This window comes from Anaerohalosphaeraceae bacterium (assembly GCA_035378985.1).
Classification (GTDB): domain Bacteria; phylum Planctomycetota; class Phycisphaerae; order Sedimentisphaerales; family Anaerohalosphaeraceae; genus JAHDQI01.
The window spans coordinates 1-106,317 of the sequence record DAOSUR010000012.1 but is presented as its reverse complement, the minus strand read 5'-3'; the positions used below and the strand labels follow the sequence as shown (position 1 = coordinate 106,317).

89 protein-coding genes, 1 tRNA gene and 1 pseudogene are annotated in these 106,317 nt (G+C 55.0%); 51 read left to right on the top strand and 40 right to left on the bottom strand.

All coding sequences use genetic code 11. The features are described 5' to 3' along the window. Positions 1–337: 337 nt before the first annotated feature. Entirely contained in the window at positions 338–829 is a 492-nt protein-coding gene (locus PKY88_09765) for a ferritin family protein (GenBank protein HOQ05485.1), read from the bottom strand. Between the two features lie 188 nt (positions 830–1,017). Here PKY88_09765 and cysC point away from each other — a divergent pair, with 188 nt between their 5' ends. From cysC to PKY88_09700, 13 genes are all read left to right on the top strand, one after another. After that, positions 1,018–1,548, top strand: coding sequence for an adenylyl-sulfate kinase (gene cysC, locus PKY88_09760; GenBank protein HOQ05484.1), 531 nt, complete (start codon positions 1,018–1,020; stop codon positions 1,546–1,548). A 6-nt stretch (positions 1,549–1,554) separates the two neighbouring features. Beyond that, entirely contained in the window at positions 1,555–2,439 is an 885-nt protein-coding gene (cysD, locus tag PKY88_09755; GenBank protein ID HOQ05483.1) for a sulfate adenylyltransferase subunit CysD, read from the top strand. A gap of 18 nt (positions 2,440–2,457) precedes the next feature. Then, a complete protein-coding gene (locus PKY88_09750) occupies positions 2,458–4,260 on the top strand; it encodes a GTP-binding protein (protein HOQ05482.1) in 1,803 nt (600 codons plus the stop codon). Between the two features lie 19 nt (positions 4,261–4,279). Continuing rightward, on the top strand, positions 4,280–5,041 hold the full coding sequence (locus PKY88_09745) for a 3'(2'),5'-bisphosphate nucleotidase CysQ (GenBank protein ID HOQ05481.1): 762 nt from the start codon (positions 4,280–4,282) through the stop codon (positions 5,039–5,041). Next, on the top strand, positions 5,038–6,201 hold the full coding sequence (locus tag PKY88_09740; protein HOQ05480.1) for a hypothetical protein: 1,164 nt from the start codon (positions 5,038–5,040) through the stop codon (positions 6,199–6,201). The genes PKY88_09745 and PKY88_09740 overlap by 4 nt, the downstream gene beginning before the upstream one ends. Next, entirely contained in the window at positions 6,198–7,700 is a 1,503-nt protein-coding gene (locus PKY88_09735) for a lipopolysaccharide biosynthesis protein (GenBank protein ID HOQ05479.1), read from the top strand. The genes PKY88_09740 and PKY88_09735 overlap by 4 nt, the downstream gene beginning before the upstream one ends. A gap of 13 nt (positions 7,701–7,713) precedes the next feature. Further along, positions 7,714–8,445, top strand: a complete 732-nt coding sequence (locus PKY88_09730) for a putative nucleotide-diphospho-sugar transferase (protein HOQ05478.1) — start codon at positions 7,714–7,716, stop codon at positions 8,443–8,445. After that, positions 8,439–9,221 carry a sulfotransferase domain-containing protein gene (locus PKY88_09725; protein HOQ05477.1) on the top strand — a complete coding sequence of 261 codons (783 nt, stop codon included), beginning with the start codon at positions 8,439–8,441 and terminating at the stop codon, positions 9,219–9,221. The genes PKY88_09730 and PKY88_09725 overlap by 7 nt, the downstream gene beginning before the upstream one ends. Continuing rightward, positions 9,157–10,500 carry an O-antigen ligase family protein gene (locus tag PKY88_09720; GenBank protein ID HOQ05476.1) on the top strand — a complete coding sequence of 448 codons (1,344 nt, stop codon included), beginning with the start codon at positions 9,157–9,159 and terminating at the stop codon, positions 10,498–10,500. Before PKY88_09725 ends, PKY88_09720 begins: the two co-directional genes overlap by 65 nt. Beyond that, positions 10,497–11,615 carry a glycosyltransferase family 4 protein gene (locus PKY88_09715; protein ID HOQ05475.1) on the top strand — a complete coding sequence of 373 codons (1,119 nt, stop codon included), beginning with the start codon at positions 10,497–10,499 and terminating at the stop codon, positions 11,613–11,615. Before PKY88_09720 ends, PKY88_09715 begins: the two co-directional genes overlap by 4 nt. A 79-nt stretch (positions 11,616–11,694) precedes the next feature. Further along, positions 11,695–12,786, top strand: coding sequence for a glycosyltransferase (locus PKY88_09710; GenBank protein ID HOQ05474.1), 1,092 nt, complete (start codon positions 11,695–11,697; stop codon positions 12,784–12,786). After that, positions 12,783–13,556, top strand: a complete 774-nt coding sequence (locus PKY88_09705; protein ID HOQ05473.1) for a glycosyltransferase family 2 protein — start codon at positions 12,783–12,785, stop codon at positions 13,554–13,556. Before PKY88_09710 ends, PKY88_09705 begins: the two co-directional genes overlap by 4 nt. 77 nt (positions 13,557–13,633) lie before the next feature. Then, positions 13,634–14,902, top strand: a complete 1,269-nt coding sequence (locus PKY88_09700) for an exopolysaccharide biosynthesis polyprenyl glycosylphosphotransferase (GenBank protein HOQ05472.1) — start codon at positions 13,634–13,636, stop codon at positions 14,900–14,902. On the opposite strand, the gene PKY88_09695 is transcribed toward PKY88_09700, so the two are convergent. The 4 genes from PKY88_09695 to PKY88_09680 all read right to left on the bottom strand — a co-directional run bounded on the left by PKY88_09695 (position 14,899) and on the right by PKY88_09680 (position 19,503). Next, positions 14,899–16,371: a glycosyltransferase family 39 protein gene (locus PKY88_09695; GenBank protein HOQ05471.1), complete on the bottom strand. Its 1,473-nt coding sequence runs from the start codon at positions 16,369–16,371 to the stop codon at positions 14,899–14,901. The genes PKY88_09700 and PKY88_09695 overlap by 4 nt on opposite strands. A 131-nt stretch (positions 16,372–16,502) precedes the next feature. Further along, positions 16,503–17,987 carry a hypothetical protein gene (locus tag PKY88_09690; protein ID HOQ05470.1) on the bottom strand — a complete coding sequence of 495 codons (1,485 nt, stop codon included), beginning with the start codon at positions 17,985–17,987 and terminating at the stop codon, positions 16,503–16,505. Positions 17,988–18,184: 197 nt separating this feature from the next. After that, positions 18,185–19,249, bottom strand: a complete 1,065-nt coding sequence (gene hypD / locus PKY88_09685; GenBank protein ID HOQ05469.1) for a hydrogenase formation protein HypD — start codon at positions 19,247–19,249, stop codon at positions 18,185–18,187. Next, a complete protein-coding gene (locus tag PKY88_09680) occupies positions 19,246–19,503 on the bottom strand; it encodes a HypC/HybG/HupF family hydrogenase formation chaperone (protein ID HOQ05468.1) in 258 nt (85 codons plus the stop codon). Before PKY88_09680 ends, hypD begins: the two co-directional genes overlap by 4 nt. A 321-nt stretch (positions 19,504–19,824) precedes the next feature. Between PKY88_09680 and PKY88_09675 the strand changes: the two genes are divergently transcribed. Further along, complete coding sequence (locus tag PKY88_09675) at positions 19,825–22,911, top strand: C10 family peptidase (GenBank protein HOQ05467.1); 3,087 nt, start codon at positions 19,825–19,827, stop codon at positions 22,909–22,911. Positions 22,912–22,954: 43 nt separating this feature from the next. Here the strand turns inward: PKY88_09675 and hypF are convergent, their stop codons facing one another. Next, positions 22,955–25,267, bottom strand: a complete 2,313-nt coding sequence (gene hypF / locus PKY88_09670) for a carbamoyltransferase HypF (protein ID HOQ05466.1) — start codon at positions 25,265–25,267, stop codon at positions 22,955–22,957. Between the two features lie 919 nt (positions 25,268–26,186). On the opposite strand from hypF, the gene PKY88_09665 reads away from it, so the two are divergent. The 3 genes from PKY88_09665 (at position 26,187) to mfd (ending at position 31,996) form a co-directional block, all read left to right on the top strand. After that, positions 26,187–27,158, top strand: a complete 972-nt coding sequence (locus tag PKY88_09665; GenBank protein ID HOQ05465.1) for a hypothetical protein — start codon at positions 26,187–26,189, stop codon at positions 27,156–27,158. Positions 27,159–27,961: 803 nt separating this feature from the next. Next, on the top strand, positions 27,962–28,618 hold the full coding sequence (gene lexA / locus PKY88_09660) for a transcriptional repressor LexA (protein HOQ05464.1): 657 nt from the start codon (positions 27,962–27,964) through the stop codon (positions 28,616–28,618). 117 nt (positions 28,619–28,735) lie between these two features. After that, the gene (mfd, locus tag PKY88_09655) at positions 28,736–31,996 is read left to right on the top strand and encodes a transcription-repair coupling factor (protein HOQ05463.1); all 3,261 of its coding nucleotides are present in this window, start codon (positions 28,736–28,738) and stop codon (positions 31,994–31,996) included. Between the two features lie 12 nt (positions 31,997–32,008). On the opposite strand, the gene PKY88_09650 is transcribed toward mfd, so the two are convergent. After that, a complete protein-coding gene (locus tag PKY88_09650; GenBank protein ID HOQ05462.1) occupies positions 32,009–34,435 on the bottom strand; it encodes an immunoglobulin domain-containing protein in 2,427 nt (808 codons plus the stop codon). Between the two features lie 214 nt (positions 34,436–34,649). On the opposite strand from PKY88_09650, the gene PKY88_09645 reads away from it, so the two are divergent. Further along, a complete protein-coding gene (locus PKY88_09645) occupies positions 34,650–35,267 on the top strand; it encodes a hypothetical protein (protein HOQ05461.1) in 618 nt (205 codons plus the stop codon). Positions 35,268–35,290: 23 nt separating this feature from the next. Next, on the top strand, positions 35,291–36,394 hold the full coding sequence (locus PKY88_09640) for a redoxin domain-containing protein (protein ID HOQ05460.1): 1,104 nt from the start codon (positions 35,291–35,293) through the stop codon (positions 36,392–36,394). A 10-nt stretch (positions 36,395–36,404) separates the two neighbouring features. Here the strand turns inward: PKY88_09640 and PKY88_09635 are convergent, their stop codons facing one another. Continuing rightward, the gene (locus PKY88_09635; GenBank protein HOQ05459.1) at positions 36,405–37,832 is read right to left on the bottom strand and encodes an MATE family efflux transporter; all 1,428 of its coding nucleotides are present in this window, start codon (positions 37,830–37,832) and stop codon (positions 36,405–36,407) included. Positions 37,833–38,001: 169 nt separating this feature from the next. On the opposite strand from PKY88_09635, the gene lepA reads away from it, so the two are divergent. Both lepA and PKY88_09625 read left to right on the top strand, forming a co-directional pair. Further along, the gene (gene lepA, locus PKY88_09630; GenBank protein ID HOQ05458.1) at positions 38,002–39,798 is read left to right on the top strand and encodes a translation elongation factor 4; all 1,797 of its coding nucleotides are present in this window, start codon (positions 38,002–38,004) and stop codon (positions 39,796–39,798) included. Positions 39,799–39,912: 114 nt separating this feature from the next. Next, positions 39,913–41,121: an AAA family ATPase gene (locus PKY88_09625; protein ID HOQ05457.1), complete on the top strand. Its 1,209-nt coding sequence runs from the start codon at positions 39,913–39,915 to the stop codon at positions 41,119–41,121. Between the two features lie 6 nt (positions 41,122–41,127). On the opposite strand, the gene PKY88_09620 is transcribed toward PKY88_09625, so the two are convergent. The 10 genes from PKY88_09620 to rnr all read right to left on the bottom strand — a co-directional run bounded on the left by PKY88_09620 (position 41,128) and on the right by rnr (position 53,232). After that, complete coding sequence (locus tag PKY88_09620) at positions 41,128–41,802, bottom strand: ubiquinone/menaquinone biosynthesis methyltransferase (GenBank protein HOQ05456.1); 675 nt, start codon at positions 41,800–41,802, stop codon at positions 41,128–41,130. 22 nt (positions 41,803–41,824) lie between these two features. Beyond that, entirely contained in the window at positions 41,825–42,751 is a 927-nt protein-coding gene (gene menA, locus PKY88_09615) for a 1,4-dihydroxy-2-naphthoate octaprenyltransferase (protein ID HOQ05455.1), read from the bottom strand. Continuing rightward, positions 42,741–44,021, bottom strand: a complete 1,281-nt coding sequence (truD, locus tag PKY88_09610; protein ID HOQ05454.1) for a tRNA pseudouridine(13) synthase TruD — start codon at positions 44,019–44,021, stop codon at positions 42,741–42,743. The genes menA and truD overlap by 11 nt, the downstream gene beginning before the upstream one ends. Before the next feature lie 72 nt (positions 44,022–44,093). Further along, positions 44,094–45,263, bottom strand: a complete 1,170-nt coding sequence (gene hemW / locus PKY88_09605; GenBank protein ID HOQ05453.1) for a radical SAM family heme chaperone HemW — start codon at positions 45,261–45,263, stop codon at positions 44,094–44,096. Next, the gene (locus tag PKY88_09600) at positions 45,256–46,149 is read right to left on the bottom strand and encodes a phosphatidylcholine/phosphatidylserine synthase (protein ID HOQ05452.1); all 894 of its coding nucleotides are present in this window, start codon (positions 46,147–46,149) and stop codon (positions 45,256–45,258) included. Before PKY88_09600 ends, hemW begins: the two co-directional genes overlap by 8 nt. After that, positions 46,139–46,861 (bottom strand): phosphatidylserine decarboxylase, encoded by a 723-nt coding sequence (locus PKY88_09595; GenBank protein ID HOQ05451.1) that lies wholly within the window; start codon positions 46,859–46,861, stop codon positions 46,139–46,141. Before PKY88_09595 ends, PKY88_09600 begins: the two co-directional genes overlap by 11 nt. Before the next feature lie 224 nt (positions 46,862–47,085). After that, the gene (locus PKY88_09590) at positions 47,086–47,547 is read right to left on the bottom strand and encodes an NYN domain-containing protein (GenBank protein ID HOQ05450.1); all 462 of its coding nucleotides are present in this window, start codon (positions 47,545–47,547) and stop codon (positions 47,086–47,088) included. Between the two features lie 153 nt (positions 47,548–47,700). Continuing rightward, positions 47,701–48,717, bottom strand: a complete 1,017-nt coding sequence (locus tag PKY88_09585; GenBank protein HOQ05449.1) for a hypothetical protein — start codon at positions 48,715–48,717, stop codon at positions 47,701–47,703. Positions 48,718–48,754: 37 nt separating this feature from the next. After that, positions 48,755–50,959, bottom strand: a complete 2,205-nt coding sequence (locus PKY88_09580; GenBank protein HOQ05448.1) for a DUF4954 family protein — start codon at positions 50,957–50,959, stop codon at positions 48,755–48,757. Positions 50,960–51,048: 89 nt separating this feature from the next. Then, the gene (gene rnr, locus PKY88_09575) at positions 51,049–53,232 is read right to left on the bottom strand and encodes a ribonuclease R (protein ID HOQ05447.1); all 2,184 of its coding nucleotides are present in this window, start codon (positions 53,230–53,232) and stop codon (positions 51,049–51,051) included. Between the two features lie 146 nt (positions 53,233–53,378). Between rnr and PKY88_09570 the strand changes: the two genes are divergently transcribed. From PKY88_09570 to mutY, 7 genes are read left to right on the top strand one after another with little or no spacing between them, the layout of a single operon-like run. Then, positions 53,379–54,464: an AAA family ATPase gene (locus PKY88_09570; GenBank protein HOQ05446.1), complete on the top strand. Its 1,086-nt coding sequence runs from the start codon at positions 53,379–53,381 to the stop codon at positions 54,462–54,464. 2 nt (positions 54,465–54,466) lie between these two features. Next, the gene (gene deoC / locus PKY88_09565; protein HOQ05445.1) at positions 54,467–55,150 is read left to right on the top strand and encodes a deoxyribose-phosphate aldolase; all 684 of its coding nucleotides are present in this window, start codon (positions 54,467–54,469) and stop codon (positions 55,148–55,150) included. A gap of 4 nt (positions 55,151–55,154) precedes the next feature. After that, positions 55,155–56,606, top strand: a complete 1,452-nt coding sequence (gene pabB / locus PKY88_09560; GenBank protein HOQ05444.1) for an aminodeoxychorismate synthase component I — start codon at positions 55,155–55,157, stop codon at positions 56,604–56,606. A 33-nt stretch (positions 56,607–56,639) separates the two neighbouring features. Continuing rightward, a complete protein-coding gene (locus PKY88_09555; GenBank protein ID HOQ05443.1) occupies positions 56,640–57,488 on the top strand; it encodes an aminotransferase class IV in 849 nt (282 codons plus the stop codon). Beyond that, positions 57,485–58,597, top strand: coding sequence for a Nif3-like dinuclear metal center hexameric protein (locus tag PKY88_09550; GenBank protein HOQ05442.1), 1,113 nt, complete (start codon positions 57,485–57,487; stop codon positions 58,595–58,597). Before PKY88_09555 ends, PKY88_09550 begins: the two co-directional genes overlap by 4 nt. Then, positions 58,582–59,283, top strand: coding sequence for an SMC-Scp complex subunit ScpB (scpB, locus tag PKY88_09545; protein ID HOQ05441.1), 702 nt, complete (start codon positions 58,582–58,584; stop codon positions 59,281–59,283). Before PKY88_09550 ends, scpB begins: the two co-directional genes overlap by 16 nt. After that, a complete protein-coding gene (gene mutY, locus PKY88_09540) occupies positions 59,252–60,355 on the top strand; it encodes an A/G-specific adenine glycosylase (GenBank protein ID HOQ05440.1) in 1,104 nt (367 codons plus the stop codon). The genes scpB and mutY overlap by 32 nt, the downstream gene beginning before the upstream one ends. 305 nt (positions 60,356–60,660) lie before the next feature. Here mutY and PKY88_09535 read toward each other — a convergent pair whose 3' ends face one another. Continuing rightward, positions 60,661–61,098, bottom strand: a complete 438-nt coding sequence (locus PKY88_09535; GenBank protein HOQ05439.1) for a glycine zipper domain-containing protein — start codon at positions 61,096–61,098, stop codon at positions 60,661–60,663. Between the two features lie 144 nt (positions 61,099–61,242). Between PKY88_09535 and dapB the strand changes: the two genes are divergently transcribed. From dapB to PKY88_09495, 8 genes are all read left to right on the top strand, one after another. Continuing rightward, entirely contained in the window at positions 61,243–62,040 is a 798-nt protein-coding gene (dapB, locus tag PKY88_09530) for a 4-hydroxy-tetrahydrodipicolinate reductase (protein ID HOQ05438.1), read from the top strand. A 96-nt stretch (positions 62,041–62,136) separates the two neighbouring features. Next, the gene (locus PKY88_09525) at positions 62,137–62,289 is read left to right on the top strand and encodes a 30S ribosomal protein THX (GenBank protein ID HOQ05437.1); all 153 of its coding nucleotides are present in this window, start codon (positions 62,137–62,139) and stop codon (positions 62,287–62,289) included. A gap of 84 nt (positions 62,290–62,373) precedes the next feature. Beyond that, entirely contained in the window at positions 62,374–63,513 is a 1,140-nt protein-coding gene (nspC, locus tag PKY88_09520; GenBank protein ID HOQ05436.1) for a carboxynorspermidine decarboxylase, read from the top strand. Between the two features lie 117 nt (positions 63,514–63,630). Further along, complete coding sequence (locus tag PKY88_09515; protein ID HOQ05435.1) at positions 63,631–64,923, top strand: hypothetical protein; 1,293 nt, start codon at positions 63,631–63,633, stop codon at positions 64,921–64,923. 84 nt (positions 64,924–65,007) lie between these two features. Next, a complete protein-coding gene (locus tag PKY88_09510) occupies positions 65,008–65,370 on the top strand; it encodes a hypothetical protein (protein ID HOQ05434.1) in 363 nt (120 codons plus the stop codon). A 104-nt stretch (positions 65,371–65,474) separates the two neighbouring features. Next, the gene (locus tag PKY88_09505; protein HOQ05433.1) at positions 65,475–65,936 is read left to right on the top strand and encodes a tetratricopeptide repeat protein; all 462 of its coding nucleotides are present in this window, start codon (positions 65,475–65,477) and stop codon (positions 65,934–65,936) included. Positions 65,937–65,996: 60 nt separating this feature from the next. Next, positions 65,997–66,677 (top strand): DUF502 domain-containing protein, encoded by a 681-nt coding sequence (locus tag PKY88_09500; protein ID HOQ05432.1) that lies wholly within the window; start codon positions 65,997–65,999, stop codon positions 66,675–66,677. After that, a complete protein-coding gene (locus PKY88_09495; GenBank protein ID HOQ05431.1) occupies positions 66,674–67,612 on the top strand; it encodes a calcium/sodium antiporter in 939 nt (312 codons plus the stop codon). Before PKY88_09500 ends, PKY88_09495 begins: the two co-directional genes overlap by 4 nt. 9 nt (positions 67,613–67,621) lie before the next feature. Here PKY88_09495 and PKY88_09490 read toward each other — a convergent pair whose 3' ends face one another. Further along, complete coding sequence (locus PKY88_09490; GenBank protein ID HOQ05430.1) at positions 67,622–68,365, bottom strand: Bax inhibitor-1/YccA family protein; 744 nt, start codon at positions 68,363–68,365, stop codon at positions 67,622–67,624. 161 nt (positions 68,366–68,526) lie between these two features. Between PKY88_09490 and PKY88_09485 the strand changes: the two genes are divergently transcribed. After that, entirely contained in the window at positions 68,527–69,012 is a 486-nt protein-coding gene (locus PKY88_09485; GenBank protein ID HOQ05429.1) for a DUF2784 domain-containing protein, read from the top strand. On the opposite strand, the gene PKY88_09480 is transcribed toward PKY88_09485, so the two are convergent. The 12 genes from PKY88_09480 to PKY88_09425 all read right to left on the bottom strand — a co-directional run bounded on the left by PKY88_09480 (position 68,985) and on the right by PKY88_09425 (position 83,597). Beyond that, complete coding sequence (locus PKY88_09480; protein ID HOQ05428.1) at positions 68,985–69,932, bottom strand: glycoside hydrolase family 43 protein; 948 nt, start codon at positions 69,930–69,932, stop codon at positions 68,985–68,987. The two genes, PKY88_09485 and PKY88_09480, sit on opposite strands and share 28 nt — an antisense overlap. 20 nt (positions 69,933–69,952) lie before the next feature. After that, positions 69,953–71,152 carry a tyrosine--tRNA ligase gene (gene tyrS, locus PKY88_09475; GenBank protein ID HOQ05427.1) on the bottom strand — a complete coding sequence of 400 codons (1,200 nt, stop codon included), beginning with the start codon at positions 71,150–71,152 and terminating at the stop codon, positions 69,953–69,955. A 147-nt stretch (positions 71,153–71,299) separates the two neighbouring features. Continuing rightward, positions 71,300–74,026, bottom strand: coding sequence for a right-handed parallel beta-helix repeat-containing protein (locus PKY88_09470; GenBank protein HOQ05426.1), 2,727 nt, complete (start codon positions 74,024–74,026; stop codon positions 71,300–71,302). 96 nt (positions 74,027–74,122) lie between these two features. Continuing rightward, positions 74,123–74,677 (bottom strand): hypothetical protein, encoded by a 555-nt coding sequence (locus tag PKY88_09465; protein HOQ05425.1) that lies wholly within the window; start codon positions 74,675–74,677, stop codon positions 74,123–74,125. Between the two features lie 11 nt (positions 74,678–74,688). Further along, positions 74,689–75,663, bottom strand: a complete 975-nt coding sequence (gene rfaD, locus PKY88_09460; GenBank protein ID HOQ05424.1) for an ADP-glyceromanno-heptose 6-epimerase — start codon at positions 75,661–75,663, stop codon at positions 74,689–74,691. An 84-nt stretch (positions 75,664–75,747) separates the two neighbouring features. After that, complete coding sequence (locus PKY88_09455) at positions 75,748–76,404, bottom strand: zf-HC2 domain-containing protein (GenBank protein ID HOQ05423.1); 657 nt, start codon at positions 76,402–76,404, stop codon at positions 75,748–75,750. Then, positions 76,401–76,913, bottom strand: a complete 513-nt coding sequence (locus PKY88_09450) for a sigma-70 family RNA polymerase sigma factor (GenBank protein ID HOQ05422.1) — start codon at positions 76,911–76,913, stop codon at positions 76,401–76,403. Before PKY88_09450 ends, PKY88_09455 begins: the two co-directional genes overlap by 4 nt. A 149-nt stretch (positions 76,914–77,062) precedes the next feature. Continuing rightward, positions 77,063–78,193, bottom strand: coding sequence for an FHA domain-containing protein (locus PKY88_09445; protein HOQ05421.1), 1,131 nt, complete (start codon positions 78,191–78,193; stop codon positions 77,063–77,065). Between the two features lie 72 nt (positions 78,194–78,265). Further along, positions 78,266–79,648 carry a 50S ribosome-binding GTPase gene (locus PKY88_09440; protein ID HOQ05420.1) on the bottom strand — a complete coding sequence of 461 codons (1,383 nt, stop codon included), beginning with the start codon at positions 79,646–79,648 and terminating at the stop codon, positions 78,266–78,268. A 101-nt stretch (positions 79,649–79,749) separates the two neighbouring features. Then, positions 79,750–81,939 (bottom strand): YidC/Oxa1 family insertase periplasmic-domain containing protein, encoded by a 2,190-nt coding sequence (locus tag PKY88_09435; protein ID HOQ05419.1) that lies wholly within the window; start codon positions 81,937–81,939, stop codon positions 79,750–79,752. A 39-nt stretch (positions 81,940–81,978) separates the two neighbouring features. Then, complete coding sequence (locus tag PKY88_09430) at positions 81,979–82,755, bottom strand: metallophosphoesterase family protein (protein HOQ05418.1); 777 nt, start codon at positions 82,753–82,755, stop codon at positions 81,979–81,981. A gap of 140 nt (positions 82,756–82,895) precedes the next feature. Then, positions 82,896–83,597, bottom strand: a complete 702-nt coding sequence (locus PKY88_09425; protein ID HOQ05417.1) for a hypothetical protein — start codon at positions 83,595–83,597, stop codon at positions 82,896–82,898. Between the two features lie 199 nt (positions 83,598–83,796). Between PKY88_09425 and lptB the strand changes: the two genes are divergently transcribed. The 3 genes from lptB to acpS are packed head-to-tail and all read left to right on the top strand — an operon-like array spanning position 83,797 to position 85,506. Further along, a complete protein-coding gene (lptB, locus tag PKY88_09420) occupies positions 83,797–84,555 on the top strand; it encodes an LPS export ABC transporter ATP-binding protein (GenBank protein ID HOQ05416.1) in 759 nt (252 codons plus the stop codon). Between the two features lie 6 nt (positions 84,556–84,561). Next, the gene (gene def, locus PKY88_09415; GenBank protein HOQ05415.1) at positions 84,562–85,080 is read left to right on the top strand and encodes a peptide deformylase; all 519 of its coding nucleotides are present in this window, start codon (positions 84,562–84,564) and stop codon (positions 85,078–85,080) included. Between the two features lie 30 nt (positions 85,081–85,110). Then, positions 85,111–85,506 (top strand): holo-ACP synthase, encoded by a 396-nt coding sequence (acpS, locus tag PKY88_09410; protein HOQ05414.1) that lies wholly within the window; start codon positions 85,111–85,113, stop codon positions 85,504–85,506. Between the two features lie 11 nt (positions 85,507–85,517). Here acpS and PKY88_09405 read toward each other — a convergent pair whose 3' ends face one another. From PKY88_09405 to PKY88_09390, 4 genes are all read right to left on the bottom strand, one after another. Continuing rightward, positions 85,518–85,838: a PilZ domain-containing protein gene (locus tag PKY88_09405; protein ID HOQ05413.1), complete on the bottom strand. Its 321-nt coding sequence runs from the start codon at positions 85,836–85,838 to the stop codon at positions 85,518–85,520. 79 nt (positions 85,839–85,917) lie between these two features. Further along, complete coding sequence (mtnP, locus tag PKY88_09400) at positions 85,918–86,793, bottom strand: S-methyl-5'-thioadenosine phosphorylase (protein HOQ05412.1); 876 nt, start codon at positions 86,791–86,793, stop codon at positions 85,918–85,920. Positions 86,794–86,808: 15 nt separating this feature from the next. After that, a complete protein-coding gene (locus PKY88_09395; protein HOQ05411.1) occupies positions 86,809–88,155 on the bottom strand; it encodes a hypothetical protein in 1,347 nt (448 codons plus the stop codon). Positions 88,156–88,364: 209 nt separating this feature from the next. After that, positions 88,365–90,446 (bottom strand): fused MFS/spermidine synthase, encoded by a 2,082-nt coding sequence (locus PKY88_09390; protein ID HOQ05410.1) that lies wholly within the window; start codon positions 90,444–90,446, stop codon positions 88,365–88,367. 267 nt (positions 90,447–90,713) lie between these two features. On the opposite strand from PKY88_09390, the gene PKY88_09385 reads away from it, so the two are divergent. The 7 genes from PKY88_09385 to PKY88_09355 all read left to right on the top strand — a co-directional run bounded on the left by PKY88_09385 (position 90,714) and on the right by PKY88_09355 (position 99,022). Continuing rightward, on the top strand, positions 90,714–92,162 hold the full coding sequence (locus PKY88_09385) for a lipopolysaccharide biosynthesis protein (protein HOQ05409.1): 1,449 nt from the start codon (positions 90,714–90,716) through the stop codon (positions 92,160–92,162). Further along, on the top strand, positions 92,140–93,123 hold the full coding sequence (locus PKY88_09380) for a hypothetical protein (protein ID HOQ05408.1): 984 nt from the start codon (positions 92,140–92,142) through the stop codon (positions 93,121–93,123). Before PKY88_09385 ends, PKY88_09380 begins: the two co-directional genes overlap by 23 nt. A gap of 22 nt (positions 93,124–93,145) precedes the next feature. After that, positions 93,146–94,771, top strand: coding sequence for an alkaline phosphatase family protein (locus PKY88_09375; GenBank protein HOQ05407.1), 1,626 nt, complete (start codon positions 93,146–93,148; stop codon positions 94,769–94,771). A gap of 19 nt (positions 94,772–94,790) precedes the next feature. Then, entirely contained in the window at positions 94,791–96,020 is a 1,230-nt protein-coding gene (locus tag PKY88_09370) for a glycosyltransferase (protein ID HOQ05406.1), read from the top strand. Beyond that, on the top strand, positions 96,002–97,015 hold the full coding sequence (locus PKY88_09365) for a glycosyltransferase family A protein (GenBank protein HOQ05405.1): 1,014 nt from the start codon (positions 96,002–96,004) through the stop codon (positions 97,013–97,015). The genes PKY88_09370 and PKY88_09365 overlap by 19 nt, the downstream gene beginning before the upstream one ends. Then, a complete protein-coding gene (locus PKY88_09360) occupies positions 96,910–98,253 on the top strand; it encodes a glycosyltransferase (protein HOQ05404.1) in 1,344 nt (447 codons plus the stop codon). Before PKY88_09365 ends, PKY88_09360 begins: the two co-directional genes overlap by 106 nt. Positions 98,254–98,374: 121 nt before the next feature. Beyond that, positions 98,375–99,022, top strand: a complete 648-nt coding sequence (locus PKY88_09355; GenBank protein HOQ05403.1) for a class I SAM-dependent methyltransferase — start codon at positions 98,375–98,377, stop codon at positions 99,020–99,022. Positions 99,023–99,964: 942 nt separating this feature from the next. On the opposite strand, the pseudogene PKY88_09350 reads toward PKY88_09355, so the two are convergent. Next, a pseudogene (locus tag PKY88_09350) lies at positions 99,965–100,075 on the bottom strand (prepilin-type N-terminal cleavage/methylation domain-containing protein). 469 nt (positions 100,076–100,544) lie between these two features. On the opposite strand from PKY88_09350, the gene PKY88_09345 reads away from it, so the two are divergent. Continuing rightward, positions 100,545–101,975, top strand: a complete 1,431-nt coding sequence (locus tag PKY88_09345) for a UDPGP type 1 family protein (GenBank protein HOQ05402.1) — start codon at positions 100,545–100,547, stop codon at positions 101,973–101,975. Positions 101,976–101,990: 15 nt separating this feature from the next. Here the strand turns inward: PKY88_09345 and PKY88_09340 are convergent. Beyond that, positions 101,991–102,061, bottom strand: a tRNA-Gln gene (locus PKY88_09340). 145 nt (positions 102,062–102,206) lie between these two features. Between PKY88_09340 and PKY88_09335 the strand changes: the two genes are divergently transcribed. Beyond that, positions 102,207–103,199 (top strand): tRNA-dihydrouridine synthase, encoded by a 993-nt coding sequence (locus PKY88_09335; protein ID HOQ05401.1) that lies wholly within the window; start codon positions 102,207–102,209, stop codon positions 103,197–103,199. A 50-nt stretch (positions 103,200–103,249) separates the two neighbouring features. Here PKY88_09335 and PKY88_09330 read toward each other — a convergent pair whose 3' ends face one another. Together PKY88_09330 and PKY88_09325 are read right to left on the bottom strand one after the other, a co-directional pair. Next, positions 103,250–103,465: a hypothetical protein gene (locus tag PKY88_09330; protein ID HOQ05400.1), complete on the bottom strand. Its 216-nt coding sequence runs from the start codon at positions 103,463–103,465 to the stop codon at positions 103,250–103,252. Positions 103,466–103,607: 142 nt separating this feature from the next. Beyond that, the gene (locus tag PKY88_09325) at positions 103,608–104,207 is read right to left on the bottom strand and encodes a hypothetical protein (protein ID HOQ05399.1); all 600 of its coding nucleotides are present in this window, start codon (positions 104,205–104,207) and stop codon (positions 103,608–103,610) included. Positions 104,208–104,766: 559 nt separating this feature from the next. Between PKY88_09325 and PKY88_09320 the strand changes: the two genes are divergently transcribed. Then, positions 104,767–105,774, top strand: coding sequence for an NTP transferase domain-containing protein (locus PKY88_09320; GenBank protein ID HOQ05398.1), 1,008 nt, complete (start codon positions 104,767–104,769; stop codon positions 105,772–105,774). Continuing rightward, positions 105,771–106,317, top strand: a 547-nt coding sequence (gene prs / locus PKY88_09315; protein HOQ05397.1) for a ribose-phosphate diphosphokinase, incomplete at its 3' end; no start/stop codon positions are given. The genes PKY88_09320 and prs, both read left to right, overlap by 4 nt.

Here is a 106,317-nt window from a genome sequence, read left to right as displayed (position 1 = left end):
ATTGTAACTGACCTATGCCTGAGAGCAAGCCACAACCCTTTTTCCAAAGAAGATTTTTAATTTCGCATTGTAACTGACCTATGCCTGAGAGCAAGCCACATAAAGTCAAAAATGACTGTTGCGGGGGGGGGACATACATTCCAAATTCATCTCTGTCTGCGCTGCGGCGAGGGAAAAGAATCGTGTCCTATCTGATCAAAGAATCTCTGCCTTCTTTTGTTTGAAGAATAGCCCCGTTCTGTGAAATCCGCGCAATCTGTGGTTCTTCGTTTCGCCTTGAATCTGTGTAATCCGAGAAATCTGTGGTGAATAAAAATGTGTCCTGCGGAATCCGCAGTTAGTACTCCTCCGGATGGAAGAACTCCGCATCCTCCAGCCACTGCTTGGGCCGCGAGACCAGCTCAATCAGATTCTCCAGCAGCTCTTCGTGCCGTTCCTCTTCCTCCGCCAGACGCTGGAAAATCTGCTTCTGCTCCGGCCGCTCGGCCTGGTCCGCCCTGTCCAGATAAAACGCCCGGCTCTTTTGTTCAATCTCCAGTGCCTGCCGATACAGATGAATCTGGTCCGTCTCGATCACAAATGTTTCACCGTATTCCTTTGCCCGCCGAAAAATATTCTTCGCATTCGCCAGAACATCCGCCGCCTCCGTCTGGGCCCCCGCCGGCTGCTGTGCGGCCATCGCCCGAATAACTGCCGCATGCTTGTCCTCCTCCTCCGCCAGCATCCGCAGGACCTGCTGAACCGATGGATTCGGAGATTTCCCCGCCAGTTCCCGGTAAAACGCCGCCCCCTCATTTTCCATCTGAATCGCGTAGTCGAAGATAGACATTTTTTGTCCCTCGTGTATACATTTTTTGTAAATCACTCTACTTGAACTTTTCAGCCTTTGCAAAACTTATTTGCAATTACGCCCCACAAAGGTTGTCTGTTTCCGGCAAATATGGTATTTTCAATCCGCTTTTTAACGATGTGAAAGGTGTTTGAAAACAGGATGTCTTGGAGGAACAACGCGGACATATGCCTTTTCAGCCCGAAAAACAGGGTTTTGTTCTTTGGCTGACCGGCTTAAGCGGCTCCGGTAAGACCACATTAGCCGACCAAGTTGCCCAACTCCTCACTGCGCAGGGCCGAAAAGTCGAACGCCTCGACGGCGACACCCTCCGCAGCCTCTTTCCCAACACGGGTTTCGATCGAAAATCCCGCGATGAACACATCCGGCGAGTCGGCTGGGTCGCCAGCCGGCTTGAACACCACGGTGTTATCGTAATTGCTTCATTCATCTCGCCTTACAGAGAATCCCGACAGTTCGTCCGCAATTTGTGCAAACACTTTATCGAGGTGTACGTAAAGGCTTCGCTGGATGAGTGTAAACGGCGGGATGTTAAGGGTTTATATCAAAAAGCCCAGGCCGGACAGATTCAGCAGTTCACCGGTCTGGATGACCCGTATGAAGAGCCCCAGCATCCGGAACTTGTCGTCGATACCGAACACAATCCGATAAATGTATGTGTCGACCAAATAATGGCTTACATCAGACCGTACCTGTGAGAGTCTATGGCTGACCATCTCGACCAACTCGAAAACCTCAGCATCCACATCCTTCGGGAGGCCTACGCCAACTTCAAGAACCTGTGTATGCTCTGGTCTATCGGCAAGGACAGCACGGCGCTTCTCTGGCTGGCCCGCAAGGCCTTTCTGGGGCATGTTCCTTTTCCGTTAGTCCATATAGACACAAAGTTTAAGATTCCGGAGATGATTGAGTACCGCGACCGTCTGACACGCCAGTGGCAGCTGGATATGATTTACGGCATCAATACGGAAGCCCTCGAGCGAAAAGAGACCTTTCCGGACGGTAAAGTGGATCGGCTCCGCTGCTGTAAGCTCCTGAAAACCGAGGCACTTAAGAACACCCTGAGCGGTGCCTGGCCCCGGTATCGGTTTAATCATTCCGCCGACCGCTACGAGATAGACCCCAATCACGAACCCTTCACGGGGGTTATCGTGGGACTGCGGGCCGATGAAGAAGGTTCCCGTTCCAAAGAACGCTATTTTTCCAAACGCGACCGCTCCAGTGAATGGGACATTGCCGACCAGCCGCCGGAGTTCTGGAATCAGTACAAAACCGATTTCGCCCCCGGCACCCATGTGCGGATTCATCCGCTGCTGGACTGGACGGAACTGAATATCTGGGAGTATATCGAGCGGGAAAAGATTCCGACGGTTTCCCTGTACTACGACCAGGGAAACGGAAAACGCTATCGTTCGCTCGGATGCTGGCCGTGCACCTTTCCCATAAACTCCACAGCCAAGAATCCGAAGGAGATTATCGAAGAGCTGCGCAGCGGACAGCTGAAAAACATTGCCGAACGCAGCGGACGGGCACAGGATGCCGAAGACGGCGGCGGGCTGGAAACCCTCCGGCGGGAAGGATATATGTAAAAGGAGGACAGCAGACGGATGAATTCTGCAGCCGATGAAAAGATGAATATTGTTGTTGCCGGGCATGTGGATCACGGCAAAAGCACCGTCATTGGCCGTCTCCTGACCGATACCGATTCTCTGCCGAAAGGCAAACTCGAGCAGATTCAGGAGCTGTGCCGTCGGACCAGCCGGCCTTTCGAATACGCTTTTCTGCTGGATGCGCTCAAGGATGAGCAGGCGCAGGGGATTACGATTGATTCCGCCCGGATTTTCTTTAAGTCCCCCAAGCGGCATTATCTGATTCTTGATGCGCCGGGGCATATCGAATTTCTGCGGAATATGGTTACCGGGGCCTCGCATGCGGAGGCGGCCCTGCTGGTGATTGATGCCGCTGAAGGCGTTCGGGAAAATTCCCGTCGGCACGGCTATATGCTCTCTATGCTCGGGGTTCATCAAATCGCTGTCCTCATCAACAAGATGGATTTGGCGGGATGGAGCCGCGATACGTTCGAAAAGATTGCAGACGAATACAAATGCTTTCTGCAGGAAATCGGTCTGTCGGCCTCATTTATTCCCGTCAGCGGAACGACGGGGGACAATATTGCCCGCCGCAGCGGGCGGATGACGTGGTACGAGGGGCCGACGGTGCTGGAGACGCTCGACGCCTTTATCAAAGAGCCGCTGCCGGTGGACAAACCCTTCCGAATGCCCGTGCAGGATGTGTACAAATTTACACGAGCGGGCGACCAGCGCCGCATCGTCGTTGGAACGGTGGAAACCGGCGCGGTTCGTCCCGGAGATGAGCTGATTTTTTATCCATCCGGCAAAAAGAGCCGCGTCAAGACACTCGAACGATTCGGTTCGCCGCCTCCACAGGCGTATGAAGCCGGTCAGGCCGCCGCCTTCACGCTCGAAGAGCAGATTTACCTGACGCGCGGCCAAATCGCTGTCCGGGCCGGCGAGCCCGCCCCGGAAGTTGGTCGGCGTTTCCAGGTTCATCTGTTCTGGATGGGTCGGGAGCCCCTGCGGGCCGACAAAGACTACCTCATCAAGGTCGGCACGGCCAAGCAGCCGATGCGCGTTGAGAAGATTCTTTCTGTGATGGATTCCTCCGATTTGCGGGTTAAAACTGAGCAGGATTTTGTCGGATACCACGATGTGGCGGACTGCATTCTGCAGACGGCGCGGGCGGTGGCGTTTGACTTGTCCGACCGATTCCCGACCCTCAGCCGTTTTGTGATTGTGGATGAGTATGAAATCCGCGGCGGCGGACTGATTCGTAAGGTCCTTCCGGATGCCGAAGAGCCGCTTCGCCAGCGCGTAATGCAGCGAAACCTCAAGTGGGCGATGAGCACCCTCAGCCGCGAACAGCGCTGGGAACGCTACAGCCAAAAGGCCGCTTTGGTTTTGATTACCGGCCGCAAAAATGTCGGCAAAAAGACCCTGGCCCGTGCTTTGGAGCGGAAGCTCTTTGCGGAGGGCAAACTGGTATACTTTATGGGAATCGCCAATGTGCTCTATGGGGTGGATGCCGACATTAAAACGCCCGGGCCGGACACATCCCACCGGCCGGAGCACCTGCGGCGGCTCGGCGAAGTGGCCAACCTGATGCTCGATGCCGGACTGATTCTGATTGTGACGGCCATCGGCCTGACGCAAAGCGATTTGGAGATTATTCGAACCGCCGTGGACAGCGATTTGGTTGAGGTCGTCTGGCTTGGACCGGACATGACTGATATTCAGGCCGATTTGCAGCTCGAAAATCCGGACAATCCGGACGAGGCCGCCGGGCAGATTAAGCGGCTCCTGCAGCAGAAGGGGATTATCTTCAGTGTGTGAACGGAAGCGGGGGCAGAGGATGGATGCCGATTTGCAGCGGATTGAACAGGCCCTTCTGGCCGCGCAGGAAGCGGCGGCTCGCTTTACACCCGGGCGAATCGCCTCTGAAAAAAAAGCCGGCGGCGACCCTGTGACGCAGGCCGATCTTCTGCTGGATAAGGTCTTGAAAGAAGCCCTGCTGGGGCCTTCGGAAGGGTGGCTTTCTGAAGAGACCGCCGACGATTTAAGCCGGCTGGGGAAAAAACGGGTCTGGATTGTGGATCCGCTGGACGGCACGCGCGAGTTTGTCGAAGGCATTCCGGAGTGGTGCATTTCCGTGGCGCTGGTGGAGGGGGGCAGTCCGGTCGCGGCGGGCATCTGCAATCCGGCGGCCGGGCAGATTTTTTTGGGCAGCCGTTCATCGGGGGTTACGCTCAACGGACAGCCGGTCCGGGTCAGCAGCAAAGCGGACCTGAAGGGGGCCAGGATTTTGGCCAGCCGCAGCGAGGTCAGACGGGGTGAATGGAAGCGTTTTGAAGGGGCCGGCTTTGAGATTGTTCCGATGGGTTCGGTGGCTTATAAACTGGCTCTGGTGGCTGCCGGGCTGGCGGATGGAATGTTTACCCTGGTGCCCAAAAATGAATGGGATGTAGCGGCCGGGGTTTGTCTTATGGAGGCCGCCGGCGGCCGATGGGAGGCGTCCGAATCCAGACGGCAGTTCAATCAGCCCAATCCTCTCCTGAAGGGCCTCTGGGCAGCCAATTCGTATCTCATTTTCAAATTGCAGGAGCTGTCAGAATGAAGCAGAGATTAGAGTGGTGGGTTGATGTCATGGATTATTTGAGGCGATACCGCTGGGTTCTTTTGTTTGTCTCTATAGCTCTGCCTCTTGTTTATGGTGCTTACCAATTTTTCTGGGTTGGCGGTTATCAGATCTCCATTTGCTACTTTCCAACAAAGATGAGTTATCAGGAATATTTGGTTTTTCAGAGCCGTTTTTTTGACATGAAAAATTTAGAGCGGATTGTCGAACGGCTGGGCGACCGGGAGTGGAAAGAGGCAATTGCGATCCGAAAAAGACCGGAACGTCTGCAAAAATTTGTCTGCTTTGAAACCTGGCCGGAATTGGATGATAAAAGGATTTTGCCCAATTTGAAGAGGCAGATTATTCCGATTGAGCCGGAACAGTCGGTGGTTCGGATAGAAATTCTTCTGCAGGCCAGGGAAAAAGAATTTTTGTCCCTTCTGGCTGAAACGATTCAGGTAAATCTGACGGAAGATTTGCTCTTGGATTTGTTGATGGAAAATCTAAAGGAGAAGATTCGAAACTGCCGGGCAGCTATTGCGGATTATCAGAGGGATCGTGCGCGTTCAAAGGAGGAAGTGCAGCAGAAGCAAAAACTCCTTTCTGCTCTCAAAAATCTGCCGCCGGCGGAGACCGCTGCAAAGCTTTCGGATTATGCTGTTGAGTTTAATGTAGAGAATCAAGGAGTGCATCTGCCGTTGTCGATGCAGATTCAAGCTTTGGAAATGGAGACTTTGCAGGCAGCAAGTGCGTTGGAATCAAAAAGAGCAGATTGTGAGCGAAATGAGCGTTTTTTGAAGGTTTATGAACGATTGCTGGAGGTTCTTAAGGAAAATCAGGAAAAGAAAACATCACTGAGTTTAGAAACCTATAAGCAGAAGTTAAAATCGATTTTGGAAGAAACGCGGGAGCCGGATTGGCAGGATTTGATATCGGCGGAGCTGCGGGAAGCAGAAAACCTGGCGATGGGATTCACTTTTTATCAACTGCCTCTCCAAAGGACAATGAGTGTTGAACAGCTGTGGGGGACGATGATCCGGCTGTTTTTCGGCAGTCTTTTGATGATGCTGTTTCTGATTTTCTGTTTGCAGCCGGCGTCACCTGAGATGGAAAAAGGGATTCAGAAAGACGGAATCGGCGGGACAGAGAACGAATGAATCTGGTGCACAGAACCTTGTCCGGAATCGGTGCTCTGATGATTAGCCAGCTGGTCCAGGGAATCGGACAACTTGTGATCCTAATGATTCTGGCGCGGCTGGTCGGCAAAGAGCCGTTTGGGGTTCTGACGGCAGCCACGATGCTGATTTATTTTGCCTCGATTTTCACTACAGTCGGAGTCGGTCCTGCACTGATTCAAACCCCTCATTTGACAGCGGTTCATGTAAGTACCGGGCTTGTTTTTTCCGTGCTGTGCGGCGCAGTGCTTTCTTTGTTTTTATTTGCAGCAGCTCCTATGGCCGGGAAATTCTTCGGCAATGAACAGGTTATCAAAATTATTCGGACTCTGTGCTGGATTTATCCGATTGAATCAGCGGGTTTGGTGGCTCAGTCGCAGCTGCGTCGAAATTTGAAATTCGGGACAATTGCTTTGATTGAGTCGGCATCTTACATCGGAGGATACGGGATTATCGGGATTGGATTGGCCCTTGGCGGCTTTCAGGTATGGGCCTTGGTTTGGGCGGTTTTTTGTCAGACAGTCTGCCGTAATATTTTGTTTGTTCTGATGGGCCCGCGTCTGTTTGTTTTGAGTTTTAACGGAGCACTTCTAAAGGAGATGCTGATGTTCGGCGGAGGGGTTACGGCCTCTCAAATTGCCGGATATTGGGCGTCGCAGGCGGATAAGATGATTGTGGGAAGGCTCCTCGGAATGACGGCACTGGGGGTGTACGGGCGGGCGATTGCGATGACGACAACCATTGCCCGTTTTTTCGGACAGACGCTGGCTCGGGTGTTGTTTCCTGTTTTTAGCCGTGTGCAGAAGGATGAGCATCTTTTGGCCAGCGCTTTTGAAAAGGGGATTCAGGGAATTGCTCTGATTACAATGCCGTTGTCGCTTTTAGGGGTTGTCTGCGGGCGCGAGCTGATTCTGATTCTGCTGGGACCTGCCTGGGAAGAGACAATTGTGCCGTTTCAGATTGTCTCGGCGGGGCTGTTTTTCCGGACAGCTGTTAAAGTCGGAGATTCAATTACCATGGCGCGGGGGGCCGTATATCGGAGGACCTGGCGTCAGTATATGTATTTGTTAACGGTGATGATTTTTTCTTTGGGGGGAAGTTTTTGGGGCGTGGAAGGGGTCGCCTGGGGAACCACGGCGGCCTGGCTTGTCAATTTCGGGCTGATTTCAGACTTAAGTGTGCGGCTTGTTGGAATGAGACGGATTGATTTTCTTGTGCTTTTCCTCCGGCCGGCGGTTGTAACAGGTCTCTGCGGGATTCCGTTGGCGGCTCTGACGGCTCTGCTCCGTGCGGAGGGTTTTGAACCGATGGTGATTGCAGCGGCGGCGGGGCTGGGAATCGGAGTATATTTTCTGCTCGTTGTTTATTCGGGGATCTCGCAGTTTTTCTTTGGAAGAACTGCGGCATGGTTTCGGCAGCAGGTGTCTGAAGGGATGCAGCGTTTGATAGGATTTCGGACACAGGCAAAGTCGTCTTTATGAATGGAGATAGTCTGTGGGTGGATGCGGGGTTTTATATATTGCCGTAGGCCGCTGCTATGTGAAAGCGGCCATCCAATCCGCACAGTCGGTTCGGCGTTGGTGTGGAGGGCTGCCAATCCATATTTTTACGGATGCTGAAAATGAAGCGTCGGCCCGTTCGACAGCTGACTCCTGGGGTTTGATTGAAAATCCGCATCGGCGCTCCAAGGTGGATTCTCTGATGTATACGCCGTTTGAAAGAACGCTGTACCTGGACAGCGACACGCGGATTTGCGGCGATATTCGGGATGTATTTGAGGTGCTGGAGCGTTTTGACATGGCGATTTGCCATGCCCATACAAGAAATACAGCCAAGAATCAGCAGCCCTGGAGGGTGAACCTGCCCTATGCCTTTCCTCAATTTAACGGGGGAGTGATTGCCTACCGCAAAACGCCGGCTGTTTTGGAATTTTTGGAGGCGTGGAAGCGGGCCTATCACAGTCAGCCCTTTGAAAAGGATCAGGTTACTTTGCGGGAACTGCTCTGGGCATGTGATTTACGTGTGGCAGTTTTGCCGCCGGAGTATAATATTCGGTATCGGAAGTATCTTTGGCTCTGGAGCCAAAGAGAAGCCCAGGTGAAGATTCTTCATTTGGCCTGTTATTCCGGACGTTCCCGGATGCGGATTTGGATGGAGTATCTGAAGCGGAAATGGAGTCACTGGGCAAAGAGGAAACCTGAATCCGGAGAGGAACCGCGATGCTGATTATTGCGATGCCGAAAAGCGCCAGTACTTCGCTGTTGACAACCTTGTGTCGGCTTCATGGAATGGAGGACCGAACCCGGATGATTCGCCGACACTATTTGGTCGATTTGCCGATTGCTTCTGATTATTCAGTCTTTTTTTTAATGCATGCGGATATGCGGGAGCTGGACAGCAAGGTTCTGTCGCTGTTGACGCAGACGGATAATTTTTGCAAGCTGCATCTGCCGCCTACGGAAAACAACCAATGTTTGCTGAGAGCCCATAAGAAGGTTATTCTGCTGCGTCGGCCTGAGGGGGTCATTGGGGCGTATAAACGGGGAGAAGATACAGGGGTTTTCCCTATGAAGAGTCTGGACTTTGTTTTTTGTGTGAGCGAAGAAGAATGGCTCCGGAAAGCCCGTCAGACAGGCCTGCTGAAACAAATGCAGATGTTTTATGAAGGATGGATGCAGCACAAAGGGGATAAACTGCTGATTCATTATGAGGAACTGATAAGCCGTCCGCGTGAGACCATTCGGGCAATTGAGGCCTATTGGGACCTTCCTCTCTCGGAGGAAATGGAATTAGACAGAAAGCGATACACTCGTCTTCAGGAAGAGAAAAGGCAAATCGTCGGACAGAGTCGAATGTCGGTTTTGCTTAGGCGGACGCCGAGGATATGCAAACGGCTGGCGCGAGATCTCCTGAGAGGATTGGGATGGAAACCGAATTATGCTGAACGATTCAAAAGAAAACTGCTGGCTGAGCCGGAAGACGGCCTCTTGGCGGACCGCTGAAGGGGATTCATTTGCCCCCTTGGATAAGTTGGCGGGAGCGGTTTTGCTTTTGGAACTATCGTCTCTTCGCTTTGTATTGGGGGCCCTTGTTGGGTGTACTTCGGCACAAATGACAGGATGTTCTTTTTTGTTTTTACTGGTCTATTGCTGGGTGAATCGCCGGCAGGCAGGAGCTTTATGTCGGGAGCCGCTGATAGGTGGATGGTTTCTTTTTCTGCTGATCTGGCCTCTTCTCCATTTGCTGGTTGGGAATATATACGATCTGCGTCAGGCGGTTCTTTATGGGCATATTTTTCTCCTGATGGTTTCTTCCGCCTTATGGATTCAACGGAGCAGCCCACAAAGATTTCTGCGCTGGGGGACTGCAGTCCTTGTTGCGGAGGCGGCGGGTGTGGTTTGGAGTCTGTTTTTTCCGGAATGGTTCGAAGGTATTTTCCGGTGGATGCAAAGGGAGAACACGTTTCAGGGCCGCGCCTTCGGCTGGGCCATGCAGCCGAACGAGCAGGCAAGGGATATGTTGCTTCTGTTTTTGATTTGGGCGGCATTTATTCCAAGACAGCAGGAGAGACGGCGTTTGGCGGCTTATCTGATGCTGGTTTTTTTGGTTGTGGCAACGGGTTCACGTTCAGGTTATGCCGCGGTGATTTTAAGTTTTTTCGTTCATATCTGTGTGACTTATTTTCGTGTTCAAGAGGGACGACTGTGGATGCAGCCCGGCCCTGTAGTGGCTGTGGGATTTTTTGCCGGTTTGCTGTTCAGCATTTTTCCGCTTCTCATTCGCATCGTTTCAGATACGATTCCTTCGTATAAAGGAACCTATGGACTTGTAGAGAGGGTGGACTCACTGGTTCGGGGGAATTTTACTCAGGTCAGTCGGCGCGGGGAAAGCACCGTTGAACCGCGAATCTTGAAAAAAATTGTTTTTTTCCAACTGTCGAAGGATCGCCCCCTTTTCGGATATGGGCTTGGTGCCCAGGAACGTTTGCAGGAAACGGAGGAGCTCCTATACAGCACCCATGACCAGTATCTGCTGATTGCCTTTGAAGGAGGATGGCTGCTGGTGCTGTTTTACTTGCTGTTAAATGCATCCCTCTATCTGCATCCGCAGCGGGCTGTGCTTGAAGGGCGGCATGGCGTGCCGTTTGTTTTACAAATTTTTCTTGTGATTCTCTGGTTCGGGTTTTTCAGTAACACACTGCTGGATTCACGAACCTATGCCGGCGTGACCGGCTTTTTGATTGGGTTAATGAACAGTCTCGGCAGGGAGAGGCCGCAATGAGCATCGCACGGCGATTCAGGATACTTCATGTGATTGACCGTCTCGAGGGGGGCGGAGCCCAGCGTCAGCTGAAATATCTGATCGACTGTTCCGATACCGAGCAGTTTGCGCATGGAATTTTATTTCTGGCCGGGGATACGGATGTACCTTTCTTTAACAGACCGGTTGACTGTCTCAGAGTGGACCGCGGGCGGAAATGGGAACTTTTTTCCTTTGGCAAACGGGTGTATGAGGCCGTAATGGACTATCGTCCGGACTTGCTTCATGTATGGCTGCCGGAAGTGATTACGATTCCGGCGGCTCTGGCCGGACGGCGGCTGAACATTCCGATTGTAAGCGGCCAGCGGCGCTCCCTGCGCGGAATGCCGGGCCTGAAAGGCAAATTTCGCGATCGATTGGCCCTGATTCAGCATGGGCTTTCCCATCAGATCATTACCAACTTTCCTGTACTGAGTGAGCCTCTGTTTTTCCGATTTCTTTATCGGCGAAAAAAGGGATTCACGATTCCCAACGGGATTCGGTTATGTCGCACGCAGAGTTCCGTCCCCTTTCCGAATTTTAAAAAGAACAATACTTTTCTGCTGTGGTACACGGGTCGAATTGTGCCCCAGAAGCGTGCGGAATTGCTTCTGGAGGCCTTTTGCGTATTACGAGGGGAAGGACTGAATCTTTCCCTGGTTGTCTGCGGAACCGACCAAATGGGATTGCAGCAGAAGTGGAAGGACCGGTTGAAGAAGGCCCGACTCGAAGAAGATGTCCATTTTACCGGGTATCGTCCCGACTGGCACGGCGGTCTGGAACAGGCTGACTTGTTTGTTCTGCCGAGCGTATCAGAAGGGATGCCGAATGTACTGTTTGAGGCCATGCTGGCCGGCTGCTGTGCGGCAGCTTCCGCCATCCCGGTTATTCGCTATTATCTCGAGCACAAAAAGCATGCTTGGCTGTTTGCCCCGGATTCTCTGACTTCTCTGAAAGAAGCTGTAAGGACTTTGTATTCTGATGAAACTCTGCGCAAGAGATTGGCAAATGAGGGACAAAAACAGGCATCTTTGTTTTCTTTGGAAAAGATGACGCGCTCGTATGAAGAGGCTTATCGCCGCCTGCTGAAGCAATGAAAGCAAGAACGAAAATCCGATTGATGATTGTCGGACACGCCAACCGCCAGGCGGGGGGCTGTCGGTCGGACAAAATCTTCTGGCTGAATTGGTGCGGTACGGGGAAGATTGGGAAATCCTGGCGGTTTTGCCGAAACACTGCGGCTATGAATCGATTGCAAAGGATTCTTCCGTCCGTGTTTACTGGTTTGCCCAAGACGGCAATTATCTGAAACGATATTTTTTTGATCGATTTGTTCTCCGGCAGCTGGGGAGGGAATTTCGCCCGGATGCCGTTTTTGCACTGGGACATCTTGGGTATCCGTCTTTGGGTGGGATTCAGCTGGTTCGTCTGGCGGATGCTCACTTTGTTTACCCCAAAAGCCAATGGGGGCCGATGAGCTGGAAGGAACGGTTTCGATATGCATTCCAGAAAAGGCAGTTTGCCTGGACCGTTCGGAATGCGGCGGTGATTTATTGCCAGACCCAAACGATGATTCAGCGGCTCCAAAGTATATATCATCCTGCCGGCCAGATTCGTTTGCTGCCGAATGTTCTTGGGAGGGAGTCTGTTCGTCAGACCGCGGAAAGCCAGCTGCAAATCCCCCCTTGGACGAAGGGGCGTTTTCGGATGATTTGTCTGTGCAGATATTATGGACACAAAAATCTGGAGATTTTTCTTCCGCTCTATAAGACCTATCGGAATCAGCTTAGGGATACCGTGCTGTTTTTGACTATTGCACCGGAACAGGACCCAGGAGCGGCCCAGTTGCTGCGGCGAATCGAACGGGAGAGACTTGGCAGCCACATTGTCAATCTGGGACCGATTCGTCAATCGGAGGTCGGCGGCTATTTTGCGCAGTGCCAGGCGCTTCTGTTTCCAACCCTTCTGGAATCTTTTTCAGCCACTTATCTGGAGGCGATGTATCATGGTCTTCCGATTATTACCAGCGGGATGGATTTTGCCCGGGAGATCTGCGGCGACAGCGCTTTGTATTGCGATCCACTGTCTGTTGATTCTATCTATCAAGGGATTGAACGGCTGCGGAAGGAACCGATTCTCGCCGAACAGCTCAAAAAGGCGATGTCCGAACGTTTTGGCATTTTGTCGAGACGAACCTGGAAAGAGAATGCTGAGCAGATTTTAGAGGATGTTCGGGAACTGGTGCACAATGTGCGAGACGCTGAATGAAGTTTTCGATTGTTACAGTCTGTCTGAACAGTGAAAAAACAATTGCGGATACCCTGGACAGTGTGGCCGGTCAGGTCTGGCCGGATCGGGAACATTTGATTATTGACGGCGGTTCTGTGGATCAAACAGCGAAAGTGGTCCAGAGCCGAAGCCAAGGTAGAGTCCGGTGGTTTTCAGAGCCGGATACGGGAATTTATTCGGCGATGAATAAAGGTCTTGCGAGAGCCGATGGGGATGTGATTGCCTTTCTGAACAGTGATGATGTTTATATTGATCCAAATGTTTTATTAAAAGTTGCGGACTTTTTTCAGAAGGAAAAGACCGATGCCGTGTATGGGGATTTGGTGTATGTGAATAATGCCCACCCTTCCCGTATCTGTCGATATTGGAAGGCCGGTTTATGGCAGCCGGGGGCCTTCCGAAAAGGTTGGGTGATCCCGCATCCGACTTTTTTCTGCCGCAGGGAAGTCTATGAGAAATTGGGGGGATATCGGGAGGATTTTCAGATAGCGGGGGATTTTGAACTGCTTCTGCGGTTCGTTGAAATCCATCGGATTCGGTGTGTTTATCTGCCGCAGGTGCTGGTCAAGATGCGAGCGAGGGGAAGAGCGGGTCGGCTGAAGGGGATTTGGCGCGGCAATCGGGAAATTCTGCAATCCTTTCGGATTCATTCGCTCCAACCGGCTCCTCTGTTTTTTCTAAGGAAGGCGGCACTGAAATTGAACCAATTTTTTCAACGGCCTTCCGGAGGGGCGCATTCGGGATTGTAAAAGGAGCAGAAAGGAGGTAAAATCCGGTTTTAAAAAAGAAAAACGTGAGGGGTTTTAGACAGAAAGCTGCTGTACTTATGCGCCGAAATTGGCCTGTTCAGATTGGTCTGGCAGTCGTAAATATTTTGGGAATTCACGTGTGTATTCTGCTGGCTTTTTGGCTGCGATACGGCAATTCGATTCCCGAGTTTAACTTTTCTTCTTATCGTGCAGCCTATGCACCGCTGACCTTTTTGTATCTGCTGTCCCTGGCAGTGGAAGGTGTTTTCCAGCCGCGTTTCCGTTCCTATATGGAGGTTCTCCGTTATTTGTTTAAAGGGATTCTGCTTGGAACGCTGCTGTCTGTAGCTTTTTTGTACGTATTTCGAAGCCGATGGGCCAGTTTTCCGACGAGTGTATTTGTTTTGTTTGTGCCTTTGGCGGGCGTGATCCTTTTTGTGTTGAACAGCGGAATCCTGCGGGCTGCCGGATGCATTCGAAAAAGCGTGCTGATTATCGGCGATGAAAAATCCGAGGTGTTGTTGCCCTCTACCAGCCGAATCCGAAAGATTCACTGCGAGTCTGTAGATGCGCTGATTCACCAGCCCGAAGTTGATGAGGTTATTCTGTGCAGGCGGATTTCAGATGAAAAGCAGTTCAATCTTTTGGTTTGTCTTCTGCTGAAATCACGCGTCAATGTGGTTTTCAGTCCTGAGCTGTACACAGAGATGATGTCTGTCAGCGGCTTGCCGGCCCAGGATATTGAGCTGCTCTCTGCCTTTCTGGGACGGCGGTCAGAGACGGAAGAATTCCTGATGCGGCTGCTGGATATTGTCGGGAGTTCGGCATTGCTGCTTCTGCTCTTTCCTCTGATGGTTCTCATCGGATTGCTGGTGAAGGCTACTTCGCCGGGACCGGTTTTTTACAAACAGATCCGAGCGGGGAAAAACGGCGTTCCTTTTGTTCTGTATAAGTTTCGAACCATGGTGAACAATGCAGAAGCCGAGACGGGCCCCGTTTGGGCTACACGAAATGATGCACGAGTTACGCCATTGGGCCGGTTTTTGAGACAAGGCCGTCTGGATGAGCTGCCTCAGTTGTGGAATGTGCTTCAGGGACAAATGAGTCTTGTGGGACCGCGTCCGGAACGCCCTCATTTCTTGGAGGAATATCCGGTTCTTCGAGGGATTCGTCTGGCTGTCCGGCCGGGGCTGACGGGACTGGCCCAGATACGAAGGGATTATGACCTCAAACCGCATCATAAAATCCGTTACGATTATCTGTATATTCAGCGGCGGTCATTTTTACTGAATTTGTATCTCATGCTTAAAACGGTTCCTGTGATTCTCAGGGGACGGGGTGTTTAAGGAACATCGGAATCGGGGTTTCTTTTTTGAATGGCAAGAATTTCAAGAAGTTGTTTTTGTGACTTCCATTTTTCCAGAAGTATATACCGGGACTGCGGCATCGGCGGATCGGATAAGGGTGAAATGCGAACTATGTAATCCGCGGTCTTTTTAGAGGGAGATATCTGTCGTTCCGCGTAAAAGGGAATGCGTTTGTCTTTTGAGACAATAAGAGCATCAGCAGGAGTGTGTTGGATAAGCCACTCAGCAGCTTGGCGATAAGCGGTTTTGTCATAGTGAAGGGGATGAAGCAGTTTGGGAAGAGAAAGCAGAATCCCCGCCGGAAAGAAAAGACTCAGGAACAAAGAAAGCTTGACGCTTCGGAGCCCATTCAGTTTTGAGTAGGCAAAAAGGGCCAAGGTTCGCATTCCCTGAACAGTCAGAAGACTTGAGATGCCTAAAAGTGGAAGAAAGTGACGTTTTGCAATATAGCCGTAGGTAAATCCGAGCATCAGCAGAAGGAAGACATTTAAAATGAAAAAAGATGCTGCCAGCAGAAAGGAAAGATTCCCAGCTTCCTTTTTTTTAAGAAAGTAGGACCGAAAGCCAAGCAGCCAAAAAGGCAGAAAATAGTAAAGCAGGTTTTCCGCTAATGTCTTAAAAAACTCAAAAGGAGCTGTGATAAAAAGATGGTTCCCTTCTGCGGCTCCCAGAATAGATCCGATGCAAATCGGATGGTCTAAATAGGAAAGAAGAAGTTTAGAAGGCAGCACGGAATCAGCATAAAGCCAATAGGGCAGGACCGGCAGCAGCCAGGCCGCGGCGATCAGAACAGCGGCGGTCAGCAGCCGTCCGGCGTTTGCCGCTGTTCTTTGCTTCCAAAACAATATGCCCAGAATAACAGCCAGATAGAGGAGAATCTGAGCACATTCCGGACGGAATAGGTACCCAACCCCCCCGAGAAACGCCGAGACCATCCATCCAAAAAGAGTTTGTTTCTCCAGATTTCTCAGAAGGGCATAAAAGGCTGCCGACAGAAGAAGCAGATGCGGCCAGTCTCGGAGGACATCGCAGCCGTGTTTGGAAATCGGCAGGACGAGCAAAATCAGAAGTCCTCCGAAGGCCCAGACGGGACGGAAGAGGCGGCATCCGATTTTCCAGAGGAAAAACAGGGCCCCTAATTGTGTCAAAAGGACGGCCGTTTGGGACGAGTGAATCCAGGATAAATTGGTATGGGAATCGGCAAAGAAAAAGGCAAGTCTGTGGACCAGATAAAGCAGCACGGGAAAACCCGGCGGGAATTTTCGGCATATCTCCGCATAGCCGTCGGGAAGAGTTTGGGCCATCTTAATATAAAGAACACCATCTTCGCTGATTACAACAGTCCGGGAGATATGATAGGCACCGAGCAGGGCGGCCAGCCCCAGCAGGAAGGCCGGACAAAACCATTTGTGGCGGGTTATTCGCCGAACGAGAGAACTGATTGACATCGGCCTCTTTCTTTCCTAAAAATCTGCGGCTGCAATATAGCATTGTTTGCCTTTTCAGACAAGAGGAAAGAATCAGGCCGGCTTGTGCGCAGGGCGGTTCAAAAAGGCCGGCGGAAGAAGCAACATTGTTTTTAATCCGCAGAGGTGCCGATTTGGAGGTTGGCATCGGCGGCTGTGCCCGGCACCAGGTCCAAAGCGGCATTTTTCAGAATCACGGTGAAGATGCACTTGTCCAAATCGATTTTGCAGTTCACCAGGCCGCCTTCCGCCGCGGGAACATTGAGGCACGAATACACATTGCCCTTGGCTGCTTTTGTGAAGCTGCCTTCAGGAATGGTGAAGGTTTGAGCACCCCAGATGATGCGGACCGGCAGAGCTGTCAGGTCGGTTCCGGCCACATCCGCAACGGCGATTTCGCCGGTAATGCTTAACTGGTCCGTACCGGCCGTTTTTCCGTGTTTGGCGGCGGCCTTGCTGATGCGGACCTCATCGCGATAGTTTCGCATCAGCCGAATCGGGATCCGCTGTTTGCCGTTGACAATCGATTCGTCGGCTTCTCCGCAGTATACGGTGTCTCCAAAATCCCATTCAAAGCGAATCGGGCAGGACAGGCCGGTCAAATTCACTTTTGAAAGGGTCGCAGCAAAGGTACGCGTCGCAAAATCAAATTTCAAGGAGGTGATGCCGCCGGGTTGGTTTTTGGCAATTCTTCGAGTCCATACAAACTGGTTTTTCGTTTTGTCCCATTTGTAGCCGCATTCCTCTGTGTAGATTTCGGCCCCATCCGTAAGAGAAATGACGGAGGTTTCAATGGAGGAGACCTGGAGGAGATTGGGGGCCGCGGCGAAAGAACCGCTGACAGTCAAACTGTCCTGACCGACCCCATTTCCGGCGGCCACCTGGACGCTCTTGATGGTCACGGGCAGGGAGGGCTCATCATTCTGTTCCCAGTCAGCGGGTTCCGCTTCCGCTGAATACTCCCATTTGCCGGTGGTCTCATTGTAGGAATACAGGTCGGAAATCCGGAAGGAGAACGTCTGGACCTGGTAGTCTCCGAGGTAAGTTTTGGCGGTCACATCCAACGTGATTTGAGTGAAGGTGCAGATGTCTTTGAAGTTCAGCCCGAACCCGAATCCGCTGCCGTTGCCGATATAGTCCATCAGTTCCAGCAGCGAAGAAGAAAGCGAAACCGTGGAGCCGTCCGCCAGTTTTACTTTGTAGGGATTCGGATAAACCGTCCAGATGGAGGATTTTTTGTTGTTGTACTGGCTGAGTCGGCAGACCCATTTTCCTTTATTAGAAAAGGCCCCGGTTACAGAAACGCCGTAGCCGGCAAAAATGTCCCCTGAGCCGCTGCCGGTGTCTCTTTGAACTCCTTCGGTGGGGTTATCGAGCATGTGAACGTAGATGCGTGCTTTGGCTGGGACAATATCGTGGATAGTCAGCACAGCTTCCGTAATAACAGCCCCGGCCGGAATAGAGATCGCTTCACTGGGAATCCCCCAGATAAGGTACTCATTGGGGGACATCGTATGGGCGGCGGCCAGAGCCGTCAGAAGCGGAAGAAAGCCCGTGTATATTCCGAACAGAAACAGGTTGGTTTTCTGCTGCTTCATTTTTGTTCTCGACTGTTCAAAACGCTGTCAAGTTTTTCGCCCCCAAAGTCGGATTTGTCTTTCCTTCTAAAAAGTACGAAATGTTGCGGAGGCGGTCAAAAGGAGCAGGGGCGGCAGAGAAAAAATCGTCCGATAAAATCCGAAAAAAGAGAGAGGTGTTTCAGGGGTGGCTGCTGAAAAATGAAAAAGAGCGTTTTTTATCGGCCCCGGTATTTATGCCAGGCCGAACAGGCCCCTTCCGTTGAAACCATACAGGGGCCTATGGGATGATCCGGGCTGCAGGTCTTGCCGAACAGCGGACAGGAAGGCGGCTCAACCAGACCGCACAAAACCCGGCCGCACAGGCATCCGGCTGGTTCCGGGGAATCCAGAGGGGTTATGTCCAGTCTTTTCACGGCATCAAATTGTTCATATTCTTTCCTTAGTCGAAGCGTGCCGCCCGGGATGCGGCCCAGTCCCCGCCAGGGCCCGTCCCACGGTTCAAAAAACTCCTCCAGCAGCTTCCGGGCGATTTCATTTCCGGCGGGGCGCACGGCCGCATGATACACCGACTCCACGCAGGCACGGCCGGAGCAGATTTGTTCGCAGATTCGGGCAATGCCTTCGAGAATCTGCATTGGTTCAAAGCCCGCTACTGCGCAGGGCCGATGATACGTTTCTGCAATGGGCCGATACGCATCCGAGCCGATGATGACGCTCACATGCCCGGGACACAAAAACGCATCGATTTTGTCGTTGCGTCCTTCGAGGAGTGCCTTCATAGCGGGGATGACGAGTTTGTGTGCACAAAGAATCGTGAAATTGCGGATTCCCTCCGCCAGCGCCTGCTGCAGAGCGACGGCCGTAGCCGGTGCCGTTGTTTCAAAACCGACGGCGGCGAATACGACGGTTTTGTTCGGGTTTTTTCGGGCGGCATCCAGGGCATCATCCGTGCTCAGGACGATGCGCACATTCGGACGATGAAGTTTTTCCAGCGAAGTGCGGCTGCCGGGGACGCGAATCATATCCCCGTAGGTGGTGATGAGGGTATCGGAGCGCTGCGCCAACTCCAGAAGCGTGTCAATTGTGCCCTGGTCCGTCACGCAGACCGGACAGCCCGGTCCGGAAAGCAGACGAATTCCCTCCGGCAGAAGCGAGCGGATGCCGTAACGAAAGAGCGCAACGGTATGCGTGCCGCAGACCTCCATAATCTGAATGGGTCTGCCGATTTTCTCAACGGCCTCCGTCAGCCGATTTCTGAGCAGTTCAATGGACGGATTCATTGGGAGCTCTCCGGCGGACGGGCCTGCTGCTCCTGCTCCTGCAGACGGGCGATTTCTTCAAAAAGCTCCCAGGTCTTGCGGGCCTCTTCTTCTTCCACCTTGGTAATGGCATAGCCGGCGTGAACCAGGACGATGTCGCCCAATCCCACCTCCGGCGTCAGTGTGGTGCGGATTGCCCAGCGTGTGCCCATCGCATCCACGACGGCCCGGTCGCCTTCCATCTCAACGATTCTGGCCGGTACGGCTAAACACATATATTCTTATCTCTTGCAGCAGATTGTAGTGCTGTTTTTGGATTCTCGACAGAGTATATACGCTCTAAATCCTTTTATTCAAACGAGAAATTAAAAAACAGAAGGGCAGACGTCGGGTGCGTCCGGAGAGGGGTCGGTTGGGCTGAGGAATGAAGACAAAAATTTTCTTGACAAAGCCAATCGCTTATTATAGGATTATGGATGGTATTCAAGGAGAAACAAACATCCTCGCCGGGCCTTCTGTGGTTCTTTTCACGCATCTGTCTTTTTGATTTCATCTGTTCTTTTAAGGAACATTTTTTTTAAGAGGAGGTTGTGGGTATGAGAACGAGCCGTGTTTTTGTTTTGTGCGGAATTGTTCCTTTTGTCCTGATTCTCCCTGTCTTTGGTGTGCCGACCTCCGTCTATCAGGCCCGGCAGTGTGCCTCAGGCTGGCTTTCGGCGGAGCCGCACCCGCTGGGGATGCCACTCAGCCGGCATATCCAGACTGTCCAAACGGTTGCCGATACCGATGGACAACCGCTGTATCATGTGATTCAGCTGGAGCCGAGCGGCTTTCTGATTGTTTCGGGGGATGATGGGCTGTCTCCTGTTGTCGCGTTTGCTCAGACCGGAACGTTCTCGTCCTCGAGTGGTTGTCCTCTTGCGGCGTTCCTGCAGTTTGATTTTGCGGAGCGTGTCAGAACGATTCGTCGTCCGGAGCATCAAACGCACCGCGGAATTGTCGAGGCACAGGCGCAGTGGACTCGTCTGCTCGAGGCGGGGGCTGCTGCCGAACAGGGAATCGGCGTGCTCAGCGGACAGCCGGGCATTTCGGAGCCGCGCGTGGACATTCTTGTGCAGTCTCGGTGGGGGCAAACCACCTGCTGCAGCAGCCCTGCGCTGGCCTGTTATAATTACTATACACCGCCTCTTCCGCCCGTTAAGCCGGACGGTGACCCGACGAATTATCCATGCGGCTGTGTGGCGACGGCGATGGCCCAGCTGATGCGGTATCATTCCTATCCGGCCAATCCGGTTGCCGGGACAACGTACAACATTACAGTGGACGGTTTGCCTGTGCTGAATGTACCGATTCGCGGCGGTGATGGGGCGGGCGGACCGTATCAATGGAACCTGATGGTCTATCAGCCCGATTGCTCAACCTCTCTGGCGGAGCGCCAGGCCATCGGGGCTCTGACATTTGATGCAGGCATCTCGGTGAATATGAGCTATACAGCGGGAGGTTCCTATGCTTTTTTAAGCACGGCTGATCAGTCTCTGGTCAATCAGTTCTGCTATCTGAATTCGATTTGGGGAAAAAATCCGACCCTGTCGGCACTGGTGGTTATGCTCAATCCCAATCTGGATTATGCACATCCGGTCATTGTAGGGCTTCAGGGAACCAAGCCGGAGCATGCGGTAGTCGTGGATGGATATGGATATCATTTGGGGACGATGTATCACCACATCAATATGGGGTGGGAGGGGCTGGAAGATGCCTGGTATAATTTCTATGCGGATATGCCCGCCGGATATACGTCGGTTTTCGAGACGGTCTTTAATGTCTTCATTGCTCAGAGCGGAGAGATTATCAGCGGCCGTGTAATGGATGCCTACGGCATCCCCCTGGCCGGACAAACCGTGACAGCCCGCAAAAGCACCGGCGAACTGTACCAGGCCGTCACCGACGGTCGGGGAATCTACGCCATCGCCAATCTTCCTTCCGCTTCCGCTTATACAGTCAGTGTCCCCAATCCCGATTACTCTTTCAGCGAACGGACCGTCACCACGGGGACCTCTGTGGACGGCGCCTCGATATGCGGCAACAGATGGGGCATTCATTTTGTGCCGTTCGGCGGAACCGGCAACCTTTATTTTGTGGATGCCGGGGCATCCGGCCGCAACAACGGGGCCAACTGGACGGATGCCTTCAATTACCTGCAGGACGCCCTGGCCGTTGCGGTCAGCGGCGACCGGATTCTGGTTGCCGAGGGCGTCTATAAGCCGGATCGGAACACAGCAAATCCTTCCGGTACCGGCAATCGCAATGCGACGTTTCAGCTGATTTCCGGTGTTGAAATCTACGGCGGCTTTCCCGCCGGCGGCACCAATCGCTGGTCCGATCGGGATGTCCGGGCGCATGAAACGATTTTAAGCGGAGATATCGGCACAGTCGGCGTAAATACCGATAACAGCCGGCGTGTTGTGACCGGAAGCGGAGTCGATTCAACTGTCGTCCTCGATGGGTTCACTATCACGCTCGGTTATGCTGAAAACAGCGGAGCCGGCATCCTCAACAACTCCGGCAGCCCGACAATCCGCAATTGTTTGTTCCGCAGCAATCACGCAGACTATTACGGCGGAGGCGCAAGCAATCATACCAGCACTGCACGATACGAAAACTGCATCTTCACAGAAAATTATGCTAACTACGGCGGGGCGATGTGGAATTACGGGTCCGGCAGCCAGATATGGGTTCAGGATTGTCTGTTTCTTGAGAATACGGCGGGGGTCGTTGGGGCGGCGCTGGACAATACCGACGGCAGCACCGCCATTGTGATTGGCTGCCGGTTTATCCGAAACGCTGCCGAAGAATCCGGTGGGGCCGTTTTCAACATTTCCAGTATAATCGATTTGATTAACTGTACTTTCCTGGGCAATCGGGTCACAACCTATTATGGCGGAGCGTTCCGCAATCAGGGCGGCAGCGGGCAGGTTACCAACTGCCTGTTTGTGGGGAATCGGGCCGCCAATGCAGGCAGCGGAAACGGCGGTGCGGTCTGGAACTATGACAGCAATATGGCCTACCGCAACTGCACATTTGCCGACAATGTCGCCGGGCATTTCGGCGGCGGAATGTACAATTATTCGACTGCAGCCGCCCAGAAAGATGTAACCATTGCCAATTGCATCTTCTGGGGCAATCAGGACAGCAGCGGTATCGTGAAAAATGCCCAGATTTACGATGACCCGACCACTGTGCCCACTGTCCTCTACAGCTGCATTCAGGATGCCGACCCGGATGACGGCAGCGTTCCCTACGGCGGGACCGCCAATGACAATATTGATGACAACCCGCTGTTTACCCGAAACCCCAATGACGGCGGCGACGGATGGGGCAATTCCAACGATGATTACGGCGACCTGTACCTGGCCAAAGGGTCACCCTGTATGGATACCGGCAGCAGTGTTCAAACGGCGGCGGATACGAGGGATTTGGACAAAGACGGCGATGTCAATGAGCCGGTTCCCTTCACTCTGGACGGCCGCAGCCGCTTTGCCGACGGCGACTGCAGCGGTTCCGTCCTGGCGGATCGAGGAGCGTATGAGCTTGCCTGGCTCTATCTGGGCGATCTCGACGGAGACTGCGACGTGGACCTGGATGATTTCGGGATCCTGGCTCAACACTGGCTGGCGGGAAAATAAGATTGGCTGCAGTCAGGCAGGACCGGCGGGAAAGTGAAAGCCGTCAGGATTCGGATTCGATTATCGCCGCCGCGATGGCGGCCTGGCCGAGGGCGATTCCGCCGTCATTGGCGGGAACTTTACGCTTCCAGAGTACACAAAACCCGTCACGTTTCAGGGATTGAATGAGCCGCTCGGCCAAAAAACGATTGCAGAACACCCCGCCGCTGAGTGCGATTGTTTGCAGTCCTGTCTGCTCGCGTGCCTTTCGGGCTGTCTGGAGCAGGGCGGCGGCGACGGTGTTGTGAAATCGAGCGGCCAAAATCGAAACAGGCTTTCCCCTCGCCGCATCCTCTGCCATTTCGAGAAATATCGGCTTCGGATTCCATATCAGCGGCGGCTCGGGCGTGCTGTCGAACTGAACGGTATAAACGCCTGTTTCCGTTGGGTCGGCGGCTGCCTCCAGGGCCATCGGCAGCTGGGCCTCAAAGGTATTTACTGTCCCCAAGCCGACCAAGGCCGCCGCTGCATCAAACAGTCGGCCCAGACTGGACGTCGGCACGGCTTGAACTCCTTTTTGAATCTGTGCGGCCAGCATGTCCAGTTTTTTCCGGTCCGGCTCCAGCCGCTCTAAGATGGGGTCAAATTGGGGCGGAATCTGCGGTCCCAGCAGCCCCAGCAGCGGCCGAACGGCCTGACGTGCCGCCGCATCCCCGCCCGCCAGCGGGAAATAAGCCGCGTGGGCGAACCGCTCGAACTGAATCTGCGAGGCAATCAGGCACTCGCACCCCCAGACCGCGCCGTCCGTGCCGTAGCCCGTGCCGTCGGCGGCCAGCCCGATGACCCGCTCGTCAATCTCCAGCTGATATTCCGCCAGCACAGAGGCGATGTGCGCCCAGTGATGCTGCACCGCAAAGAACCGCTCCGCCGCCAGCGAGCGGGCGAACTGAGATGACAGATACCCCGGATGCAGGTCGCAGACGACGACCTTCGGCTCCGCCTCAAAGAGCGACTGCAGCTGCTGAACCGCCCGGAGGTAGTGCCGATACGACTTGCCCTCCGCCAAATCGCCGATGTGTTCACTGAGCAGATACTGGTTGCCCTTGACAAAGCAGAAGGTATTCTTCAAGTCCGCACCGGCGGCGAAGATTTCCGCTTTCGCCGGACGAATCCGCCGCAGCGGCGTCGGCACATAGCCGCGGGCCCGCCGCAGAAAAGCCGGCCCGCCGTCCACCCAGTGCAGCACTGAATCATCAATGGGCCGAAAAATATCACGATTGTGCAGCAGAAAGGCATCCGCGACCTCTGCCAGCTCCGTCAGGGCCTGCTGATTTTCGTAAAGCAGCGGCTCTTCGCTGAAGTTGGCGCTGGTCATCACCAGCCGGCGAATCCCCTCCTCCGCAAATAAAAGATGATGCACCGGTGCATACGGCAGCATCAGCCCGAAGGTATTCGTCCCTGCCGCAATCGACGGTGCCAGCGGGTTTGGATTTTGTTTGGGCAGCAGCACAATCGGCGCCTGCGGGCTGCTCAGGAGCCGGGCGGCCTGGCCGCTGATTTGGGCGCAGAGCCGGGCCTCTTGGAGCGAACGCACCATTACCGCAAAGGGCTTGGCCTGACGGCGTTTTCGCTGCCGCAGCCGCCGGACGGCATCTTCATTGGACGCATCGACCGCCAGGTGAAACCCGCCGATGCCTTTGACGGCGACAATCCCGCCGCTGCGGAGAATGTCCGCCGCCTGCCGAATCGCCGCATCCGATTCGCGGCAGAGTATCTGCCCTCGGCTGTCGGTCAGCTCCAGCGACGGCCCGCAAGCCGCACAGGCGACCGGCTGGGCGTGAAACCGACGGTCCGTCATATCCTCGTACTGGCTCCGGCAGCGCGGGCACATCGCAAAGCGGTCCATCGTCGTCTGCGGACGGTCATACGGGACCTCTTTAATCAGTGTATAACGGGGTCCGCACTGGGTGCAGGTGATAAACGGATAGCGATAGCGGAAATCCGACGGGTTGAACAGTTCCTGAAGGCACTGGGAGCACACCGCCGTATCCGGTGTGATTTGACACTGCGGCGTCCCCTCCGTGCGGCTGGGCAGAATCAGAAAATCCGCCTCCGTCTCAACCGGGGCCAGGGGAGCAATCTGCGTGCTTTCGAGCTGCATCAGAGGCGGCCAATCGGGACACAAAGAAGGATTCTCCAGCCAGCCAAGCAGGGTTTCGAGCTTCTCCGGCGGCCCCTGAACCTCCAGCGTGATTCCCGCCCGGTCGTTCAGGACAAACCCCGTCAGCCCCAGCTGTTTGGCTTGGCGGTAAAAGAACGGCCGTGCCCCCACCCCCTGCACAACCCCTTCCAGTTTGATTTGCATCCGTTTCAGCACGAAAAACCTCCGGCTTCCTGAACATAGCGGCAATGCGTTTTTCGGAAAAGAGAAAAGCCGTATTCGGCCCTTAAAAAAGAATTCAAAAAAATCAATTCCTGCCCGATGAAATGTCCGATAAATTTCGTGTTTTAATGAAATATTAAGCGATTTTGTGCCAGAAATGAAAAAACTTTACAATATCTTAAAAACTTCTTGAAATACAAGGCCGCTCCGGATATAATCACGCTTATCATAGATGATGAATCCTGCAATGGGGGTAAGAAGATATGAAGCTCGGGATGATTCGGATTTGGTCAGCGGTTCAAAGGCAGCGGCCTCCGCCGGTAAAACAAAAGGGAACCTTTGATTCTTTTCGGTGTTGCTTTTGTGGTGCTCTTATCAATAAAGATTCTGATTGAATGCGGGTTTTGGAAATGGTAAAATCAAATCAGAAAAAATTGCTGGGGCGTTCTATGCGGGGGCCACCGACCCCGGAACAGAAGGTTAGAAGTCTCTGTTCTTATTGGCCCCCGCTTTTTTTCTTTCTCACCATTCAAGTTTTCTTCGGTTAGCCTTTTAGAATCTAACAAAACCTTTTATCATTCCGGCGAATTTCTCATTCCTGCGAAGTTCCTGTCACTCCCGCGAAGGCGGGAGTCCAGTCATTCCTCCGCTCTATTCTCCGAAGCTTCCGAGTGAAGGACGAAAGCAGGCAGCATAGAATAGCCCCGCCCGCAAGGGCGGGGAAAAAGAGAATGATAATCCCATCCCCATCTTCCCCGGGCTCGCGCCCGGGGCTATTTCCCCAATCCGTGTCCATCCGTGGTTAAAAAACTTGCTGAATCCGCCTGCGGGACTGAGCCGGGGCAGGGACAGCTGTCCTTTCTTGCTTTTTCCTGCGGCGGGATTATACTGCCTCAAAAAAAGACGGGGAGTGATGATGGCCTTTCTTGCGGGAATGGATGAAGCCGGCTACGGGCCGCTGCTGGGGCCGCTGGTGGCGGCGACGGCGGTCTTTGAAGTCCCCGATTCGCTGCTGCGGGCGGATTTGTGGAAGGTGCTCGAGCAAGCCGTCTGCCGGCAGAAGAAAGGCCGCCGGGGTCGGCTCCTCATCAACGACAGCAAAAAGGTCTATTCCCGCCATGCGGGGCTCAAGGACCTCCAGCGAAGCGTGCTGGCCTCCCTGCTGGCAGGCGGACTCGAAACCGTTCCCCAGACGACGGAAGAGGTTCTGAACGTTCTCTGTCCCGATTTTGCCCACCAGCGAGGTCATTATCCCTGGCACACGAGGCCGACGGAGAAGTTATCCGTTGATCCGGCGGATATTCGAATTGCCGGCGGGCTGTTCCGGCGGGTTCTCGAGGAGCAGGGGATGCGGTTCTGTTTTCTGCAGGCGCGGTGCCTGGAGGTGGCTGAATACAACCGCCAAATCGGTTTGGTCAAAAACAAGGCCCGCATTCTGTTTGGTCAGCTGTGCTGTCTGATTGACACAGTGTTTCAAAAAAGCCGTTCCTCCGGCAAGGTCGTTCAGTTTCTGATTGACCGGCAGGGCGGACGTCTGCGGTACCGCTCGGAGCTTCAGCGAATGTTTCCGCAGATGGAATTAACCATTCTGAAGGAGAGCGACGAGCTGAGCAGTTATCAGCTTCGGTCGGAGGAAGGGACGATGCGGCTGCATTTTACGGCCGGGGCGGATGAAAAATATCTGCCGGTCAGTCTGGCTTCGATGGCGGCCAAGCTGGTTCGGGAACTGTTGATGGGCAATCTAAATGCTTATTTTTCGGAGATTTGCGGACAAATTCGCCCGACAGCCGGATATTGGCAGGATGGTCAGCGATATATTTTGGAATTGACCAAGCATCTGGGGGAAAGTCTTGTGGACAAAAGTTTGTTGGTACGAGTTCGGTAGAAGAGAAGCGGAATGCATGCAAATTGCCTATTTTTATAACTATCTGTAAATATGGGCTTTACGTTGTCCCGAGAACGAGCATAAAATGGATAGAAATCGTTGTTTTCCTCTTTCCTTTATCAGTATATTTATGGAGTGTTTTTGTTTTTTGTGATTTTTTCACTTTTTTTCTTGCAAGGGCTTGACAAAGTTTTTATAGTAAGATAAGTAATATGTGTTCTTTTACAGTGTTTGTTCATTTGCGGTCAGAAATTACGAAAGCTCCTTCTGTCGCCCGTACGTTCAAGTAGCCCTGGGAAGTTCACCGACTTCCTCCTCCTTCTGCGAAGTACGGGCGGTTTTTTTGTTTCCGGAATCTGCAGCAGAAATTTTCTTTTTCCCTAACCGGTACTTCCACAGGCAGTTAAGACGTTTTTTTTCGATTGTTCGGTTTTTGTTCGGGTTTGGAGCCGCCTTTTGCCGATATAAAGCAGACCTGAACAGATTTGGTTAGGAGAAGCAGGACATGGAAGTCAACCGATTTGACGATTCGCAGATTCCTGTGTGCAAATTCGGACCGGGCGGCGATTTTGTTGTAGAGTGGCCCGCTCCTTCCGTCCCGACGGCACCCGAATCAGAAATCGTGACGAACCCGCTTGGGAAGGTTCTGGCTGTGCTGAACCGTCTGCTCGGCTCCCCGCTGGAGGGCAAATTGATGGAGGAGCTGGCCGAGGAGGTAAAGCTGTCCGTTTCGCCGCTGGCGGCGGACGTGCAGGAGTCCGGATGCAAAGTTGAGGAGACAATTTGCGATGAGCAGAATGGAGATGTCTGGGATTACTCCCCGGCAGATCGAAGTGCTTCGAGCGGCGGCGGAGTTTCAGGACAGGCATGGTTATTCGGCGACGATTGCGGAGTTGTCCGAAAAACTCCGCGCAAGCCGGCCAACCGTTCACGAGCATCTGGCAGCCCTCGCCGCCGCCAAACTCATCGTTCGAACCGCCGCCGGGAAGGCACGCTCTTTACGCTTGACCGAACGGGGCCGGCAGCTTCTTGCTCGAACTCGGCGGCCTGAAACGGCGGAAGCCGCGCCCGGGCAATGCCTCGATGAGCCGTCTTCGATTCCTCTGGCAGGGGCGGTCTGCGCCGGATACGGAATTGAACCGAACGAACAGAATGACCGGCTGAGCCTGAAGGAATTGTTCGGCAGAACGGAGGACTTGTTTGCCCTGCGGGTGAAGGGCTCGAGCATGGTTAATGCCGGCATTCAGGATGGAGATTATGTGATTTGCCGCCGGCAGCCTGTCGCGGAAAACGGTCAGGTGGTTGCGGCCCTGGTTGACGGCGAGCGGGCGGTCCTGAAGCGTTTTTTCCTCGAGCCCTCCGCCGTGCGGCTGAACGCGGAAAACGATGCCTTTGAACCGATTTATTCGAGAGACTGCCGCGTCGAAGGAGTGGTCGTTGGAGTGATTCGGCGGCTGTAAAGATGAGCGCTTTCAATGGAACATCGCCGGATTCCTGCGTATATTCTTTTCGGATAGATTGTGGTGTTGGTGACTGCCTGAATGAGAGGCGGCTCTTGTTCCGGCACTCATCAATCGATGGATTTAGGCAGAGACAAGACGGTTCGGCAGCTGCTTGAGCGGCTGCGGGGCAGAAACTCATCGGCCCCCCCGATTGCGGTCGAGGGGACGTGGGGTTCTTTTGCGCGCCTTCTGGCCGCCTATGTCTATCAGAGACTGCAGCGGCCCGTCCTGTTTGTCAGCGCCCATATCGACGATGCGGATGATGCGGGGGATGACCTGGAGGTGTTCAGCGGCCGGGCGGCGGAGACCCTGCCGGTCTGGGAAAGTCCGCAGGCGGCTTTGGATGCAGCGGATGAAATCGGCTCGCAGCGGGTCCGTATTGCTCTGAATCTGGCCCGTCGGCAGCGCAGCGGTTCGATTCGGCCGTTTCTGATGAGCGCCTCCATTCAGGCGCTGATGCAGCCGGTTCCCTCGGCAGACAGTCTGCTGGGGGGCGGTCTGACGCTTCAGGTGGGGAATGCGTATGATATGGAGAACCTGGTTGCAAAGCTGCTCGAGTGGGGATTTGAGCCGGTCGAGCAGGTGGATATTCCCGGCCAGTTTGCCCGACGCGGCGGGATTCTGGATATTTACGCCGCCGCGGCCGTCAGCGAGCAGTCGCAGGAGGCCTCGGCCGCCGAGCCGATTCGAATCGAGTTCTTCGGCGATAAAATCGAGAGCATCCGCACGATTGATTTGGATACGCAGCGTTCCGGACGCTCCCTGAAATGGGTTCAGATTGTCAATCCGCCCGCTCAGCAGGTTTTTGAACAATCCGAGCTCTTCTTCAATCTCCTTCCGGAGGAGACGATTGTTTTCCTCGAAGAACCGCTGGAACTGGCGGAGGTGGCGGAGGTCTTTCTATCTCGCCTGGATGACCCGCGGGGATTCTATCCCTGGGAATCGATTTATCGAGCAGTCCAAAGATTTTCGGCGGTGGAAATCAGCCGCTTCGGGGGCGGGGCGGAGGCCCTGCGGCTGAATGTCGGCAGCATTCAGGAGCTGGAGCATCGGCAGGCGGGCACCTGGAAAGACCACAAACAGACCTTAGCGGCGCTGCTGGAGAAAGCGCGGGACTATGACGTGTTTCTGTATTGTGAGAATCACGCGGAGATTCAGCGGACCAAAGAGATTCTTCAGGAAGAAGGCCGGACCATTCCTTCGTCTTTTCATCTGGAGCTGGGGACGGTTCATCAGGGCTTCTGCATCCGGTCCCTGAATGTGATTGTCGTATCGCATCATGAGCTGTTCGGCCGCTCTCTGATGCGCCGGCGTGTCCGGGCGATACGAACGGCTTCGCCTGTGGACAGTCTGCTGGATTTGACCAAAGGCGATATTGTCGTGCATGTGTCCTACGGCATCGGCAAGTATGTGGGGATGGAGTCGATTCCGATGCACGGGCAGATGCAGGAGTATCTGACGCTCGAGTACGCCGACAAGGTCAAGATTCACGTGCCGGTTTCGCAGATTCATCTGGTGCACAAGTTTGTCGGGACGATGCCCACGCGTCCGCCCCTGTCCAAAATCGGCACCAAGAAATGGGAGCAGCAGAAACAGCGCGTGGCCCAGCATGTCCAGGAGCTGGCGGAGGAGCTGCTCCAGATTCAGGCGCAGCGGCAGCAGATGGGCGGATTTGCCTTCGGCCCCGATACGCACTGGCAGAAGGAGTTTGAGGAGGCGTTTGCTTATGAGGAAACGCCGGACCAGCTGAAGGCAGCGGAGGAAATCAAGCGGGATATGGAAGCGCCGGTTCCGATGGACCGCCTGCTGTGCGGGGATGTCGGCTACGGCAAGACGGAACTGGCGATGCGGGCGGCGTTTAAGGCGGTTTGTGCGGGCAAGCAGGTGGCGGTGCTGGTGCCGACGACGGTGCTGTCGGTGCAGCACGGCCGGACGTTTGCCGAGCGGTTTGCGGATTTTCCTGTGAGCATTGCGGTGCTGAATCGGTTTACCCCGCCGGCCCAGGTTCGGCAGATTCTGTCGGATGCACGGCAGGGGCGGCTGGATATTCTGATTGGGACGCATCGGCTTCTGTCTGATGATGTAGGGTTTCACGACCTCGGGCTGCTGATTATTGATGAAGAGCAGCGGTTCGGCGTCGAGCACAAAGAGCGGCTTAAACGGTTTCGGGTGAATGTGGACATTCTGACGCTGACGGCCACGCCGATTCCGCGCACGCTGCATATGTCCCTGCTGGGTCTGCGGGATATCAGCTCGCTGGCGACGCCCCCGCTGGATCGGCGCAGTGTCGTCACACATGTGTGCCGCTTTGACCCGGAAACCATCCGCAAGGCGATTCTGTTTGAAATTGCACGGGACGGGCAGGTTTTTTACCTGTACAACCGGGTGCAGACGATTGAACAGGAGGCGGCGCGGGTGCGGGCGATTCTGAACGACCCGAAAATAACAGTCGATATTGTGCACGGGCAGATGTCCAAGCATCATCTGGAAGATGCGATGATTCGGTTTGTAACCGGCCGGACGCAGGTGCTGGTGTGCTCAACGATTATCGAAGCCGGGCTGGACATTCCAAATGCCAACACGCTGATTGTCCGGGATGCGGACCGTTTCGGTCTGGCGCAGCTGCATCAATTGCGGGGACGGGTCGGACGCTACAAGCACCGGGCGTATGCCTATCTGCTTTTGCCGGAAAACCGTCCAATCAGCCCGCTGGCGGCTCGGCGGCTGAAAGCCATTGAGGATTTTTCGCAGCTGGGGGCCGGCTTTCGGATTGCCCTGCGGGATTTGGAGATACGAGGGGCGGGCAATCTGCTTGGGCCGGAGCAGTCCGGTCATATTCATACGGTCGGCTATGAGATGTATTGTCGGCTGCTGGCGGATGCGGTCCGGCGGCTCAAGAATGAACCGATCGTTCAGCCGCCCCAAACGGTGATGGATTTGGGATTTGCACCGGTGATTCCCAAGTCATATATCGCTTCTGACCGGCAGCGGATGGAGGTCTATCGCCGGCTCGGCCAGGCCTGTACGCCGGAGGATATCGAGCGGCTTCGGGAGGAACTGCGGGATATCTTCGGGCCGATTCCAACCAAGGTTCAGCAGGTGCTCGAGTCAGCGGAGATTCGAATCCTGGCGCAGCGGCACGGACTCAAAAGCATTCTGCTGCAGGAGTCCGACCTGATCTTTCGGTTTTCCGATGACGCCAAGCCGGCGGATTTGTTCGCTCGGGCTCCCGGACGGGTGACCATTACCGACCCGAAGACAGTCTATCTGCGTCTGGACAAAACGTATCTGGAGCCCTCGACGCTGCTGGCGATTCTTCGAAAAATGCTTCGTTAGGACGTTCGCTGATTAAAGCCATCGCTGGGCCAGTTCCGCCAAATCGCTGAGCGTAATGCCGCCGTCTCCGCTCAAATCGCGGCTCAGGCAGTCGGGCTGGGCGTTGCAGAACGGCGGGGTTGACAGCCACCAGGCGGCCAGAGCATTCAGGTCCGGCAATCCCATCGTTTGTTTGGCCAGATTCGCCACGGCGGCGGCCGACAAGGCGTAGGGGTAGATTCGCAGGTCATCGATGCGGCCCTGGAAGAGCGGGTCGGCGCTGAACTGGCTTTTGCCGACGTACAGAAGGGCGGCTTTCAGGTCGGAGGGATTCAGCGTAAAGCCGACATTTGTCGCCGCCGGCGAACCGTTGACATAAAGTGTTCCGGTGTTTCCTTTCAGCGTGACGGCCAGATGCACCCATTGATTGGCCGCTAACTGGGCGGCGTCAATCCGCTGCTCGAGTGAGTTGCCCCCCGTCGTAGCGGCAAAGCGGAGTGTGTTGCCGCCGGAGCGCGGCGTCAGGAACATATACGTACCGGTTCCGGTGCCGAAGTCGAAGATGCGCTGCCATTGATTCCCGCCGGTCCAATAAACCCAGGCGGCAATCGTGATGTCTTCCGTATTGGCCAGAGCGGCCGGCAGCGTCAGAAAGTCATCGACGCCGTCCAGCACGAGGCATTGTCCGAGGCGGCCGTTTGTATAGGCTGGACTGCCGGAGGCGGCGGCGTGGAAGGTCCCGAAGCTGTCCTGCGTATTGTTTTCGAAGCGGTAATGGGCGGACAGATGATTGCTGTACACCCGGATGCGAATGGTGGTCTGGTCACTGGCGCCGGAGGGGTCGGTGATGCGAACCACGAACGCATTATCACCTGCATCGGAGGCCGACGGTGTGCCGGACAGGGCACCGTTGGAGGCAACCGTCAGCCAGGCGGGACCGCCGATTTTGCTGAACGTCAGAGAGTCATTGTCCTCATCAGACGCAAAGGCCGCCAGAGTCTGTCCGGTATAGGCGATGCCTTCGGCGGCATCCGGCAGGATGATTGGGTCGCCGGCGAACATCGGCGGATTGTTTGTGCTGCCGCCCCAGAGAGTCCAGACTTCCGCACCGGAAAGCGCATAACTGTAGAGGCGGAAATCGTCAATGCGGCCGCTGAACAGCGGGTCGGCGCTGAACTGGCTTTTGCCGATGTAGTTCAGGTTGGGGGAAAAGTCGATCGGGTCCAGCGTAATCGATGCGGAGGAGGCGACGGCTCTGCCGTTTACATAGAGGGTGGCGGTATTTTCCCGAAGCACGACGGCCAGGTGCGTCCACTGAGCGGTCGGCAGCTGGGACGTCTCGACAATCTGCTCGCTGCCGCCGTTTTTGACGGCAAAGCGGAGGGTGTTGCTGCCGGAGCGCGGCGTCAGGAAGAGATATTGGGCCGTGCTGGTGCCGAAGTCGAAAATCCGCTGCCATTGATTGCCGCCGTTCCAATAGACCCACGCGGCGACGGTCATATCGCGGGCGTCCGCCACGCCGGCCGGCAGGGTCACAAAATCATCCACACTGTCCAGCACAATGGCTTGTCCGATGCGTCCGGCTGTGTAAACAGGACTGCCGCTGGGGGTGCCGTGATTGGTGCCGATGCTGTCGCTGCAGTTGTTTTCAAACGCCCAGTGCCCTGTAAATTGCTGAATCAGCAGGCGGGCCGGACGGGAGGTGAGGGTGCCGGATGCGACACAATAGTAATCCCCCTGATCGGATGCCTGCACATCGGTGATTTGGAGCGTATCGGTATTGGCTCCGGAAATCCGCCCGCCGTTGGTCAGCGGGGTCGGGGTTCCCTGCTTGTACCAGGCATAGCTGACGGCACGCGGGGCCTGAACGCGGAAGACGGCCGTTTCCCCCAGCGCAGCAACCTGTCCGGCGGGTTCCTGAACAAAGGAAAGGAATCCCATATCCGCGATCAAAGCGGCGTCCATTCGAATGTGGCGGATTCGATTGGCAAAACCGTCCTCGCTGTCGTAATTCAGACCGTACGGCCAATAATGCTGGCTGTCGCCGTTGAGCACAGCGCTGCTGCCGTCAAAGAGGCGGATTTGCCGAGAAGCGTGAGCACCGTTCCAGACCCCGCCGGATAAATTCGCACTCCAGGCGGAAATGGTGCCGACGCCCAGGGTATGGGAGATTTCATGGAGGGCGACGCGGGTATTGCGGGAGCCGCCGAAGGTAATCACGCCGTCGAAGTTGGCTTGGGCGGTAGGAACCCCGGCATTGTAGTAGATATTCAGGTGTTTGCTGAAGGAACCGTGTTTGTTGTAAAGGGCGACGGCCTCTGTCACGGCGGCTTCAATCTGGCTGCGGATGCCGGCATCGACACCGCTTAAGTTAAAGGTATAGGTGATGTCTGCCTTTATCGAACTGACAAGACACGTGCACAGAAACAGCACTCTCAGAGAAAACTTGCCGAAAGTCATTAGCGACCTCTTTGTGTGTAAAGAATGCTTTTTATCGGATTCCATACCCCCATTTATCATGTTTTCATAAAACAGTTTATATCAAAATGGAGCGGGAATGTCAATCGTATTCCAGCGGCCCCGGAACCTCGTTTTCGCGGAACGGGCAGGTGCTTTCTTGACAGGGGGGTCCGTTTGGACTACGCTTCAGCAAATTTTTTATCGGAGCGCTGGTGTGGCACAAGACGAACAGGTATTGGTAATTGAGCGAGGACAACTGGAGAAAGCGGGTCTTTTTCAGGGGGTTATGCCGGATGTGAAGCGGTATCTGCCGACTTTGTTTGCCCCGGGGGTCGGACGGTATCTGGTTCGCCGCGACGCGGAAAAAGACCCTTCTTATAAACAGCTTATTCCCTATGTGGTGATGCGTTCCGGCGGGCGCTATTTGACCTATGTTCGCGGCAAGCGGGCGGGGGAAACGCGTCTGGTCGAGAAACGCTCCATCGGCATCGGCGGACATATCAATCCGACGGATGATATGGAGTTGTTTTCGCCGTACGAGACCTATCTGAATGCGGTGCATCGGGAGGTGGCCGAGGAGGTGCATGTGGAATCACCGTATAAAGAGACGATCATCGGTCTTTTGAATGACGATTCCAACGAAGTCGGCCGTGTGCATCTTGGGATTGTGCACTTGTGGGAGCTGGAGGCACCGGCGGTCCGCCGTCGGGAGCAGATGATTACGCAGATGGAGTTTCTGCCGCCGGAGACGCTTCGGGCGCTGCGGGACAGCATGGAAACCTGGTCGCAGCTGTGTCTGGACTATCTGCTGGAGGGGCTTTTGGGACAATGAGACAGGCAGGAGTCGGAAAGGTTATGAAAAAAGCACAGGTGCTGTTGGTGATAGCGGGATTGGCCGTTTTCTTTCAGCCGACAGCTTATTCGGCTCAGGAGAAGGATTATGTGCCGCCGGCTCTGACGCCGCTGCCGTATCTGATTCGCGACCCGGCTGTGCGGAAGGAGCTGAAACTGACAGCCGAGCAGACCGCCCGTCTGGATGCACTGTGTAATCGGATGGATGCGCATCTGTTTGTTCTTCGAGACCAGCCGCCCAATCCGACAGAGCCGGAGATGATTGAACATGTCCGCGCCGTGGTGGAACTGATGAAGGAAACGGATGACATTCTCCAGCCCCCTCAGCGGCTTCGGCTGCAGGAGCTGGGGTTTCAGTTTGAGGGGGTGTATGCGATGTTTCGTCCGGCGCCGGCGGCCTATCTGCGTCTGACGGAGGAACAGAAAAATCGGATGCAGACCCTGCATCGCCAGTTTCTCCGCAATCAGGAGCAGCTGCGGACTCGTCTGGAGGAAAGCGGGCGGCAGAACGAACTGCAGGAGCAGATGGAGCAGCTGCGGGTCCGGTTTATGAATCAGTTTCTGCGGGTGCTTTCTGAAGGGCAGGTTGTGATTTGGAATGAAATGCTCGGAGCCCCGTTTGATTTTTCCCAGACGCAGCCGCTGTCGTTTCAGGCCCCGGAGTTAGAGGGCCTGACCGGCTGGTTCAACGGGAAACCTCTGACATTCAAGCAGCTGAGCGGACGCGTGGTGATTGTGATTTTCTGTTCGCCCGAGCAGTCTTCCGCAGAGGATTTGGCAGCGTACAAGCTCTGGGCCAGACAATACGATCCTCAGGACGTGGCTCTGATTGGGATTTTGGTGCCGCCGCTGCAGGCTCAAAAGGACGGAATAGAACCGGCTTCCTGGGTCCAGAAAGAAGGATTGACTTTTCCGGTGGCGCTGGATGCCAAACGGCTGACGGTCCGGGCGTGGGCCAATCCGGTGCTGCCGAGTCTTTATTTGGTTGATAAAAAAGGGCGGGTGCGGTGGTGGTGGTATGGTCCGTTGCAGCAGAACAATGCCTCGGGGGGAAAGTGGGTGGCGGAGCGGATTGAGATTCTTCGTTCGGAACAAGCGTCTCAATAAACCGAGCCTTTTACAAGTCTTTGATTTCATGCAGAACCTCGAGCGGAGGCGGAGAAGGAATCCGGTCGAGGATTTGGATCGTTCGCCACCGTCCGGTTCGGTATCGCAGATAAATCAGCCCGCTGAAGGCCAGAAGCGTCAGGCACAAAAATCCCCAGGTCCATCGGGGAGAAAGCTGGGCGATTTTCAGAAGAAAGAGCTGCCCGATAACCAGCGTCCAGTGCATGCTGACGGAGATAGCCATAGCCCAGAATGTATCACCGGCGCCGCGCAGGGCTCCGCTGAAGACCAGCATCGTGGCGTCCGCCATCACATACAGGGCGGCCATTCGCAGCATAAAGACAGCTTCGGGACGAGCAGCGGCAAAGACGACATCCTCCTGAGGAGGACGAAAGACCTCGACGAGAGGGTGCGGGAGAAGGGCAAATGTGAGCATGGTGCAGAAGGAATAGGCCCAGGCCAGTTTCAGTCCGGAAAAAGTGGCCCGATCGGCGGTATCCGGTTCGGAGCCGCCCATATAGCGTCCGACCAGACTGGTCACCCCGACGTGAATCCCTACCAGCGGGATAAAAGAGACCAAATCCCAGTTGAAAACGATGGTTACGGCGGTTGCGGTCTGGAGGCCGCAGGCGTGGAAGTTGAGGATGAGCAGAGTAAAGGCCAGCATGTTGAGGAAGAATTCGATGCCCGCAGGGGTGCCGAATCGCCAGAGTTTTTTCATCAGCATACCGTCATAACGGAAGGAGCGGGCGACGGCGAATTTGTACTGTTCGGGACTCAGGAGGTAAACGGCGGCCAGCACAAGCAGACCCAGAAAGCCGCCGAGAATCGTACCGTAGGCCGCCCCGCGGATTCCGAGGGCCGGAAAGCCGAGATGGCCGAAAATCAGGATATAGTTGATGAAGATATTCGATACGGTCGAAACAATGGCAGAGACCATCACGGTTCGGGTTTTCCCGATGCCGGAGAAAAAACTGCTCAGGCAGTTCCGGAACAGACTAATCAGGACACCGTACAGGAGAATATCGAAATAAGCGGTTTGGGGGCCGAGCTGTTCCGGAGGGATTTTGGTGAGAACAAAAAGCTGCCAGGCAAGCGGGCGTGCCGCCAGAATGAGCGGCCAGGCCAGAATGGAAATGATAAGCCCCTGTGTAATCACAACGGGGCAGTCGGTTTTTCTGCCTGCACCGTAGCATTGTGCCGTCAGAGCGGTGCAATAGCCGGTCACTCCGAGAAAGAACGTGCTCAGCATAAAGCAGGTCAGCCCGCCGCCCATGGCGGCGCTCATCTGGTGGGGCCCCAGTCGCGACAGAAACAGCCGGTCTGTGAAAATCATAATCGTATCGCAGGCGCTGGAAATGACCATCGGAAAGGCGATGGTGAGCATTTCTTTTATCCCGCCGGGACCTAGATAATGTTCTTTCCAGATTGATTTCATTGAACAAAAAGTCGCAAAACCAGAGGCGAAAAAAAGGTTTTTTCCGTCCACAGCGGGGTTATGGTATCGCTGGGGTCCGGTTTTGTCCAGAAAACTTGGGGATAATTGCCTCTTGCTGCAAAAGATGATATAATAGTCTTTTTTCAAAAGAGACAGGTTTGGGATTGTTATGGGAACGGAACATATTCGGAATTTTTCGATTATTGCGCATATCGACCACGGCAAAAGCACGCTGGCGGACCGGCTGCTCGAGCTGACCGGGGCTATCAGCGACCGGGAGAAGAAAGAGCAGTTTTTGGATGATATGGATCTGGAGCGGGAGCGGGGCATCACGATTAAGGCCTCAGCGGTGACGATGACGTATCCGTATCAGGGCCGCACCTATATGCTGAATCTGATTGATACGCCCGGGCATGTGGATTTTCATTATGAAGTGTCCCGCGCGCTGACCGCCTGTGAAGGCGCCCTTCTGGTGGTGGATGCCTCGCAGGGTGTAGAGGCCCAGACGGTGGCCAATGCCTATCTGGCCGTCGAAAGCGGCTGCGAAATCCTCGGCGTGATTAATAAGATTGATTTGACCGGGGCGCGTCCGGACGAAACGGCTCAGGAAGTCGAGCATGCCTTCGGGATTCCGGCCAAGGACTGCCTGAAGGTCAGCGCCAAGACAGGGCTGGGCGTTCCGGAACTGCTGGAGGCGATTATTATGCGACTGCCGCCGCCGGAGGACAAAAGCGGAGAACCGACGGCTGCGCTGATTTTCGACAGCCATGCGGATGAATATCGCGGCGTGATTTGCTACGTGCGGGTCTTTCAGGGACGATTGTACAAACGCCAGAAAATCCGTCTGATGGGTTCCGGCCGCACGTATCAGATTATCGAACTGGGCAAGTTTATGCCCCGAATGACTCCGGTGGACGCCTTGGGTACCGGCGAAGTGGGATATGTAATTGCCAATATCAAGAATCTGCACGATGTGACAATCGGCGATACAATTACCGATTTTCATCATCCGGCGGAAAAACCGCTGCCGGGGTATAAAAAGCCGGTCCAGATGGTCTTTTCCGATTTTTATCCGTCCGGCGAGACGGATTATCCGAAACTGCGGGAGGCGTTTGAAAAACTGGCGCTGAACGATGCGAGTTTCTCGTTTGCCCCGCAGAATTCACCGGCGCTGGGGTTCGGCTTTCGCTGCGGATTTCTCGGACTGCTGCATATGGAGATTGTGCAGGAGCGGCTGGAGCGGGAAAGCGATGTGGACGTGGTGCAGACGGCCCCGACGGTCAGTTATGAGGTCCTGCTGACCTCCGGAGAGGTCAAACGCATCGACAGTCCGGCGGAACTGCCCGACCGTTCGCGGATTCAGGAGCTGCGCGAACCGATGGTTCGGCTGGAAATCATTACCAGCCATGAATCGCTGGGCGGAGTGCTCCGCCTGGCGGAGGAGCGGCGGTGCAAACTGGTCAAGACCGAATACATCAGTCCCACGCGCGTGATGCTCGAATACAAAGCGCCGCTGGCGGAGATTGTGTATGATTTTTATGACCAGCTCAAGGGCATCAGCCACGGCTACGCGACAATGGATTATGAGTTTTTGGGCTTTGAGGCGTCGGACCTGGTTAAGATAGATATCCTGGTAAATAAGACTCCCATCGAGGCCCTCAGTTTAATTGTGCATCGGAGCAACGCCGAGAAGCGCGGGCGCAAACTGCTTTTGAAACTGAAGGAGGCCATCCCGCGGCATCAGTTTGAAATCCCGCTGCAGGCGGCAATCGGCGGCAAAATTATCGCCCGCGAGACGATTAAGGCCTACCGCAAGGACGTGACGGCCAAGCTGTACGGCGGCGATGTCACGCGAAAAATGAAGGTGCTCAAGCGGCAGAAAGAGGGCAAAAAGCGGATGAAGGCCATCGGCCAGGTGACGATTCCGCAGGATGCCTTTATGTCCATTTTGGATACAAGCGATTGAGTTATTCCAAAAACACCTAATTAGAGACTGTATTTATCTTTATATTTCGACTTTTTTCGATAATGTCGTAAAATAGTATAGACTGTTTTACGACATTGTCGATAATAGTATTGTATGGAGATTCGCAGACGCTTATATGATACGATTTTAGCCCGGCATTTGTCATCAAACCGCCAGATGGCCCTTGTCAGCGGGGCTCGGCAGGTCGGCAAAACGACTACCTGTCGGCTTCTCGCCCGGACGTATTTTAATTGGGATAACATAGATGACCGTTCGAAGATTGTCAAAGGACCGTCGGCGGTGGCCGAACAGGCGGGCTTGAATCGGCTTAACCAGGCGACCCCTGTCATCCTGTTTGATGAACTGCATAAGTTCAGAAAATGGAAGCTTTTTTTAAAAGGTTTTTTTGATACCTATGCAGACCAGGTCCGGATTGTCGTAACCGGCAGTTCGCGGCTGGATATTTATCGGCGCGGGGGAGACAGTTTGATGGGCCGGTATTTTCTATACCGAATGCATCCGTTTACGGCCGCAGAAACCGTGCGGCAGGACCTGCCTGAGCCCGGGCAGATTGTTCGTTCGCCCAAGCCCGTTCCGGAGGAGGACTATGCTGCGCTCTGGGAGTATGGCGGATATCCGGAGCCGTTTCTCCGTCGAGATGCCATGTTCAGCCGACAGTGGCATAATCTGCGGCTTGTGCAGCTTCTGCGGGAGGACGTGCGGGACTTAACGAGGATTCAGCAGATGGATCAGTTAGATCTGCTGGTGCATTTGCTCCTTGCCCGGTCCGGGAGCCGATTGGTTTACAGCAGCCTGGCCGCGGAGGTCGGGGTGACGATAGACACCGTTCGCCGATGGATTGGGACCTTATGCAATCTGCATTTGGGGTTTTTAATTCGGCCGTGGTTTAAGAATGTCTCCCGTTCTCTTCGCAAAGAACCGAAATGGTTTGTGCGCGACTGGTCGCTGGCGGAGGATGCCGGCAGACGAGCGGAAACCTTTGTGGCTTGTCATTTGCTAAAAGCGGTGGAGGGCTGGAATGACCTGGGCTTGGGGACATTTGTTTTGGGGTATGTGCGGGATGTTTATCAGCGGGAGACGGATTTTATCGTCGTTCGAGACGGCAAGCCGTGGTTCCTGGCGGTGGTCAAGACCTCTGATACGAAAATAAGCCCTGCACTGTCCTATTTTCAGCGTCAGCTGAAGGTGCCGTTTGCCTTTCAGGTTGTGATGGATGAACCCTATGTGGATGCGGATTGTTTTTCTCGTCCGCATCAGCCGCTCGTTGTGCCGGCCCGGACGTTTCTTTCTCAATTGCTCTAAACCGATTTACAGCCGGTGTCCGAGCATGTGCAGGGTGACGGTGCCGAGGCACAGGGAGCGGCTTGCGGCATAGGTCAGGCCGGCCTGTCGGCAGAGGTCCGGGAAGTTCAATTCATCATTCCACGTGCGGATAGATTCGGCCAGATAAATCAGCGGGTTGGGTCTGCCGAAGAGCGGAATGCTGGCGGCGGGCATCAGATGCCGAAGATACATCCAGAACAATCCGCGAACCCATTTGTTTTTCGGCAGGGAGAATTCGAGGATGCCGATGCGTCCGCCGGGACGAAGGAGCCGCTTCATTTCCTTCAGGGCCGCGGGGATGTCGGGGATATTCCGCAGGCCGAACGCACAGGTAATCAGGTCAAAGGAGTTTGACGGAAGGTCCGTCCGGACGGCGTCAGCGACATGCCATCTGATTTGCTCAGACAAGGCGGCGTATTTTTCCCGGGCCTGTTCAATCATCGCCGGACTAATGTCCAGGCCGACGATTTCGGCAGCGGGCTGAAGATGAGCCAGAGCAGCGGCCATTTCGCCCGTTCCGCAGCACAAATCAAGGATGCGCTCCTGCGGCTGAGGATTCAGCAGGGCGGCGGCGGTGCGGCGCCAGCGCCGGTCCAGCCCAAAACTGAACAGGCGGTTGCAGAGGTCATAGCGTGCGGCGATGGGTTCAAAGTCAAACACGGCGGTTGTCCGAACATTCGATTTATGCTGTTTTGTTCAGCAGAATAGACAGGATCAGAAGGATGCCGAAGGCCAGATGCAGGGCGGCGGTTTTCCGGTCGAGGGCCTCCAATTCCGGAGAATCTCGGCTGGTCAGGACGGTGTGCAGATTGCGGAACGCCAAAGGAGCCGTCAGCAGCACCAGCAGCGACAGCAGAGGCAGGATGTTCAGGACAATCAGGACGGCCGTAATTCCAAAAGCCGTCAGAACAAGGGCGGCATATTCGAGTTTGGCGAGGCGAAACCCCAGCAGGCAGGCAGTGGTTTGAATGCCTGCCTTGATGTCATCCTCAATGTCGCGCAGATTGTTGGCGGACAGGATGGCCGCCACGAGACAGCCGACCGGAAGCGACACCCACAGGACGGAATGGCTGTAAGCGCCGGTCAGGACATAATAGGAGCCGATGACCATCAGCGGGCCCATCAGTACAAAGACCATCGGGTCGCCGAAGCCCCGATATTTCAGAAAGAACGGAAAGCCGGTATAAAAAAATCCGCCGGCCATTCCGACCAGTCCCAGAAGGAGCATCGGCCATCCGCGGAGCCAGATAAACCAAAGTCCGAGCAGGGCCGTAAGGGCAAAGCAGATCAGTCCGGCGGCCAGGACTGCACCCGGCGAAAGCAGTCCTTCGGGAAGGACCCGGCTGCCGCCGCGTGTATCAGGACGGTCCACGCCTTTGAGAAAATCAAAATATTCGTTGATCAGATTGGTTCCGGCGTGAATCGCCAGCGAAGCGGCCAGAACGAAAGGAAGCAGAGGCCACTGCGTTTCTGCATTGCCGTATGCCAGGGCCGCTCCCAGAAAAACAGGAATAATGGACGCCGTATAAGAGAAGGGGCGAAAGGCCTGAAGCCAGATGGAAAGCCGGGTGCGGTTCATTTCGGTTGGTTTGAGCGGTTCAGGCGACATCTTTTTTCATCAGCTCCCGCAGCAAAATGGTGGCATAGCAGCCGGAATCCAGCTCGAAGGACAGCTGGAGGTATTCGCCCTTGTCATCCTGTCCGGTGTCGATTTCAATCTGTTTGGGCTGAAAGCGCAGGGGCCGACGTCCGCCTTTGGCGCCGGCAATTTTGAGACGGCGAAGGTCTTCCTCCTGCAGCGGCACCTGGTCAAGCACGGCGTTTTCGATTTCCCCTGCGGCTCCGCTGATTCGGGTGGTTCGAAGCCCCAGCAGGGGGCCGGTCGGGCTGATTTCAAACCGTTCGCATCGGGGCTGTTCGGCCGCAGGGTCTTCCACCGCAAAACAGGCGCCGTTGTCGTGCTTCATCGCCAAATCGCCTTCAAGCACCTGGTCGATTCGAGGCATTCGGGCGGCCAGGACCTGGTTGAAGATATGAGACTGCCAGGCCGCCACCAGAAGACTTCGAAACGGTTTGCTGACGGCCAGGGCGGCGCGGCGTTTGTCGCCGGGACAGTCAATCAGCGACTGCAGCGCCCGCCGCTGGTCGCGGAATCGAAACGGCCAGTTGCGGTAGGCCTTGTCGTATTGCCCTTCTTCGTAAAAGCGCCGGGCCCGAATGAAATCTTTCTGCTTGTCCAGCTCGGGTTTGCCCAGCAGGATGTCCGTAAACTCTTCGAGGCGGTCCTTTACGAGGGCCCAGCCGAGCAGGTGCGATTCAAAACGAGACCCAAACCGCTGGGGACCGAAATAGTTCGGCACACCGCGCCGGGCCAGCACGGTTAAGCACTGCTCGGCGATTTCTTTGGCTTGCGGGATGGGAACTTCCAGCTGTCGGACCCGGATGCGGAAGCGGTTGCCGGCCAAATGACCGGTTTTGAGTTTGTTGTTGTGCCGGGCGACTTCGAGAATGCGGATATTCGGCAGCTCCAGGGCCAGCAGACGCTCCGGCTCGACGTGTTCGACTGACATCCATTGCCGCGTGACGGCTTTGGTGTCTTTGCGTCCGGCCATCCCGATATCCAGATGGCGGACCCCGAGGGCGTCGGCGATTCGTTTGGCGGCGTCGGAGCTGGCCAGGCCGGTTTTTTCAATTCGGAAGAAGGTGTGGGTTCCCTCGCCGGACGGCGGATAAAGAGGGATTTCATCGACAAAGAAGTCTTCCGGGCAGACCTTGATGACGCCGCCGATGCCCGGCAGGTCTTTGGTCAGATACGGCCAGGCGGTTGTATCTACCAGTTCAATATTGTTTTCAGAATTATTTTCAGACAAAGAGTCCATTGTTTTCTGGTGTTTAGAGTTTTCTTAAGCATAGAGAACGGCTGGAAAAAAGCAAGAGGCAAAAACCGGACCTCAAATGTCAGAAAAATCGCAGAGGATTGAATCGGCAACGGCCCAGGCAGGACGTGTCAGTCGAACGCATTCCGCTGTATATTCCAGCAAACCCAGAGCCGTATAGTGCCGAATGGGTTCGGCAAATAATTCCATCGGGTCAAAACCGGTTTGAGAGATGAACTGTTGTCGATTGATCCCGGCGGATTTCCGCAGATTCAGGACAGCCGTCTCGCAGGCAATTTCCAGAGCAGAGGGAACCTGGACCTCGTCAAAGGCCCATTGGTTCTTCCGGATGGATTCGATATATCGCTCCAGGTCGGCGGTATTGCGGGTGCGCTGTCCCCGGAACCAGGAGGCGGCGGAAGGCCCCAGTCCCAGCCAGGGGCGATTGTCCCAATAGCGAAGATTGTGTCGGCAGGCAAAGCCGGGACGGGCGAAGTTGGAGATTTCGTACGGCTCCAGGCCCGCTGATTCGAGGATGTCGATGGCGGCCTCATACATCTGTCGGTCGGTGTCTTCATCGACAGGAATGATTTTTTCGTCTTGAAGGGCCTCAAAAAGCGGGGTGTCGGATTCATAGGTCAGACTGTAGGCCGACAGATGAGAGATGTCGAGGGCGATGGCCTTGCGGACAGACTGCTTCCAGGATTTTAAGGAAGAACCGGGAACGGCAAAAATCAAATCCAGCCCGATATTTTCAAAGCCGCATTGTCGGGCTGTTTTGACGGTATTGAAGATATCCTCCGGCTGGTGAAGCCGCCCGAGGAACGACAGCTCCTCCGGATGAAAGGATTGCGCCCCGATGGAGAGGCGGTTGACGCCGTATGTTTTCAGCACCGTAAAAATCGCTGCATCGGTCTGGGCCGGATTGATTTCAACCGTAAACTCTTCGGTCGGGCGGCCTGTCTGTTCGAGAAGCCGGCGAAGCAAAAAGTCCATTTGGCTGACGGACAGAACGGAAGGAGAGCCGCCGCCGACGTACAGGGTCTGGATGGGCGGCTGAAGGGTGTACAGGTCCAGCTCTCGGAGGACGGCCCGACTCCAGGCATCCGCCGCATCCGGATTGTAGGGAATGGAATAAAAGGAGCAGTAGCGGCATTTGCGGGCACAAAAGGGCACGTGAATATAGACGGACAGCGTGTTGTCAGGAGTCGGGGAAGTGATCGGCTGGAATCTTTTTTCAGACATGGTCCGGGGCAGCCGGAGAGGGCGTTTCCGCCGGAGCGGCAATCGCCCGGTGAGAATGCTGCCAGATTCTTCGCCACAGGCCGGTGAGGGCATAGCCGCCGAAACAGACAACCAGAGCGACCTGCAGCCCCGTTTGCCATATCAGAGCCAGAATGACGGCGACCCAGAACAGGTGGATGATGGGTTTTTTGCCGCGAAGGTACTGGTTGACCAGATGCGGATACTCGATGCGGCTGACCATCAGGGCGCCGGCGCCGATGGCAATCAGCGGAAGACAATACAGGATGGTTTTCAGAAGCAGAGCGAACAGGGGTCCGCGGGCCATAGGGTCGGCCTTCATATGTTCAATCAGGACAATCAGTCCGGCCAGAATGCCCGCGGCGGCGGGTGTCGGAAGCCCCTGGAAAACCCGATGTGCGCTTTCGTCTTCAACATTTTCTACATTAAATCGGGCCAGACGGACGGCGGCACAGCACATATAGGAAGCCCCCGCCAGCCAAAGAAACCGACGGAAAAAGTCAGACAGAAAGAACGTTTCTTCCCCGAACAGGTCCGGGAAGTTCTGAATCAGCACGCGAAAGGCCAGAACCGCCGGAGCCGCCCCGAAACTGAGCATATCGCACAGACTGTCCAGCTGCCCGCCGAAACTGGAGGTCGTCTGGCTCATTCGGGCGATGCGTCCGTCGAGCATGTCGGCAATCATTGCGATGAAAATCATATAGCCGGCCAGGGCAAATTTGTCCGGTCCGTGAGCGGCCAGTCCGATGGCGGCAAACCCGCAGATGCCGTTGATGAGGGTTACCAGCGAGGGCAGAATGGTAACGGTTTGAAGCCGTCTGGGTTTGGACGGAAAGAAGAAACGGCGTTTTCTGTGTTTATGACTCATTTTCGTATCGGGCCAAGGGCGTTTCGCCCGCTTTGACCTTTTCGCCGACTTTGACCAAAATCTTCAGGTTAGGCCCCGCCGGTATATACAGTTCCGTTCTGGAGCCGAACTTAATCATACCAAAGGGCTGTCCGGCCGTAAAGGTTTGATTTTCGGCCGCCTCGCAAACGATTCGGCGGGCAATGGCCCCCGAAATCTGACGCAGCAGAAGCGGTTCAGAGGGCGGCTGGATTCGCTCCAGCAGGAGGTTGTTGGATTCGTTGACTTTTCCGGCCTGAACGCCTTCGAGGGCATTGAGGAATTTGCCGGGCTTGTAGGTGACGGACTTGACACGGACGGCACAGGGCATCCGGTTGATGTGGACATTGAAGATGCTCAAAAAGATGCCGATGCGGACGGCCGGGTCAGGGCCCAGCGCCGGTTCGTGTACCTGTTCAATGTCGCTGATAGTACCGTCAGCGGGGGCAAGAAGCAGAGCCGGGTCATCTGGAATTATCCGCTTCGGGTCGCGGAAAAAGGAAACGGCCCATCCCAGCACGACCAGCAGAATCGCTTGCGGCAGGACGCCCGCCAGCCAGAAACCAGCTCCGCTGTGCAGGGATTCCGGAAGCACCTGCTGAAAGAACAGGGCATACACGAGCATCAAAACAAGCAGGACGGCCGGATAAGCCGCCGCCTGCGGCAGACCATATTTGGTTATCGGAATTCGCATAGATAATCAGGATAAAAGATGCCCTGTTAAAAAGCAAGTTTTGCTTTCAGGATAAGTTAAGGTGTGTTTGAATGTCTATGGATGCAATATGTCCAGTAATCAATTCCTTTAAGTTTTTCCTTGAACCGGTCGAAGAAAAAAATGTATAATTAATATGGATTATGATGAGAGGCTATCCAAAGGGGAACCAATAGGTGTTTGTCCCGCGGCGATGCCTCTCTTTTTTATCGGTACTCCAGCTTTCCTCGAAGGTTGTTCATAAAAGCCACGTCGTTAGAGCGAATGAACTCACGCAGCAGGGAAGAAAATTTTTTCTGATTCGGAATCAGCAGTTTTGCCAGTTTTCCTTTGTTTTTTAAGTATTGAATCAGACAGTAAAAGTCTCCATCACCTGAGGCAATCACTGCCTCATCATAGTTTGGAAATTCAATCAGGGCCTGAAGAACAAGCTCTGCATCTACATTCCCTTTTGTTTTGCCGTTTTTCAATAATATGGCATGTTTGAGGATCAAATCGTATCCTTGCCTTCTAAGGTTTTCATAGAGCGGCTGGTTTTTTTCCAGATATCCAATAAATAAGAATGCTTTGCTCACATGATATTTATCGGCCAGATATTTTCGAAAACGTCCAAAGTCCAGCTGCCAGCCTTGCTCTTTGATTGCCAAGTGTACATTTTGACTGTCAATAAAGGTGTATCGAATCGGTTTTTTCTTTGAGGGTCCTGATGAATCAGTTTGCAGTTCTATGATTGGGTCTCCGACTTGAAAAATGGGTACTGGGTTTATGAAAACGGCGAAGCGGAAATGCTTCGCCGTTCTTGTTTTCCATCTGCGCGCTTTTCAGACAATCAGTTCGTTGCCGACCTTTCGGGCGCGGGTGGGTTTGTCGAGGTTGATGCCGAGGGCTAGGCCGATTTCGACCAGCAGATTCCATCCGGCAGCCAGATACACATAGGGAGTCAGTTCGCCGGCGTCCGGGACCTGAATCGTCGGGAAGGGGGTCTTGCGGTTGGCGATGGCAACCACCTTGAGCCCCACACCCTTGACAAGGACCTCCTGAAACTTTTCGATTTCGGCCTCGATGGGGTCCACCACAAAAACAATGTCCTTGGGGTCCATCACTTCCTCGATGCCGTGCACGGCATACGTGCCCTCCAGATAGTCGGATTTATTGCGGGTGATTTCGTTGGTCTTCAGGGTCAGCTCCTCAGCCACGCCGTCGTTGTATCCGGCGAAGTAGATGGTGGGTGCCCCGACGGCTGTCTGGATAATCGATGGGTCGATTTTGAGGGTCAGAGCGGTCTGAATCTGGTCCGCCAGCCTGCTGCAGTTGACGTCGGCCAGGTTGCCGGCGATATGCCGCAGGAGCGATTCATAAAAGAGGGCCTGCTCAATCACGCTTTTGGTGGCGGCGACGGCCTGTTCCCAGCCGCAGGTGAGGACAAAAGTTTTTGCACAGGCCTCTTCGAGCAGCGTTCCGGCGTTGGCCGACAGACCGAAGCGGTTGGGGTTGCCCATTTCTTTGAGTTTTTTGGCCAGCAGCACCACTTCTTTGGTGCGTCCGGAGTTGGAGGCGCAGAAGACGGCAAACCGCGACAGGTTGTACTCGGCCGCCTGCCGGGAGCCCTCTGTGAAGACGGCCAAATCCATCCCCCATCGCAGGGCTTTTCGGATGGCGTTTTTGGCGGGGAAGATTCGGCTGGACCCCTCGCCGGTCAGCAGCAGCCGACCTGCAGAACGGATGGTTTGGGCGACCTCTTTGGTTTGCTGGAGGTTAAATTTTCGCACGACTCCCACGACATCCATCATCTCACGGACCAAGGCGAATTTTGCATATCGTTCTTCCTGCAGATTCATCGGGATTTCTCCTTAATAATATAGATGTTGATTCGAATTACCCTCGTTGGAGAACGGCCTGGGCAGCGGCCTCGAATTGTTCGGTTTCCTGACGGACTCGCTTGACAAAATCGTTTTCCTCCAGCGGCCCGATGACGGCGAGCATTTCCTCGCTGTTCCGGTAGGTGGCCTGCCGGAAGGGGTTGTCGTAGTCTTTTTTGCGGGATTCATAAACCCGCCGGCAAATCAGATGCTGGATTTGGACAGTCTGTCGAAGGGCCTCCTTCCACTGCTCAACAGTCAGCGTCTGAGTCTCGTACAGCGAGCACAGGGTCGCCCAGGCGTGCTTTTGTTTGTCGGCCGGATACCGCTGCCAGAGCTGGTCATAACGTTCATGAATCTGCTGCCAGGTTTGCAGTTTTCCGTCGCGGATGTCGGCCCGCAGCCGGTCCACATCTTCGGCAGGCATCAGCTGGCCGCCCAGATTGACCCAGTGCCGGCATCGCGGCCCCTGCAGGGCGGTTTTCAGGTCTTCAAAATGCGCCTGCGGGTTGGCCTGCATCCAGCTGAGCAGATTCTTGACTGCATAATACAAAAGCATCTGCCGATAGGCTTGGTACCCTTCAATCGGTTTGAGAATAACGGCCTTTCGGGAGGATTTTTCCATTTTTTCGCCGAGCACTTCCAGGTCGGCGACCCCCTTTTCGCCGCTGCAAAGCAGCGTGCGTCCGAGGGCGGCCAGGTCGTCGGCGGAGCGGCTGTCGGGAGATTGCCCCTGTCTGCGGAGATAGGCCTTGGCGGTCCACTCCTCCAGAAGCCGCATCGCATGGAAGATTTCCTCGGCGGTATCCGGGGCCAGACTGTCAAACTCAATATGCTGCGTTTTGCGGATGCGTTTGTCGCGCGTCAGAAACTTCCAGGTATTGCGGGCCAGCGCGTACATATTAAACAGCCACCAGAAGGCGGGCATGACCTCCAGCCGATCTAAGGGAACGTTGTTGTTCAGCAGCGAAAACGGAAGCGGAATATCCAGCTCGGCCGGATAATCTCCTTTGGACAGCAGCACAAAGGAGGCAAACCGGGAAGAGTGTTTGATGCTGGTACACAGGCCCGGCCAGAATCCGCGTCCGGCCTGGACTTCATTGTCGTTGGCTCGGCTGTTGTGGTTGGAGCCGACGGTAGCCCCGGCGGCCATATTGCTTTGCCCCAGCACGACGGAGGCGATCAGAAACGAGTTGTTGTGGTGCTGTTCATGGGCAGGGAAAATCAGGTTGTTGAGCACCTCGCAGCAGGAAATCGTGGAGTTGTCGCCGAGGAACGAATGAATCAGTCGGGCGCCGTATTTCAGATTGGAGTTGTTGCCGAGGATAAAACGCACGGCCTTGCAGCCGTAGAAAATGTGGCAGCCGTAGCCGATGATGCCGTTGACCAGTTCGACCCCTTCGCCGATTTGGCTGGGTTCTTCGGGGGAGGAATTGATGGTCAGATTTTTGAGTTTGTTGGCCCCTTTAATATAACAGTGGGCGCCGATTTTGACGTCTTTGAGAATCTGACAGTTTTTGATGACGCACTGATCGCCGACCGTGCCGTAGTAGCCGCGTCGGCTGTCAAACTGCTTCTGGGTCATTTCCTTCAGCCGCTCCAGAAGCAGCCTGTCCTCTCGATATTTCGCCCACAGATAAGCGTCGGCGGTAATCATCTCGTCGAAGGGGATTACGCGCCGGCCGCCGGCTTCGTTCATCAGGTCCAGCCAGATGCGGACGGATTCGGGTTCACCGTCTTTGACGATGCCGTTGCCGAATTTGGCGTAGTTGGTTGTGTGCATCTCGTGAATGTTCAGCAGAATGCACCGGTTCCCGATGATGTAGTGGGCCAGATAACTGACATTGTGGATGGCGGTATCATCGCCGATGTCGCAGGAGACAATCCGGCTGTTGGTGATGCCGACCGGCACCTGCATATCATGATGCTCGAGGATTTGGCTGCGCATTCGTCCCAGCCGCACTAGTCCGAAAAAGGAGCTGTTTTTGATTTGTGCCGGCTCAAACTCGTCGGTAACCAGCACATCATCCCAGTTGTCGGCCGTGTTGCCGTTCTTGACCAGCTGCTCCAGTTCATCCGCCCGCAGATGACGCCAGGCCGGATGGGGCTGAGGGATTTGACTGTTGCGAAGGTAAAATTCGTCTTTGCCGTCCGGCAGATAGGGGGAAGGAATAAAATTCTTTCCGAGCTGACCGGCCGGCAGCAGAACCACATGTTCCATCCGGATGACCCTCCAAGACCATTCGAAATTTTTTAAAGGTGCATTATATACAGATGCTGCACAGCCGGGCAAGAATTCTGTGCAGGATTTTACCTTTTTCTGCCGCGGCCTTTGGCGGAGCGGCTGCGTCCGTTGTGCCGATTCTGGACAAGCGGTTCCGCCGGTGCGACGAAAAGCTGACGGGCCGGCACATTTACGGACACGATTCGCACTTTCATCGGCTGGCCGAGGTGAATGCTGTGTCCGGACCATTTGCCGACAACGGCCTGGGCCCGCGGGTCGTATCTCCATTCGTCCAGCCCCAGGTCGCCGGGTTCGATAAGCCCTTCGATGCCGAATTTCAGACACTGGACAAAGACGCCGAAATTGGTCAGCCCGGAGACAACGGTGTCCATTTCGTCGCCGACGCGTCTGGTGAGCATTTGAAGAATCAGAACGGTTTTAAGCTCTTCTTCGGCCTGGTCGGCCTGTTCTTCTGTCCAGGTCAGGTGTCGGCCGATTTCCCGCAGTTCCAGCTCGGGCAGGACTTCTTCCAGCCCGATTTTGTTCAGGGTGCCGCGGATATAGCAGTCGATAAGCCGATGAACCAGCAGGTCGGCGTAGCGGCGGATGGGACTGGTGAAGTGGCAGTAGTGTGTGCTGGCTAATGCATAGTGCCCGATATGCAGGGGCGAGTATTCCGCTCGGGGCAGACTGCGGAGGACATACGTGTTGATGGCGTAGGAAAGAGGCGTGTCTTTCACGGAATCCAGCAGGTCCTGAATGGCCCGACGGTCGAGGACGCGGGGGACCTTCATTCGGAACAGCTTGATAAAACGTCCGAGGTTTTTGGCGCTTTGGGCGTCCGGCGCCGGGTGAATTCGCCGAAGGAAAGGGACCCGGAATCGATCCAGCAGACCGGCGACCGCCTCGTTGGCCTCGACCATAAACATTTCGATGATGGTGTGCGGATAACTGTCGTCCGCCGGATGTGCGTCGATGACCTGCCCGGATTCATCATAAACCAGCTCCGTCTCCGGCAGGTCCAGATGAATCATTCCGGCTTTGCGGCGCCGGGCCTCGATGGCTCGGGCCAGCGTTTCCATATCTTTCAGCAGCGCGACCACTTCTCCCGGAAAGCCCCGGGCCTTTCCCCGCAGAATCCGGTCGGCCTCTTCATAGGTCAGACGGGCCGTAGAGCAAATCACCGTGTTGTCAAATTCCGTCTGAAGGACCTTGCCGTCGGGGCTGTAGGTGATGTACACGCTTTTGGTGAAGCGCCGCTGGCCGGGCTGCAGCGAGCAGATGCCGTTGCTGAGCACCTCCGGCAGCATCGGGATGACCTTGCCGGGCAGATAAACGCTGTTGCCGCGCCGGCGGGCCTCCTTGTCCAGCGGGGTCTGCATCGGGACAAAGGTGCTTACATCGGCAATATGGACGCCCAGACGCCAGTTGCCGTCGCGGTCTTTCCTCAGACTGATGGCGTCGTCAAAGTCTTTGGCATCCGGCGGGTCGATGGTGATGATGGTTTCTTCGGTCAGGTCCGCCCGGTTGCCGATTTCGTCGGGATTGAACTGTTCGACGGCCTGGCGGGCCTGCTGCCGGCAGTCTTCATCGAAATCCTCCGGCAGGGAAAACCGTTCCATCACGGCGCGGATTTCGGTATCGTAGCGTCCAGCCCTGCCGAGAATTCGAATGACCGCCCCGCGGGCCGGCTGATTGTTCTGCGGATAGCGCGTGATTTCCACCACGACTTTGTCGTTCTCGCGGGCTCCGCTGGCGGAGACGTCGTCAAGAACAATGGAGCCGAAGAAGCCCTTGCCTTCCGGCTGGATGAACCAGAGGTTTTGCCGCCGCTGCAGGGTGCCGACAAAGCGGTCGCTGCTTCGTTCGATAATCTGGATAATTTGCCCGCCGTACCGCCACTGGCCGTCTCGTTTGCCGCGCCGAATGACCTTTGCCTGAACGATATCGCCGTTCATCGCCCCATTGATGTCGTCGGGAGCGATGAATAGGTCGCCGTGGGCATTGGGGGTTATCGGAACCAAAAAGCCAAAGCCCCTCGGGTTGGCGCGAAACGTTCCGATGACGGTATCGGACAGCGGGGGCAGCACCAGGTTTTTTCGCGAATCAGTGACAATTTGTCCGTTTCGGCGAAGGTCCTCTACGGCCTTCTGGAAGGTGGCCGCCTCTTCCCTGCCGACTCCCAGCCAGCCGGCCAGCTGCGAAGCCGTCATCGGCTCATAATCCCGTCGTGTCAGGGTGTTAAGTATTTGTAATTTATAATGTTCCATCGCCCTCGCATTGTATCCGAAACTCGGCTGTTTGGCTATCTTTTATCGGAACAAGAAGGGCATTTTCTTGCATTTTTCCTTTGCAGGGCTACAATGGTCTTCTCTTTTGACTTGGCGAACAACGAGATAAAACGCAGGAGATTGCGATGAAAATAGTGGTATCCGGCATGGTCGGATTGGATAAAAAGGAATACCTGGAGGAGGTTTGCGACTATGCCCGTCGGCAGGGCAAGGATATTCTGTTGTGCAATGTGGGGGATCGGATGTATGCCGAGGCGCCGGATGTGCCGCCGGGACGGATTCTGGACATCTCCCGGGAGCGGCTGCATTCGCTTCGCCGCAGTGTGTTTAAGGACATTCTGGCCCAGGCCCGCACCCACGAGCATGTGGTTGTCAATACGCATGCAACCTTCCGCTGGCGGCATGGGCTGTTTCCGGCGTTTGATTTTTACCAGACACGGGCTCTGAAGCCGGATTTGTTTATCTGTATTATCGACAGCGCCGAGCGGCTTCACGTGCGGCTCAAGAAAGACCACCGCAGTCAGCATACCCTTAAAGACCTGCTGGTCTGGCGCGAGGAGGAGATTCTGGGGACCCAGATGATGCAGCAGGGAACGCGACCGGAGGCGCCGTTTTACTGTCTGGCACGCGGGCTGCACAAGAATACGGTGGAGACCTTTTATCGTCTGGCGTTTGAACCCCAGCGGCCGCGGGCTTATCTGAGCTTTCCGATGACCCACGTGGCGGGACTGCCGGATGTGATTGCCGAGATTGACCGGTTTCGTGATACGATGAAGGAGATTTTTACCTGCTTTGACCCGGGCGATTTGGAGGAAGCGTACCTGCCGTATTATGCGAAAAAAGCCAAGCAGGAAGGCCAGAAAACCATCGAGGTGAAAGCCCTCGGCCAGACGGTCCATTTTGATGTGGAGGAGGTCCTTCAGATTGAAACCGACATCAACAGCCAGATTTATGCGCGGGATTTTATGCTGATTGACCAGTCGGAAATGATTATCAGTTTTGTGCCGGCCCTGCCGGATGGGATGCCGGCCTTGTCCAGCGGCGTGGAGCGCGAGCTTCAGCACGCTCACGAAACGGCCAAGCAGGTCTATGTAATCTGGATACCCAAGAAGGCCCCGTCGGTATTTGTGACCCAGACGGCCAGCCGGGTTTTTTCATCGGCTCAGGAGGCCCTGGACTTTTTCCGCAAAGAATACGGAGGGCGGATTTGATTGTGAAAACGCATCAGGAACTGGCGGCGCTGATGGACCATACCCTGCTGAGCCCTACAGCGGTTCAGGCGGATATTCGCCGGCTCTGTCAGGAGGCGATCGAGCATCGGTTTGCGGCGGTGTGCGTAACCGGCAAATGGGTGTCTCTGGCGGCGGACCTGCTGAGGGGCAGCGGAGTCCGTACGGCGGCGGTGGTCGGTTTTCCGCTGGGCACATCCAGTCCGCGGCTGAAGGCCCTCGAGGCCCAGGAGGCCGTTATGAACGGTGCGGACGAGCTGGATATGGTGGCGGATTTGGCTGCTATTGTGGAAAAAGACGACAAGATGCTCCGGCGAGATATTGAATCGGTCTGGAAGGTCTGTCGGCAGATGAACCCGCCGGTGGTGCTGAAGGTGATTATCGAGTCGGCGGCGCTGACGGACGAGCAGATTGTCTTTGCCTGCCGAATCGGTCAGGAGATTGGGGTTGATTTTCTCAAGACCAGCACCGGCATGCACAAGGCCGGCGGGGCGACGGTCGAACACGTACGGCTGATGGCTCAGACGGCCCCGCGATGCAGAATCAAGGCCTCCGGCGGCATCCGAACAGCCCAGCAGGCCCTGGCAATGCTCGAGGCGGGCGCCGCTCGATTAGGGACCTCCTCCTCCGTGCAGATTCTGCAGGAGTTTGCTTCTGCGGCGAAATAGTTTTATGCATCCGCTCCATCCCAAAGCGTGTCGGTGTTTTCTTCGTCCGATCTTTTCAAAGGCAGCTGTTTCCCAGCTCTATGAAACAATTTCCCGCAAAGAATTTCCGGCCGTTTGGGGCGGCAATGACTCGGTCCATCATTTCAGTATCTTTTGTGCTCAGCCCGCTGCGATTTTTCAGGCGGCTCTGAATGAGCCGGACCTGCCGGCTCGGCTGGAGCGGGCTCTTTCTTCGTACCGATTGGCCGAAGAGGTTCCTGTGCCTCAAGGGGTTTTTTGCGGGGGCTGGATGGGATATTTTGCCTATGAACTGGGGCGCTTTTTTGAAAAACTGCCGGGGCAGGCACAGGACGATATCCAAATGCCCGTCGTCTGGCTGGGCTTTTATGATAAGGCCGTTCTCTTCCATCATAACCGGCAGGAATATTGGCTGGCGGCGGTGGAGATAGAGGGGGGAAACATTTCCGCCGAAGACAAGTTTGCCCAACTGTCCGGCTGGCTGCGGGAGGCCGAACATCAGGATGTGCCGGAGATTCCTTTTGCGGCGGATGCCGAGCGCGTCCGGTTTACATCCCGAATGAGTTGTCAGGACTATCTGGCCGCTCTGGAGCGCATCCGCCGATACATTTATGACGGGGAGGTTTATCAGGTTAATTTGACCCGAAGGATGGAAAGTCCCTTCGACGGAAGACCCATCGACCTTTTTCACTGGCACAGCCGCTGGAACCCCAGCCCGTATGCGGCGTATCTGGCGGCCGAAGACTGGGCCGTCGTCAGCGCCTCGCCCGAATTGTTTTTGCAGATTCGCGACCGGCATATCTGCACGCGGCCGATGAAAGGAACCCGTCCGCGCGTCAGCGGGCCGAATGCGGAGGAACGGAATCGGACGGCGTTTCGGGATTTGGCGGAAAGTGAAAAAGAACAGGCCGAGCTGGCGATGATTGTGGATTTGGAGCGCAATGACCTGGCGCGGGTCTGTGTGCCCGGCAGCCGGATTGTCTCTCAGTTCCGTACGATTGAAGAATATGCCACCGTCTATCAGGCCGTTGCGGCCATAGAGGGGCTGCTCCCGCGGCGCAATGACCCGGCGCTCTTTTTGGAAATCCTTCGGGCGGTTTTTCCGGGCGGTTCGGTGACGGGAGCACCGAAAATCCGTGCGATGGAAATCATTGATGAACTGGAACCGACGGCTCGCGGAGTTTATACCGGCGCCGTCGGCTGGCTGGCATTGAACGGGGATGCCTGTCTGAATGTGGCCATCCGGACGACGGTCGTGAAAAACGGGTGTGTTTTCCTCCAGACCGGCGGGGGTATTGTCGCCGATTCCCAGCCGCAGGCGGAATGGGAGGAGATGCTGCTGAAAGCCCGGGCCCTGCAGAATGCGGTTCAGGCCGTATGCTCGCGGCCGCACAGGCCGGCGGTTTTTGCTGTTCATCCCAGCGGCGGCCGTTTATAGTATGGTTCAAAAGGCGGATAACCGGAGGATAGTATGGAGCAGGTTTTTCTGAATGGTTCTCTTGTGCCCGCATCCCAGGCCCGAATCGGGATTGATGACAGCTCCTTTTTGTACGGAATCGGACTGTTTGAAACGATGCGGGCAGTTGGGGGGCGGGTGTTTCGCTTTTCGGACCATTGGCAGCGGCTGGCGGACTCCGCTCAGGCCCTCTCGATTGTGAATTCCTATTCGAAGGAGGAGGTACAGGATGCCGTTGGACAGGTCCTGCGGGCCAACCAGCTGACGGACGCCCGGATTCGTCTGACGCTGACCGGCGGCTCCCTGCGGGCCGAAGAAAACCGCCGCTCAACCCTGCTGATTACGGCCACGGCGTTTGTCCCTTATCCGAAGGAGTATTTCGAAAAAGGCGTGCGGGTAGTGATTACGGATTACCGCCAGAATCCCAAAGACCCCTTTGCAGGGCACAAAACGACCTGCTACGGGCCGCGTCTGGCGGCGCTGCGCGTTGCACACGAGAAACTGGCGGCTGAAGCCCTCTGGTTTACAACGGAAAACCGGCTGGCCGAGGGCTGCATCAGCAATGTTTTTTTGGTTCGGCAGGGCAAACTTCTCACGCCGCCGCTTTCCACACCGGTTCTGCCGGGCATCGCCCGAAAAACAGTGCTCGAGCTGGCCCGGCAGGAAAAGATTTCGACGGAAGAGCGTCCGCTGGACATCAATGACCTGCTGGCGGCCGAAGAGGTCTTTCTGACGAATGTGATTATGACAATTCTGCCGGTGATTGCGGTGGAAGGCCACACTGTCGGTGAAGGCAAACCCGGTCCAGTGACCAAGAGCTTGACGCAGAAATACGAAGAAAAACTTCGGGATTCGACTCTATGAAAATCGAACAGATAGAACGGCTGCTGGAGGAAATTGCCCCGCTGAAACTGGCGCAGGAATGGGACAATGTCGGATTCCTGCTCGGTGACCGCAGGCGGGACATCAAAACCATCCTGCTGACGATTGATACGACGATGGCGGTTGTCGCAGAGGCCAAAGCTGCAAAAGCGGACCTGATTTTGGCCTATCATCCAATTATCTGGGACGGGCTGAAAAAGATTACCGCCGACGGGCCGACCGCGCCGGTTTATGCCCTGATTCGCGAGGGCATCGGTGTCTTTTCCATCCATACGGCGTTTGATGCCGTGCTGGGCGGTGTCAATGATGCGCTGGCGGAGATTCTTGAGATTCAGGACCCAAAACCCCTCGGAGATTTTGTCGCCGACCCCAAAGGACCCCAGTACAAGATTGTAACCTTTGTGCCGACGGACTCCGTCAATCAGGTTGCTCAGGCCCTTTACGAAGCCGGAGCCGGCGCCATCGGACATTACTCCCATTGCGGGTTTCAAACCGTCGGGACGGGGACATTCAAGCCCCTTAAAGGCGCCAACCCGACCATCGGGCGAAGGGGCAAACTGGAGGAAGTACAGGAAATCCGTCTGGAAACCGTCGTTTCCGCCGACAAGGTGCAGGCGGCTGTGGCCGCCCTTCGGAGGGCCCACCCCTATGAAACGCCGGCATTTGATGTGTTGCGGCATTATGATGTGGAAAACCGCCTCGGATTGGGCCGTTTCGGCAGACTGCGCAAGCCCCTTAGCGTTCAGCAGGTCCTCGAAAGAATTCGTCGGGCAGCCGGCACCAAAGCCGTCGGCATTGTCGGGCCGCAAAAGCGTCTTGTCCGCAGGGCGGCTGTGTGTGCCGGAAGCTGCGGAAAAATCTTAAGTGCCGTCATAGACGAAGGATGCGATTTGTACCTGACCGGGGAACTCAAGCATCATCAGGCCCTGGCGGCAAGCGAAGCCGGGCTGACCTGTCTGTGTCTGTCTCATTCCAATTCAGAACGATTTGCCCTGAAAATCCTGGCTCGGAAATTGAAAAAACACCTCCGAGATGTCACAATACGGCTCAGCAAAAACGATAAGGACCCGTTTGTATGGAAAATGATTTAAACGAGCAGGATAAAATCGACAATCCAATAGGCCGGCCGGAGCCGGCCGCTGACCTTTCGACGCCGTCGGAGGATGAGCCGGTGTCCAGTGAGCCGCCGCAGGCGGAATCGGAGGATTTTCCTCAGGAGATGGAGGCATCGCCGGCGGAGGAAGCCGCGCTGACTCCCACGCTCGAAACCGTAATCGAGGCGGTGCTGTTTGCCAGTGATGAACCGCTCAAGCCTGCCAAGCTGGCGGAGATTGCCGAGGCGGGCACCCTCAAGCAGATTCACCAGTGTGTTCGGGACTTGAACCGCAAGTACCGAGAGGGCGGTTTTTCGTTCCGCATCGAAAGGATTGCCGGCGGGTACCAGATGATGACGCTGCCGGTCTTTAATCCGTGGCTGTCGAAGCTGGTGAAGGTCCGAGCGGACAACAAACTGTCGCCGGCGGCCCTGGAGACCCTGGCGATTATTGCCTACAAGCAGCCGATTATCCGGGCGGATATCGAGGCCATTCGCGGTGTGGCCAGCGGCGAGGTTATTCGCAATCTGATGTATAAGGGGCTGGTGAAGATTGTCGGCCGGGCGGAGATTCTGGGCCGGCCGATGCAGTACGGCACCACGCAGAAGTTCCTGGAAGTCTTCGGGCTGAACTCCCTTAAAGACCTGCCCAATGTCGAAGAACTCAAAAACCCCCAGACCTGAAGAGATTCGACAGGCCCTGCTGCGCTGGTGGGATCAGGGGCACCGCGATTTGCCCTGGCGGCGGACAAAAGACCCTTATGCCGTCTGGCTGGCGGAAATGATGCTTCAGCAGACGCGCATCGAAACCGTCATTCCTTATTATGAACGCTTTTTGCGGCATTTCCCGACGGTTGAGTCGCTGGCGAGGGCCAAACTGGATTCGGTATTAAAACTGTGGGAGGGGCTGGGTTATTACAGCCGTGCCCGCCATCTGCACAAGGCCGCTCAAATCATTGTTCGGGAGTACGGCGGGCGGTTTCCGGAGAAGGCCTGCGAGCTGCAGAAGCTTCCCGGCGTCGGGCGTTATACCGCCGGAGCCGTGGCGAGCATCGCCTTCCATCAGCCGGCGCCGCTGGTGGACGGCAATGTCATTCGCGTCCTGTGTCGGCTGTTCTGCATCCGGCAGGCGCCGACACAATCCGCCGTCAAAAAGAAACTTTGGCAGCTGGCCGAAACGCTGGTTTGCCCCCAACGCCCGGGGGATTTCAACCAGTCGCTGATGGAGCTGGGGGCCGTTGTCTGCAAACCCGGCCTGCCGGATTGCCGGAATTGTCCGCTGGAGACGTTTTGTCTGGCCAAACAAAAGGGGCTTCAAGCCGTTCTTCCGAAAATGCCCAAAAGCGGCAAACTGCCCGAGTATGAAATTGCGGTTGGGATTGTCTTACGAAACAGCCGGGTCCTGATTGCCAAAAGAAAGGCCGAAGGGCTTTTGGGGGGATTGTGGGAGTTTCCCGGCGGCAAAAGAGAAGCGGGCGAGACGCTCGAGGAGACGGCGGCTCGCGAGATTCGAGAGGAGACGGGCATCGCGGTTTCCGTCGGGCCGTGTCTGACCGTGGTGCGGCACGTGTATTCTCACTTTAAGATTGTGCTGCATGCCTTTTTGTGTGAGTATCAAAACGGAAAAGCCGAGCCGCTCGGCTGTGATGCCGTCAAATGGGTCTGGACCAGCCGGTTAAAGGAATATGCTTTTCCGGCGGCCAATCACAAAATTTTTCAAAAACTGCATTCCTGGGTAAACAAAAAGCGGTCTTAACCCCTCATTTCCAATCGGTACCCCGAAAAGGGATTGCTTTTTTGGAGAATTCTGCTGCATTTTCGGGGGAATACAAGGAGACATTTTATGAAGGGCTTTCTTGACAGTCTGAACGGGTTGGAATTGCCGGCGTATTTGGGCAAGATGTCCGAGGAAAAAAAGGAAGCAGTCGCAGCCCATGGAAAGTCTGAAGAGGCAGCATCAAAAAAGGCAACCTGATGAGGGTTTCTGTTGAATGAAAAAGAGCGGCTTCGTAAGCCGCCCTTTTTTGTTTTGATGGAGATGACCACCTTCGGCAAAAGTTCTTAAAATCCATATACCGCCCGCAGCTGCTCTTCCGTCGGCTTGGTGTCGTATCGTTCGCCTTTAGGACCGTACCAGGAATCCCCTTCCTTTCGAAGAATCACAGATGTTTTGGAGCCGTTGCTGTTGGTAATCCAGACGGTTTCGGTGCTTCCTGTTGGAGCCGGCTGGTTAACAGGTTGGGAATAGACTTCCTGCTGACGCTGCTGTTCGGCTTTCTTTTTGTCGGATTGCGCACCGATTACATAACCGGCTCCGGCTCCGACCGCGGCACCGATGAGTGTTCCCTCTGTATCCCGCCCGATGGCCTGGCCGACACCTGCGCCTATAGCCCCGCCGATGAGAGCATCGGTCTGGGCGTCGCTTTCACAGCCGACTGTCAGAATGAGGGTCGCCGAAAGCGCGAATACCAATCCTGTCAAAAAAAACGCTTTTCTCATCTTTTTCTCCTTGAATTATTATTTGTTTCTCTTTTTTTTCTACAGGACAAGAAACCAACCAGTTCTTTCCTTGTTTTTTAAAGGATTTCCGGCTATTATCATCGACATTTCAGCCATTTTAACTGTAAGAAAAGGGGTGTTTAAATGGAATCGACACTGATTATACACGGAGCAGCCGGGCGGATGGGCAAACGTCTGATTGCCTTGGCGTTCGAGTCCGGCTTCTGGAAAGTAGTTGGAGCGGTGGACCATCCGGAGCATCCGGATATCGGAAAGGATGCTGGATTGCTGGCCGGATGCGGGAATACAGGGGTGGTTTTGTCCGGCAGACTGGAGAAAAAGGCGGATGTGTTGATTGATTTTTCTCTGCCTGCTGCGGCGGGGGAAACCATTGCGTTTTGCCAGAAGACCAAAACGGCTCTGGTGATGGGAACGACCGGACTTACCGATGCACATTTGGACCTGCTTCGAAAGGCCGCTCAAGCAATCCCGATTGTCCAGGCGACCAATATGAGTTTGGGAATGAACCTGCTGTTCAGCTTGGTGGGGCGAGTGGCCAAAAGTCTGGGGGAAGATTATGATATCGAGATTGTCGAGGCACATCATCGACATAAGAAAGACGCCCCCAGCGGTTCGGCCCTGTCGCTGGCCCAGTCCATTTGCGAGCAGACAGGTCGGAAATATCCGGATGTATTGGTTCACGGACGTGAGGGCAAAGAGGCCCTGCGTCAAAAGGGAACGATTGGGATGCATGCGATTCGGGCGGGTGATATTGTCGGTCAGCACAGTGTGATTTACAGCACACAGGGCGAAACGGTTACGCTTTCGCACTCCGCTCATAGTCGGGATACGTTTGCGCGAGGGGCTTTGAGTGCGGCTCGGTGGCTCTTGGGGAAGACCCCGGGGCTTTATTCGATGCAGGATGTTTTGGGACTTCGATGAGCCGTCTTGCAGAGCGGATGGGTTTTGGATACAATAACGGCCCTTTATTTATGATGACTTTCAGACAGGACAATCAGGAATAGAAAGGAAGTTTTCATGGGAAAAGGGGATAAGAGAACCAAACGCGGCAAACTGTGGAGAGGGACGTACGGCAAGATGCGTCGTCCGGCCGGCCAGGAAAAGAAAGATCGGATTTTCCCGCCGATGCCGCAGCCGGCGGAGCAGGGAACCGGCTCTGAAAGCAAATAGTGCCCTCCGGCAGCAGTCAAAACACCGCCGCAGAAAAGGGAGACCCTCTGTTCTGCGGCTTCTTTTTTCGGAAAGGCCGATGAAATGGACCCGGCACGGGTACAAACACCCTGTTATGTGATTGATTTGGGGCGGCTGAAAAACAATCTGCTTCTGCTCGGACAGGTGCAGCAGGAAACCGGGTGTCGGATTCTGCTGGCCTTAAAGGGATTTGCCGCCTGGAGCACGTTTGACTTGTGTCGGCAGTATCTGTCCGGGGCGGCGGCCAGCTCCCTGCACGAGGCCAAACTGGCGGCGGAGTATTTCCGCAAGGAAGTGCATCTGTGCGCTCCGGCCTATCGGGATGATGAGATGCCCGAATACCTGCGAATCGTTGACCATATTGTTTTTAATTCCCACACCCAGTGGAATCGTTTTCGGAATAGTGTTCAGCAAGCCCCCCGTCCGATTGCCTGCGGCCTCCGCGTCAACCCGATGCATTCAGAGGTGAAGACCCTCATTTATGACCCGTGTGCGCCCGGCTCCCGGCTGGGGATTCCGCCGGAGCAGTTTCGCTCGGAGGAGCTGGACGGCATCAGCGGTCTGCATTTTCATACACTCTGTGAATTGAATGCCGATTCGCTGGTTCGGACACTGGCGGCTGTTGAAAAGCATTTCGGCACGGTTATCCGGCGAATGAAATGGATGAATTTCGGCGGGGGACACCACATCACACGGCCGGATTATGATGTGGACCTTTTGTGCCGAACCATTCGGGATTTTTGGCAGCGGTATCCGAATCTGGAGGCGATTTATCTGGAGCCGGGGGAGGCCATCGCCCTGCATACCGGTTTTCTGATTGCAAGTGTGCTGGATATTGTGCACAACCAGATGGATATTGCGATTTTGGACACGTCGGCGTCGGCCCATATGCCGGATGTGCTGGAGATGCCGTATCGGCCGGTCATTACCGGAGCGGGTCTGCCGGGAGAAAAGACCTATACCTATCGGCTGGCCGGGCCGACTTGCCTGGCAGGCGATGTCATCGGCGATTATTCGTTTGACAAACCGCTCCGGGTTGGCGACCGACTGATTTTTCACGATATGGCTCACTATACGATGGTGAAGAATACGATGTTTAACGGCATCAACCTGCCGGACATTGTCCTTTACGACCCGCAGCAGGACCGCTGCATCCTTCAGCGGCGGTTTACTTACGAGGATTTTAAATCCCGCCTGTCCTGAATTCGGCAGGATTGTTTGCGCAAGGGGGCGGTGAGAAAGAGAAAGATTTTTTGTCTTTTTTCTCTAAGCTGGTTATAATAGCAGGTGCTTTTGCGGAGGATTTTAAGGAGAACTCTGATGAAAGTACCTGCCTGTTGTTTTGCCCTTTTGGTTTCCTTTTCTATGGCCAATCCTGCAGACTTGAATTCTGACTACATCGTAGATTTGCAGGATTTTGTTCTTTTTGCCCGGTGCTGGCAGACGCAGACCGGACATCCTGCGTATAACAGTTTGTGCGACCTTGCTCAGCCGAAGAATGAGGTTATTGATGTTAATGATTTGCTGGTGTGGGCGGAAAATTGGCTTTGGCATGCCATTCGGCTGGATATTTATTCCAACGGCTGGGGGTACTACTGCACTACCAAATGGCTGGAGGGGGAGGGGACCTGGACGATTCAGTTTACCGATCCCCTCTATAAACCCGGTTATGACGGCCGGTATTACGCCTATGCCGTTCATCCGGGTGATTTTACGGAGGTTTTTACATTTTTGGCCAAGGAGATTCCTATTCCTCCGGGGACTCCCAAAAAGTATAGAGCTGACGTGACTGTAGATTTGGATCCGATAGACCCGAACCGGTTCAATGGGACGATTTTTTTAACACAGCCGTATTTTGCAGATGCGTATCTGGCCGATACGGACGTGGCGGTAATAGACCCGAATTCGATGGGGATGATTGCTTCGTTTCGGACCGATTCTCAAGGCCGCTTTTCCATCCAAATAGAGCCGGGCATCTATTTGTTTGTCTTTTCTGAGGATTCAGAGCAGCATATCGAAGAGGCCGCCGTTTTGGGGACATATCGCGACTTTTTGTATCCGGCGATGAACATTATGCTCAAACCGAACATTTATTTGTATCCCCCGGAGGCGATGCAGCTGGAGGTTCGACTTGCTTTTCCAGCCGGCGGAGGCGTGACCGTTTCAATTCCGGAATATACAGAGGGGTGGAACATTACCGCAGAGCCGAATGGATTGCTCGACGGTGTTTTTCGGTATTTGTTCTATGAGAGTGTTCAGCCGGATTACGGTCAGTATGAGTCGGGCTGGGTGGTCGCTCAAGAGGATTTGGAGAACTTTTTTCGAGCCAATCTTGCCCAGACCGGATTTATTCAGGAAGAAATCGACGATTTTGTCGAATACTGGATTCCTCGGCTGACAGGGGCTCCTTTTTATGCAATTTACCCGCAGTATAAAGAACAGCTGGATAAAATGGTGCAGCTAAGGGTTTTTCCGCCGCCGGACAATGTGATTCGTCTGATTTATGCAATCCGAGGCCTTTCCGGAAATCAGACTTGTCTGATTCCTCCCCAGATTCCTGCGTTCTCTCGTGAAGGTTTCACGGTGGTCGAATGGGGAGTTGTTCTGCAGTGAGGATTCAAGGGAACAGATATCCCTTGCTTGTCGTAAAAAAGGAATGTCTTTACTTTATCCAGAAAGGTGTTACGATCAAAAAAAATGGGTCCAGTGATTGTGAATAACGGAATGAGCGGAGAAATGGTGGTTTGGGACGGCAGAAAGACGGCTTTTCTTGTCCTGATTCTGCTTCAGGCGGTCATGTTTTGTTTTGAACCGCTCAGGGAAAAAAAGACGGCGGGGTTTGAAACGTGCTATTTATCTGCGCCGGCAAGACCCACGACGGCTGTTGTCTCGGAACAAAGGTATCCGAGGACTACGTTGTTCTCCGGGGCTCTATTCAAGACGGTATCCGTCTGGGAAGGCCGTGAGTTTTTGGGCTGTTCTGAAACAGTTTTCCGGGAATGGATTTTCCCGAATTTCCCTCACACCCTGCAGACCCTCGGCTGCCAACTCACTATCTAATCTGCTTTCATCCTCTCTTTTTCCGGAAGGCGATTTTTTGTTTGCTTTCCGGCCCCTGTCTTTTTTAAAGCTGTTTTTCTTTCCTTTTTGCAGAGGGTCCGTTTATGAATAACAAAACATCGATTTCTTATCAAATTGAACAGGTTCGAAAGATGCTTGAAGCCGGAAAGCCGGAACAGGCGCTGGATTATCTGGACCGGCTGGATTCGAACAATCATCTGATTCAAAATGCACGGGGAGTCTGTCTGATGCGTCTGGGCCAGGCGGACTCGGCGATCCAGATTTTACGCGACCTGGCTTTTCGGGGGCAAATCTGTATTCCGTCGGATACCCCGCCGCTTTTTGCGGCCAATTATGCCACGGCGCTGCTGATGAAAGGATATAATCAGGAGGCCCTGGAGATTCTGGCTGATTTAAAACCGGCCCATCATCCGTATATTGCGGCCTTATATGATGCAATTGCAGAATGGAAACGGGGGCTTACCCTGTTCCAGAAACTGTGCTGCCGGCTGAAACTGTATCCCAAGAAGCCGATTTCTTTGCACGTTTATCCCGGCAGTCTATAATGGGCCGGAAAGGCTGTAAATTGCACGTTGTCGCAGCATTTAGGTCGGAAGGATAAGCGAATGAAAGGTTTCTTTCAATTTCATGTTCGAAGGTGTATTTTGACGGGTCTGCTGACGGTTCTGCCGCTGCTGATTACGCTGTTGGTTTTTCAGTTTTTGATACGGATTATACGGAATCTGTTTGCTCCCGTTCTGGTTCATTTTTTTCCGGATACGCCGATTTGGCTGAAGTACGGGATTACTTTTGCGGCGGTTCTGCTTTTTCTGTATTTTCTCGGGCTGCTGACGGGGCATTTTCTGGGGCGATGGTTTTGGACCCGATTTGAGTCGATTCTGCTGAAAATCCCGCTGCTGCGAAGCATCTACAGCGCTTCTCGAGAGGTTGTGCTGATGTTCTCCAATCCGGAAAAAAAGGGGTATCGGGAAGTGGTTCTGGTGGAGTTCCCGCGGCCTGGAATGAAGGCTGTCGGGTTCATCACCGGCACAGTGAACGATGAACAGGGGAAACTGTACTATAAAGTCTTCATTCCGACAACGCCGAATCCCACGAGCGGATTTCTCGAAATTGTTGAGGCGAGGCAGCTGACCACGTCGAATCTGACGGTGGAGGAAGGGATCCAGATTATCATGTCCGGCGGGATTCTCGGACCCCAGAAAATGGTTTTGCATGCCTCTATGGAGTCTTCCGATTCTGTTGGGATATCCAACTCGCAGCGGGCTCCGGAAAGGAGTTTGTCATGACTTTTCTTCTGATAGCGGCAGGGCTTATGCTGCTGTATTTTGGAGCGGAGTGGCTGGTGAAGGGAGCGGCCGCGGCGGCGGTTCGTTTGGGCGTGACACCGCTGGCGATTGGACTGACAGTTGTGGCGTTTGGAACCAGCGCACCGGAGCTGACGGTGAGCACCCATGCCGCCCTGAAGGGATTGGGGGACATTGCCGTGACCAATGTGGTCGGCTCCAATATCTTTAATATTGCGTTCATTTTGGGGCTTGCGGCGGCCATCCGTCCGATTCGCGTCACCAAGCAGCTGATCCGCTGGGATGTGCCGGTGATGATTGCCGTATCGGTTCTTTGTATTGTGCTGCTTGTGAACCGGCACCTGTCCCGGCCGGAAGGGCTGCTGCTCGTTGCAGGGATCACAGCTTATACGATTTGGACGTTCCGTCAGGCCAAACGGGAACCGGATTTGTTGGGGTTGGCGGAGGTGCCCAAACAGGGCGGTGCCTCCTCAGGGCTTTGGGTTCCGGCGGGACTGGCGGTTCTGGGGCTGGTGCTGCTGGTGCTGGGGTCCAAGCTGCTGATTGCCGGAGCTCTTCAGCTGGCTCGGAGCTGCGGGGTTTCGGAGGCCGTCATCGGATTGACGATTGTCAGCGCCGGGACGAGTCTGCCGGAACTGGCCACGTCGGTCGTGGCGGCGGTTCGCAAACAAGCGGATATTTCCATCGGCAATATTGTGGGCTCGAATATTTTCAATATTTTGGGGATATTGGGACTCTCGTCGCTGGTGCGTCCCTATTCCTCGCCGGAACTGACTGGTTGGGATTTGGCAATGATGCTCGGAACAGCCCTTCTGCTGCTTCCTCTCCTGCGGAGCGGTTTCGTTTTGAGCCGCAAGGAAGGGCTCTTTTTTCTGGTTTTATACGGGGCCTATTTATGGCATCTGTGGCCGCGATAGCGGAGAAAATCAGCGCCGGCTTTGCTGGAGTTTGGCCAGCAGCCGGAGGATTTCCAGATAGAGCCAAACGAGCGTAACCAGCAGTCCGAAGGCAGCATACCATTCCATGTATTTGGGAGCACCCGCAGCGGCTCCGTTTTCGATAAAATCAAAGTCCAGCACCAGATTGAGGGCGGCAATGATGACGATAAAGACGCTGAAGGCAATCCCGAGCGGCCCGCTGCTGTGAAGCAGCGGAACATTCAGGCCGAAGAACCCCAGAATCAGTGCGATGAAATAAAACAGGCAGATTCCGCCTGTGGCGGCGACGATGCCGAGTTTGAAGTTTTCCGACGGCTTAATCAGCCGGGAGGTGTAGGCAATCAGCAGGGCGGCCAGCGTACCGAAGGTCAGAAAGACGGCCTGAAAGACGATGCCGGGGAACTGCTGTTCAAAGGCCGCCGACACACCCCCCAAAAGCAGCCCTTCTGCGACGGCGTACAGCGGAGCGGTTACGGGAGCGGCGGCCTTTTTGAAGATGGTAATCAGGGCCAGAACGAAACCGCCGACAAGGCCGCCCAGCAGATAAGGAGCGAAATTGCCGCCGGCGGAAAAGACATACCAGGTCCACGAGGCCGAGACCGTTACCAGCCCCAGCAGGACGGCAGTACGGTTCACGGTGCCCTGAAGGGTCATTGTCTTTACGGTGGTATCATAATAGGGAATGGCCTCAAAGACCTGGTCGTTGAGGGCCGGGTTGGCTGTCCGCATCATAAAAAGCTCCCTTTCTTCTATAAAAGACCAATGTTCAGGATTATTATATCTGAGTGAATTGTCCGGTCAATCTGACAGAAGTTTTACGCTCGTGTGCGGCGGAAGGTTCAGTTGTCCCAGAAAAGGCCGAAGACGGAAGTTCAGAACGAAAGGAAATCCGGATGAGCTCTCAACTTCTGGCCGACGGACTGATGGTGATTCATTTCCTCTGGGTGCTGTTTATGGTCTGGGGGATTGTCCGGACAATCGATGCGGCGGCTGCGGTGATGGTCTGCCGGCGTCCGCCCCTTCGGGCCCGGCGGTTTCTGGAACGGTGGCTTTTCCGCACGGTTCATCTGGCGGGGATTTTGTTTACAGGGGTCCTTGCGATTCTGGGCCGGTATTGTCCGCTGACGATATGGGAGTATCAGCTGCGCCGCGGCGGCCGGCCGTTTGCGGAACCGCCTGAATCGTTTCTGCTGGTATGGGTTGAGCGGCTGTTGTATCCGGATGTGCCGCCGGCGCTGCTGGAGACCCTTTCAGCCCTGGCGGCCTTGTTTGCACTGGCGGTTTATGCCGTGCGTCCTCCGGCCAAAGTCCGACAGGCCCTGAGCGTTCTTTTTCGACGCCTGACGAACCGTCAGGGTTCCAGGGCCAGGAGACCCTGAAGGATTTGTTCATCGGCTTCGAAGGCCGTCCCGTGGCGGGTGCCGCGGGGAAAACGCAGCTGCTCCGAAATAATCTCCCAGTTTTTCAGGTCTTTGGAGCGGACGGCTCCATATCGTCCGCGGGTGTATTCGTCATAATAAACGACCCAATATTCGCCCAGCTTCAGAACCGTTGGGCCCTCGACCCAGGCGGGGCTGAAGGGTTCGGAGGCGGGGCCGTAGGGACCGGTGAGAGTATCGCTGACGGCCAGACGGAGATTCTTTTTGGCTTGGGGGCGTTTGGTTTCGTCCTTGACAAACATCAGCCAGCGTCCGTTATCCGGTACAATCACCGCATCGATGGAATTAAACCCCCCGTCATAGAGCAGGGCGGTCGGGGAGAAGGTTTCGAAATCTTTGGTGGTGATATAGTAAATCCGATGATTCTGTTTGTAGCCCTCGCGGGAGATGTCGCCGGTTTCATCCGTTTCGGGGAACCGGCCCGGAATGGTGGTGGACCAATAGATCAGGAATTGTTGGGTTTGTGGGTCGTAGAGGATTTCCGGCGCCCAGCAGTTCAGGGCGTTGGGTTCGTGGTCCATCACGCCCAGCCGACGCTGCGGCGTCCAGTGAATCAGGTCTTTGGAGTGGGCCAGCCCGATGCCTTTGTCCCACCAGCCGGTTGTCCAGACCATATGGAAGGTGCCGTCGGGGCCGCGGCAGATGGACGGGTCGCGCATCAGTTTGGAGCCGACCTGCGGACGCAGGAGGGGGCGGTCGCCGTTGAGCGGTTTCCATTCGAGACCATCGCGGCTGAAGGCCAGATGCAGACCGCTTTCGCCGTTGCCGCGAAAGGAGGAGAACAGATAAACGGGCTGGGCGGCTTCGGCCGCCGACAGCAGGACAGCAGTAAGCAGAACAAAGCAGAAGACTTTTTTCACGATTGGTTTTCCTGAATGATTCAGACTTTCAGCCGGACAAATTTGCGTTTGCCGACCTGAACAACCATCCCGCTGTGCGGGGTGATTTCCTGATTGGGGTTGGTGATTTTTTCGTTGTTGATGCGGACGCCTCCCTGCAGAACGGCCCGCTTGGCTTCGCCGCCGGTGGCAGCCAGTCCGCACTGGAGCAGGAGTTTGGCGGCGGCAATGGGAGCGGCACTGACGGCCGCTTCGGGCATTTCGTCGGGCAGCTGGCTTTGGGCGAAGACCTTTTCAAATTCCTCGGCGGCCTGTTCGGCGGCCTGCTCGCCGTAAAACTGCTGCACGATGAGTTTGCCCAGCAGGACCTTGGCTTCTTTCGGGTGGGTTTTGGACGGGTCGGTCAGCTCTCGGATGCGGTCGGCGGGCAGGTCCGTCAGAAGCGTAAAGTAGTTTTCCATCAGATGATCGGGGATGCTCATTGTCTTGCCGAACATGTCGGAGGGCTTGTCGGTGACGCCGATGTAATTGCCCTTGGATTTGCTCATTTTTTCCTTGCCGTCCAGCCCGATGAGGATGGGCATGGTGATGACAATCTGGGCGGGCTGGCCCGCCAGACGCTGAAGGTCCCTGCCGACCAGATTGTTGAAGGTCTGGTCGGTGCCGCCCAGTTCGACGTCGCTTCGAATGGCCACGGAGTCATAGCCCTGCATCAGCGGATAGAGGAATTCGTGGATGCCGATGGGGTCGCCTTTTTTGTAGCGGATTTCGAAGGTGTCCCGTTCGAGCATCCGGGCGACGGTCATCGAGGCGGTCAGTTTGATGATATCGGCCAGCCGCAGGTCGGCCAGCCATTCGCTGTTGAACCGCACCTCGACTTTGTCGGGGGACATATCGAGGATTTTGCCGGCCTGTTCGAAGTAGGTCCGGGCGTTTTCCTGGATTTTTTCGGGGCTGAGCATCGGGCGGGTGGTGTTCTGGCCGGTCGGGTCGCCGATGCGGGCGGTATAGTCGCCGATAATCAGGACCGCCTTGTGGCCCAAGTCCTGGAACTGTCGGAGTTTGCGCAGGACGACGGTATGGCCCAGATGAATATCGGGGGCGGTGGGGTCCATGCCGAGTTTGGCCCGGAGGGGCCGGCCGGCTTTGGCGGCTTCGGCCAGACGCTGGGCCAGTTCTTCTTCGCGGAAGACCTCGACGGTTCCGCGTTTGAGGATTTGCATCTGCTGGGCAATGTCCATTGGAGTTCCTTGTTTTTGTTCCGTTTGGTTAGAACTATCTTAAAGGCCGAAAATTATAGCAAAAGGGCCGGCGGTCTGCAAGGGAATGGGAAAAAGGCAAATGAAGAAGGAGCCGCCGGCGGCAAAGCGTGTTTTTTGCGTGCAGGATTAATCCGCATCGGGGATGGGCCGGCGCGGGCCGGCGCAGTCGGGGTCAATCGGCCGAAATCCGAGTTCGAGAGCCGGCGAATCCAGCCGCAGGCGGAAATCCCTCGCCTTGGCATCCAGAAACAGCGGGTCGGCCCAGCGGGAATGGACGTCTTTGCCGAACTTCTTCCATTCTTCAAAGGTACGCCCGCCGAAGCGCACCTGCTCGAGGGGCTGGTTCGGATTGAAATAGAGATTCCAGTCCATCTCAAAGGTGCTTTCTGTTTTTTCCGCCGGTGCACTGGGGCGATAGTAGAATTCGTAGGGTTTGTCGTTCCAGATGCCGTCGAAAAGGGTGCCGGTTTCGAAATAGACGATATTGCGTTCGAAAAAGCAGCTTATGTGGGGCTCGACGACGCCGCGGCTGAGCTGATGGAGCCGTCCGAAAGCGAAGATATTGTTCCGGACGGTGATTTCCTTGGCATAGTGGATGTTGTAGCCGGCGAACTTGGTGTCATAGACGAGATTGTCCTCGATGAGGATGTGGCTGGAGCCCTCATCGTTGTAAATGCCCCATCCGCCGTATCGGTTGGCGTCGATGTCGTGGATGCGGTTGCCGAGCAGGACGGTGCCCGGCGAAACGCCGAGTGTGTAAATGCCGCCCATGTCGGACAGGAGGCCCTGGCCGATGTGGTGAATGTGATTGAAGGCGATGCGGTTGTCGCGGCTGACGCTGCGCTGATAGCCCCAGCTCCAGCCGACGGAGATGCCGGTATAATACCCGTGATGGATTTCGTTGTGCTCGACGGTGTTGTTGTCCGTATGCATCAGCAGGATGCCGACGGCCGAGTAAAAGCCCAGCCCGTAGGGGCCGATTCGGTTGTCGGCGATGGTCTGGCCTCCGGTGCGCAGGAGCGGGTGGGCGTATGCCTCTCCTCCAGTGATGCGGATTCCGCCGGCGGCGACATCAAAAATCCGGTTTTGCGTAAAGGAGTTGTTTCGGCAGCCGTCGAGGAATTCGACGGCATACGTGCCCAGCCGTCCGAATGTGCAGCGTTCAAACTGAATGTGCCGGGCGCCGGTTAAGGATACGGCGGCCGGAACGCTCGCAGAGGCCTGGTCATTGTTGCAGTTGCCGGCCGGCAGGGACCACTGGGTATGGGCAAAATGAAGCCCCTCGAAGCGGATATGTTCGACGTACCGGCGGGCGAGGGGGTCCCCTTCGAGCCGCAGCAGGGCCGGCGCCGCGGGTGCAATCACCTGGGCATCGGGCAGGTTCTCATCCGGCATCGGCCAATAATACAGCGTGCCGGTTGTGCGGTCCAGGTACCATTCGCCGGGGGCATCGAGGGCTTCCCGGACGTTTTCGACGATGTAGCGGGCGCCGTCCTGCGTGAAGTCATCCGTGAAGCGTTTGCCGGAGGGGAACGGAAAGGTTACGATATGTTTGTCGGCGTCGATGGATTCAATCGGCAGGTGGGTGTCGGTCCAAAAGTGAAACACGATGACTTCGGCGTCTTTCAGGTTTGTCCAGTTGGGGTCGAGATCGCCGGGCCGAAAGGCAAAGCAGCGTGAAGGGGTGTTGTAGGGTTTCTGATGGCCCTCGTCAGGAAAGCCGGCCACGCGGAAGAAGCCCTCGTTGGGGGTGCGGGCCCGCATTCGACGGCGGCCGTTGACGAACAGCTGGGTGAAGAGCCATTTGCCCGCCTTGACTTCGGGGATTTCCGCCTTCCAGATGTGTTCGTTGTGCGGCTGCCAGCCGACAATCGAGCGGCCGCCGGTGAGCAGGGGTTTTTCGTTTTCATAAGCGCGAAACGTAACGGGGCTGTCGGCCGTACCGGAATGGTCGGGCTTGAGGACAAGCGGCTGGGTGCGCGGGTATTGTCCGCCGCGCAGGATGACGGTTCGAGGCCGATGTTTCGGGGTTTGCCGAAGCCATTCGAGGGCGCGTTCGAGGGTTCGCACCGGTGCTTCGAAGGTGCCCGGTGCTGCGTCATCGCCGGTCGGCGAGACGTACAGGGTTTGTTCGTTTGGCCGCGTGAGCAAATGGGCAATGAGCGGCCGAAGGGCATCCGACCAGACCTGATATCCTTTCTCATTTAAGTGCAGGTTGTCATCCGTGAAGTATTGCGGGTCCGGTCGGCCTTCGCTGTTGAGCAGAACCGAGGCCGAATCGAAAAAGAAAAGCCGCTCATCGGACTGGGCCAGCGTGCGGAGCATGGCGTTGAAGCGGCGATAGTCGGCGGCGCGTTCGATGCGGGCGGGGCTGAGTTTGACGGCCATCAGGATGATGGGGGTTTGCGGCAGACGTGTTCGGATCAGGGCCAGCAGCTGTCGGACGTCCTCGAAGATTTGCTCGGGGGTCTTGCCCCAGAACGGGTCGTTGTCGCCGGAGTAAAGGACCAGCAGGCGCGGATTGTACGGGAAAATTACGGTCTGGGCGTGATAGGTAATGTCGGAATAAATGGAGCCGCCGAAGCCGCGGTTGATGACGGGAAATTCGGTGAAGCAGGTATGCGTCGGCCAGCGGGCGATGCTGGAGCTGCCGACAAACAGGACGGCATCAGGGGGAAAGGAATTGAGGGCATCCTGACGGCGAAACTGCTCCATCGTCTCCTCCCACCGCTTGGCCGATTCGAGATTGACATCTTTTTGCGGTGATTCCTGCGCATAAAGAGCGGTCCCGACAGTCAAAAATAGTACCGACGCAAAGGAGAAGAGCCGAATTTGCGGTTTTTTCTGTTTCATTGTGCGGTTCCTTATTGCTGGGTTGGTGTTTTGCCGCCGACTTTTCTTAAAACCGGATTGTACCGTGGAGGGTCAAGGGTTTCAAATTGTATTGTGTCAGGCGGGGGAGCGCCAGGCCTTGTAGATTTTTTTCAGGATCAGCCAGAGGTAAAGGGCGAGAAAAAGGGCCCAGAAAGCGATGCAGAGGGTTCGGACATAACGCTGAATCGTGGGGTAATAGAGGCCGAAGGGGCCGATGAAGTTTCGGATGAATGGATTGCGGGAATAGGGCCAAAGGGGCTGAATATCCAGATGATACAGGGCGTCGATGAGCACGTGGAGCCAGGCGCCGAGCAGGCCGCCGGCCGTCATCGACAGCAGCGTCGCGCGAGAAGGCAGGCCGGCAAGGGCCATAGCCAATTCGCACACCTTCCGCAGGGGTTTCAGATAGTACGCCGCCGCCCCCATTGCAGCGCCGGCGGCTCCGCCGACCAGCAGGGTATGAAGGCGGAGGAACTGGTGGACGTGCCCCTCGTAGGCGAACCAGCCGGCGGCCAAAACCTCGATGTCGAGCAGGACATTCGCCAGGAGAATCATCGGCACATCCATCCGGCGGCGAAACAGCAGGCCGACAAAACCGTGGAGGCCGAAATGATAGGGCGTGTACGGCATAGGCGGTTCGGTCAGGCGCCGAGGTAGCGGTCTTTGAGCAGATAATCCTGAACGTATTCGCGGACGGCTTCTTCGAGCGGCGTAATGGGGGTTTTGCAGCCGGCGGCACGGAGTTTGGAAATATCGGCCTGCGTGAAGTACTGATACTTGGGCTGGAGGGATTCGGGCATCGGGATGTAGTCGATGCGGACTTCTTTGCCCATGGCGTCGAAGACGGCGCGGGCCAGGTCGTTCCAGGTGCGGGCTCGGCCGGTGCCGATGTTGTAGAGGCCGTTGGCTTCGGGGTGTTCGGCGAAAAAGAGGGTCATTTCGACGGCGTCCTTGATATAGATGAAGTCGCGCTGCTGCTGGCCGTCGCCGTAATCGGGCCGGTGAGATTTGAAGAGTTTGACCCTGCCGGTGTCGCGAATCTGCTCGAAGGCCTTGTGGACGAAGCTGCGCATGTCGCCTTTGTGGTATTCGTTGGGGCCGAAGACGTTGAAGTATTTGAGGCCGACGACCTGATCGAGCAGGCCCTGACGCTTCAGCCAGAGGTCAAACATCTGCTTGCTGTAGCCGTACATGTTCAGCGGGCGGAGGAGCTCGATTTTGTCTTCGTCATCGGAAAAGCCCTGCGAGCCGTCGCCGTAGGTGGCGGCGCTGGAGGCGTAGATAAAGCGGGTATTGATGGACAGGGCCCAGTTGCACAGGAGCTTGGAGAATTCGTAGTTGTTTTTGACCAGGTAGGTGGCATCGGTTTCGGTGGTGTCGGAGCAGGCGCCCATATGAAAGACGGCCTCGACCTGCCAGGGCTCGTCAGAGTTGGTGACGGTATCGCTGAAGTCATCCAGTTCGAGATAGTCGGCAAAGCGGAGATTGCGGAGGTTTTTCCACTTTTCATCATTGCCGAGCTCATCGACAATGAGGATGTCTTCAATGCCGCGCTGATTGAGGGCGGCTACAATGGCCGAGCCGATAAAGCCCGCCCCGCCGGTTACGATAATCATGGTGTCTGTTCCTGATAAAAAGAATCAAGTTTTGTTTCTTGTACCCTATCGGGGCAGGGGCGGTTTGTCAACGAGAAAGCCGGTTCAGTCGGCCGGCTCGGCCGGACGGTTTCGGATTGTCTGGGCGGCTTTTTGATAAGGATTTTCGCCGGAGCCGGTCCATCGGCGGGCGAGGGTATCGAGAGCGGGCAGGACCGAGGCGTCGCCGATTTGGGCCAGATAATCGGCGGCGGCCAGGCGGGTCGACTCGTATTCGCTTTGCAGGAGCCGGGCCAGCGTTCGGATGTCCCGTTTCCGGAAGGCCTGAGCGGCTTGTTCGAGTTCTTTCCGGAGGGTGCCGGCGGCTTCCTCGTTGTCGGTCTGCTGCGTGTCGGCGGTCAGAGAGCGGCGGTCGGGAAGCGTTTGGGGACCGAGGATATGCAGGGCCAGCAGGGCGCCGGCTAAAATCACAGCCGCCGCGGCATAACGGAGAAGAGGATGAGACAGCCGGTCGGACAGGGAGGCGGAGGGAAGACGGCGGATAGTTTCGTCCAGACGGCGTCGGGCCAGAGCGGGCAGCGATGCATCGAGGGGCTCGGCTTTCATCCGTTCGGCGGTGCGAAGGACGTTTTGCATTTCTTCGGCGGTTCGGCGGCAGTCGGCGCAGTCGGACAGGTGGGTGCGGATTTGTTCGGCGGCGGCGCTGTCCAGTTCGCCCAGGACGTACGCAGCCAGATTGTTCTGAATGTGCTTATGATTCATACGGGTTCTCGCTCTAAAACATCGCGCATCAGATGGGCCAGATGACGGAGGGCCCGATGCAGATGCACTCGCGCTGTGGATTCGGAACAGCCGACAATTTTGGCGATTTGCGGATAATCCATTCCTTCGAGCCGGGCCAGGATGAAGACCTGGGCCTGGTGCCGCGGGAGTTTGCGAAGGGCTTGCCGCAGGCGGCCCAGCAGTTCGGCGGCCCGGGCATTGTTGTCCGGGTTGTCGTCGGCGGACAGGGTCTTTTCGTATTCGGGGTCCAGATTTTTTTCCTTTCGCTGTTTTTGGACATACTCGAGGGCCTTTCGGACGGTGGTCCTGTAGAGATAGGCGTTCCAGTTGACCGGAGCGGAAAAGCTGCGGCGGCGTTTCCAGAGGGCCAGAAAGACCTCCTGATGGATATCGAGGGCGGCCTCGGCACTGCCGCAGACCCGCCGGGCAATGGCCAGGACTCTGCCGCCGTATTCGGCCACCAATTGGTGAAACTGTTCGTCGCCCATGTTGACCTGCCGTCCGTGTTTTTTCTGTTTTGACTGAAAAAAACGACTGTTTCTGAGAAGATAGAGCATTATAGCCCGCCGCGTGTTTACAGAAAAACGAAAAAAAACGGGCCGGAAAAACGAAAAGCAGCGAAGCACTGAGGGAGATTTTACTCCTGCGGTTTGTTTTGGGGTTTTTCGGAAGCGGCGGGCAGGGGGATTCGCACGGTAAAGACGGTGCCTTCGCCGCGGAGGGTTTGGACGTCGATGGTGCCGTTGTGGGCGGAAACGACCTTTTTGGCGATGGCCAGACCCAAACCGGTCCCCATGTGTCCTTTGGTGGAGTGGAAGGGGCGAAAGAGCAGCTCGGGATTCTCGATGCCGGGGCCGTTGTCCTGCACACGGATGAGCAGGTGTCCGGCGGCGTCCAGTTCGGTGGTGAGCGTGACCTGTCCGGTCTGCGGCGGGACGGCCTCGAGGGCATTCAGGAGCAAATTCATCAGCACATCCTGCATCCGGTCCGGGTCGAGGGGCACCAGGCCGATTTGGTCATCCAGCTGGGCGATGAGGGCGACGCTGCGCTGCTGGGCCTGCGGGCGGAGCAGCTCGATGACGGTTTCAGCCAGTCGATTAATCTGGCAGGGCTGAAGGCGCGGCTTTTCATCCTGCGTGAATTTGAGCATATCGAGGACGAATTTTTCGATGGTGCCCAGATTGCGTCGGAGGATGGCCCAGCTTTTTCGGGCCTGCTCGAGGTTGTCCTGCCGGAAGCTCTGGTCCATTACGTCGATGCCGGTTCGGAGAGCCTGCAGGATGTTTTTGATGCCGTGGGAGAGGTTCATCGCGGCCTGAGCGGCTTCGAGCATACGCTGTCGGCGGGCGGCGGCCTGCTTGCTCTGGAGGGAGCTGAAGGCAACGGCGACCATGGTTTCGCCCGGGTCAAAGACCAGTTCGATGCGCTGGTCGTCGGCCAGCCGGGCAGCCTCGGCGGCGGGGAGCGGCTCGCCCGTTTCAAAGAGCAGGACGGTGCCGCCGCAGCGGATTTGGTCCTGATTGTGCAGCTGGACGGGGTGCGTGATGCGCTGCTCGTTCAGGAAGGTGCCGTTGGAGGAGTTCAGGTCGCAGATGAGCCACTGGCCGTCGCGGAAGGACAGCTCGGCGTGCTGACGGGATACGGCCGGGTCGGGCAGAAAAAAATGGGCTTTGTCTCGGGTGCGGCCGATGATTTTGGGCCAGTCCTTCGGGTCCAGCTCGAAGGACTGCCTGCGCAGCGGTCCGGTCAGTATCGTCAGTTTGGCCATAAGGGGTATTGTAGCGGCCGATGCGGCCTGTGCAACGGGTTTCCTGCATCGAGCCGCAAAGTCCGCAGGGGGTTATTTCCCGATGCAGAAGCGGGAGAAGATTTGTTCGAGCACGGCTTCGGAGAGGTTTTCGCGTTCGAAGCCGCCCAGCTGCTCCCAGGCGGAGCGGACGAGCATAGCGGCGATTTCGTCTCGGCTCTGTTCGACCTGTTTGGCGGCTTCGGCAAGGGCGGCTGATGCTTCCGACAGAATCCGCCGATGCCGCTGATTGAGCATCAGGGCGGCGTCGGTTTCCGGTGCGGCGGTTCGCTGCTGCAGGAGAGTTTTGCGAATCTGCTCTTTAAGGACCTCCAGACCGTCGCCCCGCAGGGCGCTGACAGGCAGAAACTCCCGGCCGAACTCCGCGTTCAGCTGCGCCAGTCGGGCGGGAATCTCTGCGGGAGCAAGCCGGTCGGATTGCGTCGCCAAGGCCAGCAGCGGCCTGGAACCCAGGAGCGTGAAGATGCCGCGGTCTTCCGTGCAGTCGGGTTTGGCGATGTCGATGCAGAACAGAATCAGGTCGGCCTTCTGCAGGGCGGAGCGGGCGGCCTGCTGGGCGAGGGCGTCGAGGGCATCCAGCGGGGGCTGCGTGCTCAGGCCCGCACAGTCAAACAGGACGCAGTCGATGTCGCCCAGCGGCAGGATTTCCGCAAGGACATCGCGGGTGACGGCGCGGGCGTCGGAGACGATGCTGCGGGGGCGGCCGAGCAGGGCGTTGGTGAGCATGCTTTTGCCGGCGTTGACGGCCCCGGCGATGCCGACGGAGGGCAGGTCAATCATCCGTTCATACCGGAGGGCGCCGGTCAGGAGCTGCTCGATTTGCGAACGGAGCGACTGAAGGATTTGGACGGCCTGAGCGGCCGGCAGGATTTCGATGTCTTCTTCGGCAAAGTCCAGTCCGGCCTCAAGACGGCTCAGCCAGTCGAGCAGGGCGGCTCGGATTCGGCCGATGGTTTGGGCCAGGCGGCCGGCGAGGAGTTTTTCGGCGGCCAGCACCTGGGCGGTGTTGGAGCCGCTGACGATTTGGGCGACGGCCTCGGCCTGGGTGAGGTCGAGTTTGCCGTTCAGGTAGGCGCGGAGGGTGAACTCGCCCGGTCGGGCCTGACGGGTGTGTTCGAGGATTTGGGAGAAAATCCGCTCCACAGCCGAAGCGGCGGCGAACAGGTGCAGTTCCGCCATATCCTGGCCGGTGTAGGAATGAGGGGCGGCAAAGGTATAAATGACGGCCGGAACCGAAATGCCCTCGACCGATAGTTCGGCATGGAAAAGGCCTCGACGGCGGGGGATGGAGGAGCCGAGCAGCTCCTCAAGAACAGAAAAGGTTTGGGGACCGCTCAGACGCAGGATCGAACCGCAGACCCTGCCGACCGCCGGCGGCGGGCTGCTGAGGGCGGCAATGGTATCGTCGGTTACCATAGCGATTCCGCGTTCTCAACCGGGCACCGGGCCCGTTTGAAAAGGCAAAAATCAAAATGAATGAAACCGTCTTTGACGGCGCGTCTGCTTCTCATTCCGATTTATTTGTATTCGCGGAACAGGGGTTTGGGTTTTTTCTTTTTGGGTTTGCCGCCGGTTTTGGCGGTGGCGGGCACGAGGCGTTTTTCCTTCTCGGCCTCCTGCTGCTGGAGGTGTCTGCGGATGACGTACTGTTCGATGACGCCGGCGCCGATGCTGGCCATAATGTAGAGATTCACGCCCGACGGGCCGTTGTAAAGCATCAGCGGAAACAGCAGGGGAAAGAGAATCATCATAATTTTCTGCTGCTGGACGACTTCGGGCCGGGCAGTCTCCGCGGGCTGAGTCTGGGGGGTGAGCTTCTGCTGGAGATACATTACGACGCCCATCAGAATCGGCAGCAGATTGAGCGATTCAATATGCAGGCCGATCAGAGGGATGGTAAAGGCAAACCGGCCGAAGTGAATCAGGGCATCCGGGGCGGACAGGTCGGTAATCCAGAACGGCAGGAAGCCGGCGCCCCGCAGATCGATGCTCGTATAGACAGCGGTCCAGAGCGCAATCCAGATGGGCATCTGCAGGAACATCGGCATCATTCCGACCATGGGGCTGAACTGGGTCATGCCCGCCTGGTGATAGACTTCGGCTATCTTTCGCTGCATTTCCTGCGGATTGCCTTTGTATTTCTGCTGGACCTCCTGAAGCTGGGGCCCGAGTTTCTGGACCTTCATCATCGTGACCTGGCTTTTCTTGGTAATGGGGTGAAGAACCAGCCGCATCAGGAAGACCAGAACCATAATGACGATGCCGTAGTTGCCCCAGGGGCCCATCAGCTGATACAGCGCGGTCATCAGCCACATGATGGCGAAAGCCAGCGGCTGGGTCAGGAAGGCCGGACAGCAGCAGCAGCTTCGCATCGCAAAGGTCTGGTAATAAGCATAGGCCCGGTAGGTCGGGTTTTTATCGAAGAGCCGTTTGTCTTTCGGGCCTAGGAAGCATTCAAAGGTGAGGGTCTGGGTGCTGTTGGGGCGTCCGGCGGGGGCCAGCGAGAGGGTATCTGTCTGAAGGCGGTACGTAGCACCGGCATCCGGAGAGCCCTGCGGCTGGCAGAGCTGCGGGTCGTGATACTGCGCACCGGTGAAGGCGATTGGAGCAGCGGACTCGGGACGGATGACGGCGGCGAAATATTTGTTGGTGGAGGCCGCCCACAGGAACGAGGCCGATTTGTCCGCCTTCATCTGAAGGAGGTTCTGGGGGTCAGAAGAGCCGAAGATTTTCTTAAATCCGCTGACCAGCGGACCGAACATCAGAGTAAAAGCGCCGGGTTTTTCGGGGCAGGACAATTCCTTCACATAGGAGCGGATTCTCGGGTATTCGAGCAGTCGGGTTTCGACAGAGTTGTTTTGGGTGCGGTAGGCGGCGATGATGTTGCGTTCATCGGTTCGGATGTCTTCCGCCAGAACGGCGGCGGTGCCCTGGATTTGGAGCTGCTGGCGGACGGTGCCTTCCGTGAGGTTTTCAACGGTCAGTTCACAGGTCAGGTCATAACGGCCCGGCTCGATACGATAGGTTTTGCGCAGGCGAATCTGGGGCACGGTCAGGATGCGCTGTCCGTCACGGGTTTCGACCTGCCCCAGAAGGGCTTCAAAGACGGCTTTGTCGGCGGATTGTTCAACCACAGTCCAGTTCAGCCGATCGAGGGGGAAAACGAGTGCGCTGGAGGATCCCTTATTGCCGGTCAGCGACAGAGAGGTGCTGGCCAGGGTATAGATGGGCCGCTCGCCTGTCAGAATCGGTTTCAGGAGCACAAAGGGCTGCGGATTGTCTTTGTGTCGGTCGTCGAATTCCGAGAGCGTAACGGTTTTGACGGCGGCCCCGCGAGTCGTCAGTTCGACTTGAAATTTGTATTGGGACGGGTCATTGGTGCGCCGGCAGACGTCATAGAGGGCTCCGAGCGTGACGGTTTGTTCAGGGCCGCTGACGGCGGACAGATTGTCAAAGGACACGACAGGTTCTTCGGGCTCGGCGGGTGTCTGTTGTGTGTCGGCGGTCTGCTCGGGCGATGCGGCGGGCTGCACAGCGGATTCCGGCTGCACGGCGGCGGCCAGAGGAATGATGGGATTTGGAAGGTTGCATCTGCCTGCGGAGCAAAAGCCCGCCTTGTAAACCCGCAGGGCGCACAAGCCGACAAAAACAATTGTGAGCGTCCAGATGAGTAAAGGCCATTTCCTCATATTGGTTCTGCCGTTCACAGTGATCGCGTTCCTTTCTAAAGGAATTGACAGCCGTTTTTACCGTCCGTCGGCCAGCCGGTCGCCCTCAAAGTTGTCCAGTTCCGGGACGGCGTAAATCTTTTCTGCGGCGGTTTTATAATCATATTCCAGCCGGACGAAGTGGACTTCGTTGTCCTGGATATAAACATACGCAGCGCGGTTGTCACGGTCTCGGGGCTGCCCGACGGAGCCGACGTTGATGATGGCTTTCTCATTGGGAATAATCGGGTATTTGCCGCCCAGTTCGTCAGGGCTGTAAAAGTCCGGGTCTTCGAGAAAGACGCCGGGCAGGTGGGTATGGCCGACAAAGCAGATATGCGGCGTTCGGTCAAAGAGGGTTGTGATTTTGGAGGAGGTCGTATAGACATCGTCCGGGAAGATGTATTCGTTGATGGGCCGCCGCGGGGAGGCATGGACGAAGTCCAGCTGGGCCTCGAAGCCGTCCAGAGGGAGTTTCATCGTCCAGCGCATCCGCTGGCGTCCGAGGTACTGCCAGCGGCGGGCGCGTTTTTCCGGGTCGGGCTCTTCTTCGAGGACCCGCCGGGTCCAGTAGGTGGCGGATTCGGCGCCGGTGTTGAAGTTGGTCGGCTCGAACAGGACGGCGTAATCGTGGTTGCCCATCACGCTGTTTTGGGTCTTTTCGATAACCAGGTCCAGGCATTCTTTAGGGTTGGCGCCGTAGCCGACGACATCGCCCAGACAGTAAATCGTCTTGATGCCCCGCTCTTCGATGTCCTTCAGGACGACAGAGAGGGCCTCCAAATTCGAATGAATATCACTGATAATCGCAAACATATCGGTTATTTTGTGACAATATCTGTCTTTTTTACACGGGAACGTTCACAAAACTGCTCTTATAGCATACTCCGGAAAGGTTTTCCAGAAAAACCCCTGCGGAACTTGTGAAATCGGAATTCAAGAGGCCGGCGGTCGGTTTAGAGCAGGTTTTTTTGAGCCAGCAGCTCTCGGAAGGCGGTCATCCCGGCGGGGGTGATGTTGTATTTCTGTCCGGCTTTGGCGATAGAGCCGGCGGCCAGCGTGCCTGCCGAGGCGGGACAAAGCAGTTCCAGCCCGTCGGAATCCAGCCAGCTGCCCCGCAGGACAAACAGGTTGAACATAAACAGGGAGATTTTCATCAGGCCTTCCGGCTGGAGGTCCTCCAGGTCAAAAGGAACAATCCGGGCGGCGGAGCGGAAGGCATTAGGGCCGTAGAGACCGAGCATTCCGGTGGAGTCCGACAGGTCGAGGACGGACGGCGGCGGGTTCAGGCCGGCGGCGATTTGCCCCAGACGGCTCAAGAGGGCCCTGTCGCGGCCCGGAAGGGTCAAAATCAGAACTTCCGAACCGATTTTCCCGATGCGCAGGTGTGCATGCCCGTTTTGTGCCGCCCAGCACCACTGACCTTCCCGCAAGGATGCTGACAATTGAATACCGGCTTTGTCCAAAAGGGGCTGCCAGTCGCCTTTGACGGAGATTCTGCCGAAACTGCTTAAGTCCACGGCGGCACAGTGATTGAGGAGGGCGTTTTGCTCAGTTTGCGGGCTGCCGAAGTCGCGGGGCAGATGCCAGCCGTCGAACTCTTCGAACGCGGCCCCGAGGGTCTGATGAATTTGATGAAACGGGCTTATTTTGGTCATTTTCGGTTTTTATAAAATATCGTTTCCTGAATGTTCTTATTATCAAAACCAGCAGGATTTTCCAAACAAAAAAGCCCTGCTTTGTGCCGGAACAATCGAAAAGTCGATGCAAAAAGGGATTTGGCAGGGGCAGGAGGGGCTGGTATAATGCGTTTTCCATTTGAAAGCCACTTTTTTGGGAGAAAAGCCGTTGGTTCAGATGACATTACTGGAAGCCGAAGGGCTTGTGAAGAAATATTCCGGCCGGACGGTTGTTGATCAGGTTCATCTTACAGTGCCGCAGCGCTCGATTGTAGGCCTTTTGGGACGCAACGGGGCGGGCAAGACGACCACATTCCGGATGGTGATGGGAATGATTGAGCCGGACGCGGGGCGGGTGCTCTTTGAGGGGGTGGATGTGACCCGGATGCCGATGTACCGTCGGGCCCGGATGGGGATGGGGTATCTGTCGCAGGAGCCCAGCGTCTTCGGGCGGATGACGGCCGAGGAGAATCTGGCGGCGATTCTGGAGATGACGACGGCGGGCCGCCGGCAGGTGCGGGAGCGGACGGAGGAACTGCTCGGCCGGTATGCCCTCACGGAGGTGCGGCATACGCAGGCGCGGATGCTTTCGGGCGGAGAACGCAGGCGGCTGGAGATTGCGCGGGCGATGGCGCTGCGTCCGGCCCTGCTGCTCCTGGATGAGCCCTTCAGCGGAGTGGATCCGATTGGGGTGGAGGAACTGCAGGGGGAGATTCGACGGCTGGCCGCCGGCGGCGTGAGCGTGCTGATTACGGACCACAACGTCGAGCGGACGCTGGAGGTGGTGGACAAGGCGTACATTATCGACCACGGGAAAGTGATTGCCGAGGGCACGCCGAAAGAGATTGTGCACAACGAGCTGGTCCGGCGCAGCTATCTGGGCCAGTCATTTCGGATGGACGAGTTTGACAAACCTTCCAGCCCTTGGGTTGGGTGAGGACCTATGGCGAAGATAGAGTGCAGGATGACGCGGTATCCGGCGGGGGTGCTGACGAAAAAGGCGCGGCCGGTGGAAAAGATTGACGACTCGATTCGAGCCCTGGCCGAGCGAATGAAGGACCTGATGGTTGAGCACAAGGGAGTGGGGCTGGCCGGCCCGCAGGCGGGGGTGGATTTGCGGATTTTTGTCGTGTCGGTGGACGGCACGAAAGAACACGCCAAGGTCTATATCAATCCGGAGATTCAGGTCAGCGGCGGCCTGGAGGAACATGAAGAGGGGTGTCTGTCGCTGCCGGGCATCTGGGGCAAAGTCCGCCGCTACAAAAAGTGCACGGTGACGGCGATGGATTTGGAAGGGCGGCGGTTTACGGAGGAAGGCGAAGGGCTTTTGGCACGGGCTTTTCAGCACGAGTACGACCATCTGGAGGGGATTCTGATTAAGGACCGGCTGGGGACGGCGGCCAAACTTCGCGCCCGCAAGCGGCTCAAAGAGCTGGAAGAAGCGGCGGGTTCTGAATCGTAAGCGGGCTGGGCGGGATGCCTTCGGGACTTTATGAAGATTCTGGCTCACGGGATTGATTTGGTGGAGTTCGGCCGGCTCGAACAGCTGCTTCAGCGGCACGGCGCACGGGCGATGGAGCGGATTTTTACAGCGAAGGAGCAGGCGGATGCCCAGGGCCTTCGCAATCGTCTGGAGCGGCTGGCGGGGCGGTTTGCCGCCAAGGAGGCGGTGATGAAGCTGGTCGGCAGCGGCTGGCGGGACGGTGTGGCCTGGACGGATGTGGAGGTGGTCAATGATGCCGCGGGCCGGCCCGTGGTGAATCTGACAGGGCGTCTGAAGGAGCTGGCGGAAAAACAGGGAATTGAACAAATCACGCTGAGCATCACACACACAGACCGGTTTGCGATTGCATCAGCCGTAGCACTGGCCGAAGCAGGACCTTCGTAAAATCGGGCGGGTTATTCGAGGATAGGGGCCTTGAGGGCCTCCAGTTCCTCCGCTGTGAGGGCGTCTGTAAAGGCAACGGCCTGGCCGCGGGCACGGGGCTGATAGGGGTCGATTCGGCGGCAGCGGCGCTGAATAGTGCGCCCGTCGGGCAGGCGGAAGGTCAGGATGCCGTTTTGGAACGGGATGGCGTTGGCGAAGATATAGGCCCCGCTCTGGCTGATGTTCAGAACAAACCCTTCAGTGTGAAGGTCGGAATCTTCGGCACTGATGGCCGCCCGGACATCTTCGCGGGCTTTGTAGCGAACGCTTTTTCTTCTTTCTTCCATCTGCATGTGTCGGCCCTTGTCTGTTTTGTGTTTGCGGAAAACTATTGTAAATTATCGGCAGAAAGAAGCAATTTTTTTCGCCGTTTTATTCCCACAGAAGGCACAGGCGTCTGCGTTCGTCGGCATTTTGAACCTCAGGTCTTGTCCAGACGGCCAGCTCGAGGGCATGCCGGCAGGGACATCGGTCATCCGCAAGCGGTTCACCGCCTGCCAGCAGTTCTTCAAGCAGGCGGACGGCGTTATCCGTGGCGGTGTGCAGATTGCCGATGATTTCCTGCAGCAGGGACTGCTGGGACTGGCTGGGGTCGTGGGGCCGCCAGCAGTCGTAATCGGTAATCAGGGCCAGCAGGGCATAGCACATCTGGGCTTCCCGGGCGAGTTTGGCTTCGGGCAGGGCGGTCATTCCAATCAGGTCGGCCCCCCATTGGCGGTGCATCTGAGATTCGGCGCGGGTGGAAAATTGGGGCCCTTCCATGCAGACGTAGGTGCCGGACGGATGGACCGGAAAGGGCAGTTGGCGGCTGACGGAGAGGAGCTGCTGACGAAGCCGAGCGCAGCAGGGCTGGGCAAATTCGACGTGGACGGCGCCGAGGGCGTCAAAAAAACTGGACTGACGGCGAAAGGTCTTGTCGATAAACTGGTCAGCCAAAACGACTTCTTTGGGGGCGTATTCCTCCCGGAGAGAGCCGACAGCTCCGCTGGCAAGGATGGTGCGCACGCCGAGAGATTTGAGGGCAAAGATGTTGGCGGCATACGGAATGCGGGAAGGGCTCAGGCAATGTCCCCGGCCGTGGCGGTTCAGGAAGGCAATGCGGCGGCCGGCAAACGTGCCGAGCTGGACGGGGGCGCTGGGTTTGCCGAAAGGAGTGTCCGGAAATAGTTCTTCGATGTCGCCAAGCCGGGCGGCAAAGGCGTCGCCGAGCCCTGTACCTCCGATGACGGCAATCTGCGGCTTGTCCATAGGTGCTTCCGAATGTTAGGGTGATGAAGAGAAATAACGTTTGGCAAACTGGATAAAATACGGCCAGTTGGGACCGGTGGTATGTCCGCCTTCGTGCTGGCGAAAGGCGATGTCGCCGTCGATCAGTGTGCCCTCCGGCGGAAAGACGGTTGTCCTCATGCTTTTTTTGCCGAGCAGCTCATAAACGGGGCCGGCCATCGCCCCGCCGAGGAACATTCCTTTGGCATCGATCCAGGTGCCTTCCACAGTAGAGGAGCCGGCACTGATGAAGATCGGGCGCGGGGCACAGAGAGCGACGAGATGATGGCCGTCCACGGGCAGGTCTTCCTGTGTGAGCGGACCGGCGTATTTGAGAAAATTGCCCGCAAACCAGTGATATTCGGCCGGCGAGGCGAGGTTTTCCACCTGTTCGCCGAAGACGCGATGCAGGAGTTTGACGCCGCCGGCACCGGAGGAGCCGATGAAAGCGATGGCGAAGCGCGTATCGTAGGCCATCGCAACGGCGGCGGCCTTGCCGTAGCGGGACAGGCCCTCAATGCCGACACGCCGGGCATCGACATCCGGGTCGGTTTCGAAATAATCGAGGACGCGGCTTGCTCCCCACGCCCAGGCCCGCAGGCAGCCCCAGTCGTCGGGTTTTCTGGGGTTGCCTTTGTTGACCAGGCCGATGATGCCCTCGCGCAGGCCGGCGCCGTTATCGGCCTGAATGCCGGCGGGATTCAGAACGGCCCAGCCCCAGCCCTCTTTGAGCAGCTGCTGCTTCCAGGTGAGCTGGCCGCCACGCGCTCTTTCGACCCAGCCGGGAAAGCCGAATTCGAGGATGACGGGAACGGGTTTGTCAGCACCGGCGGGGGTGCCCAGCGTCAGACGAATAACCACCTCGACGGCCGGATAGGCGGAGTTGTCAACAACCCCTTCCAGCTGCTTGATTTTGACGGGAAAATCGCCGTCTTTGTCTTCTTTGACGTCTGTAACTTTCCACTGGACGGACGGGACATCGGCGGGGACGCGTCCGTAGATTTCGCGGTCAAACAGTTCGAGGATTTCGGCCCGCCGAGCCGGCCATTGTTCCGGTCGAGTTATCCGGGTTCCGTTCTTCATTTCGAGCGGGTCAGGGAGGAAATAAGGCGGCACTTTGGCCTCGTCGGCGTTGGCGGCGTTGGGGGCTTTGGGGTCGCCCGACGGCCCCGGACGGAGCGAGATGATGCCCAGCTGCTCGAGCATTTGCTTGTGGTCGGCGGCGCTGAGCTCTGAAATCCGCCGGCGCTCTTCCGGAGAAACCTGAGCCGAAAGCAGACCGGCCATGGTTGTCCACAGGACGACGGCAAAAGCCGCTTTGATGCCGCTGTGTATCATCCGCATTCGTTTTTCTATACCGAATCTTGTCGGAGAATGCAACGGTCTTTTAAAGCATTTAACAAAGCGGTGCTGCTCTGGATTCCCGCCTTCTTTCTTCACGAAAACTTCGGATGACATTCCGCAGAAATGACCATCGTTTTGGATAGATTAAAACCCTATTTTTCCTGTGAAAAAGCAAGAGATATTAGGCCTTTGGAGACCTCTTCAGCGGCTTATCGGCGGGGGGAGGGCTTGAGGATTTGGAGCAGCCGGATATGGTCATCGGTCCACAGGTCGATGGAGCCGGCGGATTCGGGCAGGGGGCTGGCGGCGGACTGAAGGAGCGGGTTTTCGAGCGGTTCTTTCGAGGGAGAAAGCACAAGCCAGTCGGAGGAAAGAGCGCCGAACTGCTCATCGGGGTAGGTTTCCAGCCAAAGGCAGTGAAGCCGGAAGTGTTCGGACAGTTTGCGGACGACCTGAATCAGGTCCAGATGCACCGACGACAGATGGAAGGCCAGGACGCCGTCGGGTTTGAGGTGTTTGAGGTAGATTTCCATCGCCTGGCTGGTGAGCAGGTGGACGGGCACGGCATCGCTGCTGAAGGCATCCAGAACGAGGATGTCGAAGTTCTGCGGAGATTCCCGCTCGAGCGACAGCCGGCCGTCGCCTAAAACAATCTGGATGTCGGCCTGGCTGTCGGACAGGTAGGTGAAATACTTTCGCGCCAGCCGTTCGACGGCGGGGTTGATTTCGTAAAAGCGGATGACATCGCCTTTCCGGCCGTAAAAGGCGATGGTGCCGACGCCCAGCCCGATGACGCCGATGCGGCGGGGCGGATGCTGGGGATTAGAGCGGATGAGCAGACCGATGCCGCTGTTAAAGCCGTAATAAGCGGTCGGGAGATGCCGTTTGTCCGGATGCTGAAACTGCAGACCATGGAAGGTCGTGCCGTGCTGGAGGAGACGTTTGTGCAGAAGAGGGTTGTCCCAGTCGTCTTCCCAGACGGTCAGGACGCCGAAGAAGTTGCGTGCGTGGTCGATGGCCCGCTGGTTTTGGGTGGTGCGTCGGCCGATGAGGAAGATGCCTGCCAGCCCGACGACGGCGAGGGCGGCAATATAGGCAATTTTGCGTTGGCGGCCCTGAATATACCGTCGGTCGGTCAAGACAACAAGAATCACGGCCAAGAGGACGGCTAAGTGGAGTTCTACATAGGTTTTAAAGAGCAAGGGGGCCAGGATGGAAACAAAGATACCGCCGAGTGCACCGCCGGCCGCAATAAGCAGATAATAGGCGGTCAGATAACGGGGATGCGGGCGGAGGGCATACAGTTCCCCGTGGCAGACCATACAGCAGCAGAAGAGTAGGAAACTGTAAAGTCCGATAATCAATGTGATATTAGGCCTTTTTTCTTCAATAATGCGGGCGATGATGATGCCTAAAATGCTCAGAATAAATAGGGATAGGAAGAGGGGGCGTTTGTACCATCGGGGGCTGTCAAAACAGATAATAAACGACAGGAGATATATACTTAATGGCAGAATCCATAAAAAGGGTACTACGGCGATATCTTGGGTAATTTTTTCGGTTACGGCCAGCAGGAGGGTTGAAGCAACTGCCGGCAAAGAAAGCCAGAGAAGATAATTTGAGAAAGAAAGAGAAACGGTATCCCTATTTTTAGGGGAGGGATTTTGGGAAGATGGGGCATTTAGGAAGAGTATAAGTGCACAAATTATACAGGAGGTTGCATAAAAAAGGAACAGGAAAGACCAAAGGATGGCCTGCTGCTGACGACTGAAAACGGGTTCAAAAACAAATGGATAGGAAATAAGGGCTAATAATGAGCCGATATTGCTGAGGGCATAAAGACGATAGGGAATAAAACCGGGTTCAATTCGGCAAATCCAGGACTGAAGAAGCGGCCCTGTAGAAGAAAGAAGGAAATAGGGAAGTCCTATGCAGACAAAACATATCCATAATATTTGGATAATGGGGTTGGTTTCTGGCGTTGGTTTCAGATGTGCCGGAGGGATGATTCGAAAGGCCAGTACGGCGGCGGTGATGAGCAGAAGCAGATGAACGAGGGCCTGCAGGCGGGCGGGGAGACGGCCGAGGGCGTGGGCATAGGCATATCCGGCCAGCAGAAGCAGCTGGAAAAAGAGCATGCAGGCGGTCCAGACTTCGGGTGTGCCGCCGAACCAGGGGGTCAGAAATCGCCCAAACAGCGGCTGTACCTGAAAAAGCAGGAACGCCCCGGCAAAGACACCGAAAGCAAACAATAATACAAAAAAAGGACGTTTTCTCCTACGCTTGTACATGGAGCCTGATTATAATCTTTCTTCCGCAAAAAGAGTGTCTTTTTTTGAGATGGTGTACTTTCCATTCCTGTTCCGGGGCTTCGAAATCCTTTCTGAAAGTTTGACATTTTCGAGGGATAGAATATAATTCTATGTTAGACAAGCAGTTAGTGCAAAGACAATAAACCTGTAAATGGAGGTATATTAATTAAGGATTTATCTGGACACAAGAGCGAGGCCGAGCGGATTCATGTAACAAAAACTGAGCCGACACTTTTCCAACTTGCCATTAGAGGCGGCTATTGGGTTATGGGAATCGGTGTGGCCATTCGCTTTCTTGGTTTTGTAAAATCTCTTGTTTTTGCCAATTTTCTTCTTGTTCAGGATCTTGGTTTGTTGGCAATCGCGATGATGCTGATAGAGATTTTAGGGGTTTTTTTTGAAACAGGTTTTAATGAAAAGCTGGTCCAGGAGAGAAAGGAGATACGCACATATCTGGATACTGCCTGGACGATTCACATTTGTCGCGGTTTGGTCATGTTTTTAATTCTTTTTGCCGCGGCACCAATTGCTGCTTCTTTAAAAGTTCCGCCAGAAAAGTTTTCTTTGACGGTTAATGTTATTCGAAGCATTGGTTTTGCATTATTCCTCGCCAGCTTAGAAAATGTTGGGACGGTTTATCTGCAAAAAGAGCTTAACTTTCCAAGAATCTTTCTCCTTCGAGTACCTCCTGTCCTTATTGATTTATCCGTTTCGGCCTTGGTTGTCTTTTTTTTCCGCAGCATTTGGGGTTATGTTGCAGGACGTTTTTCTTCTGTGCTTGTTCAGGTAGCCTTATCCTATTTGCTTTGTCCGTATCGCCCGCGATTTTGTCTGAATTGGCAGAAAGCGGTTCAAATGTGGCGTTTTGGGAAATGGATATTTGGATTGTCGGTTTTGAATTTTTTGATTTCAGAAGGGGATGATTTTTTTGTATGGGGGTATCTGGGTGTTAGTGCGCTGGCTTTGTACCGCTATGCATTTCGTTTTTCCAATCTTCCGGCGACTGACCTGACAAATACCCTTTCCCAGGTCACGTTTCCGGCCTATTCGAAGATACAGGATGACATTCCTCGGTTACGGGAAGCATATTTAAAAGTTTTGAGGGTAACGGCTTTTTTTGCGTTTCTGGCTTCTGGTTTGATTTTCTCGCTGGGGCCGGATTTTGTACGGTTGTTTCTGAAGGCGGATATGCATCCGATGATACCGGCGATGCAAATTATGGTATTTAAGGGGTTGTTTCGTTCTTTGGGCGCTACACGAGGTCCTTTGTTTTTGGCCCTCGGGAAACCGAAGATTCATTTTTATTTCCAGGTGATCCGTTTCGTCTTGTTGGCGGTTCTAATCTATCCTTTGACAAGCCGCTGGGGCATTGAAGGAACAGCAGTTGCCACTCTTCTGATTGCGGTTTTAGTGAGTCCTTTTGGATTCTGGTTATCCTGCAGGTGGCTGAACTGTCCTCCGTGGCGGATGCTGGAATCCTCTCTGATTCCGCTGGTTTCTTTTTTGGTAACAGTTTCCATCCTTCTTTTCCTTAGGTCGGTAACCGCGCGGATGAGCCCTTTCCTTTTTGTGGGGTATTTTCTGTTGGCTCTGGCGTGTTATGGTGGAACGGCTTTGCTGCTGGATTGCTTGAAGGGATTTGAATTGTTGAGTATTTTTAAGGAACAGCTTCGTGCCTTGGTCAAAAACAAATAATAATGTGGATACAGTCCTAATTATGGAGGAATCTTGGGATTACCTGATTGTCCTGGATGCCTGCCGTTATGACTATTTTGAAAGGGTCTTTAGGGATTTTTTAAAAGGTGGACAGCTTTCTTGTCGCAAGTCGGTGGGCAGCTGTACGGAGGAATGGAGGAAGCGATCGTTTCCGGGCTATTATGCGGATGTGGTCTATGTGTCTTCTAATCCTTATGTAAATTCGCTGAAATCTGTGTTAGGCTTTCATGGCGGAGAACATTTTTATCGAGTGATTGATGTTTGGCAAACCAGATGGGATGAAACCCGGGGTACGGTGCTTCCAGAAATGGTGACCAGAGAAGCGCTCGGTGCTCTGGCTCGGCATCCTGGCAAGAGAATGATTGTGCACTATCTGCAGCCACATGCGCCTTATCTGGGGTTCGGCTCGGATTGTGCGGGATTTCCACAACCGGATGTAGGAAAAGAGGTTGTGCTGATGGGAACGGTTTTGGGGGAACAATCAAAAGGTTTTCGAAAAAAGATTTGTGAAAAACTGTGTTCCTGGATAAAGCATGGCCGTTTGCTGGGCAACCATCCGGAGTGGTTCATGGCGGAGTTCTTACAATTGCCGCCTTTGAGTCCTATGGATGCGGTGCGTCGAAAATACGGTCCGGAAGGACTCCGAAGGGCTTATCAGGAGAATCTGGAAATTGTGCTCAAGCATGTAAGCCAACTTCTGGAATATTTGAAGGGGAAGGTGGTGATCACTTCGGACCACGGAGAATTCCTGGGAGAGGGACGCTTTTACTCGCACGGTTTAGATTCCGATGATCCTTGTTTGCGGCACATTCCCTGGTGGACGACCTGCCGTGCTGATGCCGTCCCGCTCCGTGAGGAACACATAGAAGAAACAAACCGTTCTTTTATGGTTGAGGAAGACACCATTCATAAGAGATTAAAAGATTTGGGTTATTTATAGGATAAACAGTGAGCGGTGATTTATGCATAGATCCCTTTTGCTGATCGGGATTGACGGCGGGACGTGGACTGTTCTCGAACCGGCCATTCAGGCTGGATGTATGCCTTTTTTAAAAAGTATCCGTGACAGGGGGGTCTGGGGAGTATTGAAATCCACCATTCCTGCCATTACACCGGCGGCCTGGGGGGCTTTTCAGACAGGAAAAAATCCGGGAGCCAGCGGAGTCTATGATTTTTACTGCTGGTCCGCAAAAGAACGAAAAGAATATCCCGTCAATTCTCAGTATTTAGGGAAGACGATTTGGCAGCGATTCAGTGAAGCGGGGTTGACCTGCGGTGTTTTGAATGTGCCGATGACGTATCCGCCGCGTCCGATTCGGGGCGTGGTAGTCAGCGGACTTCTGACCCCTTCGCTGGATTCGGATTTTACCTATCCGGCCGATTTCAAGCAGGAACTTCTTCAGGCGGTTCCGGATTATGATATCCTGACTTTTAAGAAACTTCAGAAGGAAAAAATTACACAAAAGACGATTCATAATTTTGTTAACCAGATGGCACAAACTGTTTGGGTACGAACTCGGGCAGCAAAGTTTATTATCCGAAGCCGGAACCCGGATGTAATGATGGTGCATTTCCAATCCAGCGATGTAATACAGCATGGCTTGTGGCATTTTATCTCCCCGGATTGTCCGGAGTATGATCCGAGCCTACAACAATATGTTTTTGAAAAGTATTATCGCATTTTGGATTCGAGTATTGCGGAGATTGTTCAAGAGTTTTATCCGAGCCAACTTGACCGGGGAGGTGTGTTTCTTCTTTCCGATCATGGTTTTACTCGGCATCGAATGCGTTTTAACATGGGGAACTGGCTGGTTCAGCAGGGATATCTGCGCATCTGTTCGGCTCGGATTCTGGGGCTTCCGGTGAGCGAATTGGCTCAGCGTATTCGATTGGGGAGGATTCTCGGATTTTTGCTGCCTCCGATTTGGCATCGCAAGGTTCTCTCCAGATTTTATCCCCGGCCTGTCTGTGTGGATTGGGATTGCTCAAGAGTGTATGCCACCGGTTATTGCAATGAAGGGTTCTTGTTTGTTTTGGAAAACGACCCGCTGAAAAAAGAAATGATTTGCAAAACTGTTGTTGAAAAGCTTCTGGAGGTAAATGATCCGGCGACAGGCGGAAAAGTAATTGAGAAAGTCTATCGTAAAGAAGAAGTGTTTCAGGGGGCTTATCTGGACCAGATGCCTGATTTGGTGGTTTGTCCTTGTTCGGGATATTCCATTACAGGCGGATATCAATATGAAAAAACACTGTTTGAGCCGGTGCGGCTGAAAACGGATTTTCACCTGGGCAAGCATCATCCGGATGGTTTTTTTGTCGCCGCCGGAGAGGGGCTTATCCGCAGCGGCGGAGGACAGGCGAATCTGCTGGATATCGCCCCCACTTTACTGGCTTATATGGGGGTGCCGATTCCCTCTGATATGGATGGTCAGGTGCGGCAAGAGTGGTTTGAGCCGTCTTTTTTGCAGAGGAATCCGATTCAGCGGATACAGGAAGAGCCAATGGAACCAAAGGGGGAGCAAGAGGTCTATTCCCCGCAGGAAGCTGAAAAAGTAAAAAAGAGGCTGGAGGAGCTTGGGTATTTATGATAGACAGGTTTTGAAGCTTATGAGAATTGCCGTCATTGTCAGCACGTTTCCCAAACTTTCTGAGACGTTTATTCTCAATCAGATTACCGGGCTTCTGAAACGGGGGCATACGGTACGAATTTTCAGCCGGTTTCACCCCCAGGAGAAAGTGTTTCATCCTGAGGTGACTGAATATAGACTTTTGGACCGGACGGTGTATTTGCCGGCGGTTCCAGCGTCCAAATGGATCTGCCGCCTGAAGGCCGTCGGCTGGCTGCTGCGGTTTTTGTTCACACATCCGGTGGTTCTGTTTCGAGTGCTTCGGTATCTGCTGAGCCGCCAGGAGCCCTTTTCCTATCTTCTTTTTTTTCATTCACTGCCGATTTTGTCTTTTGGGCCGGATGTGATTCATGTGCATTTCGGGAACAACGGCACCTTTTACTGGCCGTTGAAGATCATCCAGCCGAAGACAGCTTTTTTAACGATGTTTCACGGGCATGATTTGCTTTTGGGGTTGGAGGGGGGGCCGGAGTACTATCGGCAGCTGTTCGCGTATGCTGACAAAATATTGGCGAATTCAGAATTTACCCGACAGCGGCTTCTGGAGCAGGGGGCACCTGCGGAGCGTCTTTGCGTTCATTATGTCGGAATTGAGCCGGCCAGATTTGCTTTTCGCGACGGACTGCCGGCTCGGTCAGACGGGATTTTTCGCGTTCTGACGGTCTGCCGGCTTTGTGAGCAGAAAAGACCAGACGTGGCTCTGCGGGCGATACAGCGTCTGATCGAGAAGATTTCTTCTGAACAAGTTGTGTATCATTTGGTTGGCGATGGGCCGTTGCGTGCTCAAGTGGAGGAATTGGCCGAGGCACTCGGAATCAAAAACAGGATAGTGTTTGAGGGGGCCTTGGAACAAAAGGGGGTGCTGGAGCGATTGCATCAGGCAGACGTCTTCTTATTGACCAGCCGGGATGAATGGCTGGGAGTAGTTCTTCTGGAGGCGCAGGCAGCCGGCGTGCCCATTGTAGCGACAAATGTGGGGGGGATTCCGGAAGCGGTCCTTCCGGGGCGGTCGGCCATCCTGGTGCCTGTCGGCGATGCGGAAGCGGCGGCCAGGGCTATGGCGGAACTGCTGCAGGACCCGCAAAAGAGGATGCAGATGGGACAGGAGGGGCGGAAGTATGTGGAAGAGCGGTATGACGTGGATAGGTTGAATGACAAACTGGTGAGAATCTATTCAGAAGCTCTGCAAAATTGCCGACGACAGAGATGATGAGCCCAAAACAGTCTTTTTCGGTCAGTGTGGTGATTCCGGCATATAACGCAGAGGCTACGATTGAGCGGGCGATTGAAAGCGTTCTGCGTCAGACGCGGCCGCCGGAGGAGATTATCGTGGTCGATGACGGTTCAACTGACCGCACAGCGGAGAAGGTGCGGCAGTATGAACCGAAAGTCAGGTATTTGTATGAATTGAATAACGGTCCTTCGAATGCCCGCAATTTGGGTATTCTGTCGGCTCAGCAGGGGGAATGGGTAGCTTTTTTGGATGCCGATGACGAGTGGCTTCCGGAAAAGCTGGAGTGTCAGGTTAACCATTTGAGTCGAAACCCCGATCTGCTTTGGACTTTCAGTAATTATTGGCTTTGTTTTTACGGTATGGAAAAACGACAAACGGGGTTTGAGGACAAGAAAACCTCTTTTTTGCTGAAAAATAGGGAGTATTTTGATGATTATTTAGATGTCTATGCTCAGATTGGACATGCTCTGACTTCCTCGATGATTATTCGGCGGCGTGTTTTGCTGGAGGTTGGTCTTTTTGAAACAAACCGTTTTTGGGCAGAAGATACCGACTTATTTTTTCGGATTTCCTATCGTCATCCTCAAATTGGTTATCTTTCCAACCCCTTGGTTCTGTATTATGCGGGATATCCGGGAAGTCTCACGGAGGAGCACAAGAGGCAAATCCAGCCACGATGTAGTTTGGTTTTGAAGCATTTGGCTCTTTCTGCTCAGCACGGACGGCTTGAGAAGTTTATGCCTTGTGCCTGTAAGATGCTGGAAAACTGCATTCGCCGGCTTTTGCAAAACAATCCGATATCAGATTTGCATGAAATTCCTGCAGAGCTGGATGTTTTTTTGCCTGCCCGACTGAGAAAAGAGGTGTGGTGCAGACGGAAATGGCCCCGGGCGGCTGCAATAGTTTTCAGCCTTTATTTCTCTTTCAAAAACGCTCTAAATCAGATCGTACAAAAGAGGATGCTTCTGTGAAAATAGCTATTATGACAGATGTTTTCCCGTCTTTATCTGAAACATTTATTCTCAGTCAGATCGGCGGCCTTCTGGAACAGGGTCATGAGGTTCTGATTCTGGCGGAGAGAATGTCGCAGGATTTAATGGTTCATTCAGATGTCAAAAGGTATCATCTTCTGGAGAGAGCCTTTTTTCTTCCTCCGATACCGAAAAAGAAGGCGGCATGTCTGTTAAAGGCGTTTGTGATTTGGCTGGCTAATTTTCCTTATTATCCCGGCCCGATGCTTCGATTCCTGAAACTATATTTATTGCGCCGAAACGGACTATCGCTGAAGGTGTTATATTATCTTGTGGAATTGTGCAGACATCCTGTGGACATCTTGTTTTGTCACTATGGTACCAATGGGATTATTGGGAGTTTATTGAAGGAATCTCTTCCATCTTTAAAACTTGTGACGATGTTCCATGGGTATGATGTTCGGTTGGGGTTGGAAAAGGGGGGGCAGATATACCATTCTTTGTTTGAAAATGGAGATTTATTGTTGGCGAATTCACGATTTACCTCTCATCTTTTACAGGAGTTTGGGGCTTTTCCTGAAAAAATTAGGGTTCATCCGGTTGGGGTGGATTTGACGGTGTTCTGCCCACCGTCCGGAGAATCTCGCAAAAAGCCAGAAAAACTTATCCTGCTTTCTGTTGGCAGACTTGTGGAAGAAAAGGGGCATCAATATGCTTTGCAGGCTATAAAAATATTCCAGGAGAAAAATCCTGGTATAAAGTTCCGGTACCGAATTGTAGGAGGGGGGCCGTTGGAAGGTGTTCTCCGCGAGTTGGCTGAACAGTTGTCGCTGTCAGAAATTGTAGAGTTTTGTGGACCTGCCTCTCATGAGAGGGTTCTTCAATATCTGATGGAGAGTGACATTTTTATTCACCCCAGCATTTCAGAGGCCTTCGGGCTTTCCATAATAGAAGCGCAGGCACTTGGTCTACCTGTGGTGGCAACCCGGGTCGGGGGGATTCCGGAAGCTGTTCTTGATGAACAGACGGGTTATCTAGTTCCGGAGCGGGACAGCCGGGCGCTGGCGGAAAAGATTCAATATCTGGCTGAACACCCGGAGATTCGGAGAGAGATGGGCAGAAGAGGGCGAGAGTATGTGAGAAACAATTATGATATTCGGGAATTAAATCGCCGTCTGGAAGACATTTTTCTCGAAATGCTTTCTGATGAGCGTGATTTGTCCGAAACAATTTTTTAATAGAGAAAGGGTAATGAATACAAAACCGCCATTAAGTTCATTCCAATTGTTTCGATTTCGTATTCGGCATCTGTTTTATCCTTCTTTTTTGTGTCCGATATGTGGATATCGAGGTCCGTTTATGATGGATCGTCCCGGGCATCCTCTTCAACGTAAACATGCGTTATGTGCAAGATGTGGAGCTGCGGAAAGGCAACGCGTTCAATGGCTTTTGATGCATCGGTTGTCTGCACAGTATAGATTTTCGGAAAAAACTCTTCTTCATTTTGCTCCGGAACCTCTGTTTTATGAAGAATTCAGAAATTTATTTCGGCAGGTAACCACAACAGATATTCAGATGCCGAATGTAGATATCAGGGCGGATATCCGCCGATTACCGTTTTCTGATGGTTCGTTCGATGTTGTATTTGCTTCCCATGTGTTGGAGCACGTTTCTGAAGATAGACAGGCGATGTGTGAAATTCGACGGGTTCTTCGCTCGGGCGGGCTGGCGATTATCGAAGTACCGATCGTGTCCGAGGTAACGATGGAATACAATTGCCCGAATCCTTATGAGTTTGGACATGTGCGAGCACCTGGAGCAGATTACTACGAACGTTTTCGGGATTTGTTTAGCAGGGTTGAGATAATTACTTCGGAAGATTTTCCGCCTGAACATCAGCCGTTTGTTTATTGCAACTGGACCATATTCCCAACGAATGAGAGTCCGCTTCGTCGGGCTATGAAAGGGCGAAGACATCCGATAGTAGTAGCTCTGTACCATGTCTAATAATTTAAAATCTGGGTAAATAAAAAGGCCCTTTCAAAAGAAAGGGCCTTCGAGGAGACTATTTTTTGTTTTTTAGCGAACTTGTTGACCGAAGTCGTTGACAAGGAAAGAGTCTTCGGTGCCTTTTGGGGCTTCGTCTGTGCCCTGACGGTCAGGTGTAATCGGCGTCAACCCTTGGCGCCACTGCCAAGGGGTAGTGCTTGTGGGGCTGGCTTGATAATAAGGAGTGTAAATGTTGTCATTTTTTATCCCAACATCAGAAGTTTTTTCGAAGCTGTTGTGACCGTCGGCAAACATAACGTTTTGACCTTCCCGCTCGTGTGGCTGAGCGTTTGCAACCATCTGATTCTGACGAACATTCCCAACGGAAGGACTATACTTGGTTAGCCAATAAGCACCAATCTTATCTACACAGTTCATCAAGTTTGTGCCTGAAAAAGTTGTTTCTGTGATTTTCGGGTCATACCATGGGTTTTTATCGGCCATAACAGCAAAGGCAGCAGAACGGGTATCATCTGCCCGATAACGTCCGGGAGCTCCTGTTGTAGTCCCCATATAGGGCTGGTGATAGGAATAGCTGACACAGCGTTCCGGTCCTTCAGCATTGTAAGCAGCCCCGCCGTCATAGCGCCCGAAATCCCAAAGTTCGACAATATCATAGTTGCTTGGGTTTTTGCCGCTAAATTCGACTTGGTCGCTTGCCGGACAGACAAATGACTTTGGGCTGCAATCTGCCAGTCGAACCAGCAAATACAAGCTGGCACCTACCGTGATATGATCCCCATCCACGAAGTTATTTGTTTGTTGGAAAACGCGGTCTGTGTAGCGGTCCCAGATAAGAGACTTCCCTTGTCCTTGGCAGGGGAATTGACCCTGGAAGTCGTTGGCATACACGGTCATGGCGTTGCCCAAGCCCTTAAGATTGGTGCCGCAGACGACCCTCATGGCGATCTTCTTGACCTTGTTGAGGGCGGGCATCAGGATGGCCAGCAGCATCGCAATGATGGCGATGACCACCAAGAGCTCAATTAATGTAAAACCTCTCTTTTTCATCGTGTTTCTCCTTAACTTTTTGAAGATTTGCTCGACAGAGCGCATCCGGCAAAACACTTACAATAAGTGCAGTTTTTCCCCTACGCAGGGACGTTTGTTCACTTTTCTGTGAGCAAATCCTACCGGTTTTTTCAGACCGGATTGCGCACGAAATTTGGAAAGTTCTTAAAAGGGTGCTTTTCCGACGCTGCCAATCCCAAAGTGTTTTTTTTAAGGGGGGCAGGTAGAAAGGAATGAAAAAATATAACAACAAATAATAAAAAATGATGGCTGTTAACTTATTATACCTTTCTGCCTACTTACCCATCTATAGGGATAATACCGGACGCATAAAAAGTTTGTCAATAAAAAAATTTAATTTTTCGCATTTTTTTGATTTCAGTTGCCCCCGGATTCAATCTTTTCTTGAAAACCAATCTTCCTTTTTTATAATACGCCGTTTTCTGGATTTCATGATTAAAGGATTTTTATGAAAACAATAGATGTAGATAATACCAGGCGACTTTTAGAAGAAATTGGGCAGGGACATTTGCTGACGTTTTGGGGGGAGTTGACGCTGGAGCAGCGCGGGCGGCTGCTGGAGCAAATCCAGCAACTGGATGTCCGGAATATACCGCGATGGGTACGAGAAACGGTTAAGAATGAGAAGCCGTTAGTTGTGCCGACGGAGTTTGAGCCGGCACCGTCGTATCCGCCTGTTCCGCAGACCCCCGAGCAGGCGAAAAAATATGCTCAAGCACGGCAAATTGGGGAAAAACTGCTTCGGGAAGGGAAAGTGGCGGGGTTTGTCGTTGCCGGCGGGCAGGGGACACGCCTCGGATTTGACGGGCCGAAAGGAAATTATTCGGTATCTCCTATCAAGAAAAAGACATTATTCCGCATTTTTGCCGAGTCGGTTGCTGCCGCGAGAAAGAAATATGGGGCGGTTCTGCCGTGGCTGATTATGACCAGCCCGCTCAATCACAAGGAAACGGTCGAGACCTTTGAGACCAACAATTACTTCGGGCTTGGGAAGGATACCGTTTTTCTGTTTCAGCAAGGGACACTGCCGAATTTCGACTTTGAAGGTCGGATATTCTTGGCGGAGAAGGACACGATTGCCGTCAGTCCGGATGGACATGGGGGCAGTCTGAAAGCCCTGTACAGTTCCGGCGTGCTGGCGGAGATGAAAAAGCGGGGGGTGGAGTATTTGAGCTACTGGCAGATTGACAATCCGCTGGTGCAGCTGTTTGACCCGCTTTTCCTCGGACTGCATGTGATGGAAGGGGCTGGAATGTCCTCGAAGGCCCTTATCAAAGCGCATCCGCTGGAAAAAGTGGGCAATTTCTGTCTGGTAAACGGTCGTGTCACGGTGATTGAGTACAGCGATTTGCCGGATGAGCAGGCCCATCGACGCAATCCAGATGGCTCCCTGGTTTTTGAGCTGGGTTCGATAGCGATTCATATTCTCAGTCGGGAGTTTGTCGAGCGTCTAAATGCCGATGGGGATTTTGCCCTGCCGCTCCATCGTGCGGTTAAGAAGATTCCTCATATTGATTTGGCAACCGGCAAAAAGGTGAATCCGGATAAACCCTGCGGGATTAAATTGGAGACCTTTATTTTTGATGCTTTGCCGCTGTCGGAAAAGTCGGTGATTCTTCAGACGATTCGCAGTGAAGAGTTTGCCCCGGTCAAGAATGCGTCTGGAGAAGACAGTCCGGCGGTGACGGAGCGGATGATGATAGAGCGGGCGGCTTCGTGGCTGGAAAAGGCCGGAGTGAAGGTGCCGCGTACATCGGATGGGCAGGCGGACTGCGTACTGGAAATGGCCCCTTCGTTTGCTTTAACGGCGGAAGATGTAAAGGCCAAGGTTCACAAGGTGCCGCCTATCCGGCCGGGAGATAGGTTGTATCTGGAATAAGACCAGCCCCGTCAACTGGCCCGCAGGGACTCGAACCCCGACTAAATGATCCAGAGTCATTTGTGCTACCATTACACTACGGGCCAACGCAAAACAAGGATAGTATCGGCAAAAAGGGCTTCCGTCAACAAGGAGAAGGTTTTTTTGTGAGCATTTTGGAGAAAAGCAGGGCGGGAGGGGATTGTAAGTCTTTTCAAAAGAGACAGATAAGGAAAAGAAGCCGTCCTTTTTATGCTTCAATTTGGTGTAATTAAACTGGATGTGCCGTTTATTCAGGCGGCCCTGTCGGGTTATACAGACCATCCAATGCGGATCCTGGCCCGGCGGTTCGGCTGTCCACTGGTTTTTACGGGGGTGATGCTGGACCGGATAGCGCTGCATCCCAAAGCCAGCCGTCAAAAGCAGTTTTATCCTTTTTCTCAAGAGGAGCATCCGGTTGTTGCGCAGATTATGGGCAATGAACCGGAGGTGATGGCCCAATCAGCAGCGGTGTTTGAGCGGGCGGGGTATGATGCGATTGATTTGAATTTTGCCTGTCCGGTGCCGAAGGTGCTGCGGAGAGAGCGCGGCGGGTTTTTGATGCAAAAGCCCGCTGTCATTCGAGAGGCGTATCTGCGAACGCGGGAGGCGGTACGATGTCCTGTGTTTATGAAAATTCGAATTGGATTTGATTCCTCCGAGGCTTCGCGGGAGGACTTCTGGACGATTTGCGAGAATGCAGCCCGGGACGGCGTGCAAATGCTGGCGATTCACGGGCGAACGGTGGAGCAGAAATACAAGGGGACGGCGGACTGGGAGACGATTGCCGAAGTGAAGAGGAGGTTTCCTTCGCTGTGCGTGTTCGGCAGCGGAGATATTTTGAAGGCCCAAACAGCAATAGAGCGGCTGAACGGCACCGGAGTTGATGGGGTCATTGTGGCGCGGGGAGCCATCGGGAATCCGTGGATATTTCAGGAAATTCGGGCTTTATGGGAAGGTCGGCCTCTTCCGGAACCGCCGACGATGGAAGAGCAGAAGGCCGTGATGGCAGAGCATTTGAGGATGATTCTGGAGTTCTGGCCGGCCCGGAAGGCGATTCCGTACTTTCGAAAGTTTACGGCGGGCTACTGCAAACGCCATCCGCAGCGCAAGCAAGTAATGATGGCGATGATGAAGGCCAAGACATTGGAGCAGGTTCAGCAGGTCTTTGCGGAGTTTTATCCTGAAAAAAACAGTCAATCCTGATTGGAGGCAGGATTGACTGTTGTATGGGTGTTGTCAGCAGGATTCGGGGGTTAAGCAGCTTTGTCGGAGGATGCCGCTTCTCCCTTGTCTTTCTGGCAGTCGGACTTATTTTCTTCTTTGCATTCTTTATCTTTCTTTTCACAGGCCTTTTTGTTGTCGCCGCAGGCCGAGTCATCCGATTTGCTTTTGCAGCATCCGGCCCAACTGGCTGAAGCGAGCACCAAAACCAGACAAAGTACCGCAAGTTTCTTCAGTAAAGCGTTCATGGCTGTTTCCTTTCTGACAGTCAAAAGGTTGTTTCTTTTTCGTTCACGATGAAAACGATACGTTTCGGAGGAGAAAAAGTGCTGTTAAAAAAACGGCAGGCGGAAAGAAGACCGCCTGCCGTTTCGGCATCCTGCCGAGGATTTAATCAATGTAGCCCATCAGAGCCAATTCCGCTTCCTGCTGGGGGGTAGTCAACTGTGCCTTCAGTTCTTTCTTGGCATCGGCCAGCTGTTTGAGGGCCTCTTCGCGGGCCTTTCGGAAGGCCTCCAGTTTGGTCTTGATGGTGTCAGCATTGCCGCTGTTAATGGCGGCTCGAAGTTCCTGGCGGGCCTTGCCGAGGGTGGTCTGCTCTTCAGCGGACTGTTCGGTTTGCCCTTCTTGTCCCTGACGCTGGCCTCTGCCGAAGCCCTGTCCGGGGAAGCCGGCCATATTGGTCTGCTGATTGAGTGTGATGACTTTCTTGAGAGCGGGTTCAATCTTGGCCCATTGCTCGTCGGTCGGATTGAGGGCTTGTTTGACCCGCTGAATTTGCCGTTCCTGAATCATTTGACGCATCTGTTCCGGATCGCGCTGTCCCATCTGCTGGCCGGGTCCGCCCGCCGGGCCGGCTTCCATTTGGCCGGCCGGTCCGCCGCGCCGCTGGCCTCTGCCTTCCGGGCCCTGACCCTGCTGAGAGTAGGACTGGGCGGCGAAAAGTGCCAAAATTGTCAAGATGGTAAGACCTGTAAGTGCTTTCTTCATAGACATTTCTGTACTCCTTTCAAAAAAAGATTTTTTTATCGGTCTTCAGCAACAACACCTTTATAGATGGTTGGCAGAGGGATTTTATTGCAAGAATTATAATTTGGTATAAAGACAGGATATATCCTATTAATAGGCGGGATTGAAAAAAGAAGGATTTATGACTTGAAAAAGGGAAAAGTATTTGTATAGTATTCCTTCTTTGTAGCCCTGCCTGGTGGGTAGGTAGACCCGTCTGGAAAGGTCTTTCCCGAAAGACCGGAAGACGGAAACGTGGGGCTGACAGGTTCGCAGCATGGTCAGCTCAAGCCCGTGGCAGGGTCCGGTCGGTCCGTTTCGAAGGCGGCCACTGCGACTTACGTGAACGGCATCGTTGCCTGAAAGCGGGTTTTCTTTCGTAACGAAAGGGCAGGCGAGGTATTATAATTTTGCCGTGTGCGGGCGATACCCGGTGGTGTAATCGGTAACACAAGAGGTTTTGGTCCTCTTATTCCTGGTTCGAGTCCAGGCCGGGTAGATAAGAATTTCAAACAGTCAGATAGAGAGAGAAGGCTGAAAGGTGAATACGAAAGCGGAATGTGCGGCGATTGTCTTGGCAGCGGGTCAGAGCACCCGGATGAATACCCGTCTGCCGAAGGTGCTGCATGAGGTGTGCGGACGTCCGATGCTGGATTATGTGCTGGACGCCTGCCGCGGCGTGGGGGTGCGCCGGATTTACGTCGTCGTCGGCTACGGGAAAGACCAGATTCTCCGCCGGTATCAGGGGCAGGCGGATTTGGAGTTTGTCGAGCAGCCCGAACAGCGGGGAACGGGGCATGCGGTGATGTGCTGCCGCAGGCACCTGGAGGGGTTTGAAGGGCATACGCTTGTGCTGTGCGGGGATGCGCCGCTGATTCGCAAAGAGACGCTGGAGATTCTGCTGGACAAGCACCTGTCGGAGAAGTCGGCGGTGACGGTGGCGACGGCGGTGCTGAAAGACCCGAGCGGCTACGGGCGGATTGTGCGGGATGCCTACGGGAATATTCAGGGAATTGTAGAGCACAACGACTGCAATGAGGAGCAGCGAAAGATTCAGGAAGTAAACACCGGATATTTCTGCTATCAGACGCCGCTGCTGCTGAAGGGGCTGGAAAAGATTCGCCCGGATAACGCCAAGGGGGAATATTACCTGACGGATGTGCTGCATGTGCTGCTGGCGGAGGGGCATAAGGCGACGGCGGTCACGGCAGTGGCGGAAGAAGATGCAATGGGCGTCAACAGCCGTGCCCAGCTGGCCGTCGTGGGCAAGATTATGCAGCAGCGGATTCAGAATCGGCTGATGGCCTCGGGGGTGACGATTGTGGACCCGCCGAATACGTGGATTGATGATCGCGCCCAAATTGGTCAGGATACGGTGATTGAGCCGTTTACGTGTATTCGCGGAGCGGTTCGGATCGGGACGGGCTGCCGGATTGGGCCGTTTGCTTTTGTGGGCGAAGGGGCCCAGGTAGCGGATGGGCAGGACGTCAGGGCCTTTACAACGCTGGGTCGAGTGGGGGCAAGTGATTCCAAGGAGGGACAAAAATGATTCATCATCCCCTGATTGTCTTCGGCGGAACCAGTCATCCGGAATTGACGGAAGGGATTTGCCGGTATCTCAGGCAGGAGCCGGGGAAGGCCCGAATCTGGCGGTTTCCGGACAGCGAAAAGATTATCAAGCTGGAGACGGATGTACGAGGGACGGACTGCTTTGTGGTGCAGTCGGTCTGCGAGCCGGTGGATGAAAACCTGATGGAGCTGCTGATTTTTCTGGACTGTCTGAGTCGGGCCAGCGCGGCCCGGGTGACGGCGGTGATTCCGTATTTCGGATATGCCCGTCAGGACCGCAAGGATGAAGGGCAGGTGCCGATTACGGCCAAACTGGTGGCCAATCTGATTGTGGCCGCCGGCGCCAATCGCGTGCTGACGCTGGACCTGCACGCCGCTCAGCTGCAGGGCTTTTTTGATATTCCGGTGGACCATCTGACGGCCGAGCCGGTCATTGCCAAGTATCTTAAGAGCAAGCAGTTGGACAAACTGACGGTGGTGGCGCCGGATGTGGGGAATATGAAGAAGGCGGCGCGGTATGCCC

Excerpts from the sequence above, each read along its gene's own strand:
- PKY88_09445 (HOQ05421.1), bottom strand. The coding sequence starts at position 78,193 with ATGGCCAAACTGACGATACTGACCGGACCGCTGCGCAGGCAGTCCTTC.
- lptB (HOQ05416.1), top strand. The coding sequence starts at position 83,797 with ATGACATTACTGGAAGCCGAAGGGCTTGTGAAGAAATATTCCGGCCGG.
- PKY88_09515 (HOQ05435.1), top strand. The coding sequence starts at position 63,631 with ATGAAAGTACCTGCCTGTTGTTTTGCCCTTTTGGTTTCCTTTTCTATG.
- PKY88_09740 (HOQ05480.1), top strand. The coding sequence starts at position 5,038 with ATGAAGCAGAGATTAGAGTGGTGGGTTGATGTCATGGATTATTTGAGG.
- PKY88_09430 (HOQ05418.1), bottom strand. The coding sequence starts at position 82,755 with ATGTTTGCGATTATCAGTGATATTCATTCGAATTTGGAGGCCCTCTCT.
- mutY (HOQ05440.1), top strand. The coding sequence starts at position 59,252 with ATGTCGAAGAACTCAAAAACCCCCAGACCTGAAGAGATTCGACAGGCC.
- PKY88_09735 (HOQ05479.1), top strand. The coding sequence starts at position 6,198 with ATGAATCTGGTGCACAGAACCTTGTCCGGAATCGGTGCTCTGATGATT.
- menA (HOQ05455.1), bottom strand. The coding sequence starts at position 42,751 with ATGTCGCCTGAACCGCTCAAACCAACCGAAATGAACCGCACCCGGCTT.
- PKY88_09485 (HOQ05429.1), top strand. The coding sequence starts at position 68,527 with ATGAGCTCTCAACTTCTGGCCGACGGACTGATGGTGATTCATTTCCTC.
- def (HOQ05415.1), top strand. The coding sequence starts at position 84,562 with ATGGCGAAGATAGAGTGCAGGATGACGCGGTATCCGGCGGGGGTGCTG.
- PKY88_09665 (HOQ05465.1), top strand. The coding sequence starts at position 26,187 with ATGATGGCCTTTCTTGCGGGAATGGATGAAGCCGGCTACGGGCCGCTG.
- PKY88_09555 (HOQ05443.1), top strand. The coding sequence starts at position 56,640 with ATGGAGCAGGTTTTTCTGAATGGTTCTCTTGTGCCCGCATCCCAGGCC.
- rnr (HOQ05447.1), bottom strand. The coding sequence starts at position 53,232 with ATGGAACATTATAAATTACAAATACTTAACACCCTGACACGACGGGAT.
- PKY88_09535 (HOQ05439.1), bottom strand. The coding sequence starts at position 61,098 with ATGAGAAAAGCGTTTTTTTTGACAGGATTGGTATTCGCGCTTTCGGCG.
- PKY88_09395 (HOQ05411.1), bottom strand. The coding sequence starts at position 88,155 with ATGCGGATGATACACAGCGGCATCAAAGCGGCTTTTGCCGTCGTCCTG.
- cysC (HOQ05484.1), top strand. The coding sequence starts at position 1,018 with ATGCCTTTTCAGCCCGAAAAACAGGGTTTTGTTCTTTGGCTGACCGGC.
- rfaD (HOQ05424.1), bottom strand. The coding sequence starts at position 75,663 with ATGATTATCGTAACCGGCGGGGCGGGCTTTATCGGCTCGGCCATTGTA.
- lexA (HOQ05464.1), top strand. The coding sequence starts at position 27,962 with ATGTCTGGGATTACTCCCCGGCAGATCGAAGTGCTTCGAGCGGCGGCG.
- PKY88_09495 (HOQ05431.1), top strand. The coding sequence starts at position 66,674 with ATGACTTTTCTTCTGATAGCGGCAGGGCTTATGCTGCTGTATTTTGGA.
- PKY88_09715 (HOQ05475.1), top strand. The coding sequence starts at position 10,497 with ATGAGCATCGCACGGCGATTCAGGATACTTCATGTGATTGACCGTCTC.
- mfd (HOQ05463.1), top strand. The coding sequence starts at position 28,736 with ATGGATTTAGGCAGAGACAAGACGGTTCGGCAGCTGCTTGAGCGGCTG.
- PKY88_09345 (HOQ05402.1), top strand. The coding sequence starts at position 100,545 with ATGAAAACAATAGATGTAGATAATACCAGGCGACTTTTAGAAGAAATT.
- PKY88_09640 (HOQ05460.1), top strand. The coding sequence starts at position 35,291 with ATGAAAAAAGCACAGGTGCTGTTGGTGATAGCGGGATTGGCCGTTTTC.
- PKY88_09375 (HOQ05407.1), top strand. The coding sequence starts at position 93,146 with ATGCATAGATCCCTTTTGCTGATCGGGATTGACGGCGGGACGTGGACT.
- PKY88_09570 (HOQ05446.1), top strand. The coding sequence starts at position 53,379 with ATGAAAATAGTGGTATCCGGCATGGTCGGATTGGATAAAAAGGAATAC.
- PKY88_09325 (HOQ05399.1), bottom strand. The coding sequence starts at position 104,207 with ATGAAGAAAGCACTTACAGGTCTTACCATCTTGACAATTTTGGCACTT.
- PKY88_09440 (HOQ05420.1), bottom strand. The coding sequence starts at position 79,648 with ATGGTAACCGACGATACCATTGCCGCCCTCAGCAGCCCGCCGCCGGCG.
- PKY88_09585 (HOQ05449.1), bottom strand. The coding sequence starts at position 48,717 with ATGAATCTGCAGGAAGAACGATATGCAAAATTCGCCTTGGTCCGTGAG.
- tyrS (HOQ05427.1), bottom strand. The coding sequence starts at position 71,152 with ATGGACATTGCCCAGCAGATGCAAATCCTCAAACGCGGAACCGTCGAG.
- PKY88_09370 (HOQ05406.1), top strand. The coding sequence starts at position 94,791 with ATGAGAATTGCCGTCATTGTCAGCACGTTTCCCAAACTTTCTGAGACG.
- cysD (HOQ05483.1), top strand. The coding sequence starts at position 1,555 with ATGGCTGACCATCTCGACCAACTCGAAAACCTCAGCATCCACATCCTT.
- PKY88_09335 (HOQ05401.1), top strand. The coding sequence starts at position 102,207 with ATGCTTCAATTTGGTGTAATTAAACTGGATGTGCCGTTTATTCAGGCG.
- PKY88_09690 (HOQ05470.1), bottom strand. The coding sequence starts at position 17,987 with ATGAAGCAGCAGAAAACCAACCTGTTTCTGTTCGGAATATACACGGGC.
- scpB (HOQ05441.1), top strand. The coding sequence starts at position 58,582 with ATGGAAAATGATTTAAACGAGCAGGATAAAATCGACAATCCAATAGGC.
- PKY88_09450 (HOQ05422.1), bottom strand. The coding sequence starts at position 76,913 with ATGGGCGACGAACAGTTTCACCAATTGGTGGCCGAATACGGCGGCAGA.
- PKY88_09465 (HOQ05425.1), bottom strand. The coding sequence starts at position 74,677 with ATGCCGTACACGCCCTATCATTTCGGCCTCCACGGTTTTGTCGGCCTG.
- PKY88_09580 (HOQ05448.1), bottom strand. The coding sequence starts at position 50,959 with ATGGAACATGTGGTTCTGCTGCCGGCCGGTCAGCTCGGAAAGAATTTT.
- PKY88_09600 (HOQ05452.1), bottom strand. The coding sequence starts at position 46,149 with ATGAGTCATAAACACAGAAAACGCCGTTTCTTCTTTCCGTCCAAACCC.
- hemW (HOQ05453.1), bottom strand. The coding sequence starts at position 45,263 with ATGTCTGAAAAAAGATTCCAGCCGATCACTTCCCCGACTCCTGACAAC.
- PKY88_09650 (HOQ05462.1), bottom strand. The coding sequence starts at position 34,435 with ATGACTTTCGGCAAGTTTTCTCTGAGAGTGCTGTTTCTGTGCACGTGT.
- PKY88_09425 (HOQ05417.1), bottom strand. The coding sequence starts at position 83,597 with ATGACCAAAATAAGCCCGTTTCATCAAATTCATCAGACCCTCGGGGCC.
- PKY88_09490 (HOQ05430.1), bottom strand. The coding sequence starts at position 68,365 with ATGATGCGGACAGCCAACCCGGCCCTCAACGACCAGGTCTTTGAGGCC.
- nspC (HOQ05436.1), top strand. The coding sequence starts at position 62,374 with ATGGACCCGGCACGGGTACAAACACCCTGTTATGTGATTGATTTGGGG.
- PKY88_09720 (HOQ05476.1), top strand. The coding sequence starts at position 9,157 with ATGCTGAACGATTCAAAAGAAAACTGCTGGCTGAGCCGGAAGACGGCC.
- PKY88_09625 (HOQ05457.1), top strand. The coding sequence starts at position 39,913 with ATGGAGATTCGCAGACGCTTATATGATACGATTTTAGCCCGGCATTTG.
- PKY88_09705 (HOQ05473.1), top strand. The coding sequence starts at position 12,783 with ATGAAGTTTTCGATTGTTACAGTCTGTCTGAACAGTGAAAAAACAATT.
- PKY88_09390 (HOQ05410.1), bottom strand. The coding sequence starts at position 90,446 with ATGTACAAGCGTAGGAGAAAACGTCCTTTTTTTGTATTATTGTTTGCT.
- PKY88_09525 (HOQ05437.1), top strand. The coding sequence starts at position 62,137 with ATGGGAAAAGGGGATAAGAGAACCAAACGCGGCAAACTGTGGAGAGGG.
- PKY88_09505 (HOQ05433.1), top strand. The coding sequence starts at position 65,475 with ATGAATAACAAAACATCGATTTCTTATCAAATTGAACAGGTTCGAAAG.
- pabB (HOQ05444.1), top strand. The coding sequence starts at position 55,155 with ATGCATCCGCTCCATCCCAAAGCGTGTCGGTGTTTTCTTCGTCCGATC.
- PKY88_09470 (HOQ05426.1), bottom strand. The coding sequence starts at position 74,026 with ATGAAACAGAAAAAACCGCAAATTCGGCTCTTCTCCTTTGCGTCGGTA.
- truD (HOQ05454.1), bottom strand. The coding sequence starts at position 44,021 with ATGGACTCTTTGTCTGAAAATAATTCTGAAAACAATATTGAACTGGTA.
- PKY88_09550 (HOQ05442.1), top strand. The coding sequence starts at position 57,485 with ATGAAAATCGAACAGATAGAACGGCTGCTGGAGGAAATTGCCCCGCTG.
- PKY88_09405 (HOQ05413.1), bottom strand. The coding sequence starts at position 85,838 with ATGCAGATGGAAGAAAGAAGAAAAAGCGTTCGCTACAAAGCCCGCGAA.
- PKY88_09675 (HOQ05467.1), top strand. The coding sequence starts at position 19,825 with ATGAGAACGAGCCGTGTTTTTGTTTTGTGCGGAATTGTTCCTTTTGTC.
- PKY88_09765 (HOQ05485.1), bottom strand. The coding sequence starts at position 829 with ATGTCTATCTTCGACTACGCGATTCAGATGGAAAATGAGGGGGCGGCG.
- PKY88_09750 (HOQ05482.1), top strand. The coding sequence starts at position 2,458 with ATGAATTCTGCAGCCGATGAAAAGATGAATATTGTTGTTGCCGGGCAT.
- PKY88_09500 (HOQ05432.1), top strand. The coding sequence starts at position 65,997 with ATGAAAGGTTTCTTTCAATTTCATGTTCGAAGGTGTATTTTGACGGGT.
- PKY88_09695 (HOQ05471.1), bottom strand. The coding sequence starts at position 16,371 with ATGTCAATCAGTTCTCTCGTTCGGCGAATAACCCGCCACAAATGGTTT.
- PKY88_09455 (HOQ05423.1), bottom strand. The coding sequence starts at position 76,404 with ATGAATCATAAGCACATTCAGAACAATCTGGCTGCGTACGTCCTGGGC.
- acpS (HOQ05414.1), top strand. The coding sequence starts at position 85,111 with ATGAAGATTCTGGCTCACGGGATTGATTTGGTGGAGTTCGGCCGGCTC.
- dapB (HOQ05438.1), top strand. The coding sequence starts at position 61,243 with ATGGAATCGACACTGATTATACACGGAGCAGCCGGGCGGATGGGCAAA.
- PKY88_09745 (HOQ05481.1), top strand. The coding sequence starts at position 4,280 with ATGGATGCCGATTTGCAGCGGATTGAACAGGCCCTTCTGGCCGCGCAG.
- PKY88_09700 (HOQ05472.1), top strand. The coding sequence starts at position 13,634 with ATGCGCCGAAATTGGCCTGTTCAGATTGGTCTGGCAGTCGTAAATATT.
- lepA (HOQ05458.1), top strand. The coding sequence starts at position 38,002 with ATGGGAACGGAACATATTCGGAATTTTTCGATTATTGCGCATATCGAC.
- PKY88_09595 (HOQ05451.1), bottom strand. The coding sequence starts at position 46,861 with ATGCGAATTCCGATAACCAAATATGGTCTGCCGCAGGCGGCGGCTTAT.
- PKY88_09725 (HOQ05477.1), top strand. The coding sequence starts at position 8,439 with ATGCTGATTATTGCGATGCCGAAAAGCGCCAGTACTTCGCTGTTGACA.
- PKY88_09680 (HOQ05468.1), bottom strand. The coding sequence starts at position 19,503 with ATGTGTTTAGCCGTACCGGCCAGAATCGTTGAGATGGAAGGCGACCGG.
- hypD (HOQ05469.1), bottom strand. The coding sequence starts at position 19,249 with ATGAATCCGTCCATTGAACTGCTCAGAAATCGGCTGACGGAGGCCGTT.
- PKY88_09635 (HOQ05459.1), bottom strand. The coding sequence starts at position 37,832 with ATGAAATCAATCTGGAAAGAACATTATCTAGGTCCCGGCGGGATAAAA.
- PKY88_09330 (HOQ05400.1), bottom strand. The coding sequence starts at position 103,465 with ATGAACGCTTTACTGAAGAAACTTGCGGTACTTTGTCTGGTTTTGGTG.
- PKY88_09355 (HOQ05403.1), top strand. The coding sequence starts at position 98,375 with ATGATGGATCGTCCCGGGCATCCTCTTCAACGTAAACATGCGTTATGT.
- PKY88_09510 (HOQ05434.1), top strand. The coding sequence starts at position 65,008 with ATGGGTCCAGTGATTGTGAATAACGGAATGAGCGGAGAAATGGTGGTT.
- mtnP (HOQ05412.1), bottom strand. The coding sequence starts at position 86,793 with ATGGACAAGCCGCAGATTGCCGTCATCGGAGGTACAGGGCTCGGCGAC.